Source organism: Pseudoalteromonas sp. PS1M3, assembly GCF_016865405.1.
Taxonomy (GTDB): domain Bacteria; phylum Pseudomonadota; class Gammaproteobacteria; order Enterobacterales; family Alteromonadaceae; genus Pseudoalteromonas; species Pseudoalteromonas marina.
This window is the reverse complement of record NZ_AP022624.1, coordinates 2537543-2652885: the sequence shown is the minus strand read 5'-3', so window position 1 is coordinate 2652885 and position 115343 is coordinate 2537543. Positions and strand designations below refer to the sequence as shown.

At 39.0% G+C, this 115343-nt stretch carries 104 protein-coding genes, 1 tRNA gene and 1 pseudogene (2 of these 106 running past the window's edge); 70 read left to right on the top strand and 36 right to left on the bottom strand.

Going from position 1 to position 115343, the window contains the following annotated elements; genetic code table 11:
• Positions 1-543, bottom strand: the beginning of a protein-coding gene (locus PS1M3_RS12320) for a TonB-dependent siderophore receptor (protein ID WP_138740257.1). Its footprint begins 1581 nt before the window's first position; the window shows 543 of its 2124 coding nt (coding positions 1-543); the start codon lies at positions 541-543; its stop codon lies off the left edge, out of view.
• Between the two features lie 235 nt (positions 544-778).
• Positions 779-1939: a DcaP family trimeric outer membrane transporter gene (locus tag PS1M3_RS12315; RefSeq protein WP_138740258.1), complete on the bottom strand. Its 1161-nt coding sequence runs from the start codon at positions 1937-1939 to the stop codon at positions 779-781.
• Between the two features lie 417 nt (positions 1940-2356).
• Between PS1M3_RS12315 and acs the strand changes: the two genes are divergently transcribed.
• The 3 genes from acs (at position 2357) to PS1M3_RS12300 (ending at position 7006) form a co-directional block, all read left to right on the top strand.
• Positions 2357-4297, top strand: coding sequence for an acetate--CoA ligase (gene acs / locus PS1M3_RS12310; RefSeq protein WP_138740259.1), 1941 nt, complete (start codon positions 2357-2359; stop codon positions 4295-4297).
• Positions 4298-4392: 95 nt separating this feature from the next.
• Entirely contained in the window at positions 4393-5046 is a 654-nt protein-coding gene (locus PS1M3_RS12305) for a response regulator transcription factor (protein WP_006791970.1), read from the top strand.
• A gap of 370 nt (positions 5047-5416) precedes the next feature.
• Positions 5417-7006, top strand: coding sequence for an AbgT family transporter (locus PS1M3_RS12300; protein WP_138740260.1), 1590 nt, complete (start codon positions 5417-5419; stop codon positions 7004-7006).
• An 89-nt stretch (positions 7007-7095) separates the two neighbouring features.
• Here the strand turns inward: PS1M3_RS12300 and purU are convergent, their stop codons facing one another.
• Together purU and PS1M3_RS12290 are read right to left on the bottom strand one after the other, a co-directional pair.
• Positions 7096-7926, bottom strand: coding sequence for a formyltetrahydrofolate deformylase (gene purU, locus PS1M3_RS12295; protein WP_010555843.1), 831 nt, complete (start codon positions 7924-7926; stop codon positions 7096-7098).
• Positions 7927-8123: 197 nt separating this feature from the next.
• Positions 8124-10010: a hypothetical protein gene (locus PS1M3_RS12290; RefSeq protein WP_138740261.1), complete on the bottom strand. Its 1887-nt coding sequence runs from the start codon at positions 10008-10010 to the stop codon at positions 8124-8126.
• A 188-nt stretch (positions 10011-10198) separates the two neighbouring features.
• Here PS1M3_RS12290 and PS1M3_RS12285 point away from each other — a divergent pair, with 188 nt between their 5' ends.
• From PS1M3_RS12285 to PS1M3_RS12275, 3 genes are all read left to right on the top strand, one after another.
• Complete coding sequence (locus tag PS1M3_RS12285; RefSeq protein WP_203984527.1) at positions 10199-11176, top strand: DNA topoisomerase IB; 978 nt, start codon at positions 10199-10201, stop codon at positions 11174-11176.
• Between the two features lie 208 nt (positions 11177-11384).
• Positions 11385-12710: a murein L,D-transpeptidase gene (locus tag PS1M3_RS12280; RefSeq protein ID WP_239104452.1), complete on the top strand. Its 1326-nt coding sequence runs from the start codon at positions 11385-11387 to the stop codon at positions 12708-12710.
• Positions 12711-12721: 11 nt separating this feature from the next.
• Positions 12722-13720, top strand: a complete 999-nt coding sequence (locus PS1M3_RS12275) for a D-Ala-D-Ala carboxypeptidase family metallohydrolase (protein WP_138740264.1) — start codon at positions 12722-12724, stop codon at positions 13718-13720.
• A 58-nt stretch (positions 13721-13778) separates the two neighbouring features.
• Here PS1M3_RS12275 and pelG read toward each other — a convergent pair whose 3' ends face one another.
• From pelG to PS1M3_RS12205, 14 genes and pseudogenes are all read right to left on the bottom strand, one after another.
• Positions 13779-15143, bottom strand: coding sequence for an exopolysaccharide Pel transporter PelG (pelG, locus tag PS1M3_RS12270; RefSeq protein WP_058428493.1), 1365 nt, complete (start codon positions 15141-15143; stop codon positions 13779-13781).
• Complete coding sequence (gene pelF, locus PS1M3_RS12265) at positions 15131-16648, bottom strand: GT4 family glycosyltransferase PelF (RefSeq protein WP_138740265.1); 1518 nt, start codon at positions 16646-16648, stop codon at positions 15131-15133. Before pelF ends, pelG begins: the two co-directional genes overlap by 13 nt.
• Entirely contained in the window at positions 16641-17624 is a 984-nt protein-coding gene (locus PS1M3_RS12260; RefSeq protein ID WP_203984519.1) for a lipopolysaccharide assembly protein LapB, read from the bottom strand. Before PS1M3_RS12260 ends, pelF begins: the two co-directional genes overlap by 8 nt.
• Positions 17617-18918, bottom strand: a complete 1302-nt coding sequence (locus tag PS1M3_RS12255) for a PelD GGDEF domain-containing protein (protein ID WP_006794124.1) — start codon at positions 18916-18918, stop codon at positions 17617-17619. Before PS1M3_RS12255 ends, PS1M3_RS12260 begins: the two co-directional genes overlap by 8 nt.
• Positions 18915-19430, bottom strand: coding sequence for a hypothetical protein (locus PS1M3_RS12250; RefSeq protein WP_008132805.1), 516 nt, complete (start codon positions 19428-19430; stop codon positions 18915-18917). The genes PS1M3_RS12255 and PS1M3_RS12250 overlap by 4 nt, the downstream gene beginning before the upstream one ends.
• Before the next feature lie 14 nt (positions 19431-19444).
• A complete protein-coding gene (locus tag PS1M3_RS12245; RefSeq protein WP_138740266.1) occupies positions 19445-22726 on the bottom strand; it encodes a lipopolysaccharide assembly protein LapB in 3282 nt (1093 codons plus the stop codon).
• Positions 22726-25436 (bottom strand): annotated as a pseudogene (locus tag PS1M3_RS12240) (endo alpha-1,4 polygalactosaminidase). The gene PS1M3_RS12245 and the pseudogene PS1M3_RS12240 overlap by 1 nt, the downstream one beginning before the upstream one ends.
• A 337-nt stretch (positions 25437-25773) precedes the next feature.
• Entirely contained in the window at positions 25774-26763 is a 990-nt protein-coding gene (locus tag PS1M3_RS12235; protein WP_008132794.1) for a sensor domain-containing diguanylate cyclase, read from the bottom strand.
• Between the two features lie 185 nt (positions 26764-26948).
• Positions 26949-27329, bottom strand: a complete 381-nt coding sequence (locus tag PS1M3_RS12230) for a DP-EP family protein (protein ID WP_203984517.1) — start codon at positions 27327-27329, stop codon at positions 26949-26951.
• 20 nt (positions 27330-27349) lie between these two features.
• Positions 27350-30601 carry a winged helix-turn-helix domain-containing protein gene (locus PS1M3_RS12225; protein WP_203984515.1) on the bottom strand — a complete coding sequence of 1084 codons (3252 nt, stop codon included), beginning with the start codon at positions 30599-30601 and terminating at the stop codon, positions 27350-27352.
• 157 nt (positions 30602-30758) lie between these two features.
• Positions 30759-31589 (bottom strand): mechanosensitive ion channel family protein, encoded by an 831-nt coding sequence (locus PS1M3_RS12220; protein ID WP_008132787.1) that lies wholly within the window; start codon positions 31587-31589, stop codon positions 30759-30761.
• A gap of 37 nt (positions 31590-31626) precedes the next feature.
• Positions 31627-32346 carry an LrgB family protein gene (locus tag PS1M3_RS12215; RefSeq protein ID WP_008132785.1) on the bottom strand — a complete coding sequence of 240 codons (720 nt, stop codon included), beginning with the start codon at positions 32344-32346 and terminating at the stop codon, positions 31627-31629.
• Positions 32339-32692 carry a CidA/LrgA family protein gene (locus tag PS1M3_RS12210; RefSeq protein ID WP_010555858.1) on the bottom strand — a complete coding sequence of 118 codons (354 nt, stop codon included), beginning with the start codon at positions 32690-32692 and terminating at the stop codon, positions 32339-32341. The genes PS1M3_RS12215 and PS1M3_RS12210 overlap by 8 nt, the downstream gene beginning before the upstream one ends.
• Positions 32693-32780: 88 nt before the next feature.
• Positions 32781-33572 carry a crotonase/enoyl-CoA hydratase family protein gene (locus PS1M3_RS12205; RefSeq protein ID WP_008132782.1) on the bottom strand — a complete coding sequence of 264 codons (792 nt, stop codon included), beginning with the start codon at positions 33570-33572 and terminating at the stop codon, positions 32781-32783.
• A gap of 243 nt (positions 33573-33815) precedes the next feature.
• Here PS1M3_RS12205 and PS1M3_RS12200 point away from each other — a divergent pair, with 243 nt between their 5' ends.
• From PS1M3_RS12200 to PS1M3_RS12190, 3 genes are read left to right on the top strand one after another with little or no spacing between them, the layout of a single operon-like run.
• On the top strand, positions 33816-34136 hold the full coding sequence (locus tag PS1M3_RS12200) for an HI1450 family dsDNA-mimic protein (protein WP_006794135.1): 321 nt from the start codon (positions 33816-33818) through the stop codon (positions 34134-34136).
• Positions 34137-34180: 44 nt separating this feature from the next.
• Positions 34181-34993 carry a DUF481 domain-containing protein gene (locus PS1M3_RS12195; RefSeq protein ID WP_008132777.1) on the top strand — a complete coding sequence of 271 codons (813 nt, stop codon included), beginning with the start codon at positions 34181-34183 and terminating at the stop codon, positions 34991-34993.
• A 25-nt stretch (positions 34994-35018) separates the two neighbouring features.
• A complete protein-coding gene (locus PS1M3_RS12190; RefSeq protein ID WP_203984508.1) occupies positions 35019-35507 on the top strand; it encodes a hypothetical protein in 489 nt (162 codons plus the stop codon).
• A 36-nt stretch (positions 35508-35543) separates the two neighbouring features.
• Here the strand turns inward: PS1M3_RS12190 and PS1M3_RS12185 are convergent, their stop codons facing one another.
• Positions 35544-36029 carry a peptidylprolyl isomerase gene (locus PS1M3_RS12185; protein ID WP_006794138.1) on the bottom strand — a complete coding sequence of 162 codons (486 nt, stop codon included), beginning with the start codon at positions 36027-36029 and terminating at the stop codon, positions 35544-35546.
• Between the two features lie 12 nt (positions 36030-36041).
• The gene (gene ygfZ / locus PS1M3_RS12180) at positions 36042-36953 is read right to left on the bottom strand and encodes a tRNA-modifying protein YgfZ (protein WP_203984495.1); all 912 of its coding nucleotides are present in this window, start codon (positions 36951-36953) and stop codon (positions 36042-36044) included.
• Between the two features lie 161 nt (positions 36954-37114).
• Here ygfZ and PS1M3_RS12175 point away from each other — a divergent pair, with 161 nt between their 5' ends.
• Together PS1M3_RS12175 and PS1M3_RS12170 are read left to right on the top strand one after the other, a co-directional pair.
• Positions 37115-37366, top strand: coding sequence for a succinate dehydrogenase assembly factor 2 (locus PS1M3_RS12175; protein WP_006794140.1), 252 nt, complete (start codon positions 37115-37117; stop codon positions 37364-37366).
• Between the two features lie 70 nt (positions 37367-37436).
• Positions 37437-37778: a hypothetical protein gene (locus PS1M3_RS12170; protein WP_371816615.1), complete on the top strand. Its 342-nt coding sequence runs from the start codon at positions 37437-37439 to the stop codon at positions 37776-37778.
• Here the strand turns inward: PS1M3_RS12170 and nadB are convergent.
• Positions 37753-39363, bottom strand: coding sequence for an L-aspartate oxidase (gene nadB / locus PS1M3_RS12165; protein WP_203984484.1), 1611 nt, complete (start codon positions 39361-39363; stop codon positions 37753-37755). The two genes, PS1M3_RS12170 and nadB, sit on opposite strands and share 26 nt — an antisense overlap.
• 246 nt (positions 39364-39609) lie before the next feature.
• Between nadB and rpoE the strand changes: the two genes are divergently transcribed.
• The 10 genes from rpoE to pdxJ all read left to right on the top strand — a co-directional run bounded on the left by rpoE (position 39610) and on the right by pdxJ (position 48286).
• Entirely contained in the window at positions 39610-40191 is a 582-nt protein-coding gene (gene rpoE / locus PS1M3_RS12160) for an RNA polymerase sigma factor RpoE (RefSeq protein WP_006794143.1), read from the top strand.
• Position 40192: 1 nt separating this feature from the next.
• A complete protein-coding gene (locus PS1M3_RS12155) occupies positions 40193-40804 on the top strand; it encodes a sigma-E factor negative regulatory protein (protein ID WP_203984476.1) in 612 nt (203 codons plus the stop codon).
• Between the two features lie 4 nt (positions 40805-40808).
• A complete protein-coding gene (locus tag PS1M3_RS12150) occupies positions 40809-41759 on the top strand; it encodes a MucB/RseB C-terminal domain-containing protein (RefSeq protein WP_008132755.1) in 951 nt (316 codons plus the stop codon).
• Between the two features lie 19 nt (positions 41760-41778).
• Complete coding sequence (locus PS1M3_RS12145; protein WP_008132754.1) at positions 41779-42228, top strand: SoxR reducing system RseC family protein; 450 nt, start codon at positions 41779-41781, stop codon at positions 42226-42228.
• Positions 42229-42474: 246 nt separating this feature from the next.
• Positions 42475-44265 (top strand): translation elongation factor 4, encoded by a 1791-nt coding sequence (lepA, locus tag PS1M3_RS12140; RefSeq protein WP_008132753.1) that lies wholly within the window; start codon positions 42475-42477, stop codon positions 44263-44265.
• Positions 44266-44281: 16 nt separating this feature from the next.
• A complete protein-coding gene (lepB, locus tag PS1M3_RS12135) occupies positions 44282-45217 on the top strand; it encodes a signal peptidase I (RefSeq protein WP_203984474.1) in 936 nt (311 codons plus the stop codon).
• A 2-nt stretch (positions 45218-45219) separates the two neighbouring features.
• On the top strand, positions 45220-45897 hold the full coding sequence (rnc, locus tag PS1M3_RS12130) for a ribonuclease III (protein ID WP_006794149.1): 678 nt from the start codon (positions 45220-45222) through the stop codon (positions 45895-45897).
• Positions 45887-46819: a GTPase Era gene (gene era, locus PS1M3_RS12125; protein ID WP_006794150.1), complete on the top strand. Its 933-nt coding sequence runs from the start codon at positions 45887-45889 to the stop codon at positions 46817-46819. Before rnc ends, era begins: the two co-directional genes overlap by 11 nt.
• A 20-nt stretch (positions 46820-46839) precedes the next feature.
• Positions 46840-47532, top strand: coding sequence for a DNA repair protein RecO (gene recO / locus PS1M3_RS12120; protein WP_203984467.1), 693 nt, complete (start codon positions 46840-46842; stop codon positions 47530-47532).
• 22 nt (positions 47533-47554) lie between these two features.
• The gene (gene pdxJ, locus PS1M3_RS12115) at positions 47555-48286 is read left to right on the top strand and encodes a pyridoxine 5'-phosphate synthase (RefSeq protein ID WP_006794152.1); all 732 of its coding nucleotides are present in this window, start codon (positions 47555-47557) and stop codon (positions 48284-48286) included.
• A 70-nt stretch (positions 48287-48356) separates the two neighbouring features.
• Here pdxJ and barA read toward each other — a convergent pair whose 3' ends face one another.
• Entirely contained in the window at positions 48357-51143 is a 2787-nt protein-coding gene (gene barA / locus PS1M3_RS12110; protein WP_203984458.1) for a two-component sensor histidine kinase BarA, read from the bottom strand.
• Positions 51144-51268: 125 nt separating this feature from the next.
• Here barA and rlmD point away from each other — a divergent pair, with 125 nt between their 5' ends.
• The 5 genes from rlmD to eno all read left to right on the top strand — a co-directional run bounded on the left by rlmD (position 51269) and on the right by eno (position 58758).
• Positions 51269-52594, top strand: coding sequence for a 23S rRNA (uracil(1939)-C(5))-methyltransferase RlmD (rlmD, locus tag PS1M3_RS12105; RefSeq protein WP_203984456.1), 1326 nt, complete (start codon positions 51269-51271; stop codon positions 52592-52594).
• An 8-nt stretch (positions 52595-52602) separates the two neighbouring features.
• Positions 52603-54759: a GTP diphosphokinase gene (gene relA, locus PS1M3_RS12100; RefSeq protein ID WP_006794155.1), complete on the top strand. Its 2157-nt coding sequence runs from the start codon at positions 52603-52605 to the stop codon at positions 54757-54759.
• 41 nt (positions 54760-54800) lie between these two features.
• On the top strand, positions 54801-55559 hold the full coding sequence (gene mazG, locus PS1M3_RS12095; RefSeq protein WP_371816614.1) for a nucleoside triphosphate pyrophosphohydrolase: 759 nt from the start codon (positions 54801-54803) through the stop codon (positions 55557-55559).
• Between the two features lie 151 nt (positions 55560-55710).
• The gene (locus PS1M3_RS12090; RefSeq protein ID WP_006794157.1) at positions 55711-57345 is read left to right on the top strand and encodes a CTP synthase; all 1635 of its coding nucleotides are present in this window, start codon (positions 55711-55713) and stop codon (positions 57343-57345) included.
• Positions 57346-57459: 114 nt separating this feature from the next.
• Entirely contained in the window at positions 57460-58758 is a 1299-nt protein-coding gene (gene eno, locus PS1M3_RS12085; protein ID WP_203984436.1) for a phosphopyruvate hydratase, read from the top strand.
• A gap of 200 nt (positions 58759-58958) precedes the next feature.
• On the opposite strand, the gene mutH is transcribed toward eno, so the two are convergent.
• Positions 58959-59630, bottom strand: a complete 672-nt coding sequence (gene mutH, locus PS1M3_RS12080; protein ID WP_008132736.1) for a DNA mismatch repair endonuclease MutH — start codon at positions 59628-59630, stop codon at positions 58959-58961.
• Positions 59631-60159: 529 nt separating this feature from the next.
• Here mutH and rppH point away from each other — a divergent pair.
• The 12 genes from rppH to PS1M3_RS12020 all read left to right on the top strand — a co-directional run bounded on the left by rppH (position 60160) and on the right by PS1M3_RS12020 (position 70352).
• Complete coding sequence (gene rppH, locus PS1M3_RS12075) at positions 60160-60678, top strand: RNA pyrophosphohydrolase (protein WP_006792674.1); 519 nt, start codon at positions 60160-60162, stop codon at positions 60676-60678.
• Between the two features lie 30 nt (positions 60679-60708).
• The gene (gene ptsP, locus PS1M3_RS12070) at positions 60709-62973 is read left to right on the top strand and encodes a phosphoenolpyruvate--protein phosphotransferase (RefSeq protein WP_008132734.1); all 2265 of its coding nucleotides are present in this window, start codon (positions 60709-60711) and stop codon (positions 62971-62973) included.
• A 91-nt stretch (positions 62974-63064) separates the two neighbouring features.
• Positions 63065-63874 (top strand): sulfite exporter TauE/SafE family protein, encoded by an 810-nt coding sequence (locus PS1M3_RS12065; protein ID WP_006792676.1) that lies wholly within the window; start codon positions 63065-63067, stop codon positions 63872-63874.
• 12 nt (positions 63875-63886) lie between these two features.
• On the top strand, positions 63887-64690 hold the full coding sequence (gene lgt, locus PS1M3_RS12060) for a prolipoprotein diacylglyceryl transferase (RefSeq protein WP_008132732.1): 804 nt from the start codon (positions 63887-63889) through the stop codon (positions 64688-64690).
• Positions 64691-64697: 7 nt separating this feature from the next.
• Positions 64698-65549 (top strand): thymidylate synthase, encoded by an 852-nt coding sequence (locus PS1M3_RS12055; RefSeq protein ID WP_006792678.1) that lies wholly within the window; start codon positions 64698-64700, stop codon positions 65547-65549.
• A 21-nt stretch (positions 65550-65570) separates the two neighbouring features.
• On the top strand, positions 65571-66449 hold the full coding sequence (galU, locus tag PS1M3_RS12050; protein WP_006792679.1) for a UTP--glucose-1-phosphate uridylyltransferase GalU: 879 nt from the start codon (positions 65571-65573) through the stop codon (positions 66447-66449).
• 338 nt (positions 66450-66787) lie between these two features.
• A complete protein-coding gene (locus tag PS1M3_RS12045; protein ID WP_008132700.1) occupies positions 66788-67477 on the top strand; it encodes an SPOR domain-containing protein in 690 nt (229 codons plus the stop codon).
• Positions 67478-67554: 77 nt separating this feature from the next.
• Positions 67555-68154: an SPOR domain-containing protein gene (locus PS1M3_RS12040; RefSeq protein WP_008132699.1), complete on the top strand. Its 600-nt coding sequence runs from the start codon at positions 67555-67557 to the stop codon at positions 68152-68154.
• A gap of 48 nt (positions 68155-68202) precedes the next feature.
• Positions 68203-68796: a FlgO family outer membrane protein gene (locus tag PS1M3_RS12035; RefSeq protein WP_010555877.1), complete on the top strand. Its 594-nt coding sequence runs from the start codon at positions 68203-68205 to the stop codon at positions 68794-68796.
• 13 nt (positions 68797-68809) lie between these two features.
• The gene (locus PS1M3_RS12030) at positions 68810-69502 is read left to right on the top strand and encodes a FlgO family outer membrane protein (RefSeq protein WP_006792683.1); all 693 of its coding nucleotides are present in this window, start codon (positions 68810-68812) and stop codon (positions 69500-69502) included.
• Positions 69503-69509: 7 nt separating this feature from the next.
• Positions 69510-70202 carry a FlgO family outer membrane protein gene (locus tag PS1M3_RS12025; RefSeq protein ID WP_203984432.1) on the top strand — a complete coding sequence of 231 codons (693 nt, stop codon included), beginning with the start codon at positions 69510-69512 and terminating at the stop codon, positions 70200-70202.
• 75 nt (positions 70203-70277) lie between these two features.
• Positions 70278-70352, top strand: a tRNA-Arg gene (locus tag PS1M3_RS12020).
• Positions 70353-70500: 148 nt separating this feature from the next.
• On the opposite strand, the gene PS1M3_RS12015 is transcribed toward PS1M3_RS12020, so the two are convergent.
• The 4 genes from PS1M3_RS12015 to PS1M3_RS12000 all read right to left on the bottom strand — a co-directional run bounded on the left by PS1M3_RS12015 (position 70501) and on the right by PS1M3_RS12000 (position 75805).
• Entirely contained in the window at positions 70501-71661 is a 1161-nt protein-coding gene (locus PS1M3_RS12015) for an IS30 family transposase (protein WP_203984430.1), read from the bottom strand.
• Between the two features lie 158 nt (positions 71662-71819).
• Positions 71820-72206 (bottom strand): diacylglycerol kinase, encoded by a 387-nt coding sequence (locus tag PS1M3_RS12010; RefSeq protein WP_024599461.1) that lies wholly within the window; start codon positions 72204-72206, stop codon positions 71820-71822.
• A gap of 12 nt (positions 72207-72218) precedes the next feature.
• A complete protein-coding gene (locus PS1M3_RS12005; RefSeq protein ID WP_024599462.1) occupies positions 72219-73847 on the bottom strand; it encodes a phosphoethanolamine transferase in 1629 nt (542 codons plus the stop codon).
• A gap of 2 nt (positions 73848-73849) precedes the next feature.
• Positions 73850-75805 carry an LTA synthase family protein gene (locus PS1M3_RS12000; protein WP_203984429.1) on the bottom strand — a complete coding sequence of 652 codons (1956 nt, stop codon included), beginning with the start codon at positions 75803-75805 and terminating at the stop codon, positions 73850-73852.
• A gap of 172 nt (positions 75806-75977) precedes the next feature.
• Between PS1M3_RS12000 and PS1M3_RS11995 the strand changes: the two genes are divergently transcribed.
• Both PS1M3_RS11995 and PS1M3_RS11990 read left to right on the top strand, forming a co-directional pair.
• The gene (locus PS1M3_RS11995; protein ID WP_058429029.1) at positions 75978-76652 is read left to right on the top strand and encodes a response regulator transcription factor; all 675 of its coding nucleotides are present in this window, start codon (positions 75978-75980) and stop codon (positions 76650-76652) included.
• Positions 76652-78058 (top strand): cell wall metabolism sensor histidine kinase WalK, encoded by a 1407-nt coding sequence (locus tag PS1M3_RS11990; protein WP_008127774.1) that lies wholly within the window; start codon positions 76652-76654, stop codon positions 78056-78058. The genes PS1M3_RS11995 and PS1M3_RS11990 overlap by 1 nt, the downstream gene beginning before the upstream one ends.
• Before the next feature lie 431 nt (positions 78059-78489).
• Here the strand turns inward: PS1M3_RS11990 and PS1M3_RS11985 are convergent, their stop codons facing one another.
• The 3 genes from PS1M3_RS11985 to PS1M3_RS11975 form a co-directional block, all read right to left on the bottom strand.
• Positions 78490-79422, bottom strand: a complete 933-nt coding sequence (locus PS1M3_RS11985; RefSeq protein ID WP_010555880.1) for an exopolyphosphatase — start codon at positions 79420-79422, stop codon at positions 78490-78492.
• 145 nt (positions 79423-79567) lie between these two features.
• Positions 79568-81016, bottom strand: a complete 1449-nt coding sequence (locus PS1M3_RS11980) for a dihydrolipoyl dehydrogenase (RefSeq protein WP_203984428.1) — start codon at positions 81014-81016, stop codon at positions 79568-79570.
• 53 nt (positions 81017-81069) lie between these two features.
• Entirely contained in the window at positions 81070-81798 is a 729-nt protein-coding gene (locus PS1M3_RS11975) for a glutathione peroxidase (protein WP_006792689.1), read from the bottom strand.
• Positions 81799-81909: 111 nt separating this feature from the next.
• Between PS1M3_RS11975 and PS1M3_RS11970 the strand changes: the two genes are divergently transcribed.
• A complete protein-coding gene (locus PS1M3_RS11970; RefSeq protein ID WP_006792690.1) occupies positions 81910-82809 on the top strand; it encodes a LysR substrate-binding domain-containing protein in 900 nt (299 codons plus the stop codon).
• On the opposite strand, the gene PS1M3_RS11965 is transcribed toward PS1M3_RS11970, so the two are convergent.
• A complete protein-coding gene (locus PS1M3_RS11965; protein WP_203984427.1) occupies positions 82806-83999 on the bottom strand; it encodes a flagellar assembly protein FlgT in 1194 nt (397 codons plus the stop codon). The genes PS1M3_RS11970 and PS1M3_RS11965 overlap by 4 nt on opposite strands.
• A gap of 139 nt (positions 84000-84138) precedes the next feature.
• On the opposite strand from PS1M3_RS11965, the gene PS1M3_RS11960 reads away from it, so the two are divergent.
• Positions 84139-84597 (top strand): LPP20 family lipoprotein, encoded by a 459-nt coding sequence (locus tag PS1M3_RS11960; protein ID WP_033019180.1) that lies wholly within the window; start codon positions 84139-84141, stop codon positions 84595-84597.
• Between the two features lie 244 nt (positions 84598-84841).
• Here the strand turns inward: PS1M3_RS11960 and flgN are convergent, their stop codons facing one another.
• From flgN to flgA, 3 genes are all read right to left on the bottom strand, one after another.
• Positions 84842-85273 carry a flagellar protein FlgN gene (flgN, locus tag PS1M3_RS11955; protein ID WP_010555884.1) on the bottom strand — a complete coding sequence of 144 codons (432 nt, stop codon included), beginning with the start codon at positions 85271-85273 and terminating at the stop codon, positions 84842-84844.
• On the bottom strand, positions 85266-85586 hold the full coding sequence (gene flgM, locus PS1M3_RS11950) for a flagellar biosynthesis anti-sigma factor FlgM (protein ID WP_006792694.1): 321 nt from the start codon (positions 85584-85586) through the stop codon (positions 85266-85268). Before flgM ends, flgN begins: the two co-directional genes overlap by 8 nt.
• A gap of 75 nt (positions 85587-85661) precedes the next feature.
• A complete protein-coding gene (gene flgA / locus PS1M3_RS11945; RefSeq protein WP_039036560.1) occupies positions 85662-86369 on the bottom strand; it encodes a flagellar basal body P-ring formation chaperone FlgA in 708 nt (235 codons plus the stop codon).
• 142 nt (positions 86370-86511) lie between these two features.
• Here flgA and PS1M3_RS11940 point away from each other — a divergent pair, with 142 nt between their 5' ends.
• The 28 genes from PS1M3_RS11940 (at position 86512) to PS1M3_RS11805 (ending at position 113781) form a co-directional block, all read left to right on the top strand.
• Positions 86512-87444, top strand: a complete 933-nt coding sequence (locus tag PS1M3_RS11940) for a chemotaxis protein CheV (protein ID WP_006792696.1) — start codon at positions 86512-86514, stop codon at positions 87442-87444.
• Positions 87445-87464: 20 nt separating this feature from the next.
• The gene (locus tag PS1M3_RS11935) at positions 87465-88295 is read left to right on the top strand and encodes a protein-glutamate O-methyltransferase CheR (protein WP_006792697.1); all 831 of its coding nucleotides are present in this window, start codon (positions 87465-87467) and stop codon (positions 88293-88295) included.
• 141 nt (positions 88296-88436) lie between these two features.
• Positions 88437-88844, top strand: coding sequence for a flagellar basal body rod protein FlgB (gene flgB, locus PS1M3_RS11930; protein WP_008132681.1), 408 nt, complete (start codon positions 88437-88439; stop codon positions 88842-88844).
• Positions 88845-88849: 5 nt separating this feature from the next.
• On the top strand, positions 88850-89281 hold the full coding sequence (gene flgC / locus PS1M3_RS11925; protein ID WP_006792699.1) for a flagellar basal body rod protein FlgC: 432 nt from the start codon (positions 88850-88852) through the stop codon (positions 89279-89281).
• A 13-nt stretch (positions 89282-89294) separates the two neighbouring features.
• Complete coding sequence (locus PS1M3_RS11920) at positions 89295-89975, top strand: flagellar hook assembly protein FlgD (RefSeq protein WP_006792700.1); 681 nt, start codon at positions 89295-89297, stop codon at positions 89973-89975.
• Positions 89976-90034: 59 nt separating this feature from the next.
• Positions 90035-91399, top strand: a complete 1365-nt coding sequence (flgE, locus tag PS1M3_RS11915) for a flagellar hook protein FlgE (protein WP_006792701.1) — start codon at positions 90035-90037, stop codon at positions 91397-91399.
• Between the two features lie 156 nt (positions 91400-91555).
• Positions 91556-92299: a flagellar basal body rod protein FlgF gene (locus PS1M3_RS11910; RefSeq protein ID WP_006792702.1), complete on the top strand. Its 744-nt coding sequence runs from the start codon at positions 91556-91558 to the stop codon at positions 92297-92299.
• A 20-nt stretch (positions 92300-92319) separates the two neighbouring features.
• Positions 92320-93108 carry a flagellar basal-body rod protein FlgG gene (flgG, locus tag PS1M3_RS11905; protein ID WP_006792703.1) on the top strand — a complete coding sequence of 263 codons (789 nt, stop codon included), beginning with the start codon at positions 92320-92322 and terminating at the stop codon, positions 93106-93108.
• Between the two features lie 15 nt (positions 93109-93123).
• Positions 93124-93807: a flagellar basal body L-ring protein FlgH gene (gene flgH, locus PS1M3_RS11900; protein WP_008132667.1), complete on the top strand. Its 684-nt coding sequence runs from the start codon at positions 93124-93126 to the stop codon at positions 93805-93807.
• Between the two features lie 12 nt (positions 93808-93819).
• Complete coding sequence (locus tag PS1M3_RS11895) at positions 93820-94914, top strand: flagellar basal body P-ring protein FlgI (RefSeq protein ID WP_006792705.1); 1095 nt, start codon at positions 93820-93822, stop codon at positions 94912-94914.
• Positions 94915-95048: 134 nt separating this feature from the next.
• Positions 95049-96044, top strand: a complete 996-nt coding sequence (gene flgJ, locus PS1M3_RS11890; protein WP_203984426.1) for a flagellar assembly peptidoglycan hydrolase FlgJ — start codon at positions 95049-95051, stop codon at positions 96042-96044.
• A complete protein-coding gene (flgK, locus tag PS1M3_RS11885) occupies positions 96045-98048 on the top strand; it encodes a flagellar hook-associated protein FlgK (protein ID WP_203984421.1) in 2004 nt (667 codons plus the stop codon).
• Positions 98049-98050: 2 nt separating this feature from the next.
• Positions 98051-99304 carry a flagellar hook-associated protein FlgL gene (flgL, locus tag PS1M3_RS11880; protein ID WP_203984419.1) on the top strand — a complete coding sequence of 418 codons (1254 nt, stop codon included), beginning with the start codon at positions 98051-98053 and terminating at the stop codon, positions 99302-99304.
• A gap of 262 nt (positions 99305-99566) precedes the next feature.
• The gene (locus PS1M3_RS11875; protein ID WP_203984411.1) at positions 99567-100385 is read left to right on the top strand and encodes a flagellin; all 819 of its coding nucleotides are present in this window, start codon (positions 99567-99569) and stop codon (positions 100383-100385) included.
• A gap of 206 nt (positions 100386-100591) precedes the next feature.
• A complete protein-coding gene (locus tag PS1M3_RS11870; RefSeq protein ID WP_203984409.1) occupies positions 100592-101407 on the top strand; it encodes a flagellin in 816 nt (271 codons plus the stop codon).
• A gap of 85 nt (positions 101408-101492) precedes the next feature.
• Entirely contained in the window at positions 101493-101894 is a 402-nt protein-coding gene (locus tag PS1M3_RS11865; protein WP_203984407.1) for a flagellar protein FlaG, read from the top strand.
• A gap of 10 nt (positions 101895-101904) precedes the next feature.
• On the top strand, positions 101905-103293 hold the full coding sequence (fliD, locus tag PS1M3_RS11860) for a flagellar filament capping protein FliD (protein ID WP_203984405.1): 1389 nt from the start codon (positions 101905-101907) through the stop codon (positions 103291-103293).
• Between the two features lie 16 nt (positions 103294-103309).
• Entirely contained in the window at positions 103310-103729 is a 420-nt protein-coding gene (fliS, locus tag PS1M3_RS11855) for a flagellar export chaperone FliS (protein WP_203984393.1), read from the top strand.
• Complete coding sequence (locus PS1M3_RS11850) at positions 103730-104080, top strand: hypothetical protein (RefSeq protein ID WP_203984392.1); 351 nt, start codon at positions 103730-103732, stop codon at positions 104078-104080.
• Positions 104073-106157 (top strand): 6-hydroxymethylpterin diphosphokinase MptE-like protein, encoded by a 2085-nt coding sequence (locus PS1M3_RS11845; RefSeq protein WP_203984391.1) that lies wholly within the window; start codon positions 104073-104075, stop codon positions 106155-106157. Before PS1M3_RS11850 ends, PS1M3_RS11845 begins: the two co-directional genes overlap by 8 nt.
• Before the next feature lie 142 nt (positions 106158-106299).
• Positions 106300-106944, top strand: a complete 645-nt coding sequence (locus tag PS1M3_RS11840) for a formyltransferase family protein (RefSeq protein WP_203984389.1) — start codon at positions 106300-106302, stop codon at positions 106942-106944.
• Positions 106941-108047 carry a UDP-2,4-diacetamido-2,4,6-trideoxy-beta-L-altropyranose hydrolase gene (pseG, locus tag PS1M3_RS11835; protein WP_203984388.1) on the top strand — a complete coding sequence of 369 codons (1107 nt, stop codon included), beginning with the start codon at positions 106941-106943 and terminating at the stop codon, positions 108045-108047. Before PS1M3_RS11840 ends, pseG begins: the two co-directional genes overlap by 4 nt.
• Complete coding sequence (locus tag PS1M3_RS11830; protein WP_203984383.1) at positions 108040-109074, top strand: N-acetylneuraminate synthase family protein; 1035 nt, start codon at positions 108040-108042, stop codon at positions 109072-109074. Before pseG ends, PS1M3_RS11830 begins: the two co-directional genes overlap by 8 nt.
• Entirely contained in the window at positions 109050-110303 is a 1254-nt protein-coding gene (locus PS1M3_RS11825; protein WP_203984382.1) for an ATP-grasp domain-containing protein, read from the top strand. The genes PS1M3_RS11830 and PS1M3_RS11825 overlap by 25 nt, the downstream gene beginning before the upstream one ends.
• Positions 110304-110359: 56 nt before the next feature.
• Entirely contained in the window at positions 110360-111151 is a 792-nt protein-coding gene (locus PS1M3_RS11820) for an amidohydrolase family protein (RefSeq protein ID WP_203984380.1), read from the top strand.
• Positions 111148-112341, top strand: coding sequence for a pyridoxal phosphate-dependent aminotransferase (locus PS1M3_RS11815; RefSeq protein ID WP_203984379.1), 1194 nt, complete (start codon positions 111148-111150; stop codon positions 112339-112341). Before PS1M3_RS11820 ends, PS1M3_RS11815 begins: the two co-directional genes overlap by 4 nt.
• 12 nt (positions 112342-112353) lie before the next feature.
• Entirely contained in the window at positions 112354-113025 is a 672-nt protein-coding gene (locus PS1M3_RS11810; protein WP_203984378.1) for a PIG-L deacetylase family protein, read from the top strand.
• A gap of 48 nt (positions 113026-113073) precedes the next feature.
• Positions 113074-113781, top strand: a complete 708-nt coding sequence (locus PS1M3_RS11805) for a class I SAM-dependent methyltransferase (RefSeq protein ID WP_203984377.1) — start codon at positions 113074-113076, stop codon at positions 113779-113781.
• An 8-nt stretch (positions 113782-113789) separates the two neighbouring features.
• On the opposite strand, the gene pseF is transcribed toward PS1M3_RS11805, so the two are convergent.
• The gene (gene pseF / locus PS1M3_RS11800; RefSeq protein WP_203984376.1) at positions 113790-114485 is read right to left on the bottom strand and encodes a pseudaminic acid cytidylyltransferase; all 696 of its coding nucleotides are present in this window, start codon (positions 114483-114485) and stop codon (positions 113790-113792) included.
• 2 nt (positions 114486-114487) lie between these two features.
• Positions 114488-115343: the 3' portion of a UDP-4-amino-4,6-dideoxy-N-acetyl-beta-L-altrosamine transaminase gene (gene pseC, locus PS1M3_RS11795; RefSeq protein WP_203987318.1), read on the bottom strand. The gene runs 305 nt beyond the window's last position; 856 of the gene's 1161 nt are visible here — the last part of the coding sequence; the start codon falls outside the window, past its right edge; the stop codon is at positions 114488-114490.

The window sequence follows — 115343 nt, the reverse complement described above, 5'->3', positions numbered from 1 at the left end:
AGATGCATGCGCTTGTGTTATGTAGGTCGGTTTTTTAAGTACCATGTTCACTGTTGCAGAAGGGTTTCCTGCACCGGTCATTAAACCGTTAGCCCCACGAACAATTTCAACACGGTCGTAAATAGAGGTATCTAATGAGCCTTGAATTGACCCCGAACTTTGTGGAATACCCAAGCCATCTACTTGAAAGTTTGTGATTTCAAATCCACGGGCTTTAAAGTAAGTCCGATCTGTTTCTATTTGCTCCACCGTTACACCGGGTGTGCTTTCAAGAACGGAGTTAATATCATCTAACGAAAAATCGTCCATTAATGCGCGCGAAACAACCGAAATACTTTGTGGGGTTTCTTTTATTGAAAGGCCTAATTTAGTTGCAGACTGCGCATCTTCGGTAATGTAGTTTTTATGATGCTGGCCATATACGGCTATTTTCTCTAATGACTCGTTGTTAGTTTTTAACTCCTGCGCAAACGTATTTCCAGATAAAATTAAAGAAGTAACAATGCTTAGTTTAGACAAACGCAAAATAGTAGGGGACGACATATCGGTTCCAGTTCGTTAAAAAATTGGAACTTATGCTAATCTAAATGATATTGATTTGCAATTGCATTGTTGTGGTTTGTTTATCTTTTAACTAATTTGGGCCAGCTTAATTAATACCCTTAGGTTTATTTTAAAATTATGTAGGGTTTAATTAAGAGGTTTATTAACCAAATTTAAAGTTATACGCATAAAAAAAAGCGGCCTAAGCCGCTTAATTTATGGAGTAGACTTTAATTTAAAAAGCGTATTTAACAGAGAATTGTAAGCGGTCTAAATCACCATCAATACCGCTCTGAGTTTCTCTCTCAGCATGTTTTAACTCTGCACCAAACGTTAGGCGTTTAACCGGAGAGTATAAAATATTTGCGCTATAGCTTTGCGTTGATTCAGTAGGGTCACCTGAAATGCTCAACAAATCAGTGTTGTTGTCAGCTGAAAAGAATGAGTAAAGGAATGTTGAACGCCATTGGCTGCTCCATTTATGCTGATAAGCAACAAAGCCAGACGTTGAGTCGATTGCATCTAACTCATCACCATTGAGTACGGCACCATGAGCAACATTTAAACCTACATATCGGCCTAAACCTTTACCTTGTGTGAGCATAAATTTGATGTTGTCGTCGCCTACTTTAAACATACCCGATGCACTTACGCCAAATGACGTTTCATCAGCATCAATACCGCCCACTTTATACGTTAATTGGCGAGCAAGTGCGGTTACAACAAGGTTACCCCAGTCTGCTTTGTGTGTGTATCGTGCGGTAAAATCAGGAAGCGAAGCATCATCAGTTGCAACGCGTGCTCCGCCTGTTGTTGTGATTGTGCTTTCAGGGTTTTCTAATGAGAAAGACCACGCACCTGTTGTGTATTTAATTTGAGCTTGGCGAACAAACACTGTGCCTTCAGCTGGGCCTACAAAGTCTAACGTTTCAGGAAGAGCGCCTACGTTTTGAAAGTTTGACCATGTTTGACCAAATAACCAGCCATCATATGAGATAAATGCATGGCGAATGCGCGGAGAGTATGAATTAGACACACGCTCGTTGCCGCCAGGAGCTGACAATAAAAAGTCTAGCTCTATTTTAGTTTTAACCGTTTTACCGTTATCTAATAAGGTAGCAGTTCCAAAATTAAAACGTGACTCACGAGCGTGCATATCAAATACGGCGTCTGAACTATTATCGTTACCAACGGTTAGTGTACTTGGCACATAAAAATCACGGCCAACACTGGTGCCCGCAGGAGCGCCTGCTGAGTAGTCACTCCACATTGCGTCGAGTTTAATGTATCCACCGTAGGTAAATTCTGTATCACCTATTTTTGCAGCATAAGCTGTGCTAGAAAGTGCACATAGTACAGCACTAGCTGCCAGTGTTTTAATTGGAGTAAATTTCATTGTTGCGTCCTTTTATAGGCTACTTGTTGTATGTTGTTTGCTTATGATATGTATTAATGTGTGTTACTTATATAGTACTAACAGATTGAATTTAATTATCTTTAATCTAATTTGTTAGTAAATACGAATTATTAATAAACAATCAAAGTTTTTAAATATTCAAGCTACTGTTGTATATGTACACAATTTACTCAATCAACTATTAGTCTATTAGACTAAGGTTTAATAATTATTGAGTGTTCATATACTTTTATTTAATAGTATGTTTTTTATGTAAATAGGGTGTAGCCATGAGGATTATAGATAAGATAATCGTTGTTTGAACTCAGATACAACTAATGTCTAATATTTAATAGTGCACTGCTGAGTAATCCTTGATGAAAAGCCTAAGGCAAGTAATATAAATTGGAGACTAATATGTCACAAAGTATCTATCCAGTTCCTGCGCATATTAAAAACGCAGCGCTCGTCGATAATGAAAAATATAATACGATGTATAAACAGTCTGTAGAAGACCCTGAAGGGTTTTGGGCTGAGCACGGTAAGCGTCTTGACTGGTTTACTCCTTATTCAAAAGTAAAAAACACTTCATTTGATAAAGGCCATATTAATATCAAATGGTATGAAGATGGCTACCTTAATGCATCTTACAACTGTATCGACCGCCACTTAAAAACAAAAGCAGATAAAGTAGCGCTTATTTGGGAAGGCGATGATCCTTCGCAAAGTGAAAATATTACCTACCAACAATTACATGACGAAGTCGCTAAATTTGCCAATGGCTTAAAAAAATTGGGTGTAAAAAAAGGTGACCGTGTTGCCATTTATATGCCAATGAGCCCACAAGCTATTTATGCAATGCAAGCTTGTGCCCGTATAGGTGCGATTCATTCTGTTATATTCGGTGGCTTTTCACCATCGGCTATTGCAGATCGCATTAATGATTCAGGCGCTAAGGTGGTGATCACATCAGATGAAGGTCGACGCGCCGGTAACTGTGTACCGCTTAAAGCCAATGTAGATGAAGCGGTGTTACAAGATTCGGTAACTACCGTTGAGCACGTAGTTGTTCATAAACTGACCTCTGGCGATGTTGATTGGCATAGCCATGATATTTGGTGGCATGACTTAGTTGCTGATGAAGCGCCAGAGTGCGAACCTGAACACATGAATGCTGAAGACCCGCTGTTTATTCTGTATACCTCGGGTTCTACGGGTCAGCCTAAAGGGGTTGTACACACAACTGGCGGTTACTTAGTTTATGCGTCAATGACTCACGAGTACGTATTTGATTTACAAGATGATGATGTGTATTGGTGTAGTGCCGATGTAGGTTGGATCACTGGGCACAGTTATATTGCATACGGACCGCTGGTGAATGGCTGTACACAAGTTGTATTTGAAGGCGTACCTACATACCCAAGCGCAGGAAGAATGGGTGAGGTAGTTGATAAGCATGGTGTCACTATTTTATATACTGCGCCTACAGCGATTCGAGCATTAATGGCCAAAGGTGATGAGCCTACCGCAACTTCAAATCGCGATAGTTTACGTATTTTGGGTTCCGTAGGTGAGCCAATTAACCCAGAAGCATGGAATTGGTACTACGAGAGTATAGGTAAGTCTAATTGCCCAATTGTGGATACCTGGTGGCAAACAGAAACAGGTGGCATTATGATCACGCCACTACCTGGTGCTACAGACACGAAGCCGGGTTCTGCAACCCATCCTTTTTTTGGTATTGCTCCGGCACTTTATGATGCAGAGGGAAATACACTAGAGGGTGCGGTTGACGGTAATTTAGTTATTTTAGATAGCTGGCCATCACAAGCGCGTACTGTTTATGGCGATCATGAGCGTTTTGAACAAACTTACTTTAGTGCATACCCTGGCGTTTACTTTACCGGTGATGGTTGTCGTCGTGATGAAGATAGCTACTACTGGATAACAGGGCGTGTTGATGATGTACTCAATGTATCGGGGCATCGTTTAGGCACTGCTGAAATAGAAAGCGCATTAGTTGCTCATGAAGCTGTGGCAGAGGCTGCTGTAGTAGGTTACCCGCATAATATTAAAGGCCAAGGCATTTATGTTTATATTACGCCTAACGAAGGGGTGACGGTGAGTGATGAGCTTACAACAGCGGTTCGTAATTGGGTTCGTAAAGAGCTCAGCCCAATAGCTTCTCCAGATATGATTCAATGGTCTCCGGGTTTACCTAAAACACGCTCAGGTAAAATAATGCGTCGAATTTTGCGCAAAATTGCTGCCAATGAGCACGAGCAATTGGGTGATACGTCAACCCTTGCAGATCCGTCGGTAGTGGATGAACTTATCGATAATCGATTAAATCGATAAATACGCGTTAAAAGCTTGATTACAAGTTAATTCTAAACGTAGTATATCGGCTGTTACTTAGTAATAAGTATCAGCCGAATTTTTAGGAGTGAACCATGAGTCAGTTTTTAATAGCGGACGATCATCCGTTATTTCGTGAAGCACTAAAGGGCGCACTGAGCGCAAAATTTGAAGGGCTAGAAGTGTTCGAGTCGTCAGATTTTGATAGCACATTGCAAGTGCTAAGCGAGCAAGAAGATCTTGATATATTACTGCTAGACCTTCACATGCCAGGTAATGGTGATTTGTATGGTCTTATTCGTATCCGAGAAGAGTACCCAAGTTTACCGATTGCTGTGGTTTCAGGCAGTGAAGACGTTAATATTGTTTCTAAAGTCATGGGTTACGGTGCTATGGGGTTCATTCCCAAATCATCGTCATCGGACGATATTGCCAATGCAATTAACCAAATACTTGAAGGTGATACATGGCTGCCAAAAGAGCTTAAAAACAAAGTAGCCGAAATCGAAGGTGAAGACAGAGAAATTGCAGCGCAAGTCGCTTCTCTTACACCTCAGCAATACCGCGTTTTACAATATTTGCATGAAGGATTACTCAATAAGCAAATTGCTTATGAGTTGCATATTTCAGAAGCAACAGTAAAAGCACACATTACCGCAATTTTTAGAAAGCTCGGTGTCTATAACCGCACTCAAGCCGTATTGATCGCTGCTAAACTTCAACTAGAGCCTATTGAGCCAGCTCAATAATGGTTTAAGTGCTTTGAAGCGATTTATTACCGTTATATTTTACCCGCTATTTTGAATTGGCATTTTAGCGCAAGGGCATATTGACGGCTATGCTTTGAAACGCATTTAATTTTGGGCAGGCGTAGGTTAAGTCCTTTAGGCAGCGTCTGCTTGGCATTTATGCTTTTTTATCTTTCACTTATGAAAAACACGCCTAATACCTATCCCTTTTGTTTTGTCTAACATTAAACGGCGTAATTAATTACAAAAGGTCAAAATATTCCTGCTTTTGTGTTATCTAACTTTACTCACAACCCATTCACCTTTTATACATGATCTAAATTACAAATAATGCTAGGTTACGGCAATTTTATAACTTTAAGAGCAGGGTATGACAGACTCCACACACACACCTAGCAACAACCCAAATAAGGGGTTGTTTAATCGGTTTTTAGCCACCGTCGAATTTTTAGGCAATATGCTGCCTCATCCAATTACACTATTTGCAATATTTGCAGTGGCAATTGTTGTGTTTAGCGGTATTGCAGATTGGTTTGGATTAAGTGCGATAGACCCTCGCCCGGTAGGTGCGCCAGGGCGCGACGCTGATGGCGTTATTGAAGTCGTAAGCTTATTAAGCGCTGAAGGTTTACAGCGCATTATGGCTGGGCTTGTCACTAACTTTACGGGGTTTGCACCCTTAGGTACCGTGTTGGTTGCACTACTTGGTGTAAGCGTTGCTGAGCACTCGGGTTTGCTCTCTGCAGCCATGCGAGGCATGGTAATGGGCGCTTCTAAACGTTTAGTTACGTTTATGGTGGTGTTTGCCGCTATTATGTCTAATACCGCCTCAGAGCTAGGTTATGTGGTTTTAATTCCACTCGCAGCGATGATTTTTCACAGTTTAGGACGTCATCCTTTAGCTGGCCTTGCCGCTGCATTTGCAGGCGTGTCGGGTGGCTATAGTGCTAACTTATTATTAGGAACTATTGACCCACTTCTTGCTGGTATTACAACTCCAGCGGCTCAAATGATCGATCCAACCTATGTTGTTGGCGCAGAGGCAAACTGGTATTTTATGATGATATCGGTGCTATTAATTTCAGTACTAGGTACTTTGGTGACTGAAAAAATAGTTGAGCCACGTTTAGGTAAATATAACCCAGACGAAGCCGGTATTGATCTGTCGCAAAACAGCATCGATACCCTTACCCAAAAAGAAAAGTCAGGTTTAAAGTGGGCTGGCATTTCTTTACTCGCAGTTTCTTTATTACTTGCATGGACCATCGTTCCTGACGATGGCATTTTACGAAACCCTGCAACCGGTGAAGTTGCGGGCTCTCCTTTTTTAAAAGGGATTGTGGTTATTATTTTTGTGACATTTAGTATTCCTGGTTTTGTATATGGTCGTGTTGTTGGCACTATGAAAAACGATAAGGATGTTATTAACGCCATGAGTAAAAGTATGAGCTCGATGGGGTTATATATTGTTTTGGTATTTTTTGCGGCTCAGTTTGTAGCATTCTTTAAGTGGACTAATTTAGGCACTATTTTAGCTATAAATGGTGCGGCGCTTTTACAAGCTTTAAACCTGACAGGCCCTGAAGTATTTGTATTGTTTATTTTAATGTGTGCACTAGTAAACCTAAGCTTAGGCTCGTCGTCAGCGCAATGGGCGATTACAGCGCCTATTTTTGTTCCTATGCTTATGCTAATCGGTTACGCGCCAGAAACTATTCAAGCGGCTTACCGTATTGGTGACTCGGTAACAAACTTAATAACCCCGATGATGAGTTACTTTGGTTTAATCCTTGCTGTGGCTGTTAAGTATAAAAAAGACATGGGTATAGGTACGCTGGTTGCCACCATGCTGCCATACAGCATTATATTTTTTATTGGCTGGGTCATTTTGTTTTATGTGTGGGTATTTTTACTGGGTATGCCTGTAGGGCCTGAGTCTCCTACGTATTACACACCGTAATTACTTATTTTACGCGAACAATAAAAAAGCCAGCTTAGCTGGCTTTTTTTAGCAAATGAGCGTGATATAACCACAAAGGTTAACGCGTCCTAGCTAAACACCACGGTTTTATTACCATTTATAAATAGCTTGTGCTCTGAAGCGAGTTGCAACGCTTTACAAAAAACTGTTTTTTCAACGTCTTTACCCATTTTTGCCATCATTTCAGCCGTGTTAGCATGCGTAACACTTGTCACGTCTTGCAAAATAATTGGGCCTTCATCTAATTCATTATTTACAAAGTGAGCCGTGGCACCAATAATTTTTACGCCGCGCTCAAATGCCTGGTGGTACGGCTTTGCACCAATAAATGCAGGTAAAAAAGAGTGGTGTATATTAATGATTTTACCGTCAAACCGGCCTACAAATTCAGGGCTTAAAATACGCATATATTTGGCTAAACCAATTATATCTGGGTTATAACTAGCAATTAAATCGCCTACTTGTTGGTCATGTTCACTTCGGCTTAGCCCAACATGCGATACCACATGAAATGGCACACCAAATCCTTTCGCAAGTGGTTCTAAATCAGGGTAGTTAGCAATAACAGCGAGCACTTCAATATTAAGTGTTTGCTCAAACTGTTTTAATAGCATACCACCTAAGCAGTGTGCTTCTTTGGTGGCAAGCAGCACCACTTTAGTTTTTGCATCGTCGTGCAATGCAAGTTTGGCGCCTTCAGGTAATAAAGCGCGTAGCTGCTCTAAAAAGTCACTTTGTGGTTGCCCCGTCAGCTCAGTGCGCATAAAGAAACGTTTGGCGTCTTTGTCTACAAATTCGTTATTCCGAGTAATGTTCAAGTTATTTTGATGACAAAGCCCGGTGATTTTAGCAATTAAGCCCACATCGTCGGCACATTGGGTGGTTAGTATGTAACTCATTTTCCTCATTCTTACCCTGTGATTAATGTTTCATTATTTGTGTTTTAAAACATAAAGCAAGGGCTTTGTGGGCTAATCAAATATTAATCATGTTATTGCACGCTTTTAGTTTAATTTAGACGTTACATAGCGGTGGGTCATATTTAGGTAAATAAAAAATGCCACCCAATTATACAGGTGGCATTTATCTGAAAATGCTATTTTTTTGGCTCAGACGCCAAGTCGTCTTCTTGACGTAAAAAGCCAGCGGCTTCTTCATCGTCTTTAGTTAGAGTAAGCTGCATAGGCATAGCCCGTGTTTGCTGGTTTAACTGGTGCAGTTGAGATGCATTGCCTAAATCGCGTTCGCTAGTGATAGAGGCAATTGATTCTCGATCTTTCAAAAATGCAATTACATCTTTTTTGATTGCTTGTAATTGACCTTCATCTTTGTGCATTTCCATAATATGTCGAGGATGCTCGAGGTTTTTCATGCCTGTAGCTGCAAAGGTTGTAGAAACAATGCGCGAAACAATCACCCAAGGCGTTATGCTGCTACGTACCAAGGTATTTTCCGAGCGTGTGCTATCATGAATACCGGTGCCCGTTGATATTTTTGACTCAGTAAATGTGCCCTCGCACTTGAAGTACACGAGTAAAGATTCAAATTGCATTTCAGCAAAAAATAAATGGGCACTATTGCTCAGCAGCTGAGCAAATGCTTTAACTAATATGCCGATAAGCAATAAATGAACACTTGCCATTAACAGCTCGCTAAACTCAATAATATTTTGATTATTAAACGCTTGCTCAATGTTATTTATATTTGCTGCATCAATATAGTGGTAAATATTAATAAAAGAGTAAGCAAGCAACACAGTAAAGGTAAGAGCTACAATGTAGAGTAAGTTACCACTAATTAACGCAACTAAACGAGAAAGGTTAAAGTGCTTACCTAAATCCATTGTGTGTAGTTTAGGCTGAATCTCTTGAATCATTTCGCCTTTAAACCCGCCTTTTCCTTCAATTTGCTCTTGTAGTTTAGGATCTAGCTCACGATAAACCCTATTAGGTACTTCTTTATAACGGCGATTAGCCATTACTAAGTTATCAAGATTTATAAAAATTTCATCTGGATGAACAGACTCTTGCCAGTTTTCACGTAGTTCTGATACTTCAGCGCTTGGTGTCACTTCGTTTAAACGCGCTTTAATCATCACAAAAACAAGTGCACAACTAAGTGCAGCTAAAATAATAATGGCAGTTAAATAGAGGCCCGCGTTAAGGTTGGGTAATTGCTCAAGCCAATTGTCTATTTGTTGTTTGCTTATGCGCTGTTCCTGCATTATCCACGACATAGACAGGCCTATAGCAATGGGCAATATAAAGGATAAAGAAATGATTTTAGCAAGAGCACCAGTACCTAAGGCTTCAATATTCTTTTCTGCATTACGTGAAATAGGTTTGCCAGAAGAGCGCCAAGAAAACAGCACATAAAACATTAATATGGCACTATATATTGGAAAAGCTAGTTCGCCAGCTTCACCGGTAAAACCAGACAGTGACACAAAGGCGACCAATGCGTAAGCGATAAGAGCAACCAGTGTGCTTATCCATGAGCCAAATAAACGTTGGGCAACATTACGTATTGGGTAGGGTAAAAATAATAGTTTTGGTACTAAACTATGTAGCAAACGCGATAAAAAGCCATTCGGTTCTTTAAAAGTACTGTTTTTGCGACCAACAAGCATTTCTTCTAATGTTTGCGCAGTGTAGGCTACTTCGTTTTTTTCTTCTTGTGCAGTTGAGGTTTGTGACTTACTAAAATTAAACGCCAACGATGTCGGGTGGTTTCTACCTACGAAGTACTTAAGCGTTGCATAAATACCACCCGATAAAGTCCGAATTCCTAGGGCGAGTATTAACATGCCAAATATCATTAAGATCCAACCTGCTGTTGCATCTTCTTTTACAGAGCTAGACGCGATAACAAGCAAGCTGATGCCAACAACAGATTCAATAAGCCCTCTTATTGCTTTTACTTTACCTTCCAGTTTGAAAGGGTTTTTTAGTCCAAGATCTATTGATCCGTAATCAAAAGCCATCAAATGCTCCTTATAAATAGTAAACCTTAAAAAGGGAATATCAGCATAGCTAAAATAATGCATGCATTAAGACATTATTGCTTAATTTTTGATTGTATATCAATAATAGTGTTCAGTTTAAGGTTATTTGAATATGTTAGTTTAAATGTTTTATAGGCTGTCATTGATCAAAACGGAGTGCAGTGATTATGAAGTTAATTTATGTGGATGATAATTTACCTGGTATCACTCGAAAGCTTAAAAACAAGCAATGGCAGTATTTCGATCCTATTGGCAAAGTAATAAAAGATGAAGCGGTTATTGAGCGTTTGAATGGCTTAGCATTTCCGCCTGCGTATAAAAGCGCATGGTTTTGCCCCGAAGAAAACGGACATATTTTAGCGACAGGATTTGACAGTAAAGGGAGAAAACAATACCGATACCACCCAGAGTTTAGAGCCCAGCAAGAAGCCAAAAAATACCAAGCCTGTGGTGTATTTGGCCATAAACTTCCTTTATTAAGAGCTCGCTTGGAGTCAGACTTACAAGGCAGTGAGTTAAATGTAGAGCGTACATTAGCGGCGGTAGTTAGGCTTATGGACTTAGGGGCACTTAGAGTCGGTGACGAGCGAAACGTAAAACAAAACAAAAGCTTTGGCGCTACAACCTTACGCACCCGACACGCAAAGCTGACTGGGAAAAATATTCAGTTAAAATACCGAGCTAAATCTGGAAAAGAGCGTGAGGTCAACATTACTGACAGAGTACTAAGCCATGTAATTAAAGACTTACAAGATTTACCTGGGCAACATCTATTTCAGTATATAAGTGAAGGTGAGCGCACTAACGTAACATCGAGCGAAATAAACCAATATATACAGCACATAATGGGGGAGGAGTTTAGTGCAAAACATTTTAGAACCTGGCGAGCAAGCGTTATTGCTTTTAAGCAGCTAGCTAAAGCCAAAGGCGTACTTACCTTAAAAAGCATGCTCGGTTGTGTATCTCAGCAATTAGGTAATACCCCAGCAATAGCACGCAAATCTTATGTTCACCCTGATTTAATTACACTGTGTAAAGAAGATGAAGCAGCTCAAAATGCGTGGCGTGAGTCACTTACGTTACCTCGCAAGACTAAGTATTTAAGCAGATACGAACGTGGTTTTTTAGCGTTTTTAAGCGATTAATCGACATAGCAACTTTACACACTTGAGTATATTTATTACACAAGTAGTTTGTATTGTAACTTAAATGAAATGATTTTATTTTAATAAATCTAACCTTTTCAATGTCTTAGTGTTGAGTTTGTTTTTGGCACCGACGTTGCAACTCTCGTTGATAATTAAACGGCAAGTACATATGCATTTATCAACACTATTTAGCGAGGGGCGCACCGTGAAGGGACTATTTACAAAAAAAGGTTTTACCAAAACAAACAAAGCCACTTTGAAGGGGGCTTTGTTTGTGAGCTTAGCAAGCATGTTTACTTCACCTATATTCGCGAGTGATGATCTTGATGGTGTTTTACTTGCCAGCTCATCACTGACCACTTACAGCTCGCAGCGCTACACGCAAACTAAAGATAGCTATTACTTTGATCAATACTCAGCCCAATTAATAAAGCGTACGGAAAAAGCGATTAATTGGTACCAAGAAATAGTGAATCGCGGTGGGTTTATTTCTTTACCCGCCAGCGAGTTGCTTGAACTAGGTAGTAACAGTAAAGCGGTGAGTTTACTCGCTATGCGTTTATTTCAAGAACAAGATTTACTCACTAACGTATGCACTAAAGCGCCGTGCATTTTTGATAAACATATTGAGCGCGCTGTAAAGCAGTTTCAACATCGCCATGGCTTAAAGGTTGACGGTCGAGTTGGCAAAAACACGTTTGCTAAACTTAATATTCCAGCTGAGCAAAAACTCAATAAGTTAAAGTTAAACTTTTATCGCATTACCAACTTTGCCGGTTCGAGCGATGAACAGTACGTGTATGTAAATATTCCTGAGTATCAGTTGCGCTATGTGAAAGTAGGTGATGTAAAACTTCAAAACAACGTGATTGTAGGTAAACCTAGCTGGGAAACACCGGCATTTAGTGATGAAATAGAAAAATTTGTTGTTAACCCTGAGTGGCGCATACCTATCTCAATTGCTACTAGGGAAATAGCGCCTAAAGTAGCAGAAGACCCTGATTACCTTGTTAAAAACAATATTGAAATCAGAAAAAACAGCTACATAGACTCACAAACAGTTAACCCAAATAATATTGATTGGAATTCAATTAAGCCTTATCAGTTTGACCATTTTTTAGTGAAACGTGCGGGTGAAAAAAATCCCCTTGGTGAAGTAAAATATTTGTTCCCTAACCCTGAGGCTATATATGTACATGATACACCTGCAAAGCAGCGCTTTAGCCAAACAAGACGTGCGTTATCGCATGGCTGCATAAGAATTGAAGACCCTTTTTCACTTGCTCAAGAAATAATTAAACACCAAGGTGAAGAGCATGCATTGGCACAAGTTAACGATGCACGAAATGAAAACAGCACACAAACATTTTATTTGGACGAGCCATTACCCATTCATTTAGTTTATTGGACTGCGTGGGTGGATGAAAACAAGCTCGTTAATTTTAGAGATGATATTTACAAACGCGATCAAAAAGCACTCCTAAAAAATGATAACCAGTCGGTTATTGCAGCATTATTAGAAAGTAAATAATGAGAGGTAATATGAAATTAATCGGTATTTTATTAATCAGTATGCTGACTACTCTGCTTAGTACGCATTTATTTGCTTCTCAGCCTGCTAAAACGGCTCATCAGGTTGTTGATATACAAAACAGGCCTGCTTTTGAGGACGCAGAATTTAGTTTAAAAATTAACGATATTGTCATGCCATACTCACTTTTTTCGGTGTTTGTAATGCCCAATGAGCAGTTTGAATTTGAAGTGCTATATGCGCAATCACCCGATGCTTACACATTAATTAGCGATGAAAAGTTCATGCTAACTGATACTAACCGTTGGCAATGGCAGGCACCGGATACTCCCGGCTTAACATCGGTAATAATTGAATCGCCAAATAAAAAACAGCGCATGAAAATTAACGTGTTTGTAAAAGTACCTGCCGATAAAGTAGAGGGCGGAAAGCTAAAATATTATCAAATAGGGCATTACCCAAAGCAATCGCAAATTAAAGATTCAAAGCACTATATTGTTCCTGACGGGTTTGTTGAAGTGACCCCAGAGAATGAAGGTACCAAATTATCGCCTCACTTTTCTTTAAAAGAATTTGTGAGTAAGCAAAAAAGTAATCATCCCAAGTATCTTTTTTTGCAAAATAAACTGCTGCTAAAGTTAGAAATGATTCGTAAGGAACTAATTTTAGAAGGCATTCCAGTTAGTAACATGGTGGTGATGAGTGGTTACCGAACACCTTATTACAATAAAGCCATTGGGAATGTGAAACTGAGCCGTCATGTGTTTGGAGACGCAGCAGATATTTTTATCGATAACGATGGAAATTACCGTATGGATGATATTAATAAAGATGCAAAATACACTATTGAAGACGCAAAAGTGATGGCAAATATTGTCGAGTCGTTAGCCAAACGCGAATCATTTAAAGGCTTATTAGGTGGGTTGGGCGTTTATGGCCCTAAACCGCACCGAGGGGCATTTATACATGTGGATACGCGCGGTTTTAAAGCCCGCTGGGTAAGTAAATAAAGTTTACACCTAATAAACAATAAATATATTGGCTACTTTTTATTAGGTGTAAGTGTTTTTATTGCAACATAAATGTTTCGTATTCTAGGTCTTCAAACTGCCTAGATAACCAAAACAAGCCAACTACAGAAGTAATTATTGTAGAAAGGGCAAATCCGTAGCCATAAAATTGTGGCCCAAGTGCAATAGATAAATACGTAAGCACAATGTTTAATGCTAAAAATAGGCCCGAAAGGATTAACACAGTAAAGCGTTTATCAAGATAGAACAATATATTGAGAATAGATAAAAATATTACCTGCACGCCTACGCCTACTACATCAATAAAAAGTAATGTTTTATAGTTAGGATCAATCCCAATGTAGGTAAGAATTTGCTCGCCCCACAATAGTAAACACGCAACAGTAATGCCTTGAATTTTAAATATGTCGTACAAGCCACCTCGAGCTGTTGTGATCATGTTGTCTTTTAAAAAGTAAATTTCTTCGAGCGAGGAGCCGCCCCTTATCGCAGAATAAAACCGGTCATATTGTTCTACAAAGTCAGTTTCCATTCTTACTAAAAATACCGCCATGCCGGGGATAATTGATAAATAGGCCAAAAATATGGGGAGATCGTAAATTGGGCTAGCTCTAAGGGGGCCTATAATATGTATGGATGTACTTGGTGAAAACCAAAACAAAATTTTATCTGCCCAAACGCCAATATTGTAAAATAGCCCGCAAAAGAACAGCATGTAATAGACTTTTTTTCGACTCATAAAGTCGAAGCTTATTAGTTTATTACCTGGGTAGCGACGAATAATCATGAATAAAAAACTAAAAAATAACAGCGCCTCACCTGCAAAAAAAGCAAAAAAGAGTCCATCTAATTGCCAGTCACGTAGTAATAATGCAAGTAGCACCATAAACGCGTACCCGCTGAGCATAGTGATTAAAATAAGCCGATACTCTTTCATACCCGATAAAAATATAGCGCCAAGCCATTGATTACAAAGGCTAACAAAGCCACCTAAAATAATAATTTTGGTCACAACGGGTAAAGGTAAAAATGGCCAAACAGCAAATCCAACCAGTAATGCACCAATCGTTGTAATAAGTTGCGCACCAAGTAAATTGGGGAGTACTGAGTCGTCGTCTTTTGTAAAAAATAAATCTGCCACAAAGCGCGTTAGCATAAGCTGTAAGCCGCCAGTTAATATTAACGAGGCCGCCATCATGTAAGTTATCAGGGTTAGAAACTGAATAATTAACAGCTTAGGTAATACTATTCCAAGGCTTAAAATACCAATAAGCATTAGTGCGATGATTGACAATAACCAAGGGCCTGAACCGATAAGACCAGCGTAGCTATAGGCTTCAAAAACAGAGAGGAGGGTATTTTTTTTGAGAATTTTCCGTATCTCAAAACCTATTCCGGCCATGACATTGTATCCTTATAAAGCTTGTCGTATCGGGCAAACATGTGGCTTTCGTCATAAAATGATTTTACACGTTTTAAGCCGCTTGATTGATACTCATGCCATTTATCTTCGTTATTAAGTATGTTTGTAATTTGTACGGCTGTATCGCTTGGCGATGCAATAGAAACAACTTCACCTGCTTTACCTAAAGCCTTGTCTTGTTCTGTGGCACCTTCAATAATTTCTCGACACGAGCCAACATCACTGGCTAAAACAGGTACGCCTGCTGCCATTGCTTCTAGTAACACTAAGGGTTGGGCTTCAGAAATAGATGTTAATGCAACAAGGCCTAACTTAGGGAGTATTTCAGCTATATTTTGCATACCCAAAAACTTCACGCTGTTCTGTAACTCAAGGCTGCCCACCAGTAACTGGCACTCTTTGTAGTACTTTGGGTCTTCTTCAAAAGGACCTATGATCCATCCCTCTATTGCGGGCATGCTTGATTGCACTTCTTTAATGGCACGAATAAAGGTTTTAATGTCTTTAATTGGTACTACACGCCCAATTAAGCCTACTGTTAATGGAATAGTTTTAGAACGTGCAGCCAGTGCTTTAGCGTAGTGAGCGGTTTTAATGCCGTTTGGTACGACTAAAGAGCGCTTCTCACAGGCTCCATCTTTAATTTGGCGCTGCCTATTACCTTCGTATAGTGAAATTATTCTATCGGCTTGGTGGTAACTCGTGCGGCCAATTTGCTCGAAAAAAGTGATCCACATTCGGCGAATAAAGCCCATTTCGGTATTTAAGTTTTTACCTAAAATAGCTTCAGACTCTTTTATCCAATCGGCTTGAATTAAGTCTATTTTTCGCTCTTTCGTATAAATACCGTGCTCTGTTAATAAGTAAGGCGTGTTATTAATTACGCTTGCACCTGCACCTAAAAAACCAGCATAGCCTGTAGAAATAGAGTGTATAAGTTTAACATTCGGTAATTGGCGGGCAATATCTGCAATTTTAAACAAAGGCTTATACAAATTACGGTACGACCAAAAGAAATCAATAAAAGATGATTCGTCGCAAAATGTTAAATAGTAGTCAGCCAATACCTGCCAAGATGACTCGCTATATAAAAAGTCAGCTTCGTTTATACCGTTTTTTTGCCCAAGTTGTTCAAATGCAAATTCAAGTAACTCGGTGGGAATAGGCTCTTTTGAGTCTCTAAAATAACGTTGCAGTTGCTGCCAAAACTCAAACAACTCTTTTTTATATTTAACGCCATGCTTTGCTTTTATATCAGTATTATTTTGCTCTACTAGATAATGAACATGCAATTTTGTAACATTTTTTGGAAGTGTGTACTTAATATCGCCATAGTGCTCAGAAGCACCGCCTAAAAAAATAAGCTCAAAGTTATAATGAGGTAGCCCTTCAATAATTTGATGAACCCAACTTGATACCCCCCCACGAACATAAGGATAAGTACCTTCTAATAATAATAATATATCGGCATTGGGTTTAGGCATTCCAATACTCCTGTAATTGGCGAAGTTCGCTCCCTTTAGGTTGTTCAGGTAACTCTTTTAAGTAGCGTTTACAGTCATCATACTTATTCATGCAAAAGGCAACTTCGGCTTTGTAGGGTAAAACATGGCGACGCGCCATACCTAATTCAGTTGCTTGTACAAGAAAATCAAGCGCACGTTCGTAATGACCCAGCGCTAGATAAACACGCCCTAAAAATACATAACTGGCTGGTTTTTGTGCGTACTCAATACTTTGTAAACTGAGTGCTTCAGCTTTTTCTAATACATATGTTTTTAGAGCGCCTTGTGCAAGCCCTAAATAACTAAGCTCCCAATATACGTGTGCTAATTGTTGTTGTAAGTTACTCAGCTCAGGCTGCTTTGTGGTGTTAGCTATTTGTTGCTGATAAACACTAATTTTTTCGTTTAATTTTGTTTCTTTGGCATCAAGTGTTGAGTAAGCTAGTAGGCGTATATCGTCTTCTAAATCTTTAAGGGCAAGTTTTAATATTGGGATTGCTTGGCTGTCGCGCATGTGACGAGCAGCCATTACTGCAGTTAAGCGTTTGTTAGGTTCGCTTGCGTATTTTAAAATGGCTTTTACGCCACCAATTGAATAAGTAGGGTTCGCCGAAATATCAGGGACTTCAAAGGGGAGTTCTGGAATTTCATGCTCTATTATTTCGGTATCATCATTTTTAAGTGGCTTACATAGCGCAAATGTAAGCGCCATCACGACACCTAAAATACCAAATACAGGTAAGCTAAACAGTAACAAGAATAATAATAGCGCGCCATTTATAAGCGTTGTTTTATATTTTTTAGGAATTAAAACGTAGCTTACAAAGGTAAAAAGTATGCTTGCAATGGCATGCAGTAAAATTACACCAAACCAGTTTGGTGTACTAAGAATTTCTTGCAGTGCAAAATACTCGCATAAACATGCAATTAAGGCGGCTATCACAACTTTAATCATGTAGGGCTACCAGTTTAGATAATTCATCCTTATTGACTGGAAACGCCACTTCTTGCTCAATAATAATATCGAGTTCTTGTAATGTTTTACCGGTACGTTCTTTACACCAGCTATTCATTCGCATTACAAAACCATCTTTTTCAAGCTCATCGGCAAGCGGCATCAGTATTAACAGAACTTGTTTTTCATTATCGTATAAATAAATGTCTAACCCTCGGCGAGCCTCGGTTAAATACTCCATCAGCCGTCGAGATTCATCATTAATACTTAGCGCGTTCACCTTTAAAAAGTGTGAAGGAATTTTATAACGCTTTGCTTCTTTGTTTGCGTGTTTAACTTGGCGCTTAAAGTATGGCGACTCTTCACGGGTCATTATTGGATTAGTGATTTCGTGACGCAATAAATCACCAATGTGTCCGGCCATAACGGCAAGTAAAGTAAGGGTGTTTTCTTTGAGAGCAAAAAACTTCACTTTTTCAACTAAAATAGCCCCATAAATTGTGTCGTTCACATCAATCAATGGAATAGCAATATGATACTTGCTATCACCCGATGAGGCTTTTGGATTTTTAAGTGACACCAGTTCTTTTTCGTCAAACATGGCAGCTATTAATGGGTCTGAATTAGATGGCTCACTCATTTTTCCTACACTAGCTAGTGCAGGCTCTTGTATTTTATCGTTTTCAACTTTATATAAGCCTGCTTTTTCTATCGAGCCATATTCTATAAATAGATTTAAAATAACCTCAGCGGCACTGTCTAAGCGTCTTTCTTTTAATTTACCAATTGATTCTCGTACGGCTTGTAATGACTCACGTAAACTAAGTGTATGTCCAGCAAGCATTTGTTCGATTCGGTCATGTGATGAGCTAATTAAATGATATTGGCGCGTAAATTTTTCAAGTCGGTCTGATACATAGGCTAGTTGAATGCTTTGCTGTTGATTAGTTCGCTCCCATACATCTCTAAATTCACCTGCCACCATAACTACAATAATGTAGCCAATCATGGCGTTAATATTAAACTCACTTTTAGGGTCTAATATATTGCTTTGTATTAGCAATAATTGCCCTACTAGTAAGGTTAAAATACTAATAAAACCTTTTGAAAAGCCATAGCGTAGAGCAACAAGCAACGGCCCTAATACTGGCCAAGAAAACCCTCCTTGCGTCCAATAGGGGTCCTCAGCATTAAATAGAACAGGCAGCCCTAAAGCTAAAGCGGTAAAAAAACATACCTCAGCCCATATCTGTAGCTCAGGAACGTCTCTTGGGCGTAAGAAATGTGTTTTCACTCACTAACCTCAATATATGACACTAAATCGGCAATTACATCTTGCGCAGTTGCTGCAATGCTATCGCGTCCCCAACCGCTTTTTGCAATGGTGCCGGTCCAAATTGGCGTTGTTTCACCGTTTTTTGTAAGCAATAAAGTAAGTGCAACCACAGGCTCTCCATCAAGACCTGCTTTGTAACGCCATTCTTCAATGCTGCCACTAAGTACATAGTCAGCTTGTTGAGTATTGAGCCATTGCATTGCGTTGTTTAAACGGTATTGATCGTCTAAAGGTGGCAGGTCTTTACTGCTATTTCTTGGTGCACGAAGTAACTTAGGTAGCTTATTTTGTTGCCAAATACTTGCTAAAATATCTTCAGCGCGTTCACCTGCCAGTGGTGTTTGTGCATGATTAACAAGCGGTAATAAAGCCACGGTAGTTGCTGGGCTAATTTCGATATCATCAGCAATTCGACTTGTAGTACACGCCGACAAGAGCAAAACCAAACTAAGTATAACTAAGCGAAACATATTCTCTCCTAACATTAAAAATGTATGTAATATCCTAATTGTAACTGTGTATCTGAGTTACCGACCTTATTACTACTTTGGTAACCGAGCTGTAATTTAAATAAATCATCACCAAGTACTGACCATCCAGCACCACTGGAAACAGACACATCAATTGTATCGTTCAGTGTTTGGTAGCCTGTACTTATGTCAAATAACCAAGACGGACTGGCACCCAAGTATGGGGGCGTTAATGAGCCTGTTGAGGCAAACGAAGTACCTAGGGCAAAGCGCCTAAAAGGTTCAATAACTATGCGTCTGGGTCTTCTATTTGTATTAATAGCAGTATTTACTGGGTCAAAGTCTTGCCATTGCGCACTAAAGTAGGCGTTCCAAATAGGGCGATCTTTTAAAATACTGTATTGGTAGCGTGCGTTATATTCCTGTCCATTAACGAGTGTGCTGTCGTTATCTCTACGCGTGAACGACATTGCAGCTGCTGATAGCTGCACGCTTTGCCTGTTATCAATATTATAATTTATATAAGCCGTGGCTTTATTAAGTTGCGCATAGCTTAGTAACACTTCAGATTGGCGGTTTTCGGCGTTGTATTGTAAGTTTACGCCAACTTGAGTGCGCGCATCCCACTGATAACGAGAGTCTAAAATTACGCCTTGTCGGCTAATAATACTGCCCTGATGCGTATCAACTTTTGTATTAAAAGCCCACCGGCCAAACGTCATAGTGTTTTCTATTGCGAATAGCAGTCCGTTATTGCCAAGGTTTTGCTGATCGCTAAGGCTCAGTTTCCACTGGCCTTTTGCATAAGGAAAATACACATTTATGTCGTATTGCGTACTATTAAGCCCTGCTTGCGGTGATAGGTTTACTTCAAGTGCGCGAAAGTAAGCTGTGCGCGCGTTTCTTAAAAAGCCTAGCTGGGCTTCACTTGGCTCGTTAATTAGCTCTTCATACCAACGTTGCATAGTTGCATAAGGTTGGTTTAAGTATAAAAGCGCACTTAACTGATCGTTTTTTCCCAGTGTATTTGTATCAACTAATTGTTTGATTTTACTAAACTCACCTTGAGTCATGTATAGCTGAAGTGCTTGCCAAGGCTCAAGTTTTTGAGCAGCACGGCGTGATAACCACCAGTTTGCTTGTGCTGTGCCTATGGTTTCAGGGGCTAACTCATCGAGTGTGTTTAGCTGCATTAAATGTGGCATAGCCATAGCGCCAGCCCATCTAAACATAAGTCCTCGATATGCATATTTATCTTTAGGTAAATGCTGAAGAAGATAATGATTAAGCTCTGTGGCGTTGGCATAATAGCCGAGTTGCTTCATTACATCGGCTAAGTTTACTAATGTTGTTAAGTCACTAGGCTCAGCTATCGCTAGTTTACGTAAGTAAAAATAAGCACTGTTATATGACTTTTCATAAATAGATAAACTCGCTAAAAGTTGGCCCCACGCATACGTTGGGTTGTTGTCAGCATAGTTATTTAAAATACGTTTAATCATGATGCTGTCGTGCATCTGCAGTGCTAACCAACCTTGCACAAGTACTACGTCAGGATTGTATTCGCTCAGTTTTGCGGCGCGGTTGAGCGTTGTATACGCTGAATTTAAATCGCTCTGATTTTGATACCAGCTAGCAAGCGTTAACCAAGCAGGGTATAGCGCCTTGTTGTAGCGTTGCTTGTTCAGTTCGTTATAGATTCGTTCAACGGCGTTTGAATCGTTTATTTGCGTACTTAAATTAGCAATGTCAATTAGCTGACTTTCGCTCAGCGAAGGTTGCTGCCATAAATGCGCAAGTAACGCTTTGGGGTTGCCTTCAAAGCGTATTTGCTGGTACTGCAATAAATCGCTTTCGCCTAATTTACCCAGTGATTTAAGTTGTTCAAGGGCATAAAGCTGTTCTTTTTTATCATTTACCCTGAGCGCCATGTCAACGCGAGCACTCCAAAACTCGTCGTCACTGCTTTGCTGCTTTTGCTTTAAAATGGTTAGTGCCGTGTTAAAGTCGTTATTTAACCAAAACGCACGGGCTAGCCACATTAAATCTTCTTCGTTTTTGGGGCCCTGATAAATAGGCCACAAATTACGTAAACCGCTTAAGTTACCTGTGTCATGTAATACTTTTGCTTTCCAATATTGTGATAATACGCTTTTACCGTTTATGCTTTCAAAACGCTCTATATGCTTGAGCTCTTGTTTGGCGTCACCAATAAACTCGTTGGTTTGCATCCATTTAGAAAAGCCATTGCCTTTTAGTTGCCTATTTTTAGCTTTGTAAGCGTAAATGTCGTTAGCGTCTTGGTACAAATATAATGCCGTTGCATCGTTAATACTGTCTGTAAGCATTGATGCGGTAACGGCTTTATTTATCATTAACCATTTAAATTCTTTGAGCGCAGCTCTTGGCTTATTGAGCCAGCGCTTTACTTTCCAATTTAGTAAATGAAGATCTTTATCGTTAGGTTTTTGTTTTAGTAGTTTTGAAAGCAATAATTCAGCGCCGTTAGCATCGCCATTTGCTAAGTGAAGCTGCATTGCCTGTGTTAAATACTTAATATTGCAAGGCTCTTTTTGCAGCAGTTTTGTAGCTGCAATAATTGCATCTTCTTTATTGCCTGCTAAGTCAGCGAGATAAAGTGTGCGCTTTATATTTGATTGATCTCCATATTGCTTCCACCACGCATATGCTTGCAACGCTTCGTTTGCACCCAGTGCAGTTTCAATGGCTTTTTCGGCTATTGTTTCGCTCATGTTATTTTTGTAAAGCGGCAACGCTTTTGCAGGTTGGCCTGCGGTTAGCCAATAATCAGCGGCAATTAACGGCTTTTTGTGTGTTTCATAATATTGTGCAAGCTTAACATTCAAACCGAGTGCTTTAGCTATACTAAGAATGTCTTCGTTCCATGGTTTATAGGCACTAACCTTTAATGAAAGTTCTTCAAATCGGTCATCTACATTGGCACCACTTGCAAGCCATAATGAGTAAAGTAACTTTATTTCAAGTTCTGTTTTACGCTTACTTTTTGGCAGTTTTTCAAGCTCATTAGTTGCGTTTGAATATTCACTCAATGCTATATGAAGTTCAGCCAATTTAGCGCGCAGCTTTTCATTGTTAGGGTCAGTATTAAGTGCAGCATGCAAGTATGACTTTTCAAATGTGTAGTCTTGCGAAAGTGCATCGTCTTCAAAGAAGAGGGTATGTGGAAATAGCGCATATAATGAAAAACAGCTAACAGCGAGTATTGTTAAAATTGTTTTTATAGAAACTAAATGAGGGCGCTTTTTGGTATTCATTACTTAGCAACCCCTGTGCAGTTTAAATAACCCAAAAACTCACCAGCAGGTAGTTTAAAGTGGGTTAATTTTCCGCGAGTGATACCTTTATAACTTTTCCCATGTGAGATATAAATTGGCATGAATGAGCATTCACCAAATCAAGTGTTGCAGGTATCCACGCTTTAAAACTAACCGAGCCATTTACTTGCCATGTATCTATTACTACATTGGCAGAGGCTAAATAGGGGGCATTATCTTTTTGGCTGTGGTCAAAACTAATACGTGAAATACCCTCTATAGTATGTACGTAGTCACCTTGCTGCGTTACCCCTAATACCCCATCGCTTTGAGATATATTTGCAATATCAAAGTCGCTTGGTATACGAAGGGTGCGAATGTTTTTTGAGCTAAACAACCAGTCTCCTTTACTATTTTTAGCTAAGGCCGAAAAGTAAAAATCTTTCGCAATTTTTGCATAGTGACTTAAGTACACAGGGGTGTTGGGCCTTTGTAATACATAGTCAATATTATGCTTTAAAGCGTCAAGCCCCGCAGGAACTTCGCCAGAGTAAAAGTGATAGTAAATAGTATAGGGCTTTAACCTGTATGGCTTTTCGGTTATTTCAAAGGTCTCTGTTAGGCGCTTAAACCCATAAAAAGGGCCATGCCACAAATTAGTGTATACGTTTTCGTTCAGTATTGGTGCATAAATTTGATACAGTAAATCACCCTCAGGGCGGGCAATTGGCGATATATGGGAAAGGCTTGGGTTATCACCATTTACGTCTGTATTACCACCATTTACGTTTAGTACGCCAGCATTGCGTGCTATTTTTAATGCGTCTGGCCCAGGTGTAGCATCGCCCGACCACAACATAAGCACTGTTTTTTTTCCTTTAGGTACAAGCCTTTCATTAATATAGTTAATGGTGCCGGTAATTTCTTTTTCTAAGCTAATTGTGTCATAGCCAGGTACATCTAGGTGAAACCCATAATCTGTATCTTCTTTGTCGATTTCTTTTCGGCCAGAAAGCGCGGTCCAAAAGTAAGGGTGACTATAAGTATGCGAAGCGACCTCTACATAGGGAAGTTCAAAAATACTGCGCGCAATTTTTTCTAGTTTTTTACTGTGCTTAGCATGAATTCCTCCAGGCTCTATATCAGCCTGAATAATAGAAGATGTGATGGGAAGTTTATAAGGTTTAATAATGTCATCGCGAATGACCTCTGCTGCATACGGGCTGCCGTCAAAGTGTGCAATGCTGGTAAAGCCATCCCCATCTATATGCATAGTAAGCATACGTCTGCCACTTTCGGTTGTTGTATCGGGTGCTAATATAGCGGGTAACCCCATGGCTTTAGTAAGCAGTGTAATTGGGTCAATAACCCAATTACTACCTTCCATTGGGAGCGTATCAATCAGCCATGGGGCAACAATAACTGCGCCATATTTGGTTTTGGCACTTTGTACAACGGTGCTGCCATCAGCCGCTTTTATATCAATAAGAGTGGTGGCTTCTGGCGCTAATTTTAATAAATAAGGTTTGGTAATGGCAGGCGAAGAGCTTGACTCACCTTTTAACCATGGTGCTAAATAATTAAGTTTATAAGGCCCTGGAGGGGAGCTGTTAAGTGTTTCCACGCCTAATGCGGCTAATAATTTAGCTGATTGTGGTAGCTCACCTACCACTAACTGAGGCACTGTACCTAGGCTAGCTTCGAGCCAATTTATTACACTTGGGGAGTAAAAGCCCCCCATGTTTGTCCATGAAACAATTCCAGCATGTAAACTTGGATCAACTAATGGCAACTCTCGTTTTGCTATATCAATGTAGTCAGGAATATAACCTAAATACTCAATAAGAGTGGCTAGCTTTAAATGAACTGTAGAGTAAATAAGGGGTTTTAAGTCACTATTGTACGGAATAAGTACGCGCCTAGGCACAGGGCTAATAGTTGATGTTCCCCAGGTTTGTAAATGCCCATCGGTCACCCAAGCACTAAACCCAGAAGCGATAATTTTTTCAGCCATTACAAGGCGTTTGTCAGGTTTTGCATAGTCAATAACTTGAACATTAAAACCTAAGCTTTGCGCTTTTTTAAGTTGAGTTGTTAACCATGCTTGATCGTTCTTAGAGGTTAACTTGTAGCTATTATCAAGTGGATTAAAGTGGCTAAATAATCCCTCAGCAACTAAGTCGGTTGCAAGGTTTTGTAGGCTTGGCAGTAATTCAAAGCCACGATTGAGCACTAATTGCTTTTTAAATACTAAAGAAAGATCTTTTATTATTGAAACTAATCCAGCTTGCTGCGCTAATTTATCGTAACGTTCGTTATCTAATAATTGATAACTATCAAGGGTGTCTAAAAACAACCCACTAAAGCCACGTTCTTTTAATATAACAGCCGAACTGTTTAATTTTTGTTGCCATTTCGGTGAAGTTAAATCGGAAATGTAGCTATTCCAATTTGGGTTTGTAGTAAGTGAATAGTCACTTTTATTATATGATTCGCCAATGCTCAAATAAGCATATACAGCAATGTTACGTTCTTTAAACCAATTTAATTCATGCTCAGTCACTAACTCAGGTTGCACAACAACGCGTGAGTAAAAAGTCATTTCAGCTAAAGGCATTGGGGCTGAATAGTAAAAAGCGATGCTGTTATTAACGGGCTTTGCTAGTAACTGCGCTGATACTAAAAGCAAAAGCCATAAAATATATTTCATTTATGATTCGCTATATTAATTTTAAACTATTGCTCAAAGGAAGGCGTTCCGAGGCTGTTCTAGTTATTTTGTATTAATTATTAAGTATTATTATATGTTAACAAAAATAAAAGGTCTATCATGTTGTTTTAAATTTATACTAACTTAACTTATTATTTAGGTAGTCTTATTATTGCAAGGTTATGAATTTAAATAAATAAAACCTTTAATAAAGGCTTGGATTTTAAACGAGATTTGTAAAGAAATGTAAGTTTTTATTGTCAGTTCTGGATAAATTTAAAAGCCATTTCGCTTATAAAATGGCCTTTAAAAAGTTTATTGTTTTAAATATTAATCATTACCTAATACAAATCATGTTTCTTCCTTGCGATTTAGCTTTGTACAAAGCGCTGTCGGCGGCACACATTAATGCTTCAGATGTTCTATATTGGTTATTGTATTCACACGCTAAGCCTTGGCTAACACTAATTTTAACGTTGTCAGGTAGGCCTATTTCTCTAAAGTTTAAATTTAAAATTCTATCTTGAATACGCTTGGCTATCATCTCAGCGTTTGAAATATGAGATCGCGGTAATACCACGGCAAACTCTTCTCCACCATATCGGGCAACTAAGCTGTCTTTTGACGGCAGGCATTCTTCAATTGTTTTTGCTACTTTTTGCAAGCATTTGTCACCTTTTACATGCCCAAAGTTATCGTTAAATAATTTAAAATAATCAATATCAATCAATATAAAACTTAATGGTTGCTTGTTCATTAGACATGTTTGCCAATCTTTGTGGATTGTTTTTTCTAACGTTCCACGATTTGCAATACCCGTTAGGTGATCGAGCTTTGAAAGTGTTTCGAGTACTTTATACTTTTTTATGTGTTTAGAAATGTCATGCATGATGCAAATAAATAAAGGAGTATTATTAGTTGTTGCTGGTGGAATGCATGAAACCGAAAGTTCTACATCTAAAAAGTTACCATTAGCTTTAATTATTTTTACTTCTTTGGGGCCATGATTTAGCGGCGTTTGATAATTGTTTTTCCAACTTTCAAACATGTATTCGTAATCGTCACGGTATTGCTCTTGTAAAAAATGCTGCCACTTTTTACCAATTAATATATCTGAAGGAACATTAAAAAATCGTGCAGCTACCGGGTTTACCGATTCAAAAACACCGTGTGCATTCACAATAAATATAGCATCGGCCATCACGTTAGTGACATTAATAATCGCGCTTATTTTTTCATTGTTAACACGCTCAGAAAGGCTGTTTACTAATGTTGATACAGCGATATTTTCGTTATTTAGTTTGCTGTGTTGATTATTGTTAGACATGGCAGTTGCTCATTTTTATTGTTAATGAAACTTGATGTCTAGCAGTGTATTCAATTTATGGTTTTTAAACCTTTCGGTAACCTTCTGGTTTAAGTTCTTGTTATTTATATTTATTTAATGGGCGTTTTTAAATAAGTTGCACCGCAATTAATATGCCTGTGCAATTTAAGAATAAGTATTACTAATTAGAGTTCTTTTTCATTCTTAACTTGTGGATCAGCGCTTTCATATTTATTGCCATTACATTCAACGTTAAAAATTAAGCATACAGAGCCATTATTTTCATCTGTGTCGGTAATGATAATTGTGTGGCCGTTGTCACTTACTTTATAGCTGAAGTCTTGGGCGCATGGTTTTTGTGTGTCGATATCGGTGATAGTAGCGCCAGTAAATACGAAACCATTTTGAATTGTGGCGTCGTCTAAATTATAGTTGCCAGCGGTTTCAGTTCTTACAACACCACCGCCAGTAGCGGGTTCGCCATTTTTTGTATAGCTAAAAATAGCTTCACTATTGTTAAGTTTAATATTTACTTGAAATTCGACATTTTCTAGGGTGTTATTCATATTATTTCCTTTATGAGTAATTATAGTTGGAAGTTCGTAATGCCTAATTTAACTAGGCTTGTTTTTATTTCTGATATCTCGTCTTCCCTGTTTAAACAGGTATAAGCTTGTACTAGTGGGTATGTTATTTTTACGCTCTGACTTATTTTTGCAGCTTCAGAAATAGCTTTGATAGCGCTTAAGCAAAATTGCTCTCGCTGTTTATTAGTTGTAGCTAAGTTTGCTTTGATTAAGTTTATTCTTGTATATACTAAGTAATCACCAGTTTTAGTTAGGTTGGATAATTGATGTTTGTAGTTTTCATTATTCTCAAGCTCAGTTAATAACTTCTGCGCTTTGAGTGATGATTGTCTATTTATAAAATATTGAATCAGTGTAATTTGTGTATTAATAGTGCTGGTATTTTTAAAATTTTGAGATTTTAAAAAATTAATTATTTTTTCAATTGTTGAGTCAGTAGCTTCATCAGTAGATAGCATTAGTGAAAGTGCTAAAGAGCGATAATACATAAGCTGAAATTTATTGTTTTTTGGATCTTGTACTAAAGCTTCATTGATAACTTGATTAGCCAAGCTGGCTTTTTTATGTGCCATCCGTTTATCACTCAAATAGCTCAGTAAATAACTTTGTTGCATATATAGGTTTGCTGATGTGTAAAAAAGGCTTGCATCACTAGGGTAGTTAGCAATCAATTTTGTGATTACTTTAACTGCAGCTTCTAATATATTAACTGCTTCATTAAAGTTACTTAGCCTCTCTTCTGTTTTTGCAAGCCAACTAATTGTATCGGATTTATCTCGAAGTAAGTCTTTGTTATTAGGTTTCAGTTCAAGCGCTTTATTCTTAAGTAAAAGTGACTCTGCAAAGTTCTTTTTTGCAGCGCTGTAGTTAGATTTTTCTATGTATAAAGAACCTAAAGAATTAGATGAATACGATAATTCCATAATGGAGTTAAAATCATTGGCTGCCAGCGCATACATTTTTTTACTGTAATCGTGGTATCTTTTAAACATTTGCTCAGTAGCTTGATGATCATTTTGATCATAAGCTAATTGACCAAGCCAAAAGGCATTGGCGCCTGCAAGCGTGAGTAGCTCTAAGTTGTTTGGCTGAATTTTTAATAATGCCTCAAGGCGAATGCGGGCGTTTTCAAAGGCGGTGAAGGCCTCAATGGTTTTTCCGCGCGAATAGGCCACTTCCCCCATGGCCTCAAGGGTTTGTGCGTACTGAAAACGGTTGTTAAATTGTGCTTTATTATTGCTAAAGCTAAAAAGTGAACTTGAATCGTCAGTTTGATCAGTAAAATACTCAAGTGCTTTATTACTAATACCATCAAGTAAGTCCATACGTTCAACGCTACGTAATTTATCCGCAAAGTCGCCGACCATAAACCCGAGTAAGCTTTCGGCTTCTTGGCGTTTTTGCTGTGCAAGTTGCTGTGCTTGATAGCTGGTAAAACTCATAAACAGGGCTACGCAGGTAAGTAAACAAAGCAAAGCGACCGTGCCACGTTTCAGGGTGGTTTTTGTTTTACTATGCTTAAGAGAGCTGGCTATAAGGGCGTGTTCGTCATCGTCTAATTTAAATAGCTTATCATTAAGTAATAGCTGCGCTTCTTGTAGCGGTTTACCTGATGCAAGGAGGTAAGCACTACTTTTATCTTCATCTATCCAATTTTGTGCTTGGTGTTGTAAGCGGCTTTTTATTGCTAATGCATCTTTGTGATCGCTTATCCACTGCTTTGCTCGTGGCCACTGGCGTAATAAGGCTTCGTGCGCAAGGCTAAAACAGGCTTCGCCATTTTGTAAGTGCGATACAAATAAGCGGCTGTCGACCATGGCTTGTACAAGCTCTTTTTGGCTGATGTTTGTTAATGCTTGCCAGCGGGCTGCGCGGCTAGTGACGGTTTTACCGTCAGGGTTTAGCGTTACTAATTGCGATAACACGCTTTTTAGTTGCAGTTGTTGTTTGTTGCTAAGGCCTATAAATACATCTTCTGCTTTTTTGCCTATGGCGCCCTCAATACCGCCAAGTTTTTTATACACACTGTGTAACAACTCATTATTATCACTGCGCTGTAAATACAGCTCTTGCAGTGTGTATTGCAGCATGGGTAGTGCATCGGGATTGTTGGCGGTATCGGCGCAGAGTATTTCATTCAGTGGTGTTTGGGTTTGTGGGTCATGTGAAAACGTTAAATTAGCGGTTATTGCTGGCAAGCGAATAATTTGTTGTAGTTCGTGCCTGTTTGGTGGTGTTAAGTCGTAATGCGCGCCATTAGCTTTGCCAGCCATTAGGCTTGGTTGCTCAACCACTAAAGGATAAAAATCGTTTCTGCACGCACTAAATACAATCACCGCTTTAGACGTTGCTAAGCGCTCAATAACTGATAAAAATTGGCTACGTGTTTCATCATCAAATAAAGGTGATGAAAGTAGGACCTCTAAACGATCTATGAACAAAAATAATTGCGGTTTGTTAAGCGTTGGTACTGTTTTAGTTAGGGCATTTGTTAAAGTATGAATAACGTTATTAGTGTTTTGCGTTAATTGCTGGGCGAGTGCTTCGGCGCTTAAACCATCAAAGACAGGCAGGTTATTTATATCCCAATCAAGCATGGCAGACGCTAAGTCTAAATAAAGCCGGCTGTGGTCAATATCTGCAAAATCTAGTTGAGTATACGAAACAACACCAATCCCGTTGTAGCCGCGCTCATCAAGCAGTTTAGGTAAAATGCCTGCGTTCACTAAGGATGATTTACCGGTACCACTTGGACCTAAAATTAAGCAAAAAGCGCGACCAAAATTCACTTGGCTAGCCACTCTTTCCAATAAAGTGGTAATAGCCTGATTTCGGCCAAAAAACAGGTGATTATCGGTTGTATTATAAGCGCTTAATCCTAAAAAGGGAGAGCCGCCTTGCCAGCTTGTTACTTTGGGGGCTTCTTCACTTAAAGGAAAGTCTAACTTTGCAATAATACGGTAGCCACGTTTTCTTATTGTTTCTATGTATTGGGGTGCACTTGCTTTATCGCCAAGAGCTTTACGTAACTGTGTGATTGTTTTATGTAACGGATTATCACCTACTTCAATATTTTTCCAACAGTGGTTAAGTAGTTCGTCACTGCTAACAAGCTCCCCTTTTTTTGAGCATAAATAGATCAAAACATCCATGGCTTTTGGTTCTAGCTGCTTGTTTTTACCAGCATGTTGAATGCTGTTTGATAGGGGGCTTACCTGCCAATCGCCTAAATAAAATGGGCTGAGGTTCATAGTGACTCATTGTTGTTTTTGCTGATCTAAATATGTATCGGCTTGTTAAGCTGTAACTTGATAGTACAGAAAAAATGGCAAACCAGTATGGCTTTTAGTCAGTGGTGTTGAGTTATTTTAACGCCAGCCCTTGGCTAGACCAGCGTTGTATTTACAGTTATAGGTCGTTTTTATTTATGGTAACAACACGTTGCGGGAAAGGAATTTCGATATTGGCGTCGTTAATGGCTTTGTACACTCCACCGTTTATAGCTAACTTTGTTTCTATAATTTTCGTGGTGGGTACCCAGTATCGGTAGCTAAGGGTAACACCGCTATCGGCAAAGCGCTCAATGCCTATTTGCGAGTGCGGGTTTTGAGCAACTAACTCGTGTGCGTTGAGTACCTCTTCAATAAGATTAATTGCGGTATCAGCACATGCGCTATAGGCAATATCTATTTCACCCTTAACTAACGAGTAACTAAATGAGTTATGAATTATTTCGCCCATTATATGTTTGTTAGGAATGGTGATTTCTACTTTTTCTTCATCTATTAAAATGGTGTAGCCAAGCTCTATTGTTTTAACTTGACCGCTTACATTTTTAACTTCAATGGTATCGCCAACTACAAAAGGGCGTGTAGCGATAATGGCAAGGCCAGCACCATAATTAGACAGCATGCCCTGTAGTGCTAGACCTGCACCCAAAGAAGCTGCACCTATTGCCGCCACAAAGGGAGTAACACTTATCCCTATCTTGCCAAGCGCTATAATAATAACCATAACAATAAGCAGTACTTTTACAACACTACTAACAAAGTTTGTAAGCGTAATATCCACATTATGGCGAGTCATTAAATTGGCGACTATTTTAGATAGTTTTTGTGCTATCCAAAGGCCAATCAACAATATAAAAACAGCCCCTACAATTTGCATGCTGTAGGTAACTAAATACTCAGTGAGCATATTGTAATACTTTTCAAACTGTTCGATTTCAGAACTGATCATTATGGGCTCTTAACTCGTGTAATTAAATTTTTGTAAACTATAGCAAACTGTTTACTAAAAAAGGATAGAGGAGTGGGACTATTATGGCCGTTAGCAATGCACTGAGCGCCATAGCGACCGATGAAAATGCACCTATTTTAGGGTGTTCAGCAAGAGCCGCTGCTGTCCCAATAGCGTGGCAGGCCGTCCCCATAGCAACCCCTTGGGATTCATGACTGCCTATTTTTACTAATTTAAACAGCATGAAACCAAATAATGCCCCTAATAAGCCAATAAAAATAACTATAGCGGCGGCCAAAGAGCTGATCCCCCCCAACGAATCTGTAACAATTAACGAAATAGGCGTAGTGACGCTAAGTGCCGCCACAGAGGCACTTAACTTAGAAGGAACCTTAAAAAATACACTTAATAAAAAAGCCACAAAAGTTGCATTTACAATACCTAAACTGCAAGTACCTAGTATGAGTAATAGATTTTTACGTACGTGAATAAACTGCTGATACAAAGGTAGCGCTAATGCGACAATGGCGGGCTCTAAAAGCCAGCTTAGTAGCTGGCTATGATAAGCAAACTTGGAGTAAGGCAGGTTTAAGTTAATCAATAACAAAGCAATAACGGCAATACTTAAAAAAACAGGGTTTGTAATTGACTTTAAAGCACTGCTTTTCATGCGTACGTTAAACGCCCTAAGCAGTAAAAACAAAGCAATAATTATAGGTACACACAACCACCAAATGTCAGGCTTTAATTCAGTCATTGTTTTTTCTGCTTTTGAAAAAAACCATCACTGAGCTAACTAGTAATAATGTACTTGCTGGCACAATAAAAATAACAGACATTAAAAAAGGCCAATTAGATTTTATAAGGTTTAGGTGTTCAATAAAGCCAACGCCAGCGGGAATAAAAAAAATAGGCATAACATTTAAAATTGGAGAGGCACAAGGCTTTAGGTGTTGCTCTTTTACTATGCCTGCTAGCAGCAACACCAATAAAATAACCATAGCGAGTAAAGGTGCAGGAAAGCTGCCTCCTGTATAATACATAATAAGTTTAGCGCAGGCTAAACAAAGCAAAATGATTGCGCTACTTAATAGGTATTTCATCATTATTACTCAATTTAATAGGGTGCATTTAGTTTAACAATCAAAAACAGTGTGTACATTGTGCCTTAGTATTACCGATATTAATGCATTACCACCGTTTGGCGTTGTTGTATTTTATATCGGATTTACCTTTTGCTTTTGCAATGGCTTTTTTTGTATTTGGGTTTGTTAGTAAACGAATTTGACTCCAGGTTTCTTTTGCGAGTATTTTTCGTTGCCGTGACTTGTAGCTTAATTGAGTAATACGTTTAATGGCAGCTAGGGTATCGGGTGAGCGTTCAAGCAATGTACTCAGCAGTGTTTGGGTTGCAAGTTCGGTGTTGTTTGTTAGTTGTGTGACCAGTCCAAGCTCGTTTGCTTGCTCTGCAGTTATAGGGTTTGCATGGCTTGCAAGTAAAAGTGCTTGGTCGCGTTTAACAAGTCCGCCCATCATTACATTTGCCCCCATGTCAGGGCAAAGCCCCCAGCGAGCTTCCATTATGGCTAGCTTGGCGTCATTGTGTACAATTCTGTAATCTGCTCCTAACGCTATTTGTAACCCTCCTCCTAAGCAGTTGCCATTAATCTGTGCAATAACAGGTACGCTTAACGACTGCCAGCCCAGTACTACTTTTTGCGCTAAGTTTTGGTTGCCGGGTAACCACTTAAACAGTAATTTTATGATATTTAAAGGTGAGGCCATAACTGCGGCAATATCAAGCCCTGAACAAAAATGATCGCCATCCCCCTTTATAACTACCGCACGAATAGTACGATCCTTTTTTATATTTTTAATCGTGTTATTTAACGACATAAACATGGCAAAGTTTAATGCGTTTTGTTTATCAGCTCGACTCAAGGTAACCGTTGCAATACCGTCTTGCTTTTCTAGTTTTATCATTATTAACTCCTCTGACCTGTTGCTTGAGCTTATGCGGTTAGAAAGGTGAAGTAAAGTGATGTAGTTTTTAAAATAGATTGAATTTATTTGTAAATGAGCAGTCTGAATGACTTGGTTTTATTTTGATAATTAACAAAGTGTGGTTTGAGGTTAAAAAAGTCAGGTTTTTAAACGCTTTTTTATCAAATAGCTAATCAGATTTGATAACATACCGCCAATTATTAAGGTTAAGGTTACGCAACTATGTCGGGTCCACGTTTATTTACAATCGAAGAAGCAACACATCAAGCTTATGATATTTTTTTAGAGTTAGCACCGAGTAACTTAAGTGATGATGACGTTGAAAACTTTAATGAGTACCGAGAAGATCTTGGCTTTATTGAAGAAGATGAACCGGACGACCAGTGGCAAGATTTTGTTGCGCTTGAAATTGAGCCAGAACACTTTATTCAAGTGCTAGTGGGTTTAGAGTTTGATAATGAAGATGTGCTATTTGCAAAAATTTTAATTAGCCGTGATAAAGACGCCCCGTTTTGCCATATTTTATGGAAAGAAAGTGAATAAGCCCTGCTGTTTGTTTATTTTTGATTAAGTGGCGAGATAGAATTTTGCGTAAGTATTTATTTTTAATTTTTATTTTAATTAGTGGCTCTTGCTGGGCTGTTGATCCATTTGAAGATTTTCATGAGTATGGGCAGCTTTCTGACGAAGAAATTCATGATTTACACAAAGGCGAAATGCTTTACGGCGATACTGAGTTTGGGTTTATTTTGTCTCGGGGAAATATCAATTCAACCAGCTTTAAGCTCAAAGGTAACCTTTACCAAGATTTTGAAAAGTGGCGAAACCAATTCAAAATTGACTCCCTTTATAAGCGCGACGAAAATGACGACACTGGAGACAGCGATGTAACTGCAAACCGTGTGTTTGTATCTGCACAAGGTAACTACAAAGTAGGCGTTAAAAATTCATCGTTTTTTATTTATGGCGATTACGAGGAAGATCAGTTTAGTGGCCTTAAATTTAAAAGCACCATTGCAACAGGGTATGGTGCGCGTGTTTATCAGGGCACTAAGAACAAAGTAGATATTGATATCGGGCCTGGTTTGTACCGTTCGGTAGCTGATGAAGACTCAACGGTGAGTGAAAGCGAAGAAAGTAAAACCGGTTACTTACTTCGTGTTGCTATGCAATGGGAGCGACTGGTTTCAAAACGCACACGTTTTAATCAAGATGTGAGTATAGAGCAGTCATTGTCAGGGTTAAATTCACGATTAAAGTCTGAAACTGCGCTGATTAGTCAGGTTATAGGGGCGGTGTCTCTTAAGTTTGCTTATATGTATCGTTATAATTCAAAACCAGAAGATGATAAACTTAAGTTTGATTCTGAGCTCAGTGCTACTTTAGTGTATAGCTTTTAAGTATTTTATTTAATTAGAGAATAATATGTATCAGCATAAACAGTATGCGGTGTTTATCTTTTTTGTTTTGACCTGGATTGGTGGCTTTGTTGCTTTAGCATGGAATTTAATTGGGGCAGATTGGCCGTTAATTATTTTTGCAGGTGTATTGGTACTGGTGGGCTTTTTGTTTCATGGCTTAACAGTTAAAGTTGACGATAAAACAATTAGCTGGGGATTTGGCCCGGGCGTGGCTGGCCAGCAAATTATGCTCAGCGATATTTCAGAGGCAAAAGCGGTTCAAAACTCATACAGACATGGTATTGGTATTCGAATAACGCACGATGGGTGGGTTTATACCGTGTCTGGATTTAGTGCTGTTCAGCTAATGCTTAACGATGGTACCTTGTATAGAGTGGGTACAAACGATCAGCAAGGGTTATTAGACGCACTAAAAAAACAAAACGTACCAATGGCGCAGCCTCAAAAGCAACAAAGCGAACCCAAAGTGGTCAAACGTAATAATATGATATAAAAAAAGCGCCTTAGGCGCTTTTTTTATACGTTTAAGTTAGTGGTCGTGACCACAACCCCCTTCGCCATGAACATGGCCATGAGTGAGTTCGTCCTCAGTTGCATCACGCACTTCAAGTATTTCTACATCAAAGTTAAGCGTAATACCTGCAAGCGGGTTATTGCCATCAACAATGACTTCTTCATCTTGAATATCAATAATCATTACTGATTGGTCGCCATCATCTGTTGATGCGCGAAATTGCATACCTACTTCAATTTCCATACCCTCGAACATCGATTTTGGCACAGCTTGCATTAGGTTGTCGTGGCGTTCACCGTAACCATCTTCAGGCTCAACTTTTACGCTAAGCGTATCACCAGGTTGTTTACCTAGTAGCGCATTTTCAAGGCCTGAAATGAGGTAACCAGTACCCACAATAAAATGTAGCGGCTCACCACCGAACGAGTTATCAATGCTATTGTTATCATTATCCATTACTGAATAATGCATTTTTACCACTTTGTTTGCCGCAACGATCATAGTCATTCCTATTTATTCATCATCTAAAGAGTAGGGTAAAGGCAGAATGCTTAGCTCTACCTCAGGCGCGTGTTTTGCACGAAGTAATTGCGTTGTTTCAGTATCGTTTGGCAACACAACAAGGCCAGTTAATATATTAGTTTTTTCATCAAAGCTTTGCGCAATAAGTTTACCAGCACGGCGCCAGTTTTCACCCAGTTGTACTTCAAGTTCGGGTTCATCCAGCATGCTTTCGCTTTGCCCTGATACGATATACATTGCACGCTTATTTTTACCAAGGTACTTCATGCGCGCTACAGTTTCTTGTCCTGTGTAACAGCCTTTTTTAAAGCTGATGCCACCAATGGCTTGTAAGTTAACCATTTGCGGTACATATTCGCCAATCGCATCACTGCTCAGCTGTGGCTCGCCAGCTAATATTGCTGCTTGCTGCCATGGGGCATCGTTATCAAGCGTTAAAACGCTATCAGGGATTGCAAACTGACTATTAACCATAAGCAACACTCGGTTATCAGCCAGCTTTAATGCTTTACCGTTATCAAAGTCACACGCTATTATATTGTCGTCAAAAGCAATACCCAGCTCTGTTAAAACCGTAGATAAGTCATCACCAATAAGACCAATTAACCGGTTTGAAGACGCACTTATGTCTACTTTTGCAAATACTGCGTATTTCTTTAGCTCAACTAACGATTGCTCTACCTCAGCACTACTGCCAGATAAGTAGTAACTGTCTTGGTGAGAAAATAGCTTAAATACGCCCCAAAGTTTTCCTTTGGCGCTACAGTGGCCGGTCCATAAAAAATTGCTGTTGGTTAGTTTATTTAGATCTTGAGTAATTTGCCCATGCAGATAAGATAATTTATCAGCACCTGTAAGGCTAATAAGTTGGTGAGATAACGGACATGCGTAAACGCTAGACATAAAAACCTTCTTTGCAATACAAATGAAGTGACATAATAACTCAGTTGCTACGTATGGTACAGACAAGCACCCGCAGGGGTGTATTTATTTTATAGTTGATTAATAGCTGCTAAACCGGCTTGTGTTTGTTAAACTCGAGTCAATTCAGTATGAGGTTTAAAATGGTTGAAATTCATAGTAAAGCACGTATTCGTTGGGCTTGTCGTCGTGGTATGTTAGAGCTAGATGTTTTGTTTATGCCGTTTGTAGAAGAAGCATACGATTCTTTAAATGCAGAGCAACAAGCTATTTTTCAGCGCTTGTTAACACAAGAAGATCCTGATCTATTTGCATGGTTTATGGGCCATGAAAAATGCAAAGACGAGCAGCTAAATAGTATGGTACAACTCATATTAAACAGAGTTCGTGTATAGGTTCACTGTAAAAAATAATAAAGCAGACCACAAACCCATTGTGGTCTTTTTTTGTGTGCTTACTTTAATAATGTGTTTATTTTTAAGCTCTTTTTTGGCAATCCTAATATGTATTTTTGCCAACCTAATAACTGGGGTTTTAGTCGGGCGTAAAGTAAAAGCCTGTCAACCGCAAATGGGCGTGATTATTTTAGAGCCTAGTTTGTTTAGATTCGAAAATGACGTACATAAAATAGAAGGGCAAATAAGTCCTAAAAGCAAAGTGTTTTTGGGCAGTGTTTGGCTATTCATAAAAGGATTTAATAACAACCATTGGCTTATTATTTCAGCCAATGGTGTTGATAAGCAAAGCTATGCCCGATTAAAACGAGCTGTTTTGAGTGCGGTTAATGGCGCTCAGGGGTCAAAATAGTGGGGGTTGGGTTTTCGTTTTGCTCAGGGTAATCAATTGTGTAATGAAGCCCTCTACTTTCTTTTCTTTGCATTGCACTTCTAATGATTAACTCTGCTACTTGCACTAAATTACGTAGCTCGAGTAAGTTGTTACTTACTCTAAAGTTAGCATAATAGTCGTGTATTTCTTGTTGTAGCAACTCAACCCGATGTAGTGCGCGCTCTAAACGCTTAGTTGAACGAACAATACCGACATAATCCCACATAAAGAGGCGTAGCTCATGCCAATTATGCGTAATGACTATTTCTTCGTCCGAGTTAGTTACACGGCTTTCATCCCATTGCGGCAAGGTCATGGGTTCTGGTGCATGTTCAATTTTGCTTAAAATATCTTTCGCTGCAGCATGGGCAAACACAATGCATTCTAATAATGAGTTACTTGCCATTCTGTTTGCACCGTGCAGGCCGGTGTAAGCTACTTCACCAACGGCATATAGATTATCTAAATCTGTTTTACCGTTAAAGTCAGTCATTACACCACCGCAAGTGTAGTGTGCGGCAGGGACAACCGGAATCGCTTCTTTTGTAATATCTAACCCAACACTCAAGCATTTTGCATAAATGGTAGGGAAGTGCTCAATAATAAATTCTTTATCTTTGTGGCTAATATCTAAATAAACGCAATTTGCACCTAGGCGCTTCATTTCAAAATCGATTGCGCGAGCGACTATATCACGAGGGGCTAGCTCTTCACGTTCATCAAAATCTTTCATAAAGCGAGTGCCGTCTGGGCGTTTTAAATACGCGCCCTCACCGCGCATTGCCTCGGTAATTAGAAAGTTTTGTAATTCAGGGTGGTATAAGCTGGTGGGATGGAATTGATTAAATTCCATATTAGCCACTTTACAGCCAGCTCGCCAAGCCATAGCAATACCGTCACCGCTTGATACATCAGGATTAGATGTATATAAGTACACCTTGCTTGCTCCACCGGTCGCAAGTGCTACAAATTTAGCTGATATAGTTTCGACTTTTTTAGCTTTTTTGTTCCACACATACATACCCTCAACGTGTGTTCCTGCTTTGACAGTATTTTTGTCAGTAATTAAATCAATTGCATTGTATTGCTCAAGTAGAGTGATGTTTTTATGTAATTTTACTTGGCTTATTAATGTTGTTTGAACGGCTTTACCTGTCGCATCGGCGGCATGCAAAATTCGACGATGGCTATGACCGCCTTCTCGCGTTAAGTGAAAACGCTCTTTGCCTTTGCTATCAAATTCCATGTCAAAAGGCACACCTTGGTCAATTAGCCATTGAAGGCAATCGTGTGCATTACTTGCTGTATAGTGAACAGCTTCACGGTCACATAGGCCGCCGCCAGCATCCAGAGTATCTTCAACATGCGATTCAATACTGTCATTTTTTTTATCAAATACTGCAGCGATGCCACCTTGTGCATAAAGTGTAGAGCCTTCTGTAAGCGCGCCTTTACTAATAACGGTAACGTTACAATAGTTAGCTAGTGATAAGGCAAGAGATAAGCCAGCCGCGCCGCTTCCGATAATAGCGACATCTGCGATGTGATGTTTATTTTGGTTCATGTCAGGGGTACTTTGCGGTTACAATGCTTAAATAAAGCAGTATTTGTTTTTAATATTTGTAGTTGTATCATATTTGTCATACCACTATGTAGTGATTTTAATGGCTTAGCGCCGTTATTTATGAACTATTTTATATAAAAATAATATTAAGCAGAACTTTTTATTCATGCCGCGGTCAGAGTATTTGTGAACAATGGCGATAATATGAATAACAAGCAAAAACCAGACATAGGAGTACCGGCTCGAATGAGCGAGCAGGAATTGGATTTAGTGCTAGTAAGAAGAGTGCAGCAGGGCGATAAAAATGCCTTCAATCTATTAGTAAAGAAGTATCAAAACAAAATTGCAGGTTTGATATCCCGTTATGTATCAAATCAAGGCGATATTGCTGATGTAGCGCAAGAAGCTTTTATAAAAGCTTACCGTGCACTTCCCAACTTTAGAGGCGACAGTGCTTTCTATACTTGGTTATACCGTATTGCCGTTAATTGTGCTAAAAATTATTTAGTTGCTCAGGGGCGTAAGCCGCCAGCTAATGATATTGACGCTGAAGAAGCTGAATTTTATGATTGTGGTGACTCGATGCGTTCAAACGCATCACCTGAAAACCTTTTATTAAGTGAAGAGGTTCGCGCTGTAATTTTTAATACAATTGATAGTTTGCCTGAAGACCTTAAAACCGCAATAACTCTCAGAGAAATTGAGGGTATGAGCTATGAAGAAATAGCTGTGGTAATGGATTGCCCTGTAGGCACAGTACGTTCGCGTATATTTCGTGCCCGTGAAGCAATTGATAACAAATTAAACCCATTAATAGGCGAGTCTTAGTATGACAAAAGCACACCTTAACAAGTTAGATAACGAATCGTTATCTGCATTACTTGATGGCGAGCAGCACCTAGCTGATGCAAAAATTGCAGAGCAAGATGTTTCTACGTTTGGTCGTTATGCGTTAATTGGTGATGCAATGCGTGCTCAAAAAAATAACCACGACATCCATATTGATATTAGCGAACGCGTTGCTCTAGCACTTGAAAGCGAGCCTGTATATGCTGACTTTACCCAGTCGAAAGCGCAGTCTAAAGTGGACGATAAGCCAGAACAGAATAACGTAGTGGCATTTAATTGGCGTAAGCCTGTTGCTCAGCTTGCAATTGCCGCAAGTGTGGCAATGTTTGCGATTGTGGGAGTAAGCACGTTACCGCAAAGTGATCCACAGCAAAATGAAATCCCATTACTGCAAACAACACCGTTAACAGGTATGGCGTCACCAGTAAGCTACTCATCTGCGCCCGCTCTTGAAAACGCAGAGCAAGGTTTACGTGAGTTGCAACAACAGCGTATTGGCGCGTTAGTATTAGAGCATCAACGTCAAGCACGTGTTGCTAACTCTCTTCAAACAGCGCAAAATGAAACAAAAGCGCAAGAGGAAAAAAACTAATTAAATGAAAGTAATCACTTTTGTTCTGTCGTTGGTATTGAGCTTTACTGCAGTTGCCAACGACACAAATCCTGCCAAAACGTTATTATTAGAAATGGCTAATGCTGTTCATAATCGTAACTTTGATGCCTCGTTTGTGGTTGTTAAAGGTAAATCAATGGAACCCTATCGATGGGTGCACGCCAAACAAGGTGAAACTGAACTCGAACACTTAAGTTTGCTCAATGGCGCAGGCCTTGAAATGATTAGAGTCAACGACCAGGTAACTTACTTTGAACCTCAGTCTGAACCTTATTCACTAAAAACAGACTCTATTGCAGGGCCTATCCCAGAAGTACTTTTTAAAGACATACAACGCTTAAGTGAGCACTACGATTTTGTACTTGGCGGAAAAGGGCGTATTGCTGGGCGTGCTGCACAACTTGTACGTATAGAGTCAAAAGATGAGCACAAATATAACTACTGGATTTGGCTTGATATGGAATCGGCGCTGCTATTAAAAGCTGCTTATGTAAACCATCAAGGAGAAGCTCTTGAGCAGCTTCAGTTAACCCATATTAGTGTGACTGAACAACCAGCTCCTATGCTATTAGAAGTGTTAAATCGAAATTTTCCTACACCCTTACCTGAAAGCGAGTTGGAAGGAGTTGATAATTCGTCAACTAACTGGAAAATAAGCTGGTTACCTGCCGGTTTTGAGCTACTCAAATCGGACAGACACAAGCTAGATTTGAATAATGAGCTTACGGATTACTATCTATATTCAGATGGGTTTGTTGAAGTGTCGGTATTTATTCAGCGACCACTACCTGGTAAACGTTTAAGTGGTGCACTCACCTCTGGCGCTACAACGGTTTATGTGCATAATGGCGGTAATTTTGATGTATCGGTTGTTGGTAATGTGCCAAGCCTAACTGCAAAGGCAATAGCCGAATCTGTTACGCGCGCTTTATAAACGATTCGTAAGGATTGTTATGATTGAACAAACCCTCACTGTTGTGGCCCTTAGTGGTCACACGGCTCATTTAGAAGCCGAGCAAAAGCAAGCTTGCGCTGGCTGCAACGGTCGTTGCGGCTCCCAAGTATTTAGTAAATTATTTGGCACTGCAAAAAAAACACTCCCTTATAAATTTGAGTCCCCTGTCGAAATAGGCCAGAAGATCACTTTATCCCTTGATGATAGCCATATGGTAAAACACGCATTTGCTGTGTATATGCTGCCGCTTTTTTTAAGTCTTGTTTTTGCACTTGCTACGTCTGAGTTATTAATAATGGGCGAAGTGTGGCAAATATTTGCAGCTGTTATGGGCGGTGTTTTGGGGTTTTATATTGCAAGAACACGTGTTAAATCGCTCAGGCACGATATAAAAGTAGTAAAAATTCACCCAATTAGCATCCCTTTAACTCAAATAGATGGTGATTGACGCCAATTAAATGTAAAATTGGCGTTTTATACCCAAGTAACTTGGAAATACAGGAAGCTGTGATTTAAAACAATTTAATAAATGTTAACCAGCATGGTTGCTGTGTGAGCCGTTATTGATTGTTTATATCATTTTTCGTCATTATGTATGTTTTGAATTAATTAAAAAGCATGCTAAAACAAGTATTTGCAAGTCACTTAGGTATCCATATTTAGTCCTTTAAATAAGAAGTATTGAACTCAGTTTATGAAGCATATCCGTAATTTTTCGATAATCGCCCATATTGACCACGGTAAATCGACCCTTTCAGATCGTTTGATTCAAGTTTGTGGCGGTTTAACCGACCGTGAAATGCAAAAACAAGTTTTAGATTCAATGGATATTGAGCGCGAACGTGGTATTACCATCAAAGCGCAAAGTGTAACGTTGAACTACAAAGCAAATGACGGCGAAACATATCAACTTAACTTTATCGATACCCCAGGGCACGTTGACTTCACCTATGAAGTATCGCGTTCTTTAGCTGCATGTGAAGGCGCATTATTAGTTGTTGATGCAGGGCAAGGCGTTGAAGCGCAAACTTTAGCAAACTGTTACACCGCAATTGAAATGGACTTAGAAGTAATTCCTGTATTAAACAAAATCGATTTGCCACAAGCAGATCCATTGCGTGTTGCTGAAGAAATCGAAGAAATTATTGGTATTGATGCTTTAGACGCTGTGCAGTGTAGTGCTAAAACAGGTGTTGGTATTGCCGAAGTACTTGAAATGATCGTCAAAGACATCCCGCCGCCAGTTGGTGAAAAAGATGAGCCTCTACAAGCGCTAATTATTGATTCATGGTTTGACCCATATCAAGGTGTTGTATCGCTTGTGCGCATTAAGCACGGTGAGCTACGCACGGGTGACAAAATTAAAATCATGTCTAACGAGCACATTCATACAGCCGATCAAGTGGGCATATTCACACCTAAGCAAACCAATACAGGTATCTTACGTACCGGTGAAGTAGGCTTTGTTATCGCAGGTATTAAAGAGATTCACGGTGCACCCGTTGGTGATACGATCACACATCAAAGAAACGCAGCACCAGAACGTTTACCTGGCTTTCAGAAAATTAAACCGCAAGTATATGCAGGTATGTTCCCAATTGCGTCTGACGAGTATGAGTCATTCCGTGATGCGCTTAACAAGCTAAGCTTAAACGATGCGTCTTTATTCTTCGAGCCAGAAAACTCAACGGCACTTGGCTTTGGTTTTCGTTGTGGTTTCTTGGGTATGCTCCACATGGAAATTATTCAGGAACGTTTAGAGCGCGAATACGATATTGATTTGATTACAACCGCACCAACGGTAATTTACGAAATCGTAACGAAGGACGATCGCACTTTCCAAATCGATAATCCGTCTGACTTACCCGCAGTAAATGACATTGTAGAAATTCGCGAGCCGATTGTTGAGGCAAATATATTAGTACCGCAAGAGTACTTAGGTAATGTAATTACCCTATGTATTGAAAAGCGCGGTAGCCAAACCAAAATGACTTATCACGGTAAGCAAGTTGCAGTAACGTATGAGTTACCAATGGCTGAAGTGGTAATGGATTTCTTCGATAAGCTTAAATCTACAAGCCGTGGTTTTGCATCGCTAGATTATAATTTTAAGCACTTTCAAACCTCAGATATGGTTCGCGTTGATATTTTAATTAATGGTGAACGTGTTGATGCGCTTGCAATTATTGCTCACAGAGACAGTGCGCAATCGCGTGGTCGTCAGCTTGCTGATGCGCTTAAAGAGCTTATTCCGCGTCAAATGTTTGATATTGCAATTCAAGCCGCGATTGGCCAGCATGTTATTGCGCGTACAACTGTAAAACAGCTACGTAAAAACGTAATTGCCAAATGTTACGGTGGTGATGTGAGTCGTAAGAAAAAGCTACTCAAAAAGCAGAAAGATGGTAAAAAACGCATGAAACAAGTAGGTAATGTAGAAGTACCTCAAGAGGCGTTTTTAGCTATTTTGAAAGTTGGCAAATAACAACAAAGGATTATAAATGGCTGGTTACTTTTCAATTTTATTGGTGCTGTTAACCTTAGGCTCAGGCTTAATATGGTTAATAGACCACTTAATGTATGCACCAAAAAGGCAAGAGCGTTTAGCGTTAGCACAAACCTCTGCTGGCGCAAAGTTAGATGATGAAACAGCAGCATTAATTGCACCAGAGCCAGTATTAACTGAAACTGCAAAATCGATTTTTCCGATGATTGCTGCTATTACTATTTTCAGATCGTTTATCTTTGAACCTTTTCAAATTCCGTCAGGTTCAATGATGCCAACACTACTCGTGGGCGATTTTATTTTAGTACAAAAGTATTCATACGGTATAAAAGACCCCGTTTGGCGCACTCAATTAGTTGAGATGGACGAGCCTGAACGTGGTGATATTGTTGTTTTTAAGTTTCCTGGCAATGAAACAATTGACTACATCAAAAGAACAATAGGACTACCTGGCGATAAGGTTGTATACCGCGATAAGCACCTATACATTCAGCCAAAGTGTACTGAGGGTGAAGTAAACCGCAGTAACTTACAATGTGGTGAGTACAACAAAATTGACATGGAAGTGAAAGATAGAGGCGAGTTTATGCTAAAAGGCATGGAATCGGTTCGAATAAATGAATCGCTAACAGAAGATGGTCACGATATTTTAATTTACCCTGAGGTTCCAGAGAAAAAAGGTCGCTACTTTAGACAAGCTGGTACTCGCACTGATGAGTGGGTTGTACCCGCAGATCACTATTTTATGATGGGTGACAACCGCGATAATAGTGAAGATGGTCGATTTTGGGGATTTGTACCAAAAGAAAACTTGGTGGGGAAAGCTGTCTTTATATGGATGAGTTTTGAATTTGAGAATGGCCCTGATGATGTTTTACCAGGATGGGTTCCAACTGGTGTTCGCTTTGAACGCCTAGGTAATATTCAGTAACAATGAAAAAAAATGTAACAGAGTTATACAACAAAATCGGCTACGAGTTTTCTGATCAAGGTTTACTTGAACAGGCAATGACGCACCGCAGTCACAAAGGTCAGCATAACGAGCGCTTGGAGTTTTTAGGCGACTCAATTTTGAGCTTTGTTATTGCTAATGCACTTTATGCCAAATTCCCAAAAGCACGTGAAGGCGACTTAAGCCGCATGCGTTCAACACTGGTACGTGGTCAAACACTTGCTGAGTTTGGCGTTGAATTTGGTTTAGGTGATTACTTACGTTTAGGCCCAGGTGAGCTTAAAAGTGGTGGATTCCGCCGCGAATCAACACTTGCCGATGCAGTAGAAGCCATTATTGGTGCCGCGTTTTTAGATTCAGGTATCGAGCGTTGCAGCGAGCTTATTTTATCGTGGTACGAATCACGGTTAGATGCTATTTCACCAGGGCTTAACCAAAAAGATCCGAAGACCCTGCTGCAAGAGCATCTACAAGGTCGCAAACTTCCTTTACCAGGCTACACTGTGGTTGATACAAAGGGCCAAGCGCACAATCAAACATTCACGGTTGAATGTATTGTTGATGGAATGGATAGCATAATTTCTGTTGGTAGCTCACGCCGTAAGGCCGAACAAAAAGCTGCTGAAAAAGCATTGAAGATAATTAAAAATGAATCTTGATACCCTAATACAACCTCATGAAGGCGATATTGATACATTTTGTGGCATGATTGCCATTGTAGGACGTCCTAACGTAGGTAAATCGACTTTACTCAATGAGATTATTGAGCAAAAAGTCAGTATTACTTCACGTAAGCCGCAAACAACGCGCCACCGTATTATGGGTATTCATACAGAAGGTAAGCATCAAGCCGTTTATGTTGATACGCCGGGACTTCACATAGAAGAAAAGCGCGCAATTAACCGTTTAATGAATCGTGCTGCGTCTAGTTCAATTGGTGACGTAGAACTGATTATTTTTGTGGTTGAAGGAACACACTGGACTGCTGATGATGAAATGGTACTAAATAAAGTATCACAAAGCGGTAAGCCCGTGATGTTGGTTATTAATAAAATTGACCAAGTGAAAGACCGTGATTTAGTGCTTCCGCACATGAAGTTATTAGGCGATAAGTTTGACTTTGTAAGCATTATGCCGGTTTCGGCTAAGCAAGGTAAAAATATTGACCTTATAAAAGACGAAGTAACCAAACGTCTTCCGCCATGTGAGTTTTACTTTCCAGATGACTACGTGACCGATCGTTCGATGCGCTTTATGGCTGCAGAGGTTATTCGTGAAAAGCTAATGCGCTTTATGGGTGAAGAATTACCTTACTCGGTTACTGTTGAAATAGAGCAGTTTAAGTGGCAAGAAAACGGTGTTTGGCATATCAATGGGTTAATTTTAGTTGAACGTGAAACACAAAAGCGCATGGTTATTGGTAACAAAGGCGAAAAGCTAAAAGTAATTGGCCGTGAAGCCCGTAAAGATCTTGAAGAAATGCTCGATAACAAAGTATTTTTAGAGCTTTGGGTAAAAGTTAAATCTGGTTGGGCTGATGACGAACGCGCACTTAGAAGCCTAGGCTATGGTGAAGACTAAAATAGTAAGTAACCTACTTTATGGATAGTGACTTCTATACCGCATATTTATTACACCGACGTCCTTATAGTGACTCACAAGTAATGCTCGATATGCTAGTAGAAGGCGTTGGCCAGCTTAGAATGATCGCACGAATTAGTGGCCGCCAGGCCACTAAACACAAAGCGCAATTACAACCCTTTCAACCTCTACTTGTTCACTATAGTGGTAAGTACGATTTAAAATACATTAATAAATTTGAGCTGCACGGCGCACCGCTTTTTCTATCTGGTGACGAGCTTTATTGTGGGTTTTATTTAAACGAGTTAACAAACAGAATAGTGCCTGTTAATGAGCCTATTGAACAAGCTTATGAGCTTTATAAATCTCATTTAGAAAACTTAAACCGTGGCACCAATTTGCAATCTGTTTTGCGTTCGTACGAATTTCAATTACTAGAATTACTGGGTTACGGTGTTGATTTCAGTTTTGATACCAACGGTGAGCCAATAGATGAAGCGCTTACGTATAGTTATTTCTCTGAACTTGGGTTTGTTATCCAAGAAGATACTCGCTCAGGTTTTAGCGGTGAACAGCTTCAAGCAATAGCAAATCATGACTTTAGCCGAAAAGATGTGTTATATATGGCAAAACAGTTAAGTCGCTATTTACTAAAACCTTTGTTAGGTAATAAGCCATTAAAAAGTCGTGAGTTATTTACGGCCTCTCAATAAACGTAATTTTACAGGTAAAACAATGAAAGATATTCTTTTGGGTGTAAATGTTGATCACATTGCAACGCTTCGCCAAGCACGAGGAACAACGTATCCTGACCCAGCACATGCAGCAAGCGTTGCAGAGCACGCCGGTGCAGACGGCATTACCATTCATTTACGTGAAGACCGCCGCCACATTCAAGACCGTGACGTGTACGTAATGGCAAAAACCATTCAAACACGTATGAACCTCGAAACAGCAGTAACCGATGAAATGATTGCTATTGCTTTAGAGGTGAAGCCTGAATATGTTTGTTTAGTGCCGGAAAAACGAGAGGAATTGACCACTGAGGGCGGTTTAGATGTTGCAGGTAATATAGAAAAAATAAAAGCGGCAACTAAAACCCTTACTGATGCAGGTATCAAAGTCTCATTATTTATTGACGCGGATACTGCACAATTAGATGCTGCAAAAGCCTGTGGCGCACCTTATGTAGAAATACACACCGGTGCATACGCAGACGCTACAAACGATAGCGACTTAAGCAAAGAACTTGAACACATTCGTCAAGGAGTACAATACGCTGCAAGTTTAGGCTTAATTGTAAATGCAGGGCATGGTTTAAATTATCATAATGTAAAACCAATAGCGGCTATGCCAGAAATTTATGAGTTAAATATAGGCCACGCTATTATTGCGCGTGCCGCCATTGATGGCCTAGATAAAGCGGTGCGTGATATGAAGCGCCTAATGATTGAAGCGCGGATTTAACTTTAATTATAACTAGCTGTTTTAACTTAACTATCAAGTATGAGTGTTAAGGCATAATTGAAAGACGCGCTTAAAGCACGTCTTTTTTGTTTTTACTATCCATTTTTGCGTCAACCAATAGGTTTTCAAGCTCATCTTGTAGCTCAAAAAGTTCAGGTTCTATATTTTCGAGCACGCACTCATTTTTAAGTGAAGTCTCAATAGTTTCAGCTAACGATTTTAATTTCGGTACACCCGTGTAGCAACACGCACCATGAAATTTATGCACAATACTAAGTACTTGTTCGCAAGCTTCATCATCAATAGCTTTAGTCAGTAAATTAAGCGTTTCTGGTACGCTTAAAAGCAGCATATTAAGCATTTCAAGCGCCAATTCGTTTTTTCCGCCAGCGCGTTGTAATGCAAGGGGCCAATCTATTCGGCTACTCTCAAAAGGCGCTGGACTTTGTGGTATTTCATTTTTGCTTTTTTCACGATTTATTGGCGTTTGTGGGCTGTGGTCGCTAATAATTTGTTTAAGTGTATCTTCATCAATAGGCTTGGTTAAATATCCTTTAAAGCCATCTTTCAGTAGTTGTTCTTTTTCACTATGCAGGGCATGCGCAGTTACTGCAATTATAGGTGTGTCTTCATTAAGCGATGACTCTTGGATAAGTTTACACGCGGTTATGCCATCCATTATCGGCATTTGAATGTCCATAAAAATAACATCGTACTTATGGCTTTTACTTAAACTATAAGCTTGTGAACCATTATGAGCGGTATCAATTACTTCAACCTGTTCATCGAGCAATGTACATATAAGTTTTAAGTTAGCATCGTTATCATCAACAACCAGCACTTTAAGCGGTAATAATTTTTGCTCGCTCTGCTCTATATTATGAACAGGATGGTCGAGTCTATATGGTGCGGCAAGCACTTCACATAACTTACGATGATTCAGCGGCTTACTTAAGCAAGCATCTGCACCGCTGCCAATAAACGCCTCACGCATATTATGTGAAACGGTATTAAGCATTAAATATAAATAGTCGGTCGAGTCTCTTACTGTTTTTACATAGCCTTTTAATAGTTGCATGTGATCAACCGATGCCATGTGGCCAATTAAACAAATATCAAATTTGGTTTGGGTATTTTCTACGGCCGATAAAAAGCTGGCTTCGTTAAAGCATGGCGTTACATTTGCTTGCCACTCAGTCAATAAAGACAATACAGCATGATGCGTATGCTCGTGCGGCTCAAGGTATAAAATACGCTTACCAATGAGTGACTTACTTGGTAGATCGTTTGTAAATACGTGATTAGGCAGTCTAAAAACACTATTGAATGTAAAACATGTTCCGTTACCAGGCGCTGAGTTTAACGATATTCGACCATTCATCGCTTCAACAATATGTTTGGTGATAATCAGGCCGAGGCCGGTCCCCCCAAATTTGCGCGTAATGCTTGAATCTGCTTGGCCAAAAGGAGTAAACAATGAATCTTGCTTATCCATTGGTATACCCACACCGGTATCTGTTACCGACACTAAAACAGAGGCACTTTCTTCATCAAGTAAGCGGTAGCTAATATCTACTTTTATAGAACCTTGCTCGGTAAATTTAATTGCGTTACTTAATAAATTAATAAGTACTTGTTTAAAGCGAGTAGGATCGCCAGTCAAATCGTCAGGGACTTGTGGGTTTATATAAATAGAGAGCTCAAGCTGTTTTTCATGGGCGCTTGGGGCAAGCAATGTCATTACTTCATTTACTGCATCGCGCAATTGAAATTGAATCGATTCAAGTTCCATCGCTCCAGCTTCTAGTTTAGAAAAATCTAAAATATCGCTGATAATAGTCATTAAACTATTAGCCGATAACATGATTGTATCGAGGTAATCTTTTTGATGCTTGTTCAGTGGTGTTTTATAAAGCTGGCGGGTAAATCCCATTACACCATTAAGTGGTGTACGTAGCTCGTGACTCATTTTTGCTAAAAAGTCAGACTTAACACGGTTGGCATCTTGTGCTTCTTTTTTTGCCATTGTGAGCTGAATATTTTGCGTTTCATATTGTTCAAGCGTTTCACGATAATCACTGGTTGCTTGGTCAATATTTTTTTGCATTTCGTCTTTTTGCATCACCATAGTATCGGCTATGGTATTTAATCCTTCACGAAGAATATCAAATTCACCCAACATGGTATCAGTAAGGCCAGTACTTCTTTTTCCTTCAACGAGTTTGTCGGTTGCAAGTACTAACTTATTTAAAGGAGTCATGAACATGCGGCTAAGTTTAAATGCCATAATTGCCGCTAATACCAAAGATAAAATAATAACTATGCCACTAATAAGTAAGGCGCGTTGTTGGCCTATAACGGCTTTATCTTTGTTTAGCTGTAAAATGACCGTACCTAACGATGTTTGAAAGGCTGAAGCGTCCCATTGAGTATTAGGTGAAGAATGACCAACAATTGGCGTATAGAAGGTAATTATATCTTTTGAGGATTCTATTTTTGTGGCTTTAAGTGATGCAAGAGACGCTTGATTGATTAATTCATCAAATGAGCGGTGGTAATTACTCGTCATCAACAGCTCGTTGTTAGTGTCAAATATAGCAATTGACTTAATAGACGGGGAGTGCCGATTATGTGTAAAACTGATTAAACGATTTAGTAATACTTTATTTTTATCAAGAAGCGGTTGTTCTAAGGCAATTGCTAAAGGCTCCGAAATAGTTGCGCCTTGCTGATATAAAATTTCATCAAGCTCAATGTAACGATTTACTGTAAAATAACCACCAAGCAGCAATCCAATGATCACAGTGGGGATCAGGGTCAAAGTTAAAACAGAATCACGTAAGCCTAATTTGGTCATAGTGGCAGCATTATTATCATTATTAGTATGTTTTGAGTATATACGTTTCGATGCCTATTCTCAAAGCTTCACCTACACGTGATTAGTTACGAGTTTTAACCTAAATAAATGTAAGGTAATGCCACATGGCGCAAATTTTTAAAGCGAAAAAAAAACCTCTTCAACAAAAGTCAGTGGTGCTCGATATAACAAATATGGATCACCAAGGCCGTGGCGTAGCAAAATATAACAATAAAGTATGCTTTGTCGCAGGCGCATTACCGGGCGAGAAAGTAAAAGCGACCCTTGTTGATGATAAGGCGCGCTACAGTAGTGCAATTACACACAAAGTGATTAAAGCAAGTGAAGCCAGAGTAGCGCCTTTTTGTGAGCATTATAACCATTGTGGAGGCTGTCAATTACAGCATTTAGATGTAAACCAGCAAGTAGTTGAAAAGCAAGCCGCAGTTGAACAGCTTTTCGAAAAATTTGCCAAGCAAACAAATTTAAACTGGCAAGCTCCAATATTAAGTAGTGCAACGCATTATAGGCGAAGTGCACGAATAGCGGTTATGTTTGATAAGGCCGCTAAAAAAATGCGTATAGGGTACAGAGCGAGTGGTTCAAAAAATATTGTGAGTATTAATAAGTGTGCGGTTTTGACTGACGCCTATGAAACTGTTTTTACACTCTTTGACGAATTAATTAATCACAATAAGTCATTACACAGTATAAGCCACCTACAATTATGCCAAAGTGAAACGCATAACTTTGTGGTCATTCGTCACACTAAAGCAATTAGTGATGAAGCAAAGGCTGTGGTCATAAAAGCCTGTACGCCTTACAAATACTCAGTTATTTGGCAAAGCGAAAGTGATGTAATTGACCATACTAATATTACTATGCCTTACTATTACCTAGATGAATTTAAACTAAAATTTGAGTTTGGTTTGGATAATTTTATTCAAGTTAATGCTCAAGTTAATCAAGCTATGTTAAAACAATCGGTAGATTGGCTTGGTTTAAGTGGTAATGAAAATATATTAGATTTATTTTGTGGTATTGGTAACTTTTCACTTGTGCTGGCAAAACAAGCAAAAACGGTGATTGGTATAGAAGGTGTTGCTTCTGCGGTTGCAATGGCCGCGCAAAATGCGCAAACTAACTCTATCAGTAACGCGCAGTTTCATTGTTTTGATTTAACGCAAAAAATACAAAATGCGCAGTGGTTTAATAAAAACCTAGATGTGTTGGTATTAGACCCTTCACGTACTGGTGCAATGGCTATATTAGAGCAGTTACCTTTAAAGCAATTTAAAACAATTTTATACGTCTCTTGCGACCCTGTTACCCTAGCCCGTGACAGCGCTATTATTTCGCAAGCAGGCTTTGAGCTCAACAAAATTGGGCTAATGAATATGTTTCCTCATACTGGGCATATTGAAACTATGGCGTTATTTCAACGGAGGTAAAGCGCATTATGGTAGCGACACGTCAATCACATCAACAAGATGAAACGGGTGATCTTTTTACACGGTTAAAAGCACTCGACCTATCTACAGAAAAGACTCAGTTGCTTAATAAGGCGCAAGCGCTTTGTGTTAAAAGTGATAACCAAGACTGGCAAAATACAGCCATAGAAATGGTGGAAATTTTAGTCGAGTTAAACCTCGATGCTGAGTCGTTAGCTACAGCGTATCTAACACCCTATTTTTTAAATGATGTGGTCTCCCTTGAAACCGTTCAAGAGCAGCTTGGAAGCAATATATCCTTGTTGTTAACGGGGGTTTCTCAAATGGCGACTATTAGTACTTTGTCGCACCAAGGTAAAGGCACTGTTCAAGTCGATAATATTCGTAAAATGTTATTAACCATGGTTGAGGATGTGCGCGCTGTGGTGATTAAACTTGCTGAGCAGGTATGTCATTTACGTAACGTTAAAAATGCAGGTGAAGAAGAGCGTGTTATTGCCGCCAAAGAAACAGCCGACATTTTTGCTCCTTTAGCAAACCGACTTGGTATTGGCCAGTTAAAGTGGGAACTTGAAGATTTATCGTTCAGGTATTTACGCCCAGATACGTACAAAAAAATAGCAAAACAGCTTGATGATAAACGTCTTGCCCGTGAAGCCTATATGGAAGACATGGTAGAACAGGTTAAAAGCCGTTTAAGTGAAGCAGGTATAGAGGCTGAGGTATATGGTCGGCCCAAGCATATCTACAGTATTTACAAAAAAATGGCGCAAAAAAACTACGAGTTTGATCAACTTTTTGACATACGTGCTATGCGTATTGTGGTTGACCGCTTGCAAGATTGCTACGGTGCGCTGGGTATAGTGCATACCAACTGGCGCCATTTGAACAAAGAGTTTGATGACTATGTTGCAACGCCTAAGCAAAATGGCTATCAGTCAATTCACACCGTTGTTTTTGGCCCTGAGGGCAAAACCGTAGAAATACAAATCCGCACGCAAGATATGCATCAAGATGCAGAACTCGGTGTAGCCGCTCATTGGATGTACAAAGAAGGGGCTTTACCTGGGCGTGGCTCGGGTTACGAGCAAAAAATTAGCTGGTTACGTAAATTACTGCAATGGCAGGAAGAAGTGGTGGATGGCGGCGATTTAGCTGAAGAGCTAAAAAACCAAGTTGTTGAAGACCGTGTATATGTATTTACCCCGCGGGGCGATATTTTTGATCTACCATTAGGGGCCACGCCGCTCGATTTTGCTTACTACATTCATTCTAATGTGGGACATCGTTGTATTGGCGCGAAAGTATTTGGCAAAATAGTGCCGTTTACGCATCAATTAACGACGGGCGATCAGGTCGAAATCCTCACACAAAAACAGCCAAACCCCAGTAGAGATTGGTTAAATCCGTCACTGGGTTATATTAAATCATCTCGTGCACGTGCCAAAATACACCATTGGTTTAAGCAACTTGACCGCGACAAAAACTTAAGTGCGGGTAAAGAGATTCTTGATAACGAGCTGCAAAAGCTTGATTTAACATACAAAGATTTAGCCCCAGCAATCAAGCGATTTAACTTTAAAGAGCTTGATGACTTAATGGTCGCAATTGGAGCAGGCGATGTGCGTCTTAACCAAATGCTTAATTTTGTTACTGACCGTACAGAAGACGAACCTGTTATTCGTTTTAAAGCACCAAGCAAAGTAACGGGCGATAAAAACGGCATAGTGGTTGATGGTGTGGGTAGTTTAATGAGCCACGTTGCTAAATGTTGCCGCCCCGTTCCAGGTGATCAGATCATCGGTTATATAACGCAAGGCCGTGGTATTGGTGTACATCGTGATGATTGTGATTCATTTAATAATTTGAAAACGCAGCACCCAGAGCGTGTTGTTGAAGTTAGTTGGTCTGAAGATATAAATGGATCATACGCGCTCAGTATAAAAATTGAAGCAAGCGACAGATCTGGACTAATTCGCGATATCAGTTCTGTACTGGCTAACGAAAAAGTAAACGTACTTAACATGAATGTAAATACCGTGGGCGCTGACCAGTTAGCAGTATTTACCATGCAAATAGAAGTACATGATTTATCGGGCACTAATCGTGTACTTTCTAAATTGCATCAAATTGAAGGTGTTCACCATGCTAAGCGAGGGCAGTAGCTTTGGCTAACCATTCAGCATTAACAGAATTACTGAATATCATGCAAACATTAAGAGATCCCAATGGTGGTTGCCCTTGGGATCTCAAACAAGACTTTAAATCAATTGTGCCGCATACACTTGAAGAAGCCTACGAAGTTGCCGACTGTATAGAATCAGGTAATTTAAATGACCTTAAAAGTGAGCTTGGAGACTTACTGTTTCAAATTGTGTTTTATGCCCAATTAGCTCAAGAGCAAAGCTTGTTTGACTTTAACGACGTAATAGAACAACTAAATGCAAAATTAACACGTCGCCACCCTCATGTTTTTGGCGAGAAAAAAGCCCTCAATGATGAGCAGTTGTCAGCTCAGTGGCAAGCTATTAAAGCCCAAGAGCGAAGCGAAAAAGCAATGTCTGAAGAATCACTGTTATGGCAAGATATTCCTGCAAATATGCCAAGCCTTAGCAAGGCTAAAAAAATTCAACAGCGAGTGGCTTCAATGGGATTTGACTGGCCCACCTATCATGGCGCACTTGATAAAGTAAGCGAAGAAGTACTTGAAGTTAAAGAAGCAATAACACAAAACCCCTTGTCAGATCACACGGCAGAAGAGCTTGGCGATTTACTGTTTGCCACTGTTAATGTAGCGCGTCACGTTAAACGCGACCCAGAGCAGCTCCTCAGAAATGCAAATGATAAGTTTTCTGCCCGATTTGAAAAGGTACAGGCGTACTTGCAAGCACAAGGTAAAAGCTTAGACACGGCAAGCCTTGAAGAAATGGATAATGCATGGGAAGCAATCAAAAAACATAAATAAAATAGCGCACGTTTTTTAATCGCCCATTCGCTAATTTTAGCTGGATTGCTAAAGCATGTTTTGGTACAATTTCGCCCCGTCTTGATGATATGCCCATAGCCATTTTTTTGGGTGTTATATTCCTTTTAATTCCTGATATTCTAGGGTTCGCATGAGTACAAAATTTATCTTCGTTACTGGCGGGGTTGTTTCTTCGTTGGGTAAAGGTATTGCAGCAGCATCGTTGGCGGCTATTTTAGAAGCCCGTGGCTTAAATGTTACTATTTTAAAGCTGGATCCTTACATCAACGTTGACCCAGGCACAATGAGCCCAATTCAACACGGTGAAGTATACGTTACAGAAGACGGCGCAGAGACTGATCTTGATTTAGGTCACTACGAACGTTTTATTCGCACCAAAATGACTAGCCGAAATAACTTCACACAAGGCCGCGTATATGAAGACGTATTACGTCGCGAGCGTCGTGGTGAATACTTAGGCGCAACTATTCAGGTTATCCCTCATATCACTAACGATATTAAACAGCGCGTTTACGAAGGCGCTGAAGGCCATGACATAGCAATTGTTGAAATTGGTGGCACAGTAGGTGATATAGAATCACAACCGTTTATCGAAGCAATTCGTCAAATGGGCACAGAGATAGGTCGCGAACGCGCACTCTTTATTCACTTAACGTTAGTGCCTTTCTTAGGCCCTGCAGGCGAAGTGAAAACAAAACCAACACAGCACTCAGTTAAAGAACTTCGCTCTGTTGGTATTCAGCCAGATATTCTAATTTGTCGTTCAGACCGTAAGTTACCTAACAATGAGCGTGCAAAAATTGCATTGTTTACCAATGTAGAAGAAAAAGCGGTAATTTCATTACCCGATGTAGACAGTATTTATAAAATTCCAGCACTGTTAAAATCACAAGAACTAGACAACTTTGTATGTCGTCGTTTCCACTTAGACGCACCTGAAGCTGATTTAGTTGAGTGGGAACAAGTATTGTACCAAGAGTCTAACCCTACGGGTGAAGTAACCATTGGTATGGTTGGAAAATACATTGAATTACCCGATGCATACAAGTCGGTTAACGAAGCTTTAAAACATGCGGGCCTTAAAAACCGTTTAACTATCAACATTGAATATGTTGATTCACAAGACTTAGAAAGCAAAGGTGTAGAGCTGCTTTCTCACCTTGATGCTATTTTAGTACCAGGCGGTTTTGGTGGTCGTGGTGTTGAAGGTAAAATTTTAGCGGCTAAATACGCACGTGAAAATAAAGTGCCTTACTTAGGTATTTGTTTAGGTATGCAAGTGGCGCTTATTGAGTATGCACGTAATGTTGCAGGCTTAACCGATGCAAACTCAACAGAATTTAATGCTAAATCAGCAGCGCCTGTTGTAGGTTTAATCACTGAGTGGTTAGACGCCGAAGGTAAAGTAGAAGTTCGTGACGAGAAATCAGATCTTGGTGGCACAATGCGCTTAGGCGCTCAAAAATGTCACTTAGCACCAGGTTCTAAGGTACACGAAGTTTACGGTAGCGACGAAATTGTAGAACGTCACCGTCACCGTTATGAAGTTAATAACAACTTTGTAGACCAACTTGAAAAAGCAGGTTTAACATTCTCTGGTTTATCTGAAGATAAAAAACTAGTAGAAATTATTGAAAACAAAGATCACCCTTGGTTTATTGCCGCGCAGTTCCACCCGGAATTCACGTCAACACCACGTGATGGTCACCCGCTATTTGAAGGATTTGTAGCAGCAGCGCATATCCACCAAAAAGCGTCGTCGTAACTTATAAAAGCCGTGCATATATTGCACGGCTTTTTTGTTTTAAGACTGACTAAACTATGCAAAACATAGTAAAGTAAACAAAACTCACCATTTTGGGAATATAGAGGAAACAAGATGTCAAATATCGTAAAAGTAATTGGTCGCGAAATCATGGACTCGCGTGGTAACCCAACTGTTGAAGCTGATGTACATTTAGCTGATGGCTCATGGGGTCGTGCGGCCGCACCTTCTGGCGCATCTACTGGTACTCGCGAAGCATTAGAGTTACGTGATGGTGACAAAGCGCGTTACTTAGGTAAAGGCGTATTAAACGCGGTTGGTTACATCAATAAAGAAATTGCTGATGCGCTAGCTGGCCAAGACGCACTTAACCAAAGTGCAGTTGATAAAGTAATGCTAGATTTAGACGGCACTGAAAACAAAGAAAAATTAGGTGCAAATGCAATCTTAGCAGTATCACTAGCAACAGCTAAAGCCGCAGCTCAGTCTAAAAAAGTAGAGCTATACGAGCACATTGCTGATTTAAACGGCACACCGGGTGTTTATTCAATGCCACTTCCAATGATGAACATCATCAATGGTGGTGAACACGCAGATAACTCTGTAGATATTCAAGAATTTATGATCCAACCTGTTGGCGCTTCAAACTTCCGTGAAGGCCTACGTATGGGCGCAGAAGTTTTCCACAGCCTAGCAAAAGTACTTAAAGCAGATGGCCACTCTACAGCTGTAGGTGATGAAGGTGGCTTTGCGCCAAACCTTGAGTCTAACGAAGCAGCACTTGCAGCAATTAAAGTTGCAGTAGCAAATGCAGGTTACGAGTTAGGTAAAGATATTACGCTTGCAATGGATTGTGCTGCCTCTGAGTTTTACGACAAAGAAGCAAACATCTACGATCTTAAAGGTGAAGGCAAAAAATTCACGTCTGAAGAATTTAACTACTTCTTACAAGAGCTTACTCAGCAATACCCAATTGTTTCAATTGAAGATGGCTTAGATGAGTCTGATTGGGATGGATTTGCTCACCAAACTAAATTAATGGGCGATAAAATCCAGTTAGTAGGTGATGATTTATTCGTAACTAACACTAAGATTTTAAAACGTGGTATCGACAACGGTATTGCTAACTCAATCTTAATTAAGTTTAACCAAATCGGCTCACTAACTGAAACGTTAGCAGCTATTAAAATGGCGAAAGACGCTGGCTTTACTGTTGTTATCTCTCACCGTTCTGGTGAAACAGAAGATGCAACAATTGCTGATTTAGCAGTAGGTACTGCGGCAGGTCAAATCAAAACTGGTTCATTAAGTCGTTCTGACCGCGTAGCTAAGTACAACCAATTGCTTCGTATTGAAGAGCAATTAGGCGCTAAAGCACCGTACAACGGTTTAAAAGAAGTTAAAGGTCAGTAATTTTTTAGAAGCTGATTTTAAATTTTAAGCTATAAAATCCTCGCCATTGCGGGGATTTTTTGTTTAAGCTTTTTGAGTAACTACAACACTAATTAACAAGAATCCTCAATTAATTTGAGATACTAATATGGCGTTAATGGTGTTAAAACTTCCTAAAAAGTTTTATGGAAAATTTAAGCCTTGTTGTCGACAAGGATTAATCAAAGCAGAAATTGCTGCTTTAAAATGTCACCTGTAAAACTGGTTTTTAAGTAAAAACCACGGGGGAGGGTTTTAATTATTTGCCCGTTTGGGCCAATGGCATCGGTCACAATTTTGCTATTAGCGGCTTTTGGACGAATTTGCATTGCATCGCCTAAATGGCCTGATATTTCATCAACCCTACCAAGCGCAATAAGCTCCATTTGCTCTTCCCAGTCTCGTTGTAGTTTAGCGTCCTGCTCAGGCGTTGGTTGCCATAAAAAGCCACTGCCAATGGTTCTATTAAACGGTGCTATATCTCGCTCGCTTAAAACCGGAAGCCATAAAACGTGGTTAAGCTTTTTACGAACCGCACTAGTGTGCCATGTCATGCCCGTTACGTTTATTAGTGGCGTTACCGATACAAAGGTGGTTTCAAGAGGTTTGCCCTTATAGGAAATAGGCAGCGTTTTGAGTTCAATACCTAAATCCTCAAAGTCAGGAAGGGGTTTAGAACCCGCGGTTGCACCTAAAACGTACTCAATTAATTGACCCGTCCAGCCTTTTTCTCTTAATAAATCATCAGGGGTTTTAAAGTTATATTGCTCGGCAAGCTGTCCAAGCGTAAGGCCTGCAATACTGTTAACACGTTGAATAAGGTCATTAATTGAATGTGGTTTAGTTGGACGCATAGCACTAATTTGAGTTGAATAAATACCATGCTCATGATAGCAAATCAGCTAAGCCGTGGATATCTTTAGGGTTGTGTGTTTTTTGTTCGGTGGTTGGGTGTGTTAATTTTATACATTGTGAAAATTGCATCTAATTCGTTAAGTTGCTGACTAACTTGGCTTTTTTCTGTTGTCGAGTATTGATTGTATTGGGCGTAATAAAAGTTACAGGGATAAATACAACTATATGAACATGTTTATCCACAGAATCTGTGGAGAACAACACGTTTTCGATCTTGTATTGTGGATTTGTTTGCAAAATGAACGTGTTTTTTAAAAGTTATGCACAAACTGTGAGTAACTAGAGCAAAATAATAACTGCAATAGCTTTCATACATTTTTTTAAATCTTTTTACTCGTATCTCAGTATTTTCATCTCTGAGCTGAGTGTAAATTACACTTACCCACTGGCTCGCTTATAATAGTGTTTGCCGTATTGCGGCTAATGTGGAACAATCATTAAAAATCGACTTACAAATGAGGCACTAAGGTGATTGATGCCGAAGGTTTTCGTGCCAATGTCGGAATTGTAATTTGCAATAATCAGGGACAAGTATTTTGGGCCAGGCGCTACGGTCAGCACTCTTGGCAATTTCCCCAAGGTGGTGTTGATGATGGTGAAACACCAGAACAAACTATGTACCGTGAATTACACGAAGAGGTCGGACTGCGACCAGAAGATGTAGAAATTGTCGCAAGTTCAAAACATTGGTTACGCTATAAATTACCCAAACGATTAATTCGTCGCGACTCAAGTCCGGTGTGTATTGGGCAAAAACAAAAATGGTTTTTACTGAAACTTCGTTGTAAAGACGAAGATGTAAACTTACTTAAAACTCATCACCCAGAATTTGATGACTGGCGTTGGGTGAGCTATTGGTATCCTGTAAGGCAGGTTGTGTCGTTTAAACGGGATGTTTACCGACGTGTAATGAAGGAGTTTGCTCCTTTCGCTATGCCTTTTAATAAAAGAGAACAACATAAAGACCACTGGCGAAGTAAAAGGTAATAACATTATAGTAAAATAAAGGAGCAGGACATGCTGGCAACATTGAGGTCTATTGCTGAGTCTGTATCGCAACAAGCGAATTTAGACACTGCATTAGTGTGCTTTGTGCAAATGGTTAAAGACGCCATGAAAACCCAGTGCTGCTCTATTTATTTTGCTGATTATAGCCAAGACAATTTTGTGCTTATGGCTACCGAAGGGTTAAATCCTGATGCGGTTGGTAAGTTTAGAATTGGCTTTACAGAAGGCTTAGTAGGATTAGTTGCTCAACGCGAAGAGCCCATAAATATTGCCTTTGCTAAATCACACCCGCGCTTTAAGCTCTCTCCTGAGGTAAACGAAGAAGGCTATAATGCTTTTTTGTCGGTGCCTGTGGTACATCAAAAAAAAGTGTTAGGTGTTATTGTTGTTCAACAAAAAATGGCCCGTGTTTTCAGCCAAGATGAAGAATCATTTTTAATAACGCTTTCTGCTCAGCTTGCTTCACAATTGGCACATGCCGAAATTAAAGAAGTACTTCGCCAAGACGAGTCATCTCATCAAACATCCGTTTTAAAAGGTGTATCCAGTGCACCGGGTATAGGTATAGGTACTGCTTTTGTGCTTCTACCAAAGCTTGACTTTAAATCAATTGAGCTTCAAAAAAATAGTGATGTAACAGAGCAACGGCGGCTATTTACTCAAGCGGTGGCCGCCACACGAAAAGAATTTAACACGCTTTCGATGACGTTGAGTGACTCTATTCCTCAAGAGGCGTTAGCCGTATTTGATGTTTACCAACAGTTATTGGATGCTAAAAGTTTAGGTCACAATGTAGAGGTTCAGTTACTCGAGGGATGGTGTGCAAAAAGCGCACTTAAAATTGTGATTGAGCGTTTAATTTCGCAATTTAATGCGATGCAAGACCCATACATAAAAGAGCGTGCTGTTGATGTTAAAGACATAGGCTTACGCGTATTGCATCACTTAGTTAATACTGAACACGCAATAAAAGATTACCCCCCAAATACTATTTTGATTGCTAATACATTAACTCCCGCCATGCTTGCTGAAGTACCAAAAGGGTATTTAGCAGGGGTTGTTAGTGTTAATGGCTCTGCCAATAGTCATGCTTCTATTTTGACTCGCGCAATGGGGATCCCTGCTATTTGGGGGATAGAAGATTTACCATTACTTCAATTTGATGGTAAGCCAATGATTTTAGATGCGTTTGCAGGGCGCTTGTATATCTCACCCTCGCAGATGTTATTAGATGAGTATGCAGACTTACAACATCAAGATAACCTTTTAAATAATCGCTTTTTAGCAGAGCAAGAGTATGAGTCTATTACTTTAGATGGCGAACACGTCAGTTTATTGTTAAATGCCGGGCTAGAGCTAAAAATAGATCAAAACAACGCACATGTGTGCGACGGCGTAGGTTTATACCGCACTGAAGCGTGGTTTATGCAAAAAGGCCAGTTTCCCTCTCAGTTAGAGCAAGAGAATTGGTATCGAGAAGTGCTCACTAGTTATTACCCAAATCCCGTTGTAATGCGAACGCTCGACATTGGCGGCGATAAAGTGCTCGACTATTTTAATATAACCGAAGAAAACCCATTTTTAGGTTGGCGCGGTATACGTATTAGTCTTGATCACCCCGAGTTATTTTTGGATCAGCTCAAAGCAATGCTTAAGGCTAATATAGGTTTAGGCAATTTAAAAATAATGCTGCCGATGATCAGCGGCACTGAAGAAGTAGATGAAGCATTAGGGTTATTTGAACAAGCTTATTTTGAACTCAACGAACATTTTCCTGAGCAGCAAATAGATCGCCCCGATATTGGTATTATGCTTGAGGTGCCTTCCAGTGTGTTTATGTTGCCTGAATGGTCTAAAAAAGTAGATTTTTGTTCAGTAGGCAGTAACGATTTAACACAATATTTATTGGCAGTAGATAGAGCCAACGCGCGTGTTGCTGAGCTTTTTAATCCTTATCATCCCGGGGTGCTCAGAGTTTTAAGTAAAATAGCCAGTGAGTGTGAAAATTACGAATTACCCTTTAGTTTATGTGGTGAACTTGGTGGTGACCCAGAAGGGGCCATATTGCTAATAGCAATGGGCTACAGACGATTGAGTATGAACTTATCGTCTTTAAATAAGGTAAAATGGGTGCTTAGGCGTTTGAGCGTTGCCGACATGGAGCAGTTGTTGAGCGAGTGTTTAGCACAATCAACAGCTAAACAGGTCCTGCGTTTAACGCGCAATTTTATGTTAGAACATAATTTAGGTGACCTATTTTATACCCCAAAGTAAAAAGTACTGACTTAATTAATTTTAATACGCAGATGCTATTCGTTTTATAATCCTTTAACATATAAGCCTTCAAAAGGCATTTGAGATAACTATGTATGACTTAGGTTTGTTGGTCGCATGTTGCGCACTACTAGGCTGTATTGTTGGTTTTTTAGCAGGATTATTAGGTATTGGCGGCGGATTAATAATTGTGCCTGCACTGAGCACATTGCTGATTTTATTTAATGTTACATCTGCAGAACATGTTGTAGTTATTTCGATTGCGACCTCTTTGGCCTCTATTTTATTTACTTCTACGTCTTCAGCATTGGCTCATCATAAAAATGATAATGTGCCTTGGCATGTTGCACCTTGGGTTATGGCTGGTGTAGCAGTAGGGGCTTTAATTAGTGGCTTTGCCGCAAGCTTAATACCGGAGCAGTTACTTCGTAGTGTATTTGCAGTAAGTGTTGTATTTATTGCAGCTAGAATGGCGCTATCATCACGTAATAAACCCTCATCAACTAAGCCGCTCCCACCGGGTCCTATTTTAGGGTGTATTTCCGCTATTATGGGTGGTTTATCGGGCTTGATTGGTATTGGTGGTGGAGCGTTAATTGTGCCTATGCTCAATTACTTTTCTATTGATATAAGAAAAGCCATTGGCTGCGCTGCCGTTTCGGGCATTGTAATTGCCTTATTTGGCTCTATTGGCTACATTAGCGCGGGTTGGAAGGTGACCGACTTAGCACATGGTTTTGCAGGGTTTGTATATTTACCTGCGTTATTTGGTATTGTTATTACGTCGTGGTTTGTGGCGCCTTACGGGGCTAAAGCAACTCATTATTTACCTGTTAATACAATAAAGAAAGTTTTTGCGGTACTGCTTGTTGTTATCGCAATTAAAATGGTTTTTAGCTAAAGGTTTATTTTTATGGCACTTGAGTTTCCTCAAATCGATCCAATTATTTTTTCGATTGGACCACTGAGCGTACGTTGGTACGGATTGATGTATTTAATTGGTTTTGCATTTGCGATGTGGTTTGCAAATCGTCAAGCGGCAAAGCCTAATTCTGGCTGGACCAAAGAGCAGGTAAGTGATCTATTATTTTATGGCATGTTAGGGGTCATACTTGGTGGTCGTATTGGCTATGTATTGTTTTACCAATTTAGCTATTTTTTAGAAAACCCACTTTACTTATTCCGCATTGATCAGGGCGGTATGTCGTTCCATGGAGGTACGCTGGGCGTAATTACAGCCGTTGCTATTTTTTCTTGGACACGCAAAAAATCACTGCTACAAGTTGGCGATTTTGTAGCGCCACTGGTGCCAGTGGGGTTATTAGCAGGGCGTATAGGTAATTTTATAAATGGTGAGTTATGGGGGCGTGTATCAGACGTACCTTGGGCTATGGTATTTCCAACCGGCGGGCCGCTTGCTCGCCACCCTTCGCAGTTATACGAAGCCTTTTTTGAAGGGCTCGTTTTATTCTTAATTATGCTATGGTTTATTAAAAAGCCACGCCCTGCGGGCAGTGTTGGCGGTGTATTTTTATTAGGTTACGGTGTGTTTAGGTTTGGTATTGAATACTTCCGCCAACCAGACGCACAACTAGGCTTATTTGCCGACTTTATCTCTATGGGACAAATACTGTCACTGCCTATGATTATAGGTGGTTTAGGTTTATTAATTTGGGCTTATAAAAACCCGCAGCAAGTAACAGCAGCAAAGGCATAATAAAAGCATGAAACAATATTTAAAATTATGTCAGCGTATCGTTGACGAAGGTCAATGGGTAGAAAACAAACGCACAGGCACACGTTGCTTAACCGTTATAAACGCCGATTTAGAATATGATGTAGCAAACAATCAGTTCCCGATGATCACAACGCGTAAAAGTTACTATAAAGCGGCCATTGCAGAGTTACTTGGCTATTTACGAGGCTACGATAGCGCAGAACAATTTCGTGAAATTGGCTGTAAAACATGGGATGCTAATGCCAACGATAACCAAGCTTGGCTTAATAACCCAAATCGTAAAGGTGAAGACGATATGGGGCGCGTTTACGGCGTCCAAGGCCGCGGCTGGCAACGCCCTGATGGCTCAACACTCGATCAGTTAGCTAAAGTAATTAACAATTTAAAAAATGGTATTGATGATCGTGGTGAAATAATCACGTTTTATAACCCAGGTGAATTTGAACTAGGTTGTTTAAGACCTTGCATGCACACGCATACGTTTTCACTATTAGGTGACACGCTTTACCTAACATCTTATCAGCGCAGCTGCGATGTGCCGTTGGGGCTAAATTTTAATCAAATTCAATGTTTTGTATTGCTTGCATTGGTCGCTCAGATTACCGGCCACAAACCGGGTAAGGCGTATCATAAAATAGCTAACGCTCATATTTACGAAAATCAGCTCGAATTAATGCGCGACGTCCAGCTCAAGCGCGAACCATTTGAATCGCCTACACTTACAATTAATCCAAATATAAAGTCACTTGAAGACATAGAAACGTGGGTTACCCGGGACGATTTTGAAGTAACTGGCTATCAATGCCATGACGCAATTCAATATCCATTTTCAGTATAATAACCGATTAAGGAAAACAACATGAAAGCAGTGATCCCAGTAGCGGGACTTGGTACGCGCATGCTACCAGCCACAAAAGCAATCCCTAAAGAGATGCTTCCTGTCGTAGACCGACCTTTAATACAATACGTAGTAAACGAAGCGGTTGCCGCAGGCATAAAAGAAATAGTACTTGTCACGCACTCAAGTAAAAACTCTATCGAAAACCACTTTGATACCAGCTTTGAGTTAGAAGCAACGCTTGAAAAGCGTGTTAAGCGGCAATTGCTTGCCGAAGTGCAAGCTATATGCCCTAAAGACGTAACAATAATTCACGTTCGCCAAGGCGAAGCAAAAGGGCTAGGCCATGCTATTAATTGCGCCGCGCCAATTATTGGTAACGAACCGTTTGTCGTTATTTTACCCGATGTGATTATAGACGACGTTGAAAGCGATCTTAAAAAAGACAACCTTGCAGAGATGATCGCTCACTTTGAACAAACTAAGCACAGCCAAATTATGGTAGAGCCTGTACCAATGCAGGAAGTAGATAAGTTTGGTGTGGTGGACTTAGGTGGCACCGAAATAGCACAGGGTGAAAGCTCACCAATTGTTAGCATGGTAGAAAAACCACCGGTTGACGAGGCACCTTCAAACCTAGCAGTAGTTGGGCGTTACGTGTTAAGTGAAAATATTTGGCCGCTACTTGCAAAAACGCCGCAAGGTGCTGGCGATGAAATTCAGCTGACCGATGCTATTGCCATGCTTATGCAAAGCGAAAAAGTGGATGCTTACGCAATGAAAGGCCGAAGCCACGATTGTGGTAGTAAAATTGGTTATTTAAAAGCAACCATTGAGTTTGCACTTCGTCGTGACGAATTTGCCGATGAGTTAAAAACGTTTATTAAAACACTTGTATAACCGTTTACATTTAATCAGCAAAAAGCGCCTAATTAGGCGCTTTTTTTATTGGTTTTTGCATAACTTGTTTTTTTAATGTAAAAATTAGAATAGTTTTGATTACTTTACAGACATAATGTAATTTATGTTGTAATGTTTAGTTTAAGTGGCATTAAAATTGTATTGAAAAGTGTTCTCATGGAGGAGTCAAAAATACATAAGCTTATTGAATTAAATACGCTTATTTATGTAAAGGGCTAGGGTGTGGCTCGAAAATTAAAGTAAGGTTAAACGCTTTGTAAAGAGGATGTTTAACTGAAATGTAAGTGTGATTACACTGCTTTCAGGACAGCGATTAAATGTTAACTAATAACAAAAAAATAACAGGATTACTTTTAAGCCTGCTGATACTGCTATTTGGTACAGCATGCTCTATTACGCCTGAAGCTAAATTAGTGCAAGCACCAGAAACACAAACTAATTCGCCTGAGTATGTACCTATTACTGCATTAGAGCTGGCTCAGTTAAAAGATGCAGCATTGCAATGGCAGCAAGCCAGAGCGGGTATAGAGCGTATTTTAAAGCTAGAAAAAGAAATTACCTACCTTGTTAATCACATAGATATTATTAACAGTAAGGCAATAGCCCAATCTAATCAGCCTACAAATAGCTCGTACAGCACGCGCACAATTCACAATCAGCAAGCTGCTCGTTCGCGTAGCCAAAGCGTTAATCAATACAGAAATAAAAAGCAGACAGTTAAACTTAATACACCTAGACATATTTTTGCTCTGCAAGTGGCATCGGTTGACTCAGAAAAAGACATCGCAAAAGCGTGGAAAGAGCTAAACACCAAAGCTGCCCCCTTATTCAGAAAAAAAATACTGACCAATGTTGAAACCGCAAAAATTAACAAAAAAACGTTTTACAGGCTTAAGTTAGGTTCGTACCAAAATCTAAAAAATGCCAAAGCAGACTGCGAAGTATTTAAAGTGTATAAGCTTGACTGCATAGTGAGTAACTACACAGATAAGCCTGTAAAGCTGTAGTTAAAATAGAAACTTGCTAAAAATTTTTTTATCCATAAAATACCTGACCATAATCAAAAGGGTGGTAGGTAAAAAGTATGGTTATTAAAAAGGAATTTATAAACACTTTATTTTGTATTGGGGTTTTGCTCGTTATAACAGGGTGTACTTCATATAAAAAAGCGCCACCGAGTTCAACAACACCAAACACTGTCCTTATTTCAAGCGAGGATTTAAAAGCGCTCAAACAGTCTGCAAATGAGTGGAAAACAGTTGAGCCTAAAGTTAACGATCTGCTTGAGCTAGAAGGGCAGCTATCAAAGCTGACTACTCGTTTAAAAGCCATTGACGAAACCAATACGGCTGGAACAAACAACGCTCAAACAACCACTCCAAAAGAAAGTATTTTAAAAAGCGACCAGGCATTTTTCGCTATTCAAGTAGCAGCATTTAACAGTAAAACTAAATTAAACACGGCACTGGCTAATTTAAAACGTAAAGTACCGACGTTTTTTGATACTAATTTAGCTGTTAATGTTGAAACTAAAGTAATAAAAACCAATACGTTTTATCGTTTAAAGTTAGGCGCATATAAAACAAATAAACAAGCAACAACCGCTTGCGAAGCATTAAAACAGCAAAAAATTAATTGTTTTGTTACCTATTATACGCAGGAAAAACCACAACCAACCCTCTAGGCATAATAATTGCTTAGTCTCTTGTATGATCACAAGAGGATGGCAACTATGCGCCTTTTACTACCCTTATTATTAATTAACTTGGCCGCGTGCAGTTTAATTCCTGAACCCGAGCCAAGTATAAGCACATATGCCCCAAAAGCAGCGATGGCACCTTATACAGTAAGTGACTATGTACACAACTTAACTGTGCAATTAAGTCATTTAAAAGGTCCATTAAGCAATAATACTCGCATAGGTGTGAGTAGTTTTTACTTTGCAGATGCGCTCGACACTAAGCTAATGACGCAGCAAGCGTCGGGCTTAAGCCAACAAATACAAGAAAGTATATTAACCAAAATGACGCAAATGGGTTATCACACGGTCGAATATCGCTTAGCAAATAACCTACACTTATCTCATAATGCCGACAGCGCGCTGACCCGTAATTTAGAACAGTTACGAGAGCGCCAAAATATTGACCTTATAATCACCGGCACCGTGACACGTCAACAGCATGCATACATTGTAAATGCGCGCATGGTAAACATTAGCAATAAGCAAGTTTTATCTGCTGGCAGTACCGAGATCCCAATCAATGTAATGTGGGGAAATGAAAAAATTCAGCAGCGCGATGGCTCACTCTATCGCAGTGAATATTAACGAGGAGTACACAATGAGAAACTTATTAATCACGCTATGTTTGCCACTAGGTTTTGGTTGTTCACAAATTATGAACACCCCTAGTGCCGACCCAGCTGTTGAGCAAAGTAACCAAGGAGCGCAACTGGCAACAAGCCAACGCAAAGTGAGTGCTCCAGTTAATCACGATAACATGTTTCAGTCGGGGTTAGCTCAGCAAACTAACTACACAAAATCGACGCCGCCAATGCATAAAAACATAAACCACTATGTGCGCGGAATAATGCAAGACATGGTCGAAAACTTACAATACGTAAATGATAAAACACCACTAGCGGTATCAAGTTTTGTATTTTTAGACGACGATTACAGTAATGGTAGCTTATTAGGAAATCAAATTGCTGAAAGCTTTATGCATGAGCTTCACAATTTTGGTGTACCGGTCATTGATTTTAAAACCACCGATTATGTGCGTGTAACACAAACCGGCGACTTTGTTTTTAGCCGAGACTATCTTGAATTAGACCCAGAGCAAAACTTTCAATACGTACTGGCAGGCACGCTAGTAAGTCACCAAGGCGGAGTTTTAGTCAATGCACGAATTGTTGGCTTAACAAGTAAAGCGGTTGTTGGTTCGGCGCAAGGGTTTTTACCGCAATCAGTTATTGATGCGTTAAATGGTAATTACCGTACCGATGGTATTATGCTAAAACAAGCGAGTGAGTGAGGTGAGTATGCGCTTTACACTAAACACCAATTTACGGACATTATCACTAGCTGGGTTAGTCGTTGCTCTATCTGGTTGCTCGCTAATGCATCACCATGAGCATGATTCAAATTCGCACACAACAACGCAAGCAAGTACCAGCTATGTATTAAATGGCAGTTACGATACTCAAACACACAACCAAACTGTGCAACCAAACAATGATTACGATGCGTCAAAACCCTTTAAGCCAGTAAAGCACCATAAAACGCTCGTTAATTACGTAGAGCAAGTGGCTTTAGACTTAGTTGACACGCTAGAGTACGACACAGAATCCGATACACAGGTTAATATTGCTGTTAGTACATTGGTAAATTTTGACTCGTCACTCAATAAAAGTAACCAGTTAGGTAACCAAATATCCGAAACATTAATCCATCAATTACAAAAGTTTGGTTACAGTGTGGTTGATTTTAAAACCACCAGCACAATAGACGTAAACAGACGCGGTGATTTTGTGTTTTCACGAAATATCAAAAAGCTGAGTGAAGATCATATGGCAAGTCATATACTCGCGGGCACCTTAATCTACAGGCAAAACGGTATTGTAATTAATACACGCATTATAAATGTCCACACCAAGCAAATAGTGGCCAGCAGCCGAGAGTTTATACCGCAATACGTACTAAGCAAAGAAGATATATATTTATCAAGTAATTAACTCAAATTCCACTTGATTTAAAACTTGATATAAAAAACCAGATGCCGTTATAATTTAACCCTAGCACACCGCTGTGGCCTCTTAGTTAAATGGATATAACGGCCCCCTCCTAAGGGGCAGTTGCAGGTTCGATTCCTGCAGGGGCTACCAATAAAATCAATGAGTTACGATGTCCTCTTCATTTCTTTTAGTTTCTGTGTAGCACATATGTAGCATCGTAAATTGAAATATAAAGAATTTAGCGCTGTCCTTTTATTAAAATAGCCAAATTACATTCAGGCTGCTTTGTGCTGTGAGTTCAACCACTCGATGCAACACACTGATTAAATCGCTCCGCAGGTGTTTCGTATTCTAGTGTTTTCCGCGGTCTCTCATTAAGTTGTCTGGCAACTTGGTTTAATCTTATCTGAGAATGCTCATTTAAGTTAGTTCCTTTTGGAAAATATTGTCTTAATAACCTATTTGTATTTTCATTGGAGCCGCGTTGCCAAGGTGATTGTGGATCGCAGAAATATACTTGAATATCTGTAGCTAGAGTAAAGTCTTTATGATTAGTAAGCTCACATCCTCTGTCCCAAGTTAATGATTTATAAAGCTCTGCTGGCAACTTATTAGCTTGTTTAATCAACGCTTCGATTACTTGCTTTGTTTTATTACTAGGTACTTTCACTAACATTACATACCTAGAGTGCCGCTCAACTAGAGTCGCGATAAAACTGTTTCCTGAGCCTTGGATCAAGTCTCCCTCCCAGTGGCCTGGAACAGCTCTGTCTTCAACATTTGATGGCCTTTCACTAATTGGTACAGCGTCAACTATCTTTCCTAACCCTTTACCTTTAAGAGTGGCGTGTTTTGATTTCCTGACTACCCGCTGCGTCCTTAAGTGTTTTTGTAGCTCTTTTTTTAAGGCGCCGCGGGTTTGTATATATAGGGTTTTATATATTGTTTCGTGCGACACATTCAAATCCTCATTATTGGGGTATCTCCGCCTAAGCCAACCAGAGATTTGCTGAGGTGACCATGCAGATTCTATCTTTTGAGCAATGATTAAACATAATTCTTTGTTGCCATACAGCTTACAAGGCTTAGGGCGTTTGGCATTTTCCCAGGCAACTTTGTCAGCTTTACTCGCTCGATATTTTTTAATCCCGCCGTGGCGGTTTACTTCACGGCAAATAGTGGAAGGTGAGCGATTAAGGTATCTCGCTATTTCTCGAAGTGACTTACTTGCTGCTAACCCTCGTGAAATGTCTTCTCGCTCTGCAAGAGTTAGTGTTGTTGGTGAGCGTTTGGGCTCAAGCGGCCGAACACCACCTGTTTTATGGATAATACCTAATATAGATGAATGGTATCGATCAAATAACCTTGCTATATCATGCGCACTATCACCGCGCTGATATCGATCCCAAATTAACCTTCTTTGTTCTGCATTATAATAAATACGCTTTCTCTGTTTCATGTAAACGCTCCTTTAAATAATAATAAGGATAGCGTTGCATTCACCAGTTGAACTCACAGCCAATAGCGGACATTAAAGCGTTACTCGTTTCTGCCCCAAAACGAGTTTAGGCGACGGTCGCAAATGAGCGATAAGCGATCATTGAGATTGGATAAATTTTAAAAATAACCAATATAGCTTATAAATACAGAAATCCAGACGAATGAACTTATCAATAGCGCAATTAATACTGCTGCGGAGCCTAAATCTTTAGCGAGACCTGACAATGGATGAATCTCTAAGCCAACTCTGTCTATTGTTGCTTCTATTGCTGTATTAACAACCTCTGCGAATATCACAAATAAAACAGAGATTAGTAGCATGACCTTTTCGTAAATACCTATCTGCCAAATCGAAATAATAATTAGCGATAAAGCGAGTAAAAAAAGCTCTTGTTTAAAAGCAGCTTCATTTTTAGCAAGCCATTTAAATGCACGCTGTGAATTTTTAAAAGCTAAAACTACTCGATTAATACCTGACGGCTTATTTGCACTATCAAATTGCATTGGAAACTCTCTTTATAGACTTAGGGCCTTACAGGCGTTAAAAATATCGTATTCAGGTTGGTATTGACTGCTGCTTACTTGAGTTAAGCCAAGTAAAGTGTCAAAAATATTGTCGTGTGAAAATACTTTTGAGCGTTGTAACTCAATACAATGATTAAATTTAGAGTTAGCGAGTTTATTACTCCAAAAAATCATTGGAATATGGGTTTGCTCGCTTGGTGCTAATGCATATGGAAACCCGTGAAGGTATAAACCTTTCTCACCAAGTGACTCACCGTGATCTGACACATATAGGAGTGACTTCTTTGTTTCGTTACTTGCTTGTAATACTTTTATCAACTGGCTTAACACCTTATCTGTGTATGCGATAGTATTATCATATGTGTTTGTTAGTTCAGTTGTACTACAGTTCTGAATATCGCTTCGAGAGCAATCAGGTTTAAACAAACTTTCGTGTTCAGGATAACGACGATAATAAGTTGGTCCATGTGAACCTATCATATGTAGAACAACCAATTTATGTTTAGCGTTACTAGTCGCTATCTTGTCTGCTAGTTTCGTAACTAATATTTCATCAAAACAGTAATGACCATCACATAACGGATGTTCTTTATTCGGCTCAATGTTGTCTGATTTGATGCGAGCACACACTCCTTTACAGCTGCTGTTATTATCAATCCATGTTACTTCAACACCACTACGCTGAATAATGTCTAGAGCATTTTCTTGACTACTAGCAAGCCGAGAATCATATTCTTTGCGGTTCAGTCGTGAAAACATACAGGGGACTGAAATAGCCGTTGCCGTTCCACACGATGAAACATCACTAAAATACTTTACGCCTAACTTGGGAGTATAAGTATTCGTTGCTCTACTATAGCCTTGTAGTGAAAAGTTAGCCGCCCGAGCTGTTTCCCCGACAACCATTACAGTTAGCGAGGTGCTCGTTTTATTTTTTAAAGTGGGCAAGTTATCGAGTACCTTGAAAGGTAATGGTGGATAAAAGTAATTATCCCTCAGGTATTTATAACTTGCTGTATAGAATGCAAACGGGGTGATATAACTTGTTAGCTGTCGGTTGTTGCGGCCAACAGAAGCGTACTCTTTATAAAAGGGTACAGCGATTAAGGCACAACAGAGCAAAGCTGATAGATTTAGCTTCGTAAAACTTTTTAAACGAACTCTAAAACTCCCAATAATTGTGAACTTGGAAAATAAGTAAGTAGGTACAATCCCCAATAAAAAAATAAATAACACAAGCTGAAAGTTCAAGTATGAAAATGCTTCACCTGAATTTGTTTCAACAATATTTTGTAACATGCTCTTGTCAAAAATAACGCCATAATTAAGTGTTGAATAAAACAACAATGAGCAAACTAAAACACTAAATAGAAGTATAGCTTTAACAAAAGTAATTAAAGACAACCAACTTAAAACTAAAACAGTCAATGAGAAAAGCAATAAAGGGACCGACGCGATAAAAAGCCAATTTATATGCCCTGACTGTGTTGCAGCCATAAAAGTATTGTATAAAAACAAGCCATTAAATGCGATAACGATATACATTGAAACTAAGCAAACAAATTGGCTGTAACTTACTTGCCAAGACGAAATACAAAATCTTTTAAAAGCAATTTTCATAGTTATTCCTTATCACTACTTTTATCAGCTAAACGATAAAGCTGCTCGGTGTAAGCTAAGTTGCTAAATAACACATGAGCTAGTGCTTTTTCAGCCAACGTTTGATCAACGTTTAGCTGTTCATTTTTTTCTTGTATTTTGGTTTGTTTGTTATAGCGCCAATAGCTGGTTTGTTGATTTGGCATTAGGATGACAGCGCGATCATTTTCTAGGTATGCAAAATTGTCGTAGTACTGCATCATTGCGCGTTCAACTGGATAACTTTTAGTCAGATCAAAGCCCAGCATAGGGGTTGCTTGGTCAATTCCTAAAAGTGACATCAAAGTAACAGGTAGATCAATTTGACTAACGAGTCTTGGATCGCGTTTACTTTTCATATCGCTGTTTAAAATAACAGCTGGTATATGAAAAGACTTCAAAGGGACAGGTTCAGAGCCAAAAACACGCACATCATGGTCTGCTACAACCAAAAATACGGTGTTTTCCCAGTACGACCGTGTTTTTGCTTTATTTATAAATTTACCTAGTGCGTAATCGGCATACTTAATTGCAAGATCACGCTTATAGTTTTCAGGGTTATGTCCTTTGGGTAGCGATACTTTGCCTTGTGGTATATCAAACGGATCGTGATTACTAGAAGTAAATACAAGACTAAAAAATGGCTCTGTCGAATTACTTAATTTAGTCAGTTCTTTATCTGCTTGATTGAATAAGTCCTCATCACTTACCCCCCAAGAGGAGATAAATTGGGGATTATCAATATGGTTGATGTCAACAATATCGTTAAACCCGTTTCCTAGAAAAAAGCTTTTCATATTGTCAAAATGGCTTTCACCGCCGTAGATAAACTGTGTTTTGTAACCTTCTTGACTGAATACATCCGCTAGTGAAAAAAAGTTATGCTGCGATTTAGATAGTTTAACTACTGAGCGAGATGGTGATGGTGTAAAACCTGTAGTAATTGCTTCAATACCTCTTACGGAGCGCGTGCCCGTAGCATAAAGGTTGTCAAACCCCCACCCTTGTTGATATAGCTTATCAAGTTCGGGCGTAATATCTAACCCACCAAGTTCTCCAACAAATCGGGCACCTAAACTTTCCTCAAGTATTATAACTAAGTTTTTTTTAACACCAGACACAAAAGGCTTGTTGTGCGCCAAGGTTGGAATATTTCCAACGACAAACTGTTTTCGATAAGAAGCCTTTTTGACCGTATCTATAATTTGTTGACGAAGCATTGTGCCATACAAATTACTGGCACTTTTTTCGTTACCCATGTTTTTCAGCGCAAACGCAACACTGTAAGTGGAGTTAAGAACAAGTGAGTTTACTAGTGAATCTTGAGAAAAATAGACTAATGCAGGGTTAAGCGGTCGGTGATTTAATGTACCTCTAGCAGCAAATAAGCAGATTATTAAAGCAGCCATTAGAATGGGTAAATTGGATGCTTTTTTCAGTGACGGTGGTTGTGTGAATGCTCTGCATAAAAGGCGATAGCTATAAACGCTTGTTAACGAGGCCAAAAGCAATGTACTTAACATTGCAAAAAGATGGCCATGCACTAACATTGAGAAGACTTCTTGTGGGTAATCAAGGTATTCAATATATAATCGGTTAGGCCTTACATCATATTGATTGATGAATGCAGGTGTTGATGCTTCAACAATAACAATTACAGTTACAACGCAGCTACCGTAAAGTGTAAAAATACGCTGGAAAAGCTCTGTTTTAGGGCGTGCAACTACATGTAGTATCAGTATAAAAACCCCAATAGTTGCTAAGTATCCAATGCTACTTAAGTCTATTCTGATTGCTCCTGATATGATCGGCCAAATATCACCATCATTTAATCTTGAATGTTGCCAAAACAATAAAGCAATGCGGGAAGTTATAAAGATTGATATCAATATAATAGTAAAACGCAACAAGGGTTTTAAAACGGAAGTATTTGCTGTCATAGTTGTGCTCGATCTTAATAATTGCAGCAATACTAAAAACCGAAACTTAAGAAATCCTGAGTCTAAACTTAATATTGGCTAAACTATGGAAACTTAAGCAAGTCTTAAGTAAAACTTAAGCTATATGGCGTAACCTAATGATGAAGATGCATTTCAGGTGAATGAGTAACACATGAAGTTATTAATAATTGAAGATTCAGCGTCACTAAGGCGTAGTTTACGAATTGGCTTAGCAAATCTAGGCTTTGCGGTTGATGACACCGGTGATGGTGCACAAGGGCTGAGTATGGCGATGACAGGTGAGTATGAGCTTATAATACTTGATATTATGTTACCGAGTATCGATGGTATTACTTTATTGCAAACCATAAGAACCAAACAGCTTGATTCTAAAGTCTTAATTTTGTCAGCTAAGCAAGAACCTGAAGACCGTGTTTTAGGGCTTTTAACTGGAGCGGATGATTACCTTACTAAACCCTTTTCATTTGATGAGCTCCACGCTCGACTATTAAATTTAATGCGCCGTGGTGGATTGAAGATGATGAGCGATATCATAACTATTGATAATTTAGCACTGAATTTACAGTTAAAACTGCTAAAAGTGGCTGACAATGTTATTGACTTAACACCCAACGAGTACAAAATTGTCGAATGTTTATTTAGCAATCAAAATAAAGTGTTTAGTGCTGAGAAGCTAAGTACCTACCTTGCAGGGCAATATGATTTGATATCAAAGAACTCGATTGAAGCTCATTTATCATCTGCTCGCAAAAAAGTAAGAGTTGCAGGAGGGGAGCTGCCAATTCAGACCAAGCGTGGTTTTGGTTACATTGTACAAGGACAATAATGAAATCTATTCGCAGTAAATTAGTTGTTACACTCTCGGTAACTATAACAGGCTTTGTTTTATGCATTTTGTTAGCAACCGACATTGCTGTTGATAGTTGGATAGACAATGAGTTTGATCGCAGCCTGCAATCCAAAGCAGGTATGTTAATGACCTTAGTACATAAAACTGATGAAGGTTTTTCGTTTAGTTTTTCTAGTGAGTTTATGCCCGAGTTCGCAGGGGAAATAGAGCCTGAGTACTTTCAAGTATGGAGCAAAGAAGGCACTTTCACTCGCTCCAAAAGTTTAGATTTATTTGAGGTTAAAAACTTACCATATGAAAGCTTAGAAATTGGCGAATCAAAAATACGCCCTTTACAATTACCTGATGGCCGAGATGGTCGAGTGTTTTATAGTCGTTTTATACCACAAGGAAAAGACAATACATCAGTAGACACATATAAAAAAACAAATGATGAGCCACTGACTTTAGCTTATGCAGCGTCTTCTGAGGAAGTTGATTTTGTACTTTGGTTGATTGACGTTATTTTTATAGTCACCACAATTACAGTTATTGTATTTATTCGATTATTTGTCAGGAAGGCGATAGATACATCACTTGCGCCATTAATTAAACTCAACCAAGATATCAGTCAGTTAAGTATTACCAGTGAAGGCTCACAGATATTTATACAAGAGCCAGTTAAAGAGCTCTTGCCTATTGTTGAAAGCTTAAATGCTTTTATTAAAGAGAATAGACAACTTTACCTAAGGGAAAAGCGACTTACATCCGATATTGCCCATGAAATAAAAACGCCCATTGCCGAACTTATAAATATGGCAGAAGTTGCTATCAGGTTTCCAAATGAGATTGAGCTCAATGAGGATTTTAAGCCTGAAGCGTTGAAAATAAGTTTACGGCTAAAAAATATCGTGTCGAACTTATTGCTATTACATAAATACAGTAATGGTAAGCTAATCAAACAAGATGCTTGTGATTTAAATCAAGTCATTACCAGAGTCTTAGAAAACACTGATTTATCGCGTGTAAATTTGGAGTTGAATGAGAATGCACCAGCAATTATAAGCAACTTGTTTGCCCTCGAATCAATTATTAGCAATTTAGTTAACAACGCTAAACAATACAGCCCACTAAATTCAAAAATTTTAGTTTCGACAATGATTTCAAAAGAAAAACTTTTATTTTTGTCAGTTACTAACTCCCTTATTGAACCTTTGAGTGATAATGATATAGACCAATTATTTGACCCTTTATGGCAAAAAGACACTTCAAGAACATCGAATGATAACTTTGGATTGGGGTTATCAATCGCTAAAACGCTTAGTAAAGCAATTGATGCGCAATTAAGTGCAGAAGTTAGTGACAGAAAAATCACATTCTCTTTAGCCTTAAACACTGATTAGTTTATTTAGCCCTACATAGAAATAAAGGCTGGGGAATGCAATTATGTGATGAGGCTCCTAAATACTTAATTGTACTGGTAGCTATCAAACAATCAACTCCGTTTCTGCGGCTTAGCAGGGTGTTGTTATCACTATACATTTTACAGATCCGTCCTTCGGCTCTAACTCGTTTTTGTCCAAAAATGAGTTTGATCGACCGTCTGCTTCTCGCTCCAAGCCGAACTTCCTCAAAGTGCCATGAGCAGACATTAAAACTTTTGACTGATTACTTCTCTCTCAAACTTGCCCTTAAAAACCTAAGATATCAATAACTATTGAGTTGAAGCATTAGCAAAACAGTTTTTTATAGCTAAAAATTTATAACTACACATAAAAAAGCGAGTAAATGAAAATTTACTCGCTTTTTTATTTTGATATTTAATCGTTAGTAATTAACCATCATTAGTAATTTTATCGATCAGCTCAGTGAGTACTGTGTCGGCTTGGCTGGTCTCTACTTGGCAGGTGCCTGCATTTAAGTGGCCGCCGCCGCCGTATTTAAGGCATAACTCACCTACGTTTGTGTTTGAGCTGCGGTTAGTAATTGACTTACCAATTGCATACACTACGTTTTGCTTTTTAAGCCCCCACATTTTATGAATTGAAATATTGCAGTCGGGGTACATGGCGTAAATTACAAAGCGGTTGGTGGCGTAAATGGTTTCTTCTTGAGTTAGATCTAATACCACTAGGTTTTTATGCACTGTTGCACACTGTGTTATTTGTGCTTTTGCTTTTTCGTTGTGCTCATTATAAAGCGCAACTCGCTCTGCAACATCTTCCATTTGCAAAATGTCGTCGATGCTTTGATCTTTACATGCATCAATGAGCTTCATCATTAACTGGTAGTTTGAAATTTTGAATTCGCGAAAGCGGCCTAGGCCTGTGCGGGCATCCATTATAAAGTTCATTAACACCCAGTCGGTTGGATTGAGTATTTCATCTTTAGAAAACTGAGCTGCGTCGCCTTTATCTACAGCGTCCATCATATCTACTGAAATATTAGGAAATTTTTCGGCGCCGCCGTAGTAGTCGTAAACGACTCGCGCAGCTGAAGGCGCTTTAGGGTCAATTATGTGATTTTTAATGTCGCTTGCGTTTCGAACGGTTTCACTTAAGTGGTGGTCAAATGCTATGTGACAACCCGCTACGTAGGGAAGGTTAGTGGTAATATCGTTAGCGGTGATGTCTATTTTTCCATCTTGCATGTCTTTTGGGTGTACAAACAAAATGTCATCAATTAGATCTAAATCTTTTAGTAGTACAGCACATACAAGGCCATCAAAATCGCTACGAGTGACTAGTCTAAATTTATTATTGGGCATAGCTATTCCATCTTTTTAATTAAATTACGTATTGAGTGTAACAGCTAAACTATTTTTTGAGATACCAGTGCTTAAAAATTATATAAATAAAAAAGCCAAAACAGACGTTTTGGCTTTTTGGTAGCAAGTGTATGTATGGTGTAAGTTATGCGCCTGGGCCACATTCCATACAGTGGTTAATGATATCTGGGCCAAACTTAAGCTTGGCGTTTAAATCGCGAAGTGCGGTGCGTAAACCCTCTTCAATAACCGGGTGGTAATACGGCATGTTAAGCATTTGTGGTACGGTCATTTTATTTTGAACTGCCCATGCAAGCAGATGCGCTATGTGCTCGGCTTGTGGGCCAATAAATTCGGCGCCCAAAAATAAGCCGGTGCCTTGCTCTGCGTATACGCGCATATGGCCCTTATTTTTTAGCATTACGCGGCTTCTGCCCTGGTTTTCAAAGCTGACTTCGCCCACTTCAAAACAGCCACATGAGCCTAAACGGTCTGTTATTTGGGTAAAGCTTTCGCCTACCATAGCAATTTGTGGGTCGCTGAATACAGCGGCAATTTTAGCTCTGCGCAGGCCAATACGTACATCTGGGAAACGCCCTGCATTTTGCCCTGCGATGGTTCCCTGATCAGACGCTTCATGAAGTAGCGGGATCATGTTGCTAGCATCGCCGGCTATAAATATGTTTGATTCGCCACATTGCATTGTGTGTGGATCGGCATGCGGTACGCCGCGTTCGTCAAGTTTTATACCTGTGTTTTCGAGGCCTAGCTTGTCTACATTAGGAACTCGGCCTGTTGCAGCAAGTACATAGTCAAACTGTTCGGTGTGTTTTTCACCTTGCTTGTCGGTGTATGTAAGCTGTGCTTTGTCGCCTACTTGCATCATGTCTGATACGTTTGAGTCGGTATCAACAAAAAACTCTTTTGCAAAAACTGTATTTGCATAGTCTTTTACTACGGGGTCGGTTAGTGGGCCAATAGCACCACCAACGCCAAATAATTTTACATTAACGCCTAAGCGACTAAGCGCTTGACCTATTTCTAGGCCAATTACGCCCGGGCCAAATACAGCAACAGATTCTGGTAGGTCGTCCCAATCAAATACGTCGTCGTTAATGATTAATTTATCACCAAAATTATTAAATACACCAGGGTATGAAGGGCGAGAGCCTGTGGCTATAACAAAACGCTTGGCTGTAATAATGGTGTGGTCATCTATTTGTACACGGTTTGCATCTAAAAATTTAGCGTAACCTTTAATTTTGTCTTCGTCTGGAAGTTCATCTACAGCTTCTACTACAAAACCAGCAAAACGATCGCGTTCACTTTTAACGCGTGCCATAACTGCTTTGCCGTCTATTACCGGCTTTGAGCTATGCACACCAAATGCAGGTGCCATTTCTATAGCGTGCGCAGCTTCTGCAGCAGCTATTAATAATTTGCTTGGCATACACCCTACGCGTGCGCAGGTTGTACCATAGGGACCTGATTCGATCATAAGTACGTTAGGGGTAAACTGTTTAGCGTTTCGGTATGCACTTAAGCCTGCTGTACCTGCGCCTATAACTACTACGTCGGTTTGCAATTGTTTCATCGTCTTTTTCCTTTAGTAAATAGGAGCGCTTGGCCCCTATTTAAAATTACTTACTAAGCAAAGTATTTTTCTAGGTCGTCTGAACCACCAATGTGATTACCACCAATAAATACTTGTGGAACGGTGTCGCGGCCAGAGATTGCTTTTAGGCTTGTTAATGATGCACCTGCACCCATAACAATTTCCTCATAGGCAAAGCCTTTTTCTGTAAGTAGTTCTTTTGCTTTTTTACAGAATGGACAACCGGGCTTAGTAAAAACGCTTACTGGCTCAGGTTTAGCTTGTTTAGGGTTGATGTAATCAAGCATGGTGTCTGCATCAGACACTTCAAACGGGTCGCCTGGTAGGTCTGGTTCGATGAACATTTTTTCAATTACGCCATCTTTTACCAGCATAGAGTATCTCCAGCTGCGCTTACCAAAGCCTAAATCGTTTTTGTCTACTAACATGCCCATGCCGTCTGTAAACTCGCCGTTGCCGTCTGGTAGTAAAGTAATGTTTTGCGCTTCTTGGTGTTCAGCCCATGCATTCATTACAAATGTATCGTTAACTGATAAACATACAATTTCATCTACGCCATTTTGCTTAAACACACCAGCTAGCTCGTTGTAGCGAGGAAGGTGAGTAGATGAACATGTTGGGGTGAATGCACCCGGTAGTGAAAACACAGCAACGGTTCTGCCTTTAAAAATCTCGTCTGTTGTTACCGATTTCCATTCGTCGTTTTGACGTGTTGCAAATGTAACGTTTGGGATTGTTTGACCTTCAATATTCTTTAACATGGTTTAGTTCCTCTTGATTTGTTAAAGCCATTATGGCGAAAATTTAAATATAGTTCTAATCGTTTGTTTGTATTAAACTGATAGTCAAAAGCTATCAGGGTGGAGCTGAACATGAACTTAAAAGACTTTGAATACGTTAAAGCCATAGCACAACATAAACATTTTCGTAAAGCAGCCGATGCGTGCTTTGTTAGCCAACCTACACTGAGTGGGCAGGTTAAAAAACTTGAACAAACATTAGGTGTTACTTTATTTGACCGCTCAACCAAACAAGTAACCCTAACAGCTAAAGGTGTACGTTTATTAGCGCAAATAGAGGTTATTTTAGAGCAAACTCAAATACTCAAAGAGCTGGCTTCTGCCTCTAATGAACCATTACAAGGTAAGATAACAATTGGTATTATTCCAACTATTGCGCCGTATTTATTGCCAACTTTGTTAACCTCAATGAAAGAAGCATTTGTAGATAGCCAATTTGCGTTTATTGAGATGCAAACAGCCACCATATTAGATGCGCTTAACAATGGTGAGCTTGATTTTGCAATTTTGGCCGATGTAGCTGAGCTTAATCATTACCACACTATTCCACTTTATAAAGAAGACTTTTTAGTCGCTGTTTCAAAAGATAACGCGCTGGCTAAGCATAAAAAAGTCGCGCTTAGCGATCTTCAGGGTTGCAGCCTATTAATGTTAAGTGATGGCCATTGCTTTAAAGATCAAGCCCAAAAGTTTTGTTTTTCAGCAGGGGTTGATGTGTCTAATCAATATAAAGGCAATAGTTTAGAAACGTTACTTGCGCTGGTGGCAATGGATGATGGCGTTACTTTTGTGCCAAAGTTAGCTTGCACACAGCGCACGGGTATTGATTATATGCCTATATTTCCTAATCAGCAGCGTAATGTCGTGTTTGCATGCAGAAAGCATTATCCGCATTTGGCAGGGGTTGAGCAGTTGGGTGAGTGGTTGTCGGCTCACCCTAATTTAAAAACACAGCTTGCTAAAGCGCTTTAAAGATCTTGGCTTATTACTTCAACTACATCGTTGATTTGTACGCCGGGTAGGGGCTGGTCGTCAATGCTTACTGCAACCGCAGTTTGTTGATATAACTGCTCTACACGTATTTTGTTGAGTGTTGTAGTGGTGTGAGGCATTACATTACCAGCTGCATCAGTTAGGTAGTTATGGTGTGCAATACTCAGCATTTGCCCTTTTTTTAGGCCATGTGCTTTACCTAAATTAATTACTATTTTGCTGTTTTCCATATGCATTATTTTACCTTGCGTTGGAAAGCAGGCTAATACAGCTTGTAAGTCATAACTTAGGGTTTGATTTATATCTTGTATACTTTGACCGTAGGGTGATTGCCAAAATCTATCACTGTTTACATCAATGATGGCGGTTTTTTCGAATGGCCAAGTGCCTTGGCCCTGATAACTATTGCTCCAAAGCTGCTCATAGGTTGTGCCATTAAAAAGGCTAAACTCTATTTTGTAGTTGCGTTGGTAGCTATCGTCTTGCCAAAAAGCATAATCGCTATTGAGTTTATCGCTTGTTGATAGGTCTGTAATTTGGCTTAGTAACACGTACTGAGCGTTGGTGCGAGATGATATTTCTTCTAACTGAACTTTCGAGTAGTCGTACTGCTGCGAAAAGTAATTATCTACATTTAAAGGCATATTGTAATAAGCAACGGGTAGGGCGCTCATTTTTGATTTTTGTAAGGTAGTGAATATTCGTTTACTGATTGCTTTGTTTACGTCAAATATTTGACCCATTCTAGCTTGCTCTCGATGAACCAGCTGACTTTGTGTTACGGCAACAAACTTGTTAAAGCTGCTTTGCGGGCATTGCTCTGTTTTCGCAAATATATCTAAACGCAGGGTAATGGCAAATTTATTATCGTATTTATTTTCACTTACAAGTTCAATTTTTTGAATTTCGCCGTGGCTACTAATTTTTAACTGATCTTGCATTAATACGCCGTCTACCAAGGTTTGTACTGAGCTGACACGCGCCCCAGAAAAAACCAACGCTTGAGTTATGGCATCTTTTATAGCTGCAGATTTGGCCGCGCTTATGTCGTCGTTTTGAATAAGTGCGTGCCCTGTAGATTCATACCACTGCGCATTTGAAAAAGTCGAAAACGTAAATAACGCAGTTGCGCTTAATCCTGCAAATGCCTTTAATAAAAACGATTTCATACTTCTTGCTCCAAATAAACGTTAGCTTTACCTTGAGGCAGCAAGGAATGTACCAATGTTATTAATCAATGAAAATAACGTTATAAATGGCATTAAACATGCATATACCACCGTAATTAATTTACTAGGGCACAAAGTTATGCGAGCAATTTCATTAGTTATTACACTTGGGTGTTTAACCTTGAGTGGGTGCAGCAGCGTGTTTGATAAGCATGTTGAGTACAAATATGTTGAGCCTAATAATTACCCGGTATTAAAAGCGGTAGGTTATGCCCCTATTAGTTTACAAAAAGGGGCAAGCGCTTCACAAAAGCAGCTTATGGCTATTAAAGCCTCTAAACTTGAAGCATACAGAGAGCTTACAGAGCAAGTATATGGGCAAAAGGTAACTGCGGGTATGAGCGTTGAAAACGCCGTCGCTAAGGATGATTATCTAGAAAGCAAAGTGCAGGGCGTTATTAAAGGTGCACAAATTATAAAAACGTATGCAGTAGACGACACATACGTCACTGAGCTTGAACTCAATATGAAGCGCGTGCATGATTTATATATTGGCGAAATAAAACCACGTGAAGTAAAAAAAGTAACGTATTACTGATAAATTGACGTTCGAAATAAATTTTACAGCTGTACGTTTAGTATTTAGGCAAGTTAGAATTTTAAGTATACAGCAGTTTAAATATTACAATGCGCCAACTAAACAGTCTCACCAGAGTAAAAAAACCTCAGTCAAAAAGGTTGACGCAGCTTGGCTCAATTTTTGGGTTTTCAAGTTTGAGATACCGGTAACTAGCAGGTTTAAATATTATTAAAGTAGATAATTTGGCTGAAGCGTTTTGAGTTTATGCTTTTAAATTTCTGACAAGCTGACCGTTGGTGTTAACTTCACCGCCAGACTGATTATATGTGGTGGACGATGGGGCACCAATTAAAATGTTTTTTAGTTGTTTTACACTAAGCTGCGCCTGATGTGCTGCATGCGCGTTTACTTCGTTTTGTTTTTGGCATTTCTCTAACTTACTGCGAACTTGGGCTATGAGCTCGGGAAGCTCTTCAGACTGTTCGTCATTTTTAGCAAGTAACTTGTTCAGCTCTTGATCTAGGCTATTTAGCTTGGTTAAAAAAGTCATTTTTTGTTGGGTAATTTCTTTTAAACCTTCACCTCTTCTTGAGGCAATAGCTGTTAGCTCGTCGTTTAATAAAACAGAGAGAGAATCTAAACACTTATCTTGCTCGTTTAGCTTAACAATAATTAAGCTATTATGATCAGCCATAGACATCAAACTCGAAGTCAGCTAAATTTTTGGCAAGCTTTTCACTGTCTATTTGGTACTTGCCTTCAGTGATTGCTTTTTTTAGCTCAGCAACTTTATTACTGTCAAAACCAGAAGATTGCTGTGCTTTTTCTTGCAGTGTTTTTAATTGCTGTGCTTGTGGTGTTAAGCTTACAGAATCGCTAGCAGCTTTAGGCGTAGCCGATTGAGCTGCTTGTGTATTTGCATTATCTCTTTGCAAATCAACCTTTTGTTGTTTAGCATTAGCTAAAGCGCTTGGTTGTTGATTACCTGAATTGACTTGATTAACCATAATAAAAATCCATAATTTACCCAACTAATACCAGTATATCGGCATATCTTTAGTAAACTTTAATATTATTTTTAATTAAATATTTACTTGTACAGACTCTACACCATCTACACGCGCATTTAAAACTTTACCTGTTTTTTTGTTCTCTACAAGTATTTGTTCGCCCAGAGTGCCATCTTCAAGCGCAACACCGGTCGTTTTTATCTGTAAGCCTTTTGTGCTTGCATAAATATTAATAGCATCACCTTTGCATACCATACATATTTGATTGAGCAATATTGGCATACCTTCGCGAATGTTGCGTTTACTTCGACTGCCAATAAGTGCTTTAGGATCGTCTTGATATTGCACTCTTACAAAGTGTGTCGGTTTCATTTCAACGGTTAGGTGAGCGCTGGTTATTACTTCACCGCGCGCAATATTATCAGTTGTTACAACAACAGGTGCCATTTTTAGCACCTTTATATGTACGTATTGTGCCCAGCTTTGTGGATCGTCGCATTTTACTTGTATTGTAATTTGTCTGTTAAACGGTGGTTCACTTGATGAAATAATATCAGGTGTCGTTGAACAAGCACGATCAGGTATACGGCTGTCTAATGGCAATGCACTGAGGTGTATTTGCTCACTATCGTGTTCGCCAATTTGTTCAGCAATGTATTTTACAGCCATTTCTTGTAGTGATGCTTTACTAAATACTTGTGCAGATACAGGGAATGCCATTCCTAGGCTAGTAACAAAATAAAAAACACTGTATCTTTTGATTTTTTTTAACAAACTCATAATGTTTCGACTATGCTTATGGTTTCAAACAGGGTATAAATATTTTGCGTCAAAATTAAGACGCTCCCACGATGTTGTGTAGCTTTGTATATGTAGGAAGCAATTATCGTTCCGTATTATTTGTTTTCTAAAGGAGATTTTAATGGCAGGCATTTTAGACTCAGTAAACCAGCGTACTCAGTTGGTTGGCCAGAACCGCCTAGAATTACTATTATTTAAACTCAGAGGGCGCCAGCGTTTTGGGATCAATGTATTTAAGGTAAGAGAAGTCCTTCAATGTCCTCCGCTTACTAGTATGCCAAAATCGAATTCTTATATTCGTGGTGTAGCTCATATTCGTGGACAAACTATTTCTGTCATAGATTTATCTATGGCGGTAGGTGGACGTCCAATCGATAACATCAAAGACAGCTTTATCATAATTGCTGAATATAATCGCTCAGTGCAAGGTTTTTTGGTCGGTGGTGTTGAACGTATAGTTAATATGAACTGGGAAAAAATAATGCCACCACCATCGGGTGCCGGACGTTATTCATATTTAACAGCCGTTACTGAAATAGAAAATGAGCTGGTAGAAATTTTAGATGTTGAAAAAATATTAAATGAAATTTGCCCTGTTAACACAGAAGTAAGTTCTGAAGTTGCTGAAAGTGGTGACATTCAAAAAGATTTAGGTGAACGAATTGTATTTATAGCTGATGACAGTGCGGTTGCGCGAAATCAGGTAAAACGAGCACTTGAGCCGCTGGGTGTACAAACTGAGTTGGCTAAAAATGGCAAAGAAGCACTCGTAAGATTAAAAGAAATTGCCAAGCTTGATTGTCAAACAGATATTACAGAACGTGTTGCTTTGCTTATATCTGATGTTGAAATGCCTGAAATGGATGGCTATACACTAACTGCAGAAATAAAAGCAGATCCTAAACTTGCCCCTTTGCATGTCATTTTGCATACATCACTGAGTGGTGTATTTAACCAAGCAATGATTGAAAAGGTTGGGGCTGACGATTTTATTGCCAAATTTAACCCTGATGAATTAGCCACGGCGGTTAAAAAGTGGGTTCATTGTGAATAATCAAAACAGGTGCTACTAATTTGAATAATAAAGACTTGCAGCAAAATGAATACGATCAGTTCCGTTCGTTTTTAGAACAGCAATGCGGTATTGTTCTTGGTGAAAACAAGCAATACTTGGTAAAAAGTAGACTTGCGCCCCTTATGGCTCGTTTTGATGTAGGGTCGTTATCTGAACTTGTTAGCAAAACACTCGGGCCGCATGAGAGGCAATTGCGCGCGGCTGTTGTTGATGCGATGACTACAAACGAGACCTTGTGGTTCAGAGACCAATACCCCTTTGAGCTACTTCAGAACAGATTGTTTCCTGAGTTTAAAGATTTGAGGCGGCCTGTAAAAATTTGGTCTGCAGCTAGTTCGTCTGGTCAAGAGCCTTATTCTATTGCTATGTCGGTTGCTGAGTTTCAATCTAAGCAGCCTAACGTTTTAAAAATGGGTGCTCAGATCATTGGTACTGATATTTCTAACACTATGCTAGACATGTGTAAAAATGGCGAGTATGACGCGTTAGCTTTGGCGCGCGGGTTGTCTGCAGAACGTCGAAAAAAGTTTTTTACAGACAGCGGCAATGGTATGGCAAAAGTTAACGACACTTTGAAAAGACAAGTGAGCTTTAGGCATTTAAATTTACTAGATTCGTATGCATTAATGGGTAAATTCGATATTATTTTTTGCCGCAATGTACTTATTTACTTCTCTCCAGAGGTAAAAGCAAAAATTATTAAACAATTTGCACAAGCGCTTAATCCTAAAGGTTATTTATTTTTAGGGGCTTCGGAGTCAATGGCCGGGTTGAGTGACGAATTTGATATGGTTAGATGCAACCCTGGCATTATTTACCAAAAGAAATAAACCTTTTTTCTTTCCTTCAAAACGACACATCATGTGTCGTTTTTCATTTTAAATCATTCGATTACAAAAAATATAATTACTCAATTATAAATGGCTTATTTATTGCTTTATTCAAGTTAAGTCAATTTTTTGGAGATGGTTATGGCTATCAGTTTTGATAAAGCTTTAGGTGTGCATCAGCATACTATGTTGATCCGTTCACAACGAGCAGAAGTGCTAGCAAGTAATATTGCTAATGCTGATACGCCGGGCTACAAAGCAAAAGATATTAACTTTGCCTCAGCATTAAAAGCGGCAAAATCACACCAGCAAAGCGGCAATACAATGGTAACTACTAATGAAAAACACATTGGTGGTGGTACCCGTAGTGTGGGTGGTGATGAATTATTTCGTACGCCAAATCAAACAGATACAGGTGATGGTAACTCAGTGGATGTACAGGTGGAACGGAACTTGTATACACAGAATGCTATGGAGTATCAGGCTAGCTTACAATTTTTAAGCGGCACATTTAAAGGCCTGAATAAAGCTCTCGGTAGTCAAGGATAATAATTATGAGTTTATATAACGTTTTTGATATTGCTGGTTCTGGTATGAGCGCACAGAATGTTCGTTTAAATACCACTGCGAGTAATATTTCGAATGCTAATACAATTAGCTCTTCTCAAGACAAAACGTACCGAGCGCGACAACCTGTATTTGCTGCAGAGCTTACCAAAGCTTCTGAGTCGGTAAGTAATAATCAGGGCTCTTCTGTTGGTGTTAAAGTGCTGGGCATTGTTGAAAGCAGTGCACCACTGCAGATTGAATACAACCCTAATCACCCGAGTGCGGATGAAAATGGTTATATCTACAAACCCAACGTTAATGTTGTAGAGGAGATGGCGAACATGATTTCTGCCTCTCGCTCTTATGAAACAAACGTGCAAGTTGCTGATGCAGCTAAGCAAATGTTAAGTAAAACTCTGCTGCTAGGTCAGCGTTAACCGAGGGTAGGTTATGAGTAACGATATTAGTACATCTTCATCCTATTTAGATTCTTTGCGTTGGCAGGATACAACACCAACGACAACCGAAGAGCAAAGCGATGCGTTAACTCAAGAAGATTTCTTCTCGTTGTTAACTCAGCAATTATCGTTTCAGGATCCGAGTAAACCTGCTGATAACGATCAAATGATTGCACAAATGACCAATTTTACGATGGCTGAAGGTATCTCAAATCTTAATAGTAATTTTGAGTCGCTAGCAGCTTCGATGACATCTAACTCTGCTTTGCAGGCATCAACATTGGTTGGTAAGCAAGCATTACTTGAGTCGGATTCCTTAGATTTAAATGCAACGGGTGAAGCGAAAGGTTCCGTCGTTGCAGAAAGCCCAGTAGATAGCTTAACGCTTCGTATTACTGATGAGTCAGGTCAATTAGTTCGCAGTATTGATTTAGGTTCACAGTCTGCTGGTGCAATACGCTTTGCTTGGGATGGTAAAAACGAAGCCGGTGAGCGGTTGCCTGAGGGTGAATACAATATTGTAGCTGAAGGCAGTACAAATGGTGAGTTTTCAAGCTTACCCATTGCTACGTTCAAGAATATTGAAAGTGTAAATATAAACGGTGCCAATGGCATCATTATTAACACTAAAGAAGGTGCGGTTAGGCTGACTGATGTCGCAGAGATCGCGTAATAGAGTTTGATAATATTTCGCCTGTTTGCAGGCTGTATTTAATAGGTTAGAGGTCAATTATGAGCTTCAATATTGCATTAACAGGCATAGCTGCCGCACAAAAAGATTTAGACGTTACCGCAAATAATATTGCGAACGTTAATACAACCGGCTTTAAAGAGTCTCGCGCTGAGTTTGCAGATGTATATGCTTCTTCAGTGTTTAGTTCAGGTAGAACTAAAAATGGTGACGGTGTTCAAACCACTATGGTTGCTCAGCAATTTCACCAAGGTTCGCTGCAATTTACTAATAACTCACTTGATTTAGCGATTACAGGCGAGGGTTATTTTGCAATGAGCCAAGACTTGGGCGCGCAAGACTTTACTTATACGCGAGCAGGCGCTTTTAAATTAGATAAAGATAACTTTGTAGTTGATGCAAAGGGTAATTACTTACAAGGTTTCCCTGTTGATGAAGCAACAGGTGATACAACGTCTGTAAGTTTGAGCACATCGTCTGCATTGCAGATCCCAGATTCATCGGGTTCACCACGTGCAACGACTAATGTTTACAGCTCATTTAACTTAGACTCTCGTGCAGATGCGCCTTCGATTGCTTTTGACCCAGAAACGAGTGCTTCATATAACAGCTCTACATCAACAACGGTTTATGACTCTCTGGGTGAACCCCATGTATTACAGTTTTTCTTTGTTAAAACTGATTCTGCAGTAACGGGTAATGATAACGAATGGGAAACTTACGCTACATTAGATGGCAAGTCATTCAGCCCTGCAGGTCTAGAAGAAACGGCAGCACCATTTACACCACTATCAACCTTTCAATTTGACTCAAGTGGCTTACCAAGTAGCACTGATGGTGTTGCTAATACAGGTACAACCTTTAACCCGCTTACTGTACCTGGTGGTGCGGGTGCGGCGGCTGGTTTATCTGATGTTTTAACTAATGGCGCAAGCTTTCCAGATGATATTGATATTAACTGGCGTGATGAAGCGGGCACTACAAATAAAGTGCCTACTCAATACGCAAGCCGATTTGAAGTTAAAGCGTTAGACCAAGATGGTGCTACGGTAGGTCGTTTGGCTGGCATAGATATTGGTACAGACGGCAAGGTTGTTGCATCATACAGTAATGGCGACTCAACATTTCTTGGTCAAGTTGCTATGGTGCGTTTTTCAAACTCGCAAGGCCTTCAACAAGTTGGTGATACTGCTTGGAAAAAAAGCTTAACGTCAGGTGAGCCAATTGCGGGTGAACCTGGTTCAGGTACTTTAGGTTCAATAAATTCATCAGCACTAGAGCAATCAAATGTGAATTTAACTAATGAGCTGGTTGACCTAATAAGTGCTCAGCGTAACTTCCAGGCTAACTCTCGTGCGCTTGAGGTTAACTCAACACTACAACAGGCAATCTTACAGATTCGTTAATTTAATACTTAACATAATTTTAAGGGCTGCTTTTTAAAGTGGCCCTTTTTATTTTCACTTCATTTAGTTTGTTTTATAACCATTTCACATCATTTCCTATTGTGGCATCTATTTTGCATTTCTTGTGTATAGAGATTTTTAATATGAGTCGATGCTATGGACAAAATGGTCTACATTGCGGCCTCAGGCGCTAAACAAAGCTTACAGGGGCTAGCCCTTAAAGCCAATAATTTGGCTAATGCGAATACTACTGGATTTAAGTCAGACTTTGCACAAGCTCGCTCTATGCAGGCTTTTGGTGAAGGGTTGCCATCACGTGTGTTTTCTATGCAAGAGCGCCCAGGTTCTAATATGACTTCTGGCGGCATAGTTGAAACAGGTAGAGACCTCGACATTGCAATGAGTGATAACGCATGGTTAAGCGTCCAAGATGCCTCAGGCAATGAAGCTTACACTAAGGTGGGTACATTAAATATTACCGCTGAAGGTATGTTAATGACCAGCCATGGTCGTCAAGTAATTGGCGAAGGCGGGCCAGTCATTTTACCAGTACCGATTGAAAAAATTGAATTTAGTGAAGACGGCGCAATTCAAGTTCGCCCGCAGGGGGCGCCTGCTACGTTTTTAGAAGAAGTTGACCGCTTAAAGGTGGTTGAAGCTAATAGTTTTCAACTAGAAAAAGGGAACGATGGTTTATTTAGGCCTAAAGCAGGAGAGGTTGTTGATACTTCTGCCAATGTCAAAGTTTTAAGCGGAACCTTAGAAATGTCTAATGTGAACCCAGTTCACGAAATGGTCGATATGATCAGCCATCAACGTCAATTTGAGTTACAAGTAAAACTGATGAAAACAGCTGAAGATCTGGATAGATCACAAGATCAGCTGATGCGCATAGTTTAACTTTAAATGAGGACACGATTATGAATCCAGCATTGTGGATCAGTAAAACGGGGCTAGACGCTCAGCAAACCGATATTTCGGTTATATCAAACAATTTAGCGAATGCCAGTACGGTAGGTTATAAAAAAAGCCGCGCTATTTTTGAAGATTTACTTTATCAAAATATTAACCAGCCAGGTGGGCGATCGTCGCAAGACACTGAAATGCCGTCTGGTTTAATGTTAGGTGCTGGTGCAAAAGTAGTGGCTAACCAAAAAAACTTTTCTCAGGGTAATATGCTAACCACTGAGAATTCATTGGATTGGATGATCTCAGGGCCTGGCTTTTTTGAAGTATTACAACCCGATGGCAATATTGCTTATTCGCGTAATGGGCAGTTTACTACCGATGGCGATGGTCGAATTGTCACGTCTGGTTCTGGTTATGTGGTGCAACCAGAAATGAATGTTCCCGATGATGCGCAATCAATTACTATTTCACAAGATGGTGAGGTATCTGTTCGTATTTCAGGTCAAGCTGATAATGTTGTGATTGGCCAGCTTACAATTAGCGATTTTATTAATCCATCGGGCCTTGAGCCTGTAGGGCAAAATCTTTATACCGAAACGGCAGTAAGTGGCGCGCCTGTGCAAGGTAACCCGGGTGTAGAAGGCTTAGGCACAATTATTCAGGGCTCACTTGAAACATCAAACGTAAATGTAACTGAAGAGCTGGTTAACCTAATTGAAACGCAGCGTATTTACGAAATGAACTCTAAAGTCATCTCGGCTGTTGACGAGATGATGAGTTACATCAATCAGCAATTATAAGGTGTAGGGGGAATTATGCGTCATTATATGTTATTTGCGGTAGGTACATTATTTTTAAGTGGCTGTGTTTCAACACAAAATAGTGATATTGTTCAAGATGACCCCTATTATGCGCCAATGTATCCTGAACCAAGTATGGAACCCGTAGTTGCAACAGGTTCGTTATTTAATACTAATGTGTCAAACGACTTATACGCAGATAGAAAAGCACTGCGTACTGGCGACATTATTACTGTAAATTTACAAGAGTCTACTCAAGCTACTAAAGCAGCTAAAACCGAAACCGATAAGCAATCTGATGCAAGCCTAGACCCTGTCATAGGGCTCGGAGGCCTTCCGGTCAATATAGGCGGCGATAGTATCCAGTTTGGCATTGGTAGTGACGCCTCTTTTACGGGGGATTCTAGATCAAATCAATCAAACAGCTTATTTGGCAATATTTCGGTCAATGTTATGCGTGTTTTACCTAACGGTAACTTAGTGATTCGCGGTGAAAAGTGGTTAACGTTAAACACTGGTGAAGAATTTATTCGTTTGGAAGGTTTAGTACGCCCGCAAGATGTGAGTTCTGACAATACGGTTGAGTCAAACCGAATAGCCAATGCGCGTATTCAGTACTCTGGTAAAGGGCAAACACAAGAAGCGCAAAGTGCAGGTTGGTTAACACGCTTTTTCAGCAGCTCGATTTTTCCTTTTTAGAGGGCATTCATTATGAATGTATTAAAGTTAATTTGTTTAATCACGCTAATAGGTTGCCAATTTTCGGCACATGCTGAGCGTATTAAAGATATTTCTATGGTCGAAGGGGTTAGATCGAACCAGTTGGTAGGTTATGGCTTAGTAGTGGGTTTACCCGGCACGGGTGAGCAGAGCCGCTTCACTCAGCAAAGTTTTAAAGGCATGTTAAGCAATTTTGGTATTTCGCTACCTGCAAATTTAAGCCCTAAAATTAAAAACGTTGCTGCCGTTGCTGTACATGCTGAATTACCCGCATTTAGAAAGCCAGGACAAACAATTGATATAACCGTTTCATCTATTGGTAGTGCGGGTAGCTTGCGCGGTGGTACGTTATTACAAACGTTTTTAAAAGGGGCTGATGGCAATGTATATGCCGTAGCTCAGGGTAGTTTAATAGTGGGGGGCTTAGGTGCCCAAGGCGCTGACGGCAGCCGTGTTGTTATTAATACCCCAACAGTTGGCCGTATTCCAAATGGCGCAACAGTAGAGCGTGAAGTTAAAAGTCCGTTTATGCAAGGCGATTTTATTACGTTTAACTTAAACCGCCCTGATTTTACAACGGCAAAGCGCCTTGAAAAAACAATTAACGATTTAGTCGGGCCTAACAGTGCAAAAGCAATTGATTCTGTGTCTGTTCGTGTGATTGCCCCTAGAGATGCTTCTCAACGTGTGTCTTATTTATCAACGCTTGAAAATCTTGAATTTAAACCTGCAGATATGTCTGCAAAAATTATCGTTAACTCGCGTACGGGCACCATTGTGATTGGTAAAAATGTCAAGTTACAGCCTGCAGCAATAACACATGGCGGGTTAACCGTCACCATTTCAGAGCAACAAAATGTGGCTCAACCTAATGCATTAGCTGAGGGCGAAACCGTTGTAACGCAGCAATCAATTATAGATGTAAATGAAGACGATTCGCGTGCATTTGTGTTTAACCCGGGTGTTAGTTTAGACGATTTAGTTCGTGCTATAAACGAGGTAGGCGCAGCGCCTGGCGATTTAATGGCTATTTTAGAGGCCCTTAAAGAAGCCGGAGCAATAAACGGTCAACTTGTTGTTATTTAATATTTATTAAGCTTTAGCAAAGCCTTTGCTAAAGCCTTTGCTAAAGCTTCCCTTTCACTCCCTCATTCACATTTTCAATCTGGCTTAATTTTTGCATTTTAATTTGTATTATTCATTATTGTGTCAAAAAGCTGATGGAAACTAATCATCTAGACAAACAAAACTTTTTTGATTTAGGCAATTTAGATTCACTTCGTAAAGAAGCCTTAAGCGGTGGTGATGCATCAACCGATGCATCTAAAGCCGCTCTTAAAAAAGCAGCTGCGCAATTTGAAGCTATTTTTACCCAAATGCTACTTAAAAGTATGCGTAAAGCTAACGAAGCGTTTGAAGATAAAGAAAGCCCACTTAACTCAAGTAGCGTTAAGTTTTTTGAAGACATGCATGATCAACAATTATCAACTGAGCTTTCATCAAATGGGTCTTTAGGCCTTGCTGATTTAATTGTTCAGCAGTTATCGCCAGACGGCAAAACTTTTATGCCGGGTTCTGTATTGAGAAAAACCAATGACTTTTTAAGTGATATGCGTGCGGGCTCTTCGCTTCCTCATACCCAAAATGAAGAAAAAGCTGCTGTTAATGTTCAAAACGATAAAACCGATTCTAAAGTGCCTGAAGCTCCTTCAGCGCCATTCGAAAGTCCTGAAGAGTTTGTAACTACAGTATGGCAGCACGCTAAAACAGCAGCACAAAAAATTGGCTTGAACCCTGCTGTTATGGTTGCACAAGCCGCACTTGAAACAGGTTGGGGTAAGCACATTATTAATAAAAGCGACGGTAACAGTTCAAATAACTTATTCAATATCAAATCAGATAAAAGCTGGGATGGTGAAAAAGCGAGTAAAGTTACCCTGGAGTTTGAACAAGGAACGCCTGTTAAAAAACAAGCAAGCTTTAGAGCTTATGACTCAATCAAAGAGAGCGTAAACGACTTTGTTGATTTTTTAACCCAAAACCCACGCTACCAAGAAGCATTACAAAATACAGCTAAGCCAAGCGAGTTTTTAGATTCATTACAAAAAGCCGGCTACGCAACGGATCCTAATTACGCTAGTAAAATAAAAAAAGTGCTTAACAGTGCTCAATTAAAAGATGTTGCAGCCAGTGTTATTCGCCAAGGAGTAAAGTAAATGTCGTTTAACTTATTAAACATTGCCAGTTCTGGGGTTAGAGCAAATTCGGAACTACTGCAAACGACAAGTAAAAATATAGCGAATGTAAATACCGAAGGCTATGTGCGAGAGCGCACAGAGCATACAACTATGGTCGATAACCAGGTAGGAAAAGGAGAAACCTATCGCTTGTTAAACCAGTTTGCCCAAGAGCAACTCAACAGAGACACTTCTAATAAAACGTTTTTTGATCAATTTGTTACAGAGTCAAACCGCGTTGATAGTTTGTTTTCAGAAGATTCTAATAGTTTATCTACTAGTATAAATTCATTGTTTAATAATGTTCAGGAGTCGTTAAATCAGCCTTCATCAACCGTTGCTCGCTCGCTGGTAATGACGGATGCTGAAAACTTAGTGAATCAAATGGACAGACTCTCAGGCATTGTTTTCGATCAGAAAAATATTGTAAATGAACAGCTAGACATATTTACAGAAGAGGCAAATGGCTTAATTCAAAAAATTGGTACATTAAATCAAGATATTGCTGCTGTTAACGGCACCAATAACCAAGCTGATGCAAGTTCTACTTATAACGAACGCGATAAGGCAATCCGTGATTTATCAGAACTTATTGATATAGAAACACTGGATGGCCCAAATGGTGAAAAACTTGTATTTATGGGCACCGGTGAAGCGGTTGTAATGCAAAATGGCTCGTTTAATTTGTTTTCTATGCGTGGCGATCCTGATCCAAACTTTAAAGAACTTAGGTTAGATGTAAATGGGGGCAAGGCAGTGCCGCTTGAAGTTGATGTATCTAAATTAAAGGGAAAAATTGGTGGATTACTGGCATTTAGAGACGATGTGCTAGTCCCTGCTCAAAATCAAATTGGCCAAATGGGCTTAGCAATAGCCGATTCTTTTAATGAACAAAACAAGCTGGGTATGGACGCAAACGGAGAGCTCGGGGGGAATATTTTTAATATTCCTACGGTTGGTGGCTATGCTTATACCGCTAATACGGGTAGTTCAAGTATGACTGCAACCCTTGAAGCTGGTAAGGGCAGTGAATTGCCTGCAAGTGACTTTATAATTACTTATACCAGTGCTTCAACGGTCGAAATTCAGCCAGTAGATAATAAAGGTGAGCCGCTAGGCACAGCATCGACAGCAAATATAACCGCTGGCGTCATTGATTCATCAACAATTACTAGTGGCGAATCGTTTGGTTTAGAGATTAATGTTGCTGGCGCTGCTAATGCAGGTGATCAGTTTCAAATAAAGCTTAACTCTGAGTCGGCGGCAAATATGTCTTTAGCAACCACTCGTGGTGAAGATTTAGCGCTTGCAGCACCAATAAGAACAGCAAACGACATTAACAACATAGGAAATGCCACCATTACGGTTGGTGAAGTAAGTGATGTTACTACAGGTAGCTTTACAACGTCACCGGCAGGTCTTACAAATGGCCCTATTAGTGTTGTTAAAACCGCTAATCTAAATGAATACACAATAAGTGATGGTGTAAATACCAGTACTTTTACAGCAACTTTGCCAGCAAAAGACATGTTACAACAGGCAGGTAATGGCTTTGAACTATATGGTTTTGACTTTGATATTGAAGGCAGCCCTGAAACAGGCGATACATTCACACTTGAGTTTAACCAAGGTGGCTTTGATGATAACCGTAACGGTCAAAAGTTAGCGGGGTTACAGCAAGGTGAATTAGTGCGTCAAAATGTTGTTAGTGGTGTAAATTCGGACAACCACAAAACATTTAACCAAGCTTATGCAGGATTAGTAAGCGATATTGGCGTGGTAACTAACCAAGCAAAAACAAATGGCGACGCGTTTGAAGCGCTTGCTCAGCAATCTGAAGCCTGGTACGAATCGCTTTCTGGCGTAAACCTTGATGAAGAGGCTGCTAATTTATTACGTTTTCAACAGTCTTATGCGGCTTCTGCACAGGTACTTGCAACTGCTCGTACTGTTTTTGACACTATATTAAGTGCTGCGAGGTAATTATGCGCTTATCAAACAATTTGATGTACCAAAGTAACATTAATAAAATTCTTGATAACCAACAAGGCGTGGCTAACGCGCAAGAGCGCGTTACAACAGGAAAAAAGTATTTAAGCGCATCAGAAAGCCCATCAGCTTATTCACAAGCGGCTTTATACACTAGTAAAATTCAAACTAATGAACAGTATACTAAAAATATTAACCAATTGAATAACCGCCTAAATACAGAAGAAACTGTATTAAGTAGTATTACGGATGCAATTCAAAAAGCGCAAACATTGACTATTCAGGCTGGTAATGGTGCCCTAAACACAAACGATAAAGTATCAATAAGCAATGAACTAGAAGAGCTGCAGCAAACACTGCTAAGCCTAATGAATACTCGTTCTGAAGATGGTAAATATATTTTTTCTGGTTATCAGGATAGTACACAGCCCTACCAGTTTGACGCTAGTTCTGGTAAGTACAATTACAAAGGTGATCAAGGACAACATAGCATTACAATTGCAGAAGGTGTCTCTGTTAAATCAAGTGATAACGGATTTAATACATTTGAAATGATCAATACTCGCTTAAATGTTGAGTCAAATACACCGCCAACAACAGGTGCCATCACGGCCACTGTATTTGTTAATTCACAAGCTGAGTATGACGCATTTCACAAAGAAAATTTTAATTTTGATCCCTCTGCGAATGCAACTGCGAACACTTATACTGTAAGAGTATCTGCGGGTGCTTCATTTTTTGACCCAGATGAATATGAAATTTTACGGGATGGTGTTGCGCTCATACCAGCGCAAACAGGTACGGTTTCTGAAAATGGCCAAATAAATTTCGCAGGATTAAATATCGAATATTTGGGTACAGCCCCCGGAGATATTAACTTTACCTTAGAAAAGCCCCAAAAAGAAAATGTCCTTAACACTTTGCAGTCGCTTATTCAAGGTTTAAATGACACTGCTTTGAATAATCGTGAATATCAACAAATGCTTTCAGATGCAACAACGCAACTAAGCAATGCTAATGAACAAGTACTATTTACTCAATCAAGTTTAGGCGGGCGCATGAATGCAGTCAGTGCTATTAGAGCGTCAAATATGGCCGCGAATACTCAAAACCAAGAAAACCGAGCAAACCTTGTAGAAGTTGATATGGCAGAGGCTATTAGTGAGCTCACTAAACAAGAAACTGCTTTACAAGCATCTCAGGCCACATTTGGACGTTTAGCTAACCTCTCTTTGTTCGATTACCTTTAAGCTGAAATTTATTGCCGCTTTAATTTCTACAAAGCGGCAATAAACTCCTTACTAGCATGGCAATAATTTGTCACTTTTTAAGTGCAAACATATAAATTCACATTTAACTTTTACTTTTTATAATAACTTCATTAAAAACAGTCTATTGCCTTCTTTAAAGAGTTGGCACAGTAAATGCTTCATAAAGAAAGAAAATAATCGAATAGTGGTTCCTGTTAAAACGTGTTGAACCACACTCTGTTTAAACCTAGGAGATGGTAAAATGGCCTTAACAGTAAATACAAATGTAGCATCACTTAATTCACAACGCAGTTTATCTAATTCAACAAATGAGTTAGGTACATCTTTCCAACGTTTGTCTTCGGGCTTGCGGGTCAATAGCGCAAAAGACGACGCAGCAGGTTTACAAATAGGTACGCGTTTAGCTACGCAGGTAAACGGTTTAAACCAGGCTGCACGTAACGCAAATGATGGCATTTCAATTGCGCAAACGGCAGAGGGAGCGCTAGAAGAAACAACAAATATGCTGCAACGCATGCGAGTACTCTCTATTCAATCAGCGAATGGCTCAAATAGTGTCGATGACCGCGCCGCACTACAAAAAGAGTTTCTTCAAATGCAAGAGGAAATTAATCGTATAGCTGATACAACCACTTTTGGTGGTGTAAAAGTTTTGGATAGTACCTTCTCTGCAGACTTTCAGGTCGGAGCTGACGCAAATCAAACTATTTCAGTTTCGATTGATACTAGTATGGGGACGAGTGGTCTTGGCGTAAACACAAATACTATTGACACTGCATCGCAGGCTCAAGCGGCAATTGATAGTATTGATGATGCATTAAAAGCTGTGAACGATGTACGCGCCGATTTAGGTGCAAAGCAAAACCGGTTTAGTTCAACAATACGAAACTTAACAAATATATCTGAAAATGTGGCTGCATCTAAGTCACGAATCATGGATGCCGATTTTGCTAAAGAAAGTGCTAACCTTGCACGCAATCAAGTGCTTCAACAAGCTTCAAGTTCAATGCTCGCTCAAGCCAATCAACAACCCCAAATAGCCCTGTCTCTATTACAATAATTTTTAAATTGTAATATAACAACACCAAGCCAGAACATAGTTCTGGCTTTTAACTTTATGAAAGATAATAATAAATAAATATTTTAAAAAAAGGCTAAAGTAACTCAATCGAGCGCCGATAACTTAACTGCAGGCAGGAATCATTTAGCTAAATTACAAAACTGTAAAGCTTGATTCCCATCTAGTTAAATTATTAGGAGGCTATCATGGCTTTAAGTGTAAATACTAATGTAATGTCATTAAATTCACAGCGTAACTTATCAAATTCAACAAATGATTTGTCTACATCATATCAACGTTTATCTTCAGGTTTACGTGTTAACAGTTCAGCAGATGATGCAGCAGGTTTGCAAATTGGTTCTCGCCTTGAATCTCAAATGAAAGGTTTAGACCAAGCAGCCCGAAATGCAAATGATGGTATCTCAATTGCCCAAACAGCAGAAGGAGCTCTGGAAGAAACTACATCTATGTTACAACGTATGCGTGTTCTTTCAATTCAATCTGCTAACGGTTCAAACAGTGATGATGACCGCGTTGCACTACAAAAAGAGTTTGCGCAATTAAACGAAGAAATTACAAGAATTGCTGATAACACTACCTTTGGTGGTGTGAAAGTATTAGATGGTAGTTATTCTGCTGATTTTCAAGTGGGTGCTGACGCAGGTCAAACCATTTCTGTAGTAATCGGTACTGACATGGACGCTGCTGGTTTATCAGTTTCTGCCGCTACTATCTCTACCGCTGCCGGAGCTCAAGCTGCAATTGATTCTGTTGATAATGCGCTAAAAGCCGTAAATGACGTTCGTGCTGACCTTGGTGCGAAACAAAACCGTTTTAGCTCAACAATTCGTAATTTAACAAATGTATCTGAGAATGTAGCTGCTTCTCGTTCACGTATCATGGATGCTGACTTTGCTGCAGAAAGTGCTAGCCTTGCTCGTAACCAAGTATTACAGCAAGCGTCAAGCTCAATGCTTGCACAGGCTAACCAGCAACCACAGATTGCGCTTTCTCTTCTATAATTCATAAATATTAAACTACAATTAGAAGGACTTGTGTACTGGTGTAGCTGGTGTACGGGTCCTTTTTTGGTTTTAGAGGTGTCAAATGGAAAATATTAACTCAAATCTAAATAACGATGCGTTTGCTACTCGCTTAAATTCAGAGGCAAATCAAGAGCAAAAGGAATTAGCTCCTGAACGGGTGAATGGGTTAAAAGATTTGGATGGAAATGAAACCCCTAATTCAGATGAAAAATCTGTGGCGCAAAGTTTGCATGATTCCGTTGAGAAATTAGAATCGTTGACCCAACTAAAATCGAAGCAGTTTAAGTTTCATATAGATGAACAAACAAGTTCACCTGTTGTTGTTGTTACTGATACAGCAACCGATGAAGTGATAAGGCAAATACCAAGTCTGGAAGTTTTGGAATTAGCAAGTAAAATAGATGAGCTGCAAGAGCAAATTTTTGGCCAGCCTTTGGGTATTTTGATTGATAAGACAATTTAAGGAATAACGAATGGCTACTATAACGTCAGCTGGGGTTGGCTCTGGTATTGACCTTGAGTCGATTATCGAAGCTACAATTAGTGCAGAAAGAACCGTAAAAGAAAGTCAGTTAAATGAGCGTGAAATTAATTACACTACGCAGCTTTCGGGTGTTGGAACATTTAAATCTGCGCTAGATTCGTTTAATGATGTATTAGCAAAATTAGGTGATGCTGAAACGTATAATTCGCGAATTGTTTCTTTCGCTAATAGTTTAGAAGAATCGGAACAGGCGTTTGAGGTGGAAGTGGGCAGCTCAATGCAATCTGGTGACTTTTCTGTTGAAATTTTGCAATTAGCAAAAGGCTCTAAAGTACAATCTGCTGCACTTGGTTCGGCTGAAGATACTCTGGGTGCCGGTAATTTGACATTTAATGCAGGTGATAACGAATTTACTATTGCAGTTGAAAGTACAGATACACTTGAAGACATCCGTAATAAAATTAATAAAGCAAGCGAAAACTTTGGTGTTAGTGCAAATATAGTAAATAGTGATAGCGGTGCAGTTTTAACGTTTAGTTCTGCTATTTCAGGAGCTGGTAATACTTTGTCCGTTACGGCTGATGATGACTCTCTTTCAAGTATTGCTACTAATTCGCCAAGCGGGGTAGCGGGGCTGTCAGTTCAACAAGCGGCTCAAGATGCTAATGCTTTGATTAATGGGCAGTCTGTAAGTAGTTCAACTAATGAGCTAAAAGATAAAATTCAAGGCACAACATTAACTCTAAAATCTGAAACGACCGAACCGCAAGAGTTTAGCGTATCGGTTGATGAAGACATAGTAAAAGAAACACTTACGGAGTTTGTAGATGCATATAACTCTCTCAAAGGAACGTTGGACTCGTTATCAAATTCTTCGTCGGGATTGTTAGCTTCTGATAGCACAATCAGAACAATGGAACAGCAATTGCAAAGAATGTTTACTAATGAGCTAGGTGGTACTACTGACATACAGTCTTTAATGGAGATTGGTGTTAGTTTTAACCGTGAAGGTGAAATGGAGATCTCATCCTTAGGTATTGGCTCGTTGCAAAGCGGAGAAGAGCTATTGAATAGCACTATCTCTGATAAATACAGTGCATTGCAAAGTTTTTTTAGTGATGATGATGGGCTGGTTCAAAAAGTTGACGGGCTGGTTGAACTTTATACAGGTAGCGATGGTTCGTTAATCAAAAGGGAGCAATCTCTTAATGAATCACTAGAAACGATAGAGACAGACCGTGATGCCTTAGATGAACGTTTGGCAAATCTTGAAGCTTCGCTAAGAAGTCAATATGCTGCATTAGATAGCGTAATGGCACAGTATCAAACATCTAGCTCATATATTTCGAGTATTTTAACAAATACATCTAATAGTTAGATTTAAGAGGTGAAAAATGAATTTACGTGCAAATACTTACCAAAAAGCTCAAAAAGAGCTTTCTCTCTCTGAGGCAGATCCGCATCAAGTGATTCAGATTCTCATGCGTGAGTTTCTGACTCAGGTTTATCAAGCGAAAGCGTTTATTAATCGAAAAGAAATTGAAGCGAAAAACAATAGCATTAAAAAAGCAATTAGTATTATTGGTGGGCTCAAAGGCGGGTTGAACTTTGAGCAAGGCGGCGGTATCGCAGACAATCTTAATAACCTTTATGATTATATGGTAGTGAGACTTTCAGAAGCCAATACGCAAAATTCAATTGAAATACTTGATGAAATTAATGAACTATTTTCGCCTATAAAAGAAGCTTGGGATGGTATTTCCGAACAAGATAAACAAAAAGGCTTTGCACTCTTACAACAAAGCAGTATTTAAGTGAACGAGCTACTAGACAACAAAGTTTTGCAAATTATTGAAAGTTTAAAAGAGCTATTAAAGAAAGAATTAGCTTTGACAGAGGATGAAAATTATAGTGGCTTAACAGAGGTTATAGAAAAAAAAAATAACCTGTTGGGAGAGTTACTTTCGCTTTCAAACAATCTTGAACAGCAGAATAAAGCGTTTGTGAATACATTTATAATCAATCTGCAAGTAGAAACCGAAAAGCAACGAGCCATTTTAGGTGATGAAAAAATAAAGTTGCAAGCTTTGTTAACTTCGATGCAGAAAAAGAAAAAACACTTAAAAGTGTACTCAGATGTTATAGGAACGAGTGATCATGAATGACCTAACATTGGCTATAAATGAAAAACTAAGTGAGTTAGAGCGCTATCAATCATTTTTACAAACACAGATTGATATCCGAAAAAAATATGAGGCTGCTTTAAAGGATTTTGTTCGCCCAGATTTTGATTTAGAAAAGATGTTTCAATCTAATATGCAATCCTTTGAGCACACGTATCCTGATATACACAATGCCTTTATAAATTACCAACTCACTCGCTTTGAACTACATATGGACGACGGTAACGTTAATATTTACGACACCGAAAAAAGAATTAGCCTATACAAGCAAGATGTTTATCAAGACTCTCACGTACAGTACCTTGGGTTTAAAGAAAAACCAGTTGTTTTAAGTAATAAGTTTTCTGTGCGTGAAAAAGTAAATGATCGTTTTATTCATAGCCAATTCCTCAATAAACTTGCAATTAAACTAAAAGAGCAGAACGAGCTAAAAAAGAATAATTACTTACCTAAGGTAATGCCAAGTTTAATGTTAATGGGCGTAGGGTGTGGTTACCATATACACTCACTTCTAAAAGAACATATAGTGAAGAAGCTCTACATCTATGAGCCGCATCTTGATTTACTTTATTTGAGCTTATTTTTAACAGATTGGGCGGATATTTTTGAGCTGCTAAACGTACATAATACGGAACTGCATTTTAGTGTTGGCGAGTTTGATACTGAACTGGGTATTAATAAAGAAGTAGAATCAGTGTTTCAGCGCTTTGGCCGCTTTTTCTCAGGGTACAGTTTTTTATATAAGCATTACCATGATGATTACTTAGATCGTGTTACTAAGCAACTGTCGTTACAGTTTGTAGGTAATATTTTAGGCTTTGGTTTTTATGATGATGCAATTCTAAGCATTGAAAATTTTTCAAAAAACTTTGATGTGCCCTTTCTTAGACCCGATAGTTTAGACGAGTTAAAGAATATACCCGTCTACTTAATTGCTAACGGCCCTTCATTAGATAAAGACATACAATGGTTGATGGAGCACCAAAATAACGCCATTATCATAAGTTGCGGCACTGCCTTGAGCGCTCTACATAAATACGGATTGAAACCTGATTTTCATTGTGAAATGGAACGCTGTCAAATCACACATGATGTGTTAGCTTCATTTTATGATAAAGATTTTTTCAATGGTGTAACACTGCTTGCTTTAAATACAGTATTGCCCTCTGTTTTTGCTATGTTTGAAAATAAAGTCCAAGGCGTAAAATGGGGGGAAGCAAGTAGTAAGCTTTTTGTTCAAGGTCTAGGGCTTCAAGTGAAACCTGCATTGTTGGTGAATTGTAATCCAACAGTGAGTAATTGTGCGTTGGCTTTTTGCGAAAAAATAGGTTTTACAGATATAGCGTTGTTCGGTGTTGATATGGGTTATAAGTCTAAGCAACATCACTCTAAAAGTAGTGTCTATTATAAAGGAGACCAAGACTCTGGTTTATACACACACAAAGCTAAGTATAAACTAAAAGCCAATTTTGATGCTGACGCTTTAGTGGAAACAGATGAGATATTTAAGTATTCACACGCTGTACTTGAACGAACATTAGCGCAAAATCCGCATTTAAAGGTAAAAAATTGCAGTGACGGGGCTTATGTTGAAGGTGCTAAGCCAACTCAGGCCGATTCATTAGTTAGTACGTTAATAGAAAATAAAGCCTCACTGATTTCAAATATAGCTGAAACGATTAAAAGCTCAGAGGCTTATACTAGTGATGCTTTTGTTGCGCTTCACAATGATGTGTCGTTGTTTTTAGATTTGTGTGACTTATTCATTGAGCAACTGTCAGGTAAACCAGCTTCAATTGATGCAGCGTTAGGATTATTAGATGAGCAACTTCGTCGCCTATCTAGTTTGCATAATACTACAATTAGCTACTTTGATGAGATATTACGCGGTACTATATTACATACCCATTCCATGCTAATAAATTCGTTATATAGCCACTGCGATGAGACACTAGCACTAGGAAATTACTATAAAAGTGCGAAAATAGTATGCGAATACCTTGAAGCTATAAAGGAAGATTATTTTGCCAGGTTTGGTGATGGATTATTTAGAGTGTAATAGGTAATTAAAAGTATAGATATTCAACATTATCTGTAATGCTTACAAGATAATTTTAATTTGAGGTAAAAACTATACACGTTAAGGAACATAGTTCTTGAGTTCAATCTGTACCTTAAGTTCTCGGCTTTTATGGTGATAAATGTATTTTTCCAGTGTAAATATTTTAGTTGATAATCAGTCATGGGTTTTACCACATGCAACAATTCTATATAAAAAATTAAAAGAATATAACTTAAAGGTTAGGTTTGTTAGATCCCAAAACGACTTAGATTATGCTGATGTAACTTTCTTATTGGGTTGTACGCAAATTGTATCATCTGAAAACCTAGCGAAGAGTAAGCATAACTTAGTAGTTCACGAAAGTGCTCTGCCGAAAGGTAGAGGGTTTGCACCTATGGCATGGCAGATTATTAATGGTGTAAACACTATTCCAATATCTTTAATTGAAGCTACAGATAAAATAGATAGTGGAAAAATCTGGCTAAAAAAGCATATGTGTTTAAATGGCAATGAACTTTACGATGAATGGCGAAGCATTCAGGGCAAGTTTACGATATCGTTATGCTTAGAATTTATCTTATCTTATGACAGCCTAGTTGCTCAAGTCCAAAAAGGTGAACCTACATACAACAAGAGAAGAACAGCTAAAGATAGTGAACTAGATGTCAACTTGTCTATCGGTGAGCAATTTGATTTATTAAGGACTGTTGATAATAAAAACTTCCCTGCATTTTTTTATTACCGCGGCAGTAAATATACAATTTTAATTAATAAACTAAAATGAGTCATCTTTTTGATTTATATATACGGGCAGATGCTTCGAGTGTAATTGGATTAGGTCATATATACAGAACGCTCGTTTTTGCAAAATACGTAATGCAGCATGGTGCTAAAGTATACTATTTTTGCAGAGCACATGACAATTATGATTACAACTGGCTACTAGAATACGGTGTTGAGATCTATATAGGAAAGTCACACAATCAAGCAGAATTAGATAGTGTTGAAAATAATGCAGGCTATAAAAGCTGGCTAGGTACGAATAGCATTGATGATAGCAATGAATTTATTCTGCTTTTGTCTCAGTCTCCAAAAGAAAAAGTTATTGTATTAGTCGACCATTATGGCGTTGATTTTTATTGGGAAAATCGCGTCAAGCAGCATTGTAACCAGTTGATAACAATAAGTGATATTGCATCAAGAACATTTTCGGCAGATATGATTGTTGACCCAACATTTAACCGTTTGCCTCAAGAGTACTTATGTTGTGTCAAATACAATACGCAAGTTTTAACTGGTGCGAGTATGTGTTTCATAGATAATCGCTTTCTTGAATTAAAGAACGAAACATTAAATCGGCGATTTAATGTTTCGGCTGTGGATAATATTTTAGTCATGTTTGGTGGCTCAGATCCATTAAACTTAACAAGTAAGTTACTAGATCAATTAATAGATGCTGAGATACAATATAGTATAAATGTTGTTATCGGTGCTGGAAATCAGTGCAAAAATGATATCGAAAATAAATATTCTAATATCCCGTTTATAACACTTCATTTTGATTCTAAAGATATGCCTAAATTAACATCTGAGGCAGACTTGGCCATTGGCGGTGCAGGAAGTGCATGCTGGGAGCGTGCAGTGTTGGGGGTACCTTCTATTATTGTGCCTTTTGAGTCAAATCAATTAGATATAGCCCATTCTCTGGATAGAGCCAATGCTGCTGAAATTGTATATTTGGAGCAGTTTTCAAGTTTAAGTGAGCGTATTGTTTTATTGTGTGAAAATCATAAAAAACGGAAATTATTAACAAAAAACTCAAGCATTATTTGTGATGGACAAGGGCCATTTAGACTTTATACAAAATTAGTAGATAAATATGTTTAATAAAGAAATTTTTATAGGTGAACGGTGCATAGCTAACAGTGAGCCAACGTATATAATTTGCGAGATAGGTTCAAACCACAATCAAAGTTTAGCTAAAGCTAAAGAAATGATTGGAATAGCCCATGAGTGTGGTGCTGATGGAGTAAAGTTTCAATCACTAAAATTCGATCAGCTTTATAAGGTAGATAAAACGCCTAAAGAAACTGAAGAGCTGTTTGAAAAAATTCATCTTGAAGAATCTTGGTACAAAGAATTAGCGTTACATAGTCAAAAAGTGGGTATAGATTTTTTATCAGCACCTACTTATCTTAACTCTATTGAATTACTCCACAACGTTGGGTGCCCAGCTTTTAAGGTTGCGTCTCCTCAATTTGATCTATTTCCTGAAATTACGATTGAAGCGGCTAAGTATAATAAGCCACTATTTATGTCTGTTGGAATTAGTCGTATGGGCGATATTGACCGAATGGTAAAGCTCTGTAGAGAAAAAAGTATAAAAGATGTGGTTTTATTACACTGTGTATCTCAGTATCCAACCCCACCTCACAATGCAAATTTATCTTTTATACGTACCCTGTCGTCAATGTATGATGCTATTGTGGGTTATAGTGATCATACTTTAGGTATACACTTTCCTGTTTCAGCAGTTGCTTTAGGTGCTAGAGTCATTGAAAAACACTTTACATTAGATAAGTCGGATAAAGGACCAGATCATCATTTTGCATGTGAACCAAACGATTTTAAAATGATGGTGAACCAGATAAGAGAAGTTGAAGTTGGTATCGGTAATGGGGAAAAAGCTCCTTTAACAGAGTGGGAAAGTAAACACCGTCAATCTATTGCAATGAAGTTTGTAGCTTCTAAAACTATAAAAGCTAATACACACTTTAGGCTTTCTGATTTTCATTTACTTCGTGCGGAAGGAGGAATAAGCAGAGAGCATTTAGATTTACTTATCAATAGTCAGATACAAACTGAGCTTAAAGAGGGGGAGTTATTAACATGGAAAAATATATGTCTCCCCTGAATGAGGGTAAAAGCGTTTTATTAATCAATATTGGCTGGGAGCAGCAAGATTATATCGAAAAGCTTCATAACTTAGGTTGTAATATATTTGCAGTACATCATGAAGAGTGTACTTTTGATAGTCGCCTCAAAGACCTTCTTATTTGCGATTACTTCTGCGTTGATGAAATAATCCAATTCGCTTTGCAGAAAGAGATAACAGCCGTCTTGACTGATCAGTGTGACTATGCGCTATATGCTGCTGCTGCTGTAAATGATGCGCTCAATCTTACAGGGGTGAGTATGAGAGAAGCTATTTCTACAACTGATAAAGGTATTCAGCGCAACTTAGTATCATCAAGCAATGATACTTTGCTTCAGCCCCGTTGGTTTTTATGTAAAGACATTCAAAGTGCTCATGATAATATAGAAACAATAGGCTTTCCTGCGATAGTTAAGCCAGTTGATGCAAGAGGGAGTTTTGGAGTTACTAAAATAGAGATGTTGGCTGAATTAAAGAGTGCATTTTTTAGTGCTATAGCTCAGAGTTCCAGTCGGCAAGTAATTATTGAGCAGTTTATATTAGGTGAACAGTATACAATTGATGGCTATGTAGATTTAAAACAAGGCGCTCAAGTTTTAAACATTGCAAAAAAAAAGATGCTCAGCGAGAGCGTGCAAGTAGCCGTGGAGATATCTTATAATCAATCAATACCAGCACATTTATATTCAAGATTAAGAGAGTACAATCTTGCTGTTGTAAATGGATTAGGTCTTAAATTTGGTATGACTCATGGAGAGTATATGGTCACCCCGAGTGGTGATATATATTTGATAGAAATAGCAAATCGGGGAGGCGGGTGTTTTACCTCTACTTTAATTTTGCATAGCTCCACAGGTTTTGATTTTTCTTCAAAATTAATAGCAGACTCTTTAGGAATAGAATCTCAAGTTTGTAATTATAATTTGCTTTCAAAAAATAGCATTAGCCTAATCTTTTTCAGTATTCCTAAATCAGGGAAAGTTAAAAGTATTATAGGTGTCGATAATTTACTTTCAAACCCCAAAATACTCTACTACCGCTGTAATATAGCTGTTGGTGAGGATGTTGTGGTCACTAGTAATGATGCTGACCGACATGGATTTATTATTGTAAAAGACGCACAAGCAGTGAACATTAATTATGAATTGCAAGTGGTTGGTATTAATTTTTATAATGGTGAGGTTATTAATCCGATATGTTACCGATAAAAGACTGTATGTTATGTGATGCTAACTTTCATTTACCTACGAGTTCAGGTCTAGACTTGCAAGATCCTAAAAATAAATCTGAATTAGATAAGGTTATTGAGCAAGAATTTAATATTTATCAGAAAGATTTAAAGGCAGTTTTTAATGAAGCATTACTAAAAACTGAATTGTTGGGCTTAAGTCATGCACATTACATGATTTTGGACGGGAATGTTGCAAGCAGTTTAGTACTAAATGACTTTAGTGAAATTTTTTTGAATATTCACGTTTCTTTGTTGTTAGATTTTAGGAAGGAAAACTATAAAGAGATTATTGATGAAGTTAGTAGGCAGGGGGCTGCAGGTATAAAGTTACATCCCTACTTACAAGAAATAACTGAAATAAATTATGAAAAAATATTAGAAGTCGTAACTTATGCATCTGAAAAAAAGCTAATTATTTCAGTTGATTGTTCATATGGAACGAAAAATTTATATAGAAGTAATGGGGTTCATTTAATTGCTTTTCTCCTATCTAAAAATATTAAGACAAAAATAATTGCGTTACATTTTGGAGGGCCAAAAGTGTTAGAGCTTATGTCTTTAATGGTGCAACATACTAACCTTTACTCTGAACTATCTTTGTCTTTAACTTATTGGAAAGGTAGCTCTGTATGGCAAGATTTATGTTTTACAATTAAGAAGGTAGGAGCTTACAGATTTATGTTTGGCAGTGATCAACCGTTTATCGAGTTTTCTAGAGCAGTAGATGATTTTAATACCTTTTGCAAATACGCTGATTTATCTGAATCAGAGGTACTTAGTTTGTCAAACAAGACATATTTAGATATTTTTGAAGGCTACTCATGAACCCAACAGTAAAAAGTATTCCTCAGGCTTTGTCTGTATATATTAATCAATTAGTATATGAACTAAAACAGAGGCAGCTAGACATCACAACCCTATCAATGGGGGAAGCTTATTTCAATATTCCTTCAATAGATTTTAATGATATTGACTATGAAGCGGGTTACCATTATTCGGATAGTCAGGGGTTATTATCACTACGCAAAAAAATAAGTGATTATTATTACAACTCGCATGGTGTTAAGTTTTCCTCAGAGAACGAAATATTAGTTACTGCTGGTTCTAAAATTGTCATTTATATGGTTATGTTGGCTATATTAAAAAAAGGTGATGAAGTATTAACACATGAACCAGCTTGGTTAAGCTATCAAGAACAGGTTAAGTTAGTGGGGGGGGAATCATCTTTTATTCCCTATGATGTTTCTGTAGAGTGTTTTGAAAGTTATATTACCAACAAAACGCGCTTAATTATTATTAACAACCCTAATAATCCTCAAGGTAAGATATATAATAAGTCTGAAATACAACTTATTTATAGGCTATGTTTAAAGTACAAAATTTATTTACTAGTTGACGAGGCCTATAGTGACTTTGTTGAAGGAAATGAATTTTGCTCTGCGGGCAGAGCAATAAAAGAATTAGATAATCTTATTATAGTTAACTCTTTATCTAAAAATTTTGGTATGTCTGGTTGGCGCATTGGCTATGCGATTACGAATAATGAATTAATTAAAGAATTACTTAAATTAAATCAACATCTGATAACCTGTGCGGCTTCACCTTTGATGATGTACCTAGATAAACATTTTGAGACAATACTTAATTTAACAAGGCAACAAGCCGTTTTAGTCACAAAAAAAAGAAACAGAATAGTGAGAAAAGCAGAATCACTTGGTTTCATGTGTTTACCTGGTAGTGCAACATTTTATATTTTTATAGACCTTAATGAATACAACGGAAGTGTTTTTAACTTAGCGCTATATTTGTTACTAGAATGCAAGATCGCGGTCGTGCCTGGCTTAGCATATGGGAAAAGTACAGAGAAGTGTATAAGAGTTTCAGTTGGTACAGAGAGCGAAAGCGATATTATAAAAGCACTAAAAAAAATACAAATTGTAATTAATAATTCTGACCTACTAAAAATAGATGTAGATTTACTCTTGAAGAAACATAATCTACCGAACTATTATTGATAAGGATATTTTATGTCGACTATATTAGTCGTTGTTGCACACCCAGATGATGAAGTTTTGGGATGCGGAGGTACCATCGCACGACATACTTCCCAAGGAGATAAAGTTGTTCTTTGTTGTATGACAAATGGTGTTTCTGCGAGGGGGGAGTTTAGAGAAGAGCAATTAAAGCGACAACTTGCACAGAAAGCAGCGTCAGAGGAGCTGGGGCTATCTGATGTTATTAACTTTGATTTTCCTGATAATCAATTAGACACTGTCCCTTTGTTAACTATAGTTAAATCAATCGAAACGGTGATAAAAAAATATTTGCCCACGATTATATATACTCATTTTGCTGGTGACTTAAACATAGATCATTACATTACAAATAGAGCTGTCTTAACTGCCTCCCGCCCTCAAAAAGGAGATTCGGTAAATGAAATTTATAGTTTCGAAATATTAAGTAGTACAGAGTGGTACCCGAGTGGAGCACAGTTATTTTCACCACAAATGATTGTTGATATCACTCATGTATATGGACAAAAAGTACGTGCGTTGAATTGTTATGATTTAGAGTTAAGGCCACCCCCCCATAGCCGAAGTGATAAATGTATTCATGCACTAGCTACTTTAAGAGGTAATACGCATGGGTTTGAGTTTGCTGAAGCTTTTATGGTTGAAAGAATACTAGTCGGTAAATAACATTTTTATATGAATAATGCGGGTTAAATTTTTTATTAGGATGATTAAATGAGTCAACCAGAAAGTGTTAGAAAATTAAAGTTTATAGAAGAAGATACACAATATTTTGATTTTATAGAGTCTTTAGAGAATATGGCAATTCCAACTAAAGATTTCATTTATCATTTTCCACTATATGCGGGGCAAGTCAATATTGCTAGACTAATCACATTTTATGAAATTTATAAGCTGGTAATAAATATATCAGGATCAATTGCAGATATAGGTACATGGAAAGGGGCATCTTTGCTTACTTTAGCTAAGTTGAGTAGTTTGTTAGAGCCTCATTCAAATACAGAGTTATATGCGTATGACTGGTTTAAAGGGACTCAAACTGAGTCAGACAATAAGCAAAATAATGAAATAATTTACCAAGGTAGTCGTACTGATTTAGAGGAGCTTATTGCCTTGCAAGGTTTTACAGATCGAATTACTGTAAATGAGATAGACTTATCTAGAGATACCTCAAGTTACTTTGAATGTAACAACTGGCTGAGGTTTAAATTAATATTTATGGACTGTGGTATAAAATCAGTATTGGAGCATTCTTTACCGCAGTTTTGGGGAAAACTTTCTAATGGAGGTATATTAATTTTAGATCATTATAATCATCCAAGCTCTCCCTATGAGTCAGATGTAGTGCAATCATTAATAGGTGATAGGACTATTCATCAACTTCCCTTTTCAAGAAGTCCTACAGGATATGTTATAAAATAAAAAGCCTGTTAAGGCTTTCTATTTTGCAATATCTTATAGGCTAGTTCTGCGCGTTTCCAGTCTTCTATAGTATCAATATCATGAACAAGATGTTTTGGAATTAAAATAGCCGAGCTTTGAGCTGAAAAAAATGGCTTCAATTCTTTTATTGCGTTAGGAGCACACCAATAAAATTGGCCAGCATCATGGTAAGCGGGTGTTAAATCTTGTGAGCGGCTGCTCAAATGCTCTGGTTGGAACATAGTGATCTTATCTTTTTGATTAAAATAAAATGCTCGCTGTATTGGGAAATTGTACTCAGTTGCAGAAAATGCGTAATTTAAGTTTAAGGATGTTATACACTTTTTTCCCTCTATAAGAGCTTGTGCTGATAAGAATGGAGACGTAGCGTATATACAACATATGTAATCAACAATGAGATTGCTTTTTTCTAACCATGATAAGGCGTGTCCTAAAACTGCAAGTGTACCAGTATGATCATCTGCTAGGTTGCTAGGGCGAATAAATGGTACTTCAGCGCCATAATTTTTAGCTACCTCTGCTATTTCTAAATCATCAGTTGACACTATTATTCGATCAAAAACACCAGACTTTCGAGCTGTTTCAATCGAATATGCAATTATTGGTTTACCATGAAAGTTTTTAATATTTTTACGGTGTATACGTTTGCTACCGCCACGAGCTGGTATAATTGCGATATTCATAATTAACCTGCCAAAATCGTTGTTAGTGCAGCAATAACATTATCTTGTTGATCTAATGTCATGCTATGAAACATCGGAATCGATATTGCCTCACTGTAGTAACGCTCAGCTTCAGGATAATCTCCCTTTAGAAATCCCATTTTCTGATAGTAAGGCTGTAAATGAATTGGTATGTAGTGCACGTTCACACCTATTGCAGCCTCTCTTAGCTCATTAAATACTTGCTGGTAAGACTTTGTGATTTTATCTAAGTGCAATCGAATCACATATAAATGCAAACCTGAGTACGTATGGGGCAATTGATAGGGTAAAGTTATGGGTAAATCAGCCAGCTTTTCGTTATAACGCTTAGCTAATTGATGACGAGCTACGACAAATTTGCTCAGGCGCTTCATTTGTGAAATGCCCAACGCAGCTTGTAGCTCTGTCATGCGATAATTAAAGCCCAAATCAATTTGCTCATAATACCAAGGGCCATGAGATATATTTTTCATAAAGGATTCATCTCGGGTAATTCCGTGGCTCCGATAAAGCCGCATTTTATCGGCAAGTTCTTGATCGTTGGTTAGTGCCGCACCGCCTTCAGCAGTCGTGACTATCTTTACCGGATGAAAACTAAAGACGGTAATGTCACTGTACTTACATGCACCGATAGGTTGGCCGTCATAACGACCTCCGATAGCGTGTGAAGCATCTTCAATCACCTTAAAGCCATACTCTATTGAAAGCACATGAATTGCCTCCATATCGCAAGGTTGACCACATAAATGAACAACTACAACAACCTTGGGGAGAGTACCTTGTTGTTCTGCTTTTTTGAGCTTTGCTTTTAAAACTACAGGGCATAGATTGTAAGTT

Excerpts from the sequence above, each read along its gene's own strand:
- PS1M3_RS12315 (WP_138740258.1), bottom strand. The coding sequence starts at position 1,939 with ATGAAATTTACTCCAATTAAAACACTGGCAGCTAGTGCTGTACTATGT.
- acs (WP_138740259.1), top strand. The coding sequence starts at position 2,357 with ATGTCACAAAGTATCTATCCAGTTCCTGCGCATATTAAAAACGCAGCG.
- PS1M3_RS12305 (WP_006791970.1), top strand. The coding sequence starts at position 4,393 with ATGAGTCAGTTTTTAATAGCGGACGATCATCCGTTATTTCGTGAAGCA.
- PS1M3_RS12300 (WP_138740260.1), top strand. The coding sequence starts at position 5,417 with ATGACAGACTCCACACACACACCTAGCAACAACCCAAATAAGGGGTTG.
- purU (WP_010555843.1), bottom strand. The coding sequence starts at position 7,926 with ATGAGTTACATACTAACCACCCAATGTGCCGACGATGTGGGCTTAATT.
- PS1M3_RS12290 (WP_138740261.1), bottom strand. The coding sequence starts at position 10,010 with ATGGCTTTTGATTACGGATCAATAGATCTTGGACTAAAAAACCCTTTC.
- PS1M3_RS12285 (WP_203984527.1), top strand. The coding sequence starts at position 10,199 with ATGAAGTTAATTTATGTGGATGATAATTTACCTGGTATCACTCGAAAG.
- PS1M3_RS12275 (WP_138740264.1), top strand. The coding sequence starts at position 12,722 with ATGAAATTAATCGGTATTTTATTAATCAGTATGCTGACTACTCTGCTT.
- pelG (WP_058428493.1), bottom strand. The coding sequence starts at position 15,143 with ATGGCCGGAATAGGTTTTGAGATACGGAAAATTCTCAAAAAAAATACC.
- pelF (WP_138740265.1), bottom strand. The coding sequence starts at position 16,648 with ATGCCTAAACCCAATGCCGATATATTATTATTATTAGAAGGTACTTAT.
- PS1M3_RS12260 (WP_203984519.1), bottom strand. The coding sequence starts at position 17,624 with ATGATTAAAGTTGTGATAGCCGCCTTAATTGCATGTTTATGCGAGTAT.
- PS1M3_RS12250 (WP_008132805.1), bottom strand. The coding sequence starts at position 19,430 with ATGTTTCGCTTAGTTATACTTAGTTTGGTTTTGCTCTTGTCGGCGTGT.
- PS1M3_RS12245 (WP_138740266.1), bottom strand. The coding sequence starts at position 22,726 with ATGAATACCAAAAAGCGCCCTCATTTAGTTTCTATAAAAACAATTTTA.
- PS1M3_RS12235 (WP_008132794.1), bottom strand. The coding sequence starts at position 26,763 with ATGTCTAACAATAATCAACACAGCAAACTAAATAACGAAAATATCGCT.
- PS1M3_RS12230 (WP_203984517.1), bottom strand. The coding sequence starts at position 27,329 with ATGAATAACACCCTAGAAAATGTCGAATTTCAAGTAAATATTAAACTT.
- PS1M3_RS12225 (WP_203984515.1), bottom strand. The coding sequence starts at position 30,601 with ATGAACCTCAGCCCATTTTATTTAGGCGATTGGCAGGTAAGCCCCCTA.
- PS1M3_RS12220 (WP_008132787.1), bottom strand. The coding sequence starts at position 31,589 with ATGATCAGTTCTGAAATCGAACAGTTTGAAAAGTATTACAATATGCTC.
- PS1M3_RS12215 (WP_008132785.1), bottom strand. The coding sequence starts at position 32,346 with ATGACTGAATTAAAGCCTGACATTTGGTGGTTGTGTGTACCTATAATT.
- PS1M3_RS12210 (WP_010555858.1), bottom strand. The coding sequence starts at position 32,692 with ATGAAATACCTATTAAGTAGCGCAATCATTTTGCTTTGTTTAGCCTGC.
- PS1M3_RS12205 (WP_008132782.1), bottom strand. The coding sequence starts at position 33,572 with ATGATAAAACTAGAAAAGCAAGACGGTATTGCAACGGTTACCTTGAGT.
- PS1M3_RS12200 (WP_006794135.1), top strand. The coding sequence starts at position 33,816 with ATGTCGGGTCCACGTTTATTTACAATCGAAGAAGCAACACATCAAGCT.
- PS1M3_RS12190 (WP_203984508.1), top strand. The coding sequence starts at position 35,019 with ATGTATCAGCATAAACAGTATGCGGTGTTTATCTTTTTTGTTTTGACC.
- PS1M3_RS12185 (WP_006794138.1), bottom strand. The coding sequence starts at position 36,029 with ATGATCGTTGCGGCAAACAAAGTGGTAAAAATGCATTATTCAGTAATG.
- ygfZ (WP_203984495.1), bottom strand. The coding sequence starts at position 36,953 with ATGTCTAGCGTTTACGCATGTCCGTTATCTCACCAACTTATTAGCCTT.
- PS1M3_RS12175 (WP_006794140.1), top strand. The coding sequence starts at position 37,115 with ATGGTTGAAATTCATAGTAAAGCACGTATTCGTTGGGCTTGTCGTCGT.
- PS1M3_RS12170 (WP_371816615.1), top strand. The coding sequence starts at position 37,437 with ATGTGTTTATTTTTAAGCTCTTTTTTGGCAATCCTAATATGTATTTTT.
- nadB (WP_203984484.1), bottom strand. The coding sequence starts at position 39,363 with ATGAACCAAAATAAACATCACATCGCAGATGTCGCTATTATCGGAAGC.
- rpoE (WP_006794143.1), top strand. The coding sequence starts at position 39,610 with ATGAGCGAGCAGGAATTGGATTTAGTGCTAGTAAGAAGAGTGCAGCAG.
- PS1M3_RS12155 (WP_203984476.1), top strand. The coding sequence starts at position 40,193 with ATGACAAAAGCACACCTTAACAAGTTAGATAACGAATCGTTATCTGCA.
- PS1M3_RS12150 (WP_008132755.1), top strand. The coding sequence starts at position 40,809 with ATGAAAGTAATCACTTTTGTTCTGTCGTTGGTATTGAGCTTTACTGCA.
- PS1M3_RS12145 (WP_008132754.1), top strand. The coding sequence starts at position 41,779 with ATGATTGAACAAACCCTCACTGTTGTGGCCCTTAGTGGTCACACGGCT.
- lepA (WP_008132753.1), top strand. The coding sequence starts at position 42,475 with ATGAAGCATATCCGTAATTTTTCGATAATCGCCCATATTGACCACGGT.
- lepB (WP_203984474.1), top strand. The coding sequence starts at position 44,282 with ATGGCTGGTTACTTTTCAATTTTATTGGTGCTGTTAACCTTAGGCTCA.
- rnc (WP_006794149.1), top strand. The coding sequence starts at position 45,220 with ATGAAAAAAAATGTAACAGAGTTATACAACAAAATCGGCTACGAGTTT.
- era (WP_006794150.1), top strand. The coding sequence starts at position 45,887 with ATGAATCTTGATACCCTAATACAACCTCATGAAGGCGATATTGATACA.
- recO (WP_203984467.1), top strand. The coding sequence starts at position 46,840 with ATGGATAGTGACTTCTATACCGCATATTTATTACACCGACGTCCTTAT.
- pdxJ (WP_006794152.1), top strand. The coding sequence starts at position 47,555 with ATGAAAGATATTCTTTTGGGTGTAAATGTTGATCACATTGCAACGCTT.
- barA (WP_203984458.1), bottom strand. The coding sequence starts at position 51,143 with ATGACCAAATTAGGCTTACGTGATTCTGTTTTAACTTTGACCCTGATC.
- rlmD (WP_203984456.1), top strand. The coding sequence starts at position 51,269 with ATGGCGCAAATTTTTAAAGCGAAAAAAAAACCTCTTCAACAAAAGTCA.
- relA (WP_006794155.1), top strand. The coding sequence starts at position 52,603 with ATGGTAGCGACACGTCAATCACATCAACAAGATGAAACGGGTGATCTT.
- mazG (WP_371816614.1), top strand. The coding sequence starts at position 54,801 with ATGCAAACATTAAGAGATCCCAATGGTGGTTGCCCTTGGGATCTCAAA.
- PS1M3_RS12090 (WP_006794157.1), top strand. The coding sequence starts at position 55,711 with ATGAGTACAAAATTTATCTTCGTTACTGGCGGGGTTGTTTCTTCGTTG.
- eno (WP_203984436.1), top strand. The coding sequence starts at position 57,460 with ATGTCAAATATCGTAAAAGTAATTGGTCGCGAAATCATGGACTCGCGT.
- mutH (WP_008132736.1), bottom strand. The coding sequence starts at position 59,630 with ATGCGTCCAACTAAACCACATTCAATTAATGACCTTATTCAACGTGTT.
- ptsP (WP_008132734.1), top strand. The coding sequence starts at position 60,709 with ATGCTGGCAACATTGAGGTCTATTGCTGAGTCTGTATCGCAACAAGCG.
- PS1M3_RS12065 (WP_006792676.1), top strand. The coding sequence starts at position 63,065 with ATGTATGACTTAGGTTTGTTGGTCGCATGTTGCGCACTACTAGGCTGT.
- lgt (WP_008132732.1), top strand. The coding sequence starts at position 63,887 with ATGGCACTTGAGTTTCCTCAAATCGATCCAATTATTTTTTCGATTGGA.
- PS1M3_RS12055 (WP_006792678.1), top strand. The coding sequence starts at position 64,698 with ATGAAACAATATTTAAAATTATGTCAGCGTATCGTTGACGAAGGTCAA.
- galU (WP_006792679.1), top strand. The coding sequence starts at position 65,571 with ATGAAAGCAGTGATCCCAGTAGCGGGACTTGGTACGCGCATGCTACCA.
- PS1M3_RS12045 (WP_008132700.1), top strand. The coding sequence starts at position 66,788 with ATGTTAACTAATAACAAAAAAATAACAGGATTACTTTTAAGCCTGCTG.
- PS1M3_RS12040 (WP_008132699.1), top strand. The coding sequence starts at position 67,555 with ATGGTTATTAAAAAGGAATTTATAAACACTTTATTTTGTATTGGGGTT.
- PS1M3_RS12035 (WP_010555877.1), top strand. The coding sequence starts at position 68,203 with ATGCGCCTTTTACTACCCTTATTATTAATTAACTTGGCCGCGTGCAGT.
- PS1M3_RS12030 (WP_006792683.1), top strand. The coding sequence starts at position 68,810 with ATGAGAAACTTATTAATCACGCTATGTTTGCCACTAGGTTTTGGTTGT.
- PS1M3_RS12025 (WP_203984432.1), top strand. The coding sequence starts at position 69,510 with ATGCGCTTTACACTAAACACCAATTTACGGACATTATCACTAGCTGGG.
- PS1M3_RS12015 (WP_203984430.1), bottom strand. The coding sequence starts at position 71,661 with ATGAAACAGAGAAAGCGTATTTATTATAATGCAGAACAAAGAAGGTTA.
- PS1M3_RS12010 (WP_024599461.1), bottom strand. The coding sequence starts at position 72,206 with ATGCAATTTGATAGTGCAAATAAGCCGTCAGGTATTAATCGAGTAGTT.
- PS1M3_RS12005 (WP_024599462.1), bottom strand. The coding sequence starts at position 73,847 with ATGAAAATTGCTTTTAAAAGATTTTGTATTTCGTCTTGGCAAGTAAGT.
- PS1M3_RS12000 (WP_203984429.1), bottom strand. The coding sequence starts at position 75,805 with ATGACAGCAAATACTTCCGTTTTAAAACCCTTGTTGCGTTTTACTATT.
- PS1M3_RS11995 (WP_058429029.1), top strand. The coding sequence starts at position 75,978 with ATGAAGTTATTAATAATTGAAGATTCAGCGTCACTAAGGCGTAGTTTA.
- PS1M3_RS11990 (WP_008127774.1), top strand. The coding sequence starts at position 76,652 with ATGAAATCTATTCGCAGTAAATTAGTTGTTACACTCTCGGTAACTATA.
- PS1M3_RS11985 (WP_010555880.1), bottom strand. The coding sequence starts at position 79,422 with ATGCCCAATAATAAATTTAGACTAGTCACTCGTAGCGATTTTGATGGC.
- PS1M3_RS11980 (WP_203984428.1), bottom strand. The coding sequence starts at position 81,016 with ATGAAACAATTGCAAACCGACGTAGTAGTTATAGGCGCAGGTACAGCA.
- PS1M3_RS11975 (WP_006792689.1), bottom strand. The coding sequence starts at position 81,798 with ATGTTAAAGAATATTGAAGGTCAAACAATCCCAAACGTTACATTTGCA.
- PS1M3_RS11970 (WP_006792690.1), top strand. The coding sequence starts at position 81,910 with ATGAACTTAAAAGACTTTGAATACGTTAAAGCCATAGCACAACATAAA.
- PS1M3_RS11965 (WP_203984427.1), bottom strand. The coding sequence starts at position 83,999 with ATGAAATCGTTTTTATTAAAGGCATTTGCAGGATTAAGCGCAACTGCG.
- PS1M3_RS11960 (WP_033019180.1), top strand. The coding sequence starts at position 84,139 with ATGCGAGCAATTTCATTAGTTATTACACTTGGGTGTTTAACCTTGAGT.
- flgN (WP_010555884.1), bottom strand. The coding sequence starts at position 85,273 with ATGGCTGATCATAATAGCTTAATTATTGTTAAGCTAAACGAGCAAGAT.
- flgM (WP_006792694.1), bottom strand. The coding sequence starts at position 85,586 with ATGGTTAATCAAGTCAATTCAGGTAATCAACAACCAAGCGCTTTAGCT.
- flgA (WP_039036560.1), bottom strand. The coding sequence starts at position 86,369 with ATGAGTTTGTTAAAAAAAATCAAAAGATACAGTGTTTTTTATTTTGTT.
- PS1M3_RS11940 (WP_006792696.1), top strand. The coding sequence starts at position 86,512 with ATGGCAGGCATTTTAGACTCAGTAAACCAGCGTACTCAGTTGGTTGGC.
- flgB (WP_008132681.1), top strand. The coding sequence starts at position 88,437 with ATGGCTATCAGTTTTGATAAAGCTTTAGGTGTGCATCAGCATACTATG.
- flgC (WP_006792699.1), top strand. The coding sequence starts at position 88,850 with ATGAGTTTATATAACGTTTTTGATATTGCTGGTTCTGGTATGAGCGCA.
- PS1M3_RS11920 (WP_006792700.1), top strand. The coding sequence starts at position 89,295 with ATGAGTAACGATATTAGTACATCTTCATCCTATTTAGATTCTTTGCGT.
- flgE (WP_006792701.1), top strand. The coding sequence starts at position 90,035 with ATGAGCTTCAATATTGCATTAACAGGCATAGCTGCCGCACAAAAAGAT.
- PS1M3_RS11910 (WP_006792702.1), top strand. The coding sequence starts at position 91,556 with ATGGACAAAATGGTCTACATTGCGGCCTCAGGCGCTAAACAAAGCTTA.
- flgG (WP_006792703.1), top strand. The coding sequence starts at position 92,320 with ATGAATCCAGCATTGTGGATCAGTAAAACGGGGCTAGACGCTCAGCAA.
- flgH (WP_008132667.1), top strand. The coding sequence starts at position 93,124 with ATGCGTCATTATATGTTATTTGCGGTAGGTACATTATTTTTAAGTGGC.
- PS1M3_RS11895 (WP_006792705.1), top strand. The coding sequence starts at position 93,820 with ATGAATGTATTAAAGTTAATTTGTTTAATCACGCTAATAGGTTGCCAA.
- flgJ (WP_203984426.1), top strand. The coding sequence starts at position 95,049 with ATGGAAACTAATCATCTAGACAAACAAAACTTTTTTGATTTAGGCAAT.
- flgK (WP_203984421.1), top strand. The coding sequence starts at position 96,045 with ATGTCGTTTAACTTATTAAACATTGCCAGTTCTGGGGTTAGAGCAAAT.
- flgL (WP_203984419.1), top strand. The coding sequence starts at position 98,051 with ATGCGCTTATCAAACAATTTGATGTACCAAAGTAACATTAATAAAATT.
- PS1M3_RS11875 (WP_203984411.1), top strand. The coding sequence starts at position 99,567 with ATGGCCTTAACAGTAAATACAAATGTAGCATCACTTAATTCACAACGC.
- PS1M3_RS11870 (WP_203984409.1), top strand. The coding sequence starts at position 100,592 with ATGGCTTTAAGTGTAAATACTAATGTAATGTCATTAAATTCACAGCGT.
- PS1M3_RS11865 (WP_203984407.1), top strand. The coding sequence starts at position 101,493 with ATGGAAAATATTAACTCAAATCTAAATAACGATGCGTTTGCTACTCGC.
- fliD (WP_203984405.1), top strand. The coding sequence starts at position 101,905 with ATGGCTACTATAACGTCAGCTGGGGTTGGCTCTGGTATTGACCTTGAG.
- fliS (WP_203984393.1), top strand. The coding sequence starts at position 103,310 with ATGAATTTACGTGCAAATACTTACCAAAAAGCTCAAAAAGAGCTTTCT.
- PS1M3_RS11845 (WP_203984391.1), top strand. The coding sequence starts at position 104,073 with ATGAATGACCTAACATTGGCTATAAATGAAAAACTAAGTGAGTTAGAG.
- PS1M3_RS11840 (WP_203984389.1), top strand. The coding sequence starts at position 106,300 with ATGTATTTTTCCAGTGTAAATATTTTAGTTGATAATCAGTCATGGGTT.
- pseG (WP_203984388.1), top strand. The coding sequence starts at position 106,941 with ATGAGTCATCTTTTTGATTTATATATACGGGCAGATGCTTCGAGTGTA.
- PS1M3_RS11830 (WP_203984383.1), top strand. The coding sequence starts at position 108,040 with ATGTTTAATAAAGAAATTTTTATAGGTGAACGGTGCATAGCTAACAGT.
- PS1M3_RS11825 (WP_203984382.1), top strand. The coding sequence starts at position 109,050 with ATGGAAAAATATATGTCTCCCCTGAATGAGGGTAAAAGCGTTTTATTA.
- PS1M3_RS11815 (WP_203984379.1), top strand. The coding sequence starts at position 111,148 with ATGAACCCAACAGTAAAAAGTATTCCTCAGGCTTTGTCTGTATATATT.
- PS1M3_RS11810 (WP_203984378.1), top strand. The coding sequence starts at position 112,354 with ATGTCGACTATATTAGTCGTTGTTGCACACCCAGATGATGAAGTTTTG.
- PS1M3_RS11805 (WP_203984377.1), top strand. The coding sequence starts at position 113,074 with ATGAGTCAACCAGAAAGTGTTAGAAAATTAAAGTTTATAGAAGAAGAT.
- pseF (WP_203984376.1), bottom strand. The coding sequence starts at position 114,485 with ATGAATATCGCAATTATACCAGCTCGTGGCGGTAGCAAACGTATACAC.